The 115,343-nt window shown below is 63.2% G+C and carries 101 protein-coding genes, 1 tRNA gene, 1 pseudogene and 1 riboswitch (1 of these 104 running past the window's edge); of the genes and pseudogenes, 47 read left to right on the top strand and 56 right to left on the bottom strand.

The features are described 5' to 3' along the window. Positions 1-185: 185 nt before the first annotated feature. Positions 186-785, bottom strand: coding sequence for an SOS response-associated peptidase (locus tag NKI06_RS08260; RefSeq protein ID WP_352914332.1), 600 nt, complete (start codon positions 783-785; stop codon positions 186-188). Positions 786-845: 60 nt separating this feature from the next. Continuing rightward, positions 846-1,109, bottom strand: a complete 264-nt coding sequence (locus NKI06_RS08265; protein ID WP_352914334.1) for a DUF982 domain-containing protein — start codon at positions 1,107-1,109, stop codon at positions 846-848. A 190-nt stretch (positions 1,110-1,299) separates the two neighbouring features. Here NKI06_RS08265 and NKI06_RS08270 point away from each other — a divergent pair, with 190 nt between their 5' ends. After that, positions 1,300-1,758, top strand: a complete 459-nt coding sequence (locus NKI06_RS08270) for a hypothetical protein (protein WP_023669674.1) — start codon at positions 1,300-1,302, stop codon at positions 1,756-1,758. Positions 1,759-1,862: 104 nt separating this feature from the next. Here the strand turns inward: NKI06_RS08270 and NKI06_RS08275 are convergent, their stop codons facing one another. Next, positions 1,863-2,072, bottom strand: a complete 210-nt coding sequence (locus NKI06_RS08275; protein WP_023669673.1) for a DUF768 domain-containing protein — start codon at positions 2,070-2,072, stop codon at positions 1,863-1,865. Between the two features lie 337 nt (positions 2,073-2,409). Here NKI06_RS08275 and NKI06_RS08280 point away from each other — a divergent pair, with 337 nt between their 5' ends. Continuing rightward, on the top strand, positions 2,410-3,162 hold the full coding sequence (locus NKI06_RS08280) for a pseudouridine synthase (protein WP_352984928.1): 753 nt from the start codon (positions 2,410-2,412) through the stop codon (positions 3,160-3,162). Between the two features lie 22 nt (positions 3,163-3,184). Here the strand turns inward: NKI06_RS08280 and NKI06_RS08285 are convergent, their stop codons facing one another. Both NKI06_RS08285 and NKI06_RS08290 read right to left on the bottom strand, forming a co-directional pair. Next, positions 3,185-3,766 (bottom strand): histidine phosphatase family protein, encoded by a 582-nt coding sequence (locus NKI06_RS08285; RefSeq protein WP_023711385.1) that lies wholly within the window; start codon positions 3,764-3,766, stop codon positions 3,185-3,187. A 135-nt stretch (positions 3,767-3,901) separates the two neighbouring features. Continuing rightward, on the bottom strand, positions 3,902-5,236 hold the full coding sequence (locus NKI06_RS08290) for a dicarboxylate/amino acid:cation symporter (protein WP_023818762.1): 1,335 nt from the start codon (positions 5,234-5,236) through the stop codon (positions 3,902-3,904). 229 nt (positions 5,237-5,465) lie between these two features. On the opposite strand from NKI06_RS08290, the gene NKI06_RS08295 reads away from it, so the two are divergent. The 3 genes from NKI06_RS08295 (at position 5,466) to NKI06_RS08305 (ending at position 9,204) form a co-directional block, all read left to right on the top strand. After that, positions 5,466-7,325, top strand: a complete 1,860-nt coding sequence (locus NKI06_RS08295; protein WP_352984820.1) for a sensor histidine kinase — start codon at positions 5,466-5,468, stop codon at positions 7,323-7,325. After that, on the top strand, positions 7,322-8,671 hold the full coding sequence (locus NKI06_RS08300) for a sigma-54-dependent transcriptional regulator (RefSeq protein WP_023829794.1): 1,350 nt from the start codon (positions 7,322-7,324) through the stop codon (positions 8,669-8,671). The genes NKI06_RS08295 and NKI06_RS08300 overlap by 4 nt, the downstream gene beginning before the upstream one ends. A 185-nt stretch (positions 8,672-8,856) precedes the next feature. Further along, the gene (locus NKI06_RS08305; protein ID WP_032885862.1) at positions 8,857-9,204 is read left to right on the top strand and encodes a hypothetical protein; all 348 of its coding nucleotides are present in this window, start codon (positions 8,857-8,859) and stop codon (positions 9,202-9,204) included. A gap of 17 nt (positions 9,205-9,221) precedes the next feature. Here NKI06_RS08305 and ggt read toward each other — a convergent pair whose 3' ends face one another. From ggt to NKI06_RS08320, 3 genes are all read right to left on the bottom strand, one after another. Beyond that, positions 9,222-10,961: a gamma-glutamyltransferase gene (ggt, locus tag NKI06_RS08310; protein WP_352984823.1), complete on the bottom strand. Its 1,740-nt coding sequence runs from the start codon at positions 10,959-10,961 to the stop codon at positions 9,222-9,224. Between the two features lie 140 nt (positions 10,962-11,101). Further along, on the bottom strand, positions 11,102-12,394 hold the full coding sequence (rhaI, locus tag NKI06_RS08315) for an L-rhamnose catabolism isomerase (RefSeq protein WP_352984825.1): 1,293 nt from the start codon (positions 12,392-12,394) through the stop codon (positions 11,102-11,104). 107 nt (positions 12,395-12,501) lie between these two features. Beyond that, positions 12,502-14,604, bottom strand: coding sequence for a bifunctional rhamnulose-1-phosphate aldolase/short-chain dehydrogenase (locus NKI06_RS08320; protein WP_352984827.1), 2,103 nt, complete (start codon positions 14,602-14,604; stop codon positions 12,502-12,504). A 183-nt stretch (positions 14,605-14,787) separates the two neighbouring features. Here NKI06_RS08320 and NKI06_RS08325 point away from each other — a divergent pair, with 183 nt between their 5' ends. The 7 genes from NKI06_RS08325 to NKI06_RS08355 all read left to right on the top strand — a co-directional run bounded on the left by NKI06_RS08325 (position 14,788) and on the right by NKI06_RS08355 (position 21,917). Beyond that, complete coding sequence (locus tag NKI06_RS08325) at positions 14,788-15,591, top strand: DeoR/GlpR family DNA-binding transcription regulator (RefSeq protein ID WP_023669662.1); 804 nt, start codon at positions 14,788-14,790, stop codon at positions 15,589-15,591. Between the two features lie 48 nt (positions 15,592-15,639). Continuing rightward, positions 15,640-16,635, top strand: coding sequence for a rhamnose ABC transporter substrate-binding protein (gene rhaS / locus NKI06_RS08330; RefSeq protein WP_023669661.1), 996 nt, complete (start codon positions 15,640-15,642; stop codon positions 16,633-16,635). Between the two features lie 84 nt (positions 16,636-16,719). Next, entirely contained in the window at positions 16,720-18,261 is a 1,542-nt protein-coding gene (locus tag NKI06_RS08335) for a sugar ABC transporter ATP-binding protein (protein WP_352984829.1), read from the top strand. Further along, positions 18,258-19,235 carry an ABC transporter permease gene (locus NKI06_RS08340; RefSeq protein ID WP_352984832.1) on the top strand — a complete coding sequence of 326 codons (978 nt, stop codon included), beginning with the start codon at positions 18,258-18,260 and terminating at the stop codon, positions 19,233-19,235. The genes NKI06_RS08335 and NKI06_RS08340 overlap by 4 nt, the downstream gene beginning before the upstream one ends. Further along, a complete protein-coding gene (locus NKI06_RS08345) occupies positions 19,232-20,227 on the top strand; it encodes an ABC transporter permease (protein WP_352984834.1) in 996 nt (331 codons plus the stop codon). Before NKI06_RS08340 ends, NKI06_RS08345 begins: the two co-directional genes overlap by 4 nt. Next, positions 20,227-20,544, top strand: coding sequence for an L-rhamnose mutarotase (gene rhaM, locus NKI06_RS08350; protein WP_352858793.1), 318 nt, complete (start codon positions 20,227-20,229; stop codon positions 20,542-20,544). The genes NKI06_RS08345 and rhaM overlap by 1 nt, the downstream gene beginning before the upstream one ends. After that, positions 20,541-21,917: an FGGY-family carbohydrate kinase gene (locus NKI06_RS08355; protein WP_352984837.1), complete on the top strand. Its 1,377-nt coding sequence runs from the start codon at positions 20,541-20,543 to the stop codon at positions 21,915-21,917. Before rhaM ends, NKI06_RS08355 begins: the two co-directional genes overlap by 4 nt. Here the strand turns inward: NKI06_RS08355 and NKI06_RS08360 are convergent, their stop codons facing one another. The 3 genes from NKI06_RS08360 to galE form a co-directional block, all read right to left on the bottom strand. Next, the gene (locus tag NKI06_RS08360; RefSeq protein WP_352966537.1) at positions 21,918-23,744 is read right to left on the bottom strand and encodes an alanine racemase; all 1,827 of its coding nucleotides are present in this window, start codon (positions 23,742-23,744) and stop codon (positions 21,918-21,920) included. It lies immediately after the preceding gene. A 3-nt stretch (positions 23,745-23,747) separates the two neighbouring features. After that, entirely contained in the window at positions 23,748-24,998 is a 1,251-nt protein-coding gene (locus NKI06_RS08365; protein WP_023715345.1) for a D-amino acid dehydrogenase, read from the bottom strand. A gap of 98 nt (positions 24,999-25,096) precedes the next feature. Next, complete coding sequence (gene galE, locus NKI06_RS08370) at positions 25,097-26,092, bottom strand: UDP-glucose 4-epimerase GalE (protein ID WP_352858798.1); 996 nt, start codon at positions 26,090-26,092, stop codon at positions 25,097-25,099. A 279-nt stretch (positions 26,093-26,371) separates the two neighbouring features. Between galE and hemA the strand changes: the two genes are divergently transcribed. Beyond that, a complete protein-coding gene (hemA, locus tag NKI06_RS08375; RefSeq protein WP_352984839.1) occupies positions 26,372-27,649 on the top strand; it encodes a 5-aminolevulinate synthase in 1,278 nt (425 codons plus the stop codon). Positions 27,650-27,667: 18 nt separating this feature from the next. Here the strand turns inward: hemA and NKI06_RS08380 are convergent, their stop codons facing one another. Next, positions 27,668-28,834, bottom strand: a complete 1,167-nt coding sequence (locus NKI06_RS08380; RefSeq protein ID WP_023736123.1) for a pyridoxal phosphate-dependent aminotransferase — start codon at positions 28,832-28,834, stop codon at positions 27,668-27,670. 158 nt (positions 28,835-28,992) lie between these two features. Beyond that, entirely contained in the window at positions 28,993-29,412 is a 420-nt protein-coding gene (gene mscL / locus NKI06_RS08385; RefSeq protein WP_023681933.1) for a large conductance mechanosensitive channel protein MscL, read from the bottom strand. A 250-nt stretch (positions 29,413-29,662) separates the two neighbouring features. Here mscL and NKI06_RS08390 point away from each other — a divergent pair, with 250 nt between their 5' ends. Next, on the top strand, positions 29,663-33,166 hold the full coding sequence (locus tag NKI06_RS08390) for a PAS domain-containing hybrid sensor histidine kinase/response regulator (protein ID WP_352984842.1): 3,504 nt from the start codon (positions 29,663-29,665) through the stop codon (positions 33,164-33,166). 65 nt (positions 33,167-33,231) lie between these two features. Here the strand turns inward: NKI06_RS08390 and NKI06_RS08395 are convergent, their stop codons facing one another. Next, the gene (locus NKI06_RS08395; protein WP_023740729.1) at positions 33,232-33,891 is read right to left on the bottom strand and encodes a response regulator transcription factor; all 660 of its coding nucleotides are present in this window, start codon (positions 33,889-33,891) and stop codon (positions 33,232-33,234) included. Between the two features lie 133 nt (positions 33,892-34,024). Further along, complete coding sequence (locus tag NKI06_RS08400) at positions 34,025-34,459, bottom strand: hypothetical protein (RefSeq protein ID WP_352984844.1); 435 nt, start codon at positions 34,457-34,459, stop codon at positions 34,025-34,027. 201 nt (positions 34,460-34,660) lie between these two features. On the opposite strand from NKI06_RS08400, the gene NKI06_RS08405 reads away from it, so the two are divergent. The 3 genes from NKI06_RS08405 to NKI06_RS08415 all read left to right on the top strand — a co-directional run bounded on the left by NKI06_RS08405 (position 34,661) and on the right by NKI06_RS08415 (position 36,522). Beyond that, positions 34,661-35,011 (top strand): DUF952 domain-containing protein, encoded by a 351-nt coding sequence (locus NKI06_RS08405; RefSeq protein ID WP_023692523.1) that lies wholly within the window; start codon positions 34,661-34,663, stop codon positions 35,009-35,011. After that, positions 35,008-36,084 (top strand): quinone-dependent dihydroorotate dehydrogenase, encoded by a 1,077-nt coding sequence (locus NKI06_RS08410; protein WP_023807730.1) that lies wholly within the window; start codon positions 35,008-35,010, stop codon positions 36,082-36,084. The genes NKI06_RS08405 and NKI06_RS08410 overlap by 4 nt, the downstream gene beginning before the upstream one ends. Before the next feature lie 114 nt (positions 36,085-36,198). After that, positions 36,199-36,522 (top strand): hypothetical protein, encoded by a 324-nt coding sequence (locus NKI06_RS08415; protein ID WP_352984847.1) that lies wholly within the window; start codon positions 36,199-36,201, stop codon positions 36,520-36,522. Here the strand turns inward: NKI06_RS08415 and NKI06_RS08420 are convergent. Beyond that, positions 36,519-37,856, bottom strand: coding sequence for an MATE family efflux transporter (locus NKI06_RS08420; protein ID WP_023692526.1), 1,338 nt, complete (start codon positions 37,854-37,856; stop codon positions 36,519-36,521). The genes NKI06_RS08415 and NKI06_RS08420 overlap by 4 nt on opposite strands. Positions 37,857-38,073: 217 nt before the next feature. Here NKI06_RS08420 and NKI06_RS08425 point away from each other — a divergent pair, with 217 nt between their 5' ends. Further along, complete coding sequence (locus tag NKI06_RS08425) at positions 38,074-38,976, top strand: histone deacetylase family protein (RefSeq protein ID WP_023681940.1); 903 nt, start codon at positions 38,074-38,076, stop codon at positions 38,974-38,976. 67 nt (positions 38,977-39,043) lie between these two features. Here the strand turns inward: NKI06_RS08425 and NKI06_RS08430 are convergent, their stop codons facing one another. Then, positions 39,044-39,307: a DUF6460 domain-containing protein gene (locus NKI06_RS08430; protein ID WP_023681941.1), complete on the bottom strand. Its 264-nt coding sequence runs from the start codon at positions 39,305-39,307 to the stop codon at positions 39,044-39,046. A gap of 180 nt (positions 39,308-39,487) precedes the next feature. Between NKI06_RS08430 and NKI06_RS08435 the strand changes: the two genes are divergently transcribed. After that, positions 39,488-39,561 (top strand) — tRNA-Gly (locus tag NKI06_RS08435). A 4-nt stretch (positions 39,562-39,565) separates the two neighbouring features. On the opposite strand, the gene NKI06_RS08440 is transcribed toward NKI06_RS08435, so the two are convergent. Beyond that, the gene (locus NKI06_RS08440) at positions 39,566-40,573 is read right to left on the bottom strand and encodes a LysR family transcriptional regulator (protein WP_023681942.1); all 1,008 of its coding nucleotides are present in this window, start codon (positions 40,571-40,573) and stop codon (positions 39,566-39,568) included. A gap of 294 nt (positions 40,574-40,867) precedes the next feature. On the opposite strand from NKI06_RS08440, the gene chvE reads away from it, so the two are divergent. The 4 genes from chvE (at position 40,868) to araD1 (ending at position 46,103) form a co-directional block, all read left to right on the top strand. Further along, on the top strand, positions 40,868-41,938 hold the full coding sequence (chvE, locus tag NKI06_RS08445; protein WP_023681943.1) for a multiple monosaccharide ABC transporter substrate-binding protein: 1,071 nt from the start codon (positions 40,868-40,870) through the stop codon (positions 41,936-41,938). Positions 41,939-42,090: 152 nt separating this feature from the next. Then, entirely contained in the window at positions 42,091-43,623 is a 1,533-nt protein-coding gene (mmsA, locus tag NKI06_RS08450; protein ID WP_031203726.1) for a multiple monosaccharide ABC transporter ATP-binding protein, read from the top strand. Next, entirely contained in the window at positions 43,620-44,906 is a 1,287-nt protein-coding gene (mmsB, locus tag NKI06_RS08455) for a multiple monosaccharide ABC transporter permease (RefSeq protein WP_023669637.1), read from the top strand. The genes mmsA and mmsB overlap by 4 nt, the downstream gene beginning before the upstream one ends. Positions 44,907-45,107: 201 nt before the next feature. After that, on the top strand, positions 45,108-46,103 hold the full coding sequence (araD1, locus tag NKI06_RS08460) for an AraD1 family protein (RefSeq protein WP_023692527.1): 996 nt from the start codon (positions 45,108-45,110) through the stop codon (positions 46,101-46,103). Between the two features lie 175 nt (positions 46,104-46,278). Here the strand turns inward: araD1 and NKI06_RS08465 are convergent, their stop codons facing one another. Together NKI06_RS08465 and NKI06_RS08470 are read right to left on the bottom strand one after the other, a co-directional pair. Continuing rightward, positions 46,279-47,049: an ABC transporter substrate-binding protein gene (locus NKI06_RS08465; protein ID WP_023699518.1), complete on the bottom strand. Its 771-nt coding sequence runs from the start codon at positions 47,047-47,049 to the stop codon at positions 46,279-46,281. 101 nt (positions 47,050-47,150) lie between these two features. Further along, a complete protein-coding gene (locus NKI06_RS08470; RefSeq protein WP_023699517.1) occupies positions 47,151-48,245 on the bottom strand; it encodes a 2'-deoxycytidine 5'-triphosphate deaminase in 1,095 nt (364 codons plus the stop codon). A gap of 140 nt (positions 48,246-48,385) precedes the next feature. Then, positions 48,386-48,463: riboswitch (SAM riboswitch) on the top strand. A 57-nt stretch (positions 48,464-48,520) separates the two neighbouring features. Here NKI06_RS08470 and NKI06_RS08475 point away from each other — a divergent pair. Next, on the top strand, positions 48,521-49,711 hold the full coding sequence (locus NKI06_RS08475) for an O-succinylhomoserine sulfhydrylase (protein ID WP_352739557.1): 1,191 nt from the start codon (positions 48,521-48,523) through the stop codon (positions 49,709-49,711). 11 nt (positions 49,712-49,722) lie between these two features. On the opposite strand, the gene NKI06_RS08480 is transcribed toward NKI06_RS08475, so the two are convergent. After that, entirely contained in the window at positions 49,723-50,874 is a 1,152-nt protein-coding gene (locus tag NKI06_RS08480) for a ceramide glucosyltransferase (protein ID WP_023750002.1), read from the bottom strand. Positions 50,875-51,096: 222 nt separating this feature from the next. On the opposite strand from NKI06_RS08480, the gene apaG reads away from it, so the two are divergent. Continuing rightward, on the top strand, positions 51,097-51,489 hold the full coding sequence (apaG, locus tag NKI06_RS08485; protein ID WP_352984851.1) for a Co2+/Mg2+ efflux facilitator ApaG/CorD: 393 nt from the start codon (positions 51,097-51,099) through the stop codon (positions 51,487-51,489). 186 nt (positions 51,490-51,675) lie between these two features. Here apaG and NKI06_RS08490 read toward each other — a convergent pair whose 3' ends face one another. The 3 genes from NKI06_RS08490 to NKI06_RS08500 form a co-directional block, all read right to left on the bottom strand. Further along, complete coding sequence (locus NKI06_RS08490; protein ID WP_352984853.1) at positions 51,676-52,707, bottom strand: Hsp33 family molecular chaperone; 1,032 nt, start codon at positions 52,705-52,707, stop codon at positions 51,676-51,678. A gap of 108 nt (positions 52,708-52,815) precedes the next feature. Next, positions 52,816-53,727, bottom strand: a complete 912-nt coding sequence (gene argF / locus NKI06_RS08495) for an ornithine carbamoyltransferase (protein WP_023669629.1) — start codon at positions 53,725-53,727, stop codon at positions 52,816-52,818. 18 nt (positions 53,728-53,745) lie between these two features. Further along, positions 53,746-54,945, bottom strand: coding sequence for an aspartate aminotransferase family protein (locus NKI06_RS08500; protein WP_023823724.1), 1,200 nt, complete (start codon positions 54,943-54,945; stop codon positions 53,746-53,748). 358 nt (positions 54,946-55,303) lie between these two features. Between NKI06_RS08500 and NKI06_RS08505 the strand changes: the two genes are divergently transcribed. Next, positions 55,304-55,822 carry a GcrA family cell cycle regulator gene (locus NKI06_RS08505; RefSeq protein WP_023669627.1) on the top strand — a complete coding sequence of 173 codons (519 nt, stop codon included), beginning with the start codon at positions 55,304-55,306 and terminating at the stop codon, positions 55,820-55,822. Positions 55,823-55,919: 97 nt separating this feature from the next. Here NKI06_RS08505 and NKI06_RS08510 read toward each other — a convergent pair whose 3' ends face one another. From NKI06_RS08510 to NKI06_RS08520, 3 genes are all read right to left on the bottom strand, one after another. Beyond that, entirely contained in the window at positions 55,920-56,927 is a 1,008-nt protein-coding gene (locus tag NKI06_RS08510) for a magnesium and cobalt transport protein CorA (RefSeq protein WP_023692534.1), read from the bottom strand. A 93-nt stretch (positions 56,928-57,020) separates the two neighbouring features. After that, on the bottom strand, positions 57,021-57,743 hold the full coding sequence (phoU, locus tag NKI06_RS08515) for a phosphate signaling complex protein PhoU (RefSeq protein ID WP_023696693.1): 723 nt from the start codon (positions 57,741-57,743) through the stop codon (positions 57,021-57,023). Between the two features lie 115 nt (positions 57,744-57,858). Continuing rightward, a complete protein-coding gene (locus tag NKI06_RS08520; protein ID WP_023726832.1) occupies positions 57,859-59,124 on the bottom strand; it encodes an ATP-binding protein in 1,266 nt (421 codons plus the stop codon). Positions 59,125-59,226: 102 nt separating this feature from the next. Between NKI06_RS08520 and ppk2 the strand changes: the two genes are divergently transcribed. Beyond that, positions 59,227-60,132 (top strand): polyphosphate kinase 2, encoded by a 906-nt coding sequence (gene ppk2 / locus NKI06_RS08525; protein WP_023711408.1) that lies wholly within the window; start codon positions 59,227-59,229, stop codon positions 60,130-60,132. Positions 60,133-60,333: 201 nt separating this feature from the next. Here ppk2 and NKI06_RS08530 read toward each other — a convergent pair whose 3' ends face one another. Both NKI06_RS08530 and NKI06_RS08535 read right to left on the bottom strand, forming a co-directional pair. After that, complete coding sequence (locus tag NKI06_RS08530) at positions 60,334-60,972, bottom strand: acyl-homoserine-lactone synthase (protein WP_023681954.1); 639 nt, start codon at positions 60,970-60,972, stop codon at positions 60,334-60,336. Positions 60,973-61,247: 275 nt separating this feature from the next. Next, positions 61,248-61,979 (bottom strand): helix-turn-helix transcriptional regulator, encoded by a 732-nt coding sequence (locus NKI06_RS08535; protein ID WP_352984856.1) that lies wholly within the window; start codon positions 61,977-61,979, stop codon positions 61,248-61,250. Positions 61,980-62,275: 296 nt separating this feature from the next. Here NKI06_RS08535 and NKI06_RS08540 point away from each other — a divergent pair, with 296 nt between their 5' ends. After that, on the top strand, positions 62,276-63,091 hold the full coding sequence (locus tag NKI06_RS08540) for an ABC transporter substrate-binding protein (RefSeq protein WP_050586840.1): 816 nt from the start codon (positions 62,276-62,278) through the stop codon (positions 63,089-63,091). 85 nt (positions 63,092-63,176) lie between these two features. Here the strand turns inward: NKI06_RS08540 and NKI06_RS08545 are convergent, their stop codons facing one another. Next, complete coding sequence (locus NKI06_RS08545) at positions 63,177-63,590, bottom strand: tellurite resistance TerB family protein (protein ID WP_023688697.1); 414 nt, start codon at positions 63,588-63,590, stop codon at positions 63,177-63,179. A gap of 155 nt (positions 63,591-63,745) precedes the next feature. Between NKI06_RS08545 and NKI06_RS08550 the strand changes: the two genes are divergently transcribed. Further along, complete coding sequence (locus NKI06_RS08550; RefSeq protein WP_352984858.1) at positions 63,746-65,395, top strand: lysine--tRNA ligase; 1,650 nt, start codon at positions 63,746-63,748, stop codon at positions 65,393-65,395. On the opposite strand, the gene NKI06_RS08555 is transcribed toward NKI06_RS08550, so the two are convergent. The 8 genes and pseudogenes from NKI06_RS08555 to NKI06_RS08590 form a co-directional block, all read right to left on the bottom strand. Continuing rightward, positions 65,358-66,230: a thermonuclease family protein gene (locus NKI06_RS08555; protein WP_352984930.1), complete on the bottom strand. Its 873-nt coding sequence runs from the start codon at positions 66,228-66,230 to the stop codon at positions 65,358-65,360. The two genes, NKI06_RS08550 and NKI06_RS08555, sit on opposite strands and share 38 nt — an antisense overlap. An 8-nt stretch (positions 66,231-66,238) precedes the next feature. Continuing rightward, positions 66,239-66,889: a S24 family peptidase gene (locus tag NKI06_RS08560; RefSeq protein ID WP_352746483.1), complete on the bottom strand. Its 651-nt coding sequence runs from the start codon at positions 66,887-66,889 to the stop codon at positions 66,239-66,241. Between the two features lie 306 nt (positions 66,890-67,195). After that, a pseudogene (locus NKI06_RS08565) lies at positions 67,196-67,325 on the bottom strand (thioesterase family protein); the annotation flags it as partial. Between the two features lie 41 nt (positions 67,326-67,366). Then, complete coding sequence (locus NKI06_RS08570) at positions 67,367-69,586, bottom strand: 3-hydroxyacyl-CoA dehydrogenase NAD-binding domain-containing protein (protein ID WP_352984860.1); 2,220 nt, start codon at positions 69,584-69,586, stop codon at positions 67,367-67,369. A gap of 22 nt (positions 69,587-69,608) precedes the next feature. Beyond that, the gene (locus tag NKI06_RS08575) at positions 69,609-70,817 is read right to left on the bottom strand and encodes an acetyl-CoA C-acetyltransferase (protein WP_352984862.1); all 1,209 of its coding nucleotides are present in this window, start codon (positions 70,815-70,817) and stop codon (positions 69,609-69,611) included. 31 nt (positions 70,818-70,848) lie between these two features. After that, a complete protein-coding gene (locus NKI06_RS08580; protein WP_023681961.1) occupies positions 70,849-72,018 on the bottom strand; it encodes an acyl-CoA dehydrogenase family protein in 1,170 nt (389 codons plus the stop codon). 232 nt (positions 72,019-72,250) lie between these two features. Beyond that, entirely contained in the window at positions 72,251-74,059 is a 1,809-nt protein-coding gene (locus NKI06_RS08585; RefSeq protein ID WP_352984863.1) for an acyl-CoA dehydrogenase, read from the bottom strand. Positions 74,060-74,333: 274 nt separating this feature from the next. Further along, entirely contained in the window at positions 74,334-74,792 is a 459-nt protein-coding gene (locus NKI06_RS08590; protein WP_023669610.1) for a MerR family transcriptional regulator, read from the bottom strand. A gap of 480 nt (positions 74,793-75,272) precedes the next feature. Between NKI06_RS08590 and NKI06_RS08595 the strand changes: the two genes are divergently transcribed. The 4 genes from NKI06_RS08595 (at position 75,273) to NKI06_RS08610 (ending at position 82,606) form a co-directional block, all read left to right on the top strand. Further along, positions 75,273-79,265: a peptidoglycan-binding protein gene (locus NKI06_RS08595; RefSeq protein ID WP_352984864.1), complete on the top strand. Its 3,993-nt coding sequence runs from the start codon at positions 75,273-75,275 to the stop codon at positions 79,263-79,265. 193 nt (positions 79,266-79,458) lie between these two features. Then, positions 79,459-80,382: a sulfite exporter TauE/SafE family protein gene (locus NKI06_RS08600; RefSeq protein ID WP_352984866.1), complete on the top strand. Its 924-nt coding sequence runs from the start codon at positions 79,459-79,461 to the stop codon at positions 80,380-80,382. Then, the gene (locus NKI06_RS08605; protein WP_352984868.1) at positions 80,382-81,173 is read left to right on the top strand and encodes a TIGR02186 family protein; all 792 of its coding nucleotides are present in this window, start codon (positions 80,382-80,384) and stop codon (positions 81,171-81,173) included. Before NKI06_RS08600 ends, NKI06_RS08605 begins: the two co-directional genes overlap by 1 nt. A 176-nt stretch (positions 81,174-81,349) precedes the next feature. Continuing rightward, entirely contained in the window at positions 81,350-82,606 is a 1,257-nt protein-coding gene (locus tag NKI06_RS08610; protein WP_352984870.1) for an Hsp70 family protein, read from the top strand. A gap of 4 nt (positions 82,607-82,610) precedes the next feature. On the opposite strand, the gene NKI06_RS08615 is transcribed toward NKI06_RS08610, so the two are convergent. Further along, positions 82,611-83,510, bottom strand: a complete 900-nt coding sequence (locus tag NKI06_RS08615) for a LysR substrate-binding domain-containing protein (RefSeq protein WP_023699495.1) — start codon at positions 83,508-83,510, stop codon at positions 82,611-82,613. A gap of 278 nt (positions 83,511-83,788) precedes the next feature. Between NKI06_RS08615 and NKI06_RS08620 the strand changes: the two genes are divergently transcribed. Genes NKI06_RS08620 through NKI06_RS08630 form a run of 3 tightly spaced genes read left to right on the top strand, consistent with a single transcriptional unit; the run spans position 83,789 to position 88,383 of the window. After that, the gene (locus NKI06_RS08620; protein ID WP_352984872.1) at positions 83,789-86,719 is read left to right on the top strand and encodes a molybdopterin oxidoreductase family protein; all 2,931 of its coding nucleotides are present in this window, start codon (positions 83,789-83,791) and stop codon (positions 86,717-86,719) included. After that, on the top strand, positions 86,716-87,444 hold the full coding sequence (locus NKI06_RS08625) for a 4Fe-4S dicluster domain-containing protein (protein ID WP_352510951.1): 729 nt from the start codon (positions 86,716-86,718) through the stop codon (positions 87,442-87,444). The genes NKI06_RS08620 and NKI06_RS08625 overlap by 4 nt, the downstream gene beginning before the upstream one ends. A gap of 3 nt (positions 87,445-87,447) precedes the next feature. Next, entirely contained in the window at positions 87,448-88,383 is a 936-nt protein-coding gene (locus tag NKI06_RS08630) for a dimethyl sulfoxide reductase anchor subunit family protein (protein WP_352984874.1), read from the top strand. Between the two features lie 4 nt (positions 88,384-88,387). Here NKI06_RS08630 and NKI06_RS08635 read toward each other — a convergent pair whose 3' ends face one another. After that, positions 88,388-89,266, bottom strand: a complete 879-nt coding sequence (locus NKI06_RS08635) for a LysR substrate-binding domain-containing protein (protein ID WP_352984876.1) — start codon at positions 89,264-89,266, stop codon at positions 88,388-88,390. A gap of 94 nt (positions 89,267-89,360) precedes the next feature. On the opposite strand from NKI06_RS08635, the gene NKI06_RS08640 reads away from it, so the two are divergent. Further along, positions 89,361-90,332 carry a quinone oxidoreductase family protein gene (locus tag NKI06_RS08640; RefSeq protein WP_352984878.1) on the top strand — a complete coding sequence of 324 codons (972 nt, stop codon included), beginning with the start codon at positions 89,361-89,363 and terminating at the stop codon, positions 90,330-90,332. Between the two features lie 4 nt (positions 90,333-90,336). Here NKI06_RS08640 and pdeM read toward each other — a convergent pair whose 3' ends face one another. Continuing rightward, complete coding sequence (pdeM, locus tag NKI06_RS08645) at positions 90,337-91,053, bottom strand: ligase-associated DNA damage response endonuclease PdeM (RefSeq protein WP_352984880.1); 717 nt, start codon at positions 91,051-91,053, stop codon at positions 90,337-90,339. Beyond that, positions 91,050-93,539: a ligase-associated DNA damage response DEXH box helicase gene (locus NKI06_RS08650; RefSeq protein WP_352984932.1), complete on the bottom strand. Its 2,490-nt coding sequence runs from the start codon at positions 93,537-93,539 to the stop codon at positions 91,050-91,052. The genes pdeM and NKI06_RS08650 overlap by 4 nt, the downstream gene beginning before the upstream one ends. Between NKI06_RS08650 and NKI06_RS08655 the strand changes: the two genes are divergently transcribed. Beyond that, complete coding sequence (locus NKI06_RS08655) at positions 93,447-93,641, top strand: hypothetical protein (protein ID WP_245260071.1); 195 nt, start codon at positions 93,447-93,449, stop codon at positions 93,639-93,641. The two genes, NKI06_RS08650 and NKI06_RS08655, sit on opposite strands and share 93 nt — an antisense overlap. Before the next feature lie 143 nt (positions 93,642-93,784). Here the strand turns inward: NKI06_RS08655 and NKI06_RS08660 are convergent, their stop codons facing one another. The 3 genes from NKI06_RS08660 to NKI06_RS08670 form a co-directional block, all read right to left on the bottom strand. Then, positions 93,785-94,645 carry a C40 family peptidase gene (locus NKI06_RS08660; RefSeq protein ID WP_352739585.1) on the bottom strand — a complete coding sequence of 287 codons (861 nt, stop codon included), beginning with the start codon at positions 94,643-94,645 and terminating at the stop codon, positions 93,785-93,787. A 28-nt stretch (positions 94,646-94,673) separates the two neighbouring features. Next, on the bottom strand, positions 94,674-95,024 hold the full coding sequence (locus NKI06_RS08665) for a MarR family winged helix-turn-helix transcriptional regulator (RefSeq protein WP_023699486.1): 351 nt from the start codon (positions 95,022-95,024) through the stop codon (positions 94,674-94,676). Positions 95,025-95,086: 62 nt separating this feature from the next. Continuing rightward, a complete protein-coding gene (locus NKI06_RS08670; RefSeq protein ID WP_352984882.1) occupies positions 95,087-96,448 on the bottom strand; it encodes a leucyl aminopeptidase family protein in 1,362 nt (453 codons plus the stop codon). Between the two features lie 224 nt (positions 96,449-96,672). Between NKI06_RS08670 and NKI06_RS08675 the strand changes: the two genes are divergently transcribed. Beyond that, on the top strand, positions 96,673-97,494 hold the full coding sequence (locus NKI06_RS08675) for a tetratricopeptide repeat protein (protein ID WP_352984884.1): 822 nt from the start codon (positions 96,673-96,675) through the stop codon (positions 97,492-97,494). 113 nt (positions 97,495-97,607) lie between these two features. Here the strand turns inward: NKI06_RS08675 and NKI06_RS08680 are convergent, their stop codons facing one another. The 9 genes from NKI06_RS08680 to NKI06_RS08720 all read right to left on the bottom strand — a co-directional run bounded on the left by NKI06_RS08680 (position 97,608) and on the right by NKI06_RS08720 (position 106,717). Next, entirely contained in the window at positions 97,608-98,624 is a 1,017-nt protein-coding gene (locus NKI06_RS08680) for a type II secretion system F family protein (RefSeq protein WP_352984886.1), read from the bottom strand. A gap of 39 nt (positions 98,625-98,663) precedes the next feature. Continuing rightward, positions 98,664-99,677, bottom strand: coding sequence for a type II secretion system F family protein (locus NKI06_RS08685; RefSeq protein ID WP_023703461.1), 1,014 nt, complete (start codon positions 99,675-99,677; stop codon positions 98,664-98,666). A gap of 29 nt (positions 99,678-99,706) precedes the next feature. Further along, the gene (locus NKI06_RS08690) at positions 99,707-101,212 is read right to left on the bottom strand and encodes a TadA family conjugal transfer-associated ATPase (RefSeq protein ID WP_023738191.1); all 1,506 of its coding nucleotides are present in this window, start codon (positions 101,210-101,212) and stop codon (positions 99,707-99,709) included. A 29-nt stretch (positions 101,213-101,241) separates the two neighbouring features. Then, complete coding sequence (locus NKI06_RS08695) at positions 101,242-102,525, bottom strand: CpaE/TadZ family protein (RefSeq protein WP_023681982.1); 1,284 nt, start codon at positions 102,523-102,525, stop codon at positions 101,242-101,244. A gap of 54 nt (positions 102,526-102,579) precedes the next feature. Beyond that, entirely contained in the window at positions 102,580-103,317 is a 738-nt protein-coding gene (locus tag NKI06_RS08700; RefSeq protein WP_023681983.1) for a CpaD family pilus assembly protein, read from the bottom strand. Positions 103,318-103,331: 14 nt separating this feature from the next. Beyond that, positions 103,332-104,864, bottom strand: coding sequence for a type II and III secretion system protein family protein (locus tag NKI06_RS08705; RefSeq protein WP_023681984.1), 1,533 nt, complete (start codon positions 104,862-104,864; stop codon positions 103,332-103,334). Then, positions 104,861-105,673 (bottom strand): Flp pilus assembly protein CpaB, encoded by an 813-nt coding sequence (gene cpaB, locus NKI06_RS08710; RefSeq protein ID WP_023681985.1) that lies wholly within the window; start codon positions 105,671-105,673, stop codon positions 104,861-104,863. Before cpaB ends, NKI06_RS08705 begins: the two co-directional genes overlap by 4 nt. A gap of 205 nt (positions 105,674-105,878) precedes the next feature. Further along, positions 105,879-106,397 carry an A24 family peptidase gene (locus tag NKI06_RS08715; protein ID WP_023740760.1) on the bottom strand — a complete coding sequence of 173 codons (519 nt, stop codon included), beginning with the start codon at positions 106,395-106,397 and terminating at the stop codon, positions 105,879-105,881. Between the two features lie 149 nt (positions 106,398-106,546). After that, positions 106,547-106,717, bottom strand: coding sequence for a Flp family type IVb pilin (locus tag NKI06_RS08720; protein WP_023681987.1), 171 nt, complete (start codon positions 106,715-106,717; stop codon positions 106,547-106,549). Between the two features lie 345 nt (positions 106,718-107,062). Here NKI06_RS08720 and NKI06_RS08725 point away from each other — a divergent pair, with 345 nt between their 5' ends. The 3 genes from NKI06_RS08725 to NKI06_RS08735 all read left to right on the top strand — a co-directional run bounded on the left by NKI06_RS08725 (position 107,063) and on the right by NKI06_RS08735 (position 108,919). Then, a complete protein-coding gene (locus tag NKI06_RS08725) occupies positions 107,063-107,485 on the top strand; it encodes a pilus assembly protein N-terminal domain-containing protein (RefSeq protein ID WP_023681988.1) in 423 nt (140 codons plus the stop codon). Positions 107,486-107,640: 155 nt separating this feature from the next. After that, on the top strand, positions 107,641-108,258 hold the full coding sequence (locus tag NKI06_RS08730; RefSeq protein ID WP_031196259.1) for a TadE/TadG family type IV pilus assembly protein: 618 nt from the start codon (positions 107,641-107,643) through the stop codon (positions 108,256-108,258). A gap of 25 nt (positions 108,259-108,283) precedes the next feature. Then, the gene (locus NKI06_RS08735) at positions 108,284-108,919 is read left to right on the top strand and encodes a TadE/TadG family type IV pilus assembly protein (RefSeq protein WP_352984889.1); all 636 of its coding nucleotides are present in this window, start codon (positions 108,284-108,286) and stop codon (positions 108,917-108,919) included. Between the two features lie 25 nt (positions 108,920-108,944). Here NKI06_RS08735 and NKI06_RS08740 read toward each other — a convergent pair whose 3' ends face one another. After that, positions 108,945-109,898, bottom strand: coding sequence for a PhnD/SsuA/transferrin family substrate-binding protein (locus NKI06_RS08740; RefSeq protein ID WP_352984891.1), 954 nt, complete (start codon positions 109,896-109,898; stop codon positions 108,945-108,947). 166 nt (positions 109,899-110,064) lie between these two features. On the opposite strand from NKI06_RS08740, the gene NKI06_RS08745 reads away from it, so the two are divergent. From NKI06_RS08745 to rpsT, 4 genes are all read left to right on the top strand, one after another. Continuing rightward, positions 110,065-111,303: a phosphopentomutase gene (locus NKI06_RS08745; RefSeq protein ID WP_352984893.1), complete on the top strand. Its 1,239-nt coding sequence runs from the start codon at positions 110,065-110,067 to the stop codon at positions 111,301-111,303. Next, positions 111,296-112,186, top strand: a complete 891-nt coding sequence (mutM, locus tag NKI06_RS08750; RefSeq protein WP_352459188.1) for a bifunctional DNA-formamidopyrimidine glycosylase/DNA-(apurinic or apyrimidinic site) lyase — start codon at positions 111,296-111,298, stop codon at positions 112,184-112,186. Before NKI06_RS08745 ends, mutM begins: the two co-directional genes overlap by 8 nt. Before the next feature lie 41 nt (positions 112,187-112,227). Next, positions 112,228-113,001: an enoyl-CoA hydratase gene (locus NKI06_RS08755; protein WP_023745278.1), complete on the top strand. Its 774-nt coding sequence runs from the start codon at positions 112,228-112,230 to the stop codon at positions 112,999-113,001. 159 nt (positions 113,002-113,160) lie between these two features. Continuing rightward, positions 113,161-113,427, top strand: coding sequence for a 30S ribosomal protein S20 (rpsT, locus tag NKI06_RS08760; protein WP_023681995.1), 267 nt, complete (start codon positions 113,161-113,163; stop codon positions 113,425-113,427). A gap of 26 nt (positions 113,428-113,453) precedes the next feature. Here the strand turns inward: rpsT and NKI06_RS08765 are convergent, their stop codons facing one another. Next, a complete protein-coding gene (locus NKI06_RS08765; protein WP_155924205.1) occupies positions 113,454-113,705 on the bottom strand; it encodes a hypothetical protein in 252 nt (83 codons plus the stop codon). Positions 113,706-114,274: 569 nt separating this feature from the next. Between NKI06_RS08765 and dnaA the strand changes: the two genes are divergently transcribed. Beyond that, positions 114,275-115,343 carry the 5' portion of a chromosomal replication initiator protein DnaA gene (gene dnaA / locus NKI06_RS08770; protein WP_031193297.1) on the top strand. It continues 476 nt past the right edge of the window, so only the first 1,069 of its 1,545 coding nucleotides appear in the window; its start codon is at positions 114,275-114,277; the stop codon falls past the right edge of the window.

The raw sequence follows: 115,343 nt of genomic DNA on the forward strand, positions 1-115,343 counted from the left end.
CACTCCTTCCAAGGCACCTTGCTCTCCTTGCAAAGGGCCGAAAGTGTAACCCATGTCTCCGGAATGAACTGTCACCCATCTCTCGGGAAGGGCACTGAACATCAAGGGCTTTGACTTCCTGGCGCCGCACCGACGGCTTCCTGATTTCGGCCTGCCGGCTGTGCCGGCAAGCCTGCGCAACCGAGTTATGAACTTTCGGGGCGCACGGTCTCCACGCGCAGCGAGCCGGCTGGAAGCGGCTGCAGCAGTTCGGCTTCCGGCTTCGTCAGACTGAGCCAAGCCGCCCAATCGCCGGGCCGAAGCACCACGACCTGCCGACTGTGATAGGGCGCAATATCCGGTCCAGGCTCGGTTGTCAGCATGGTGAAGGTTGGCGGCTTGTTGCCGGCAGCTTCACGCCAAAGCCCTGCGATGGCCATGAACGGCGAGCTGTTGAGCGTGAAGCGATGCTTTGCCTTCGGATACTTCGTGCCCGTGAACTCGAAGAAGGCGGATGCCGGCACGAGGCAGCGTTTGCTGCCGGCGAATTGCCGGCCTTCGGAGCGGAAGTTGAACACTGGTCCGCCTTTCGGGCCGGCCGGCGGAAATCCAAACGTCATCGACGTCAGTTCAACAACGCCAGTGTCGCCGGCCGCGCGCATGATCGGGGCTGGATCGTTGATATGGATGTCATCAACCCGCGGCAGGTCAAGTTCGGTCTGATGGGTCGGGATCTCGAGTGCCAGCGACTCCAGCATCCGGCAATATTCAGCCCAGAGAATATGCTGCTCATAGTCGTTGCACATGGAAGGCTCCCGACCGGTCTGCCAGTTTACCCCACGCCAAACAAAGAGGCGATGGACCGCTCAACCCTCGCGGTCGCGCTCGACCAGTATATCGGCCTCGATCGCCGCGTTGACGAAGGCGGCGCGGGCATAGCGCGCCTCTTGAAGGCCTTCCAGAACGCCAAGGCAGGCTTTGCGGGCGGCGACGTGATAGCCGCCTGTCTTCACGGGCCATCGATCCATGAGGATGTCAGCGGCCTGCGCGACACGCTCCACCTTGTAGATCGTGTTTCTGGACCTGCCGAGCGCCACGCGAACCGGCTCATCGAAATGCTGATCTTGCATGCTTCCCCTCCCGAACGCGATCGCGAGTCAATTCGGGGGAGGCAAGTTCGGTTCCACAGGAGCGATTTGCCAACGCAATAAACCCGCCTTCTGAAATCACTTTGCGCGCATCGGCCAAATGGCGGATTTGATTTGCTTGGTGATCCCCTCTCCCTGGGGCAAACTGCCTGCCGGGGCTGCAGGAGGAGAAATGCGAGCACGCGCAGCTACGATCGGCGATCTCGAAAGTGTCTTCCGTGATCTGTCCACGCGGATGTCGGACGAGTATGTGGCCGCCGGCAAGGACAGCAAGGTCGCCTACGACAATCTGATGATGAATTTGAAGGAAGGCCGAGCGCACGCGCTGGTCGAGGGCGACAAGACGGTGGCGATCGTCGCCTGGCACGAGAACAGCGACGCCGCCGACACGCTGTTTGCCGCGCAGGAGGGTTTCTTCAGCGCCGCGACGGTCCGCTTCTGCAGGCGCCACATCCGCCACATTCAGGCGCTGGCCGGCAACCTTCCCATCCACTCGCGCAGCTGGCTGCAGCGGGCCGACGTCGGCAAATGGTTCCGTGTCATCGGTTATGTCGAACGCGGCCGAGAGAACGGCGCCACTGTGTTCGAATTGCCGCCGGCACGGGGAGCGTCAGCTGCGCGGGCTGCCTAGGGCTGCGCACCCACGGATGCCATCACGGAAAAGCCCCCCGCCAAGATGGCGATGGGCCAATATCGCCTGCAATGGCCTCATATCGGGGGCTCAGATGTCGGGGCTCAGATATCGGGCTGATCCAGCGCCTCGAAAATCACCCGTTCCAGCGGACCGAGATCCTCTTCGATCTCGCTGACCTCAAGGCCTAAATGCCGAGCATCCAGGGCAGCTCGCGTGGTTAGGGTTCGAGCCGTTGCCTTGTCGGCAGGCAGTTCGCCCGGCAGGTGCTCGTGGATCCAGCCCTGCAGGAAATCAACGCCGCGCTCGCTCATCGATTTATCCCTTCCGTTATCTGGGGATTATTCACCCAGAATGACCCCAGAAGCGACGATCTGAGCCGTCAGGCTGGTGAGCCTGCCTCGCTTCACGAGCGTCGGTTTTTGGTAGATTTTCTTCATGGCGGTGCCTTTCGCGACAAATCGCTCGTCGGCAACAACGTCCGTCGCGGGGCAGCGTTCCCTGGCCGGCTGTTGAGCCCGACCCCCTGACACATCGTATTTGAGAACAGCCCCGCTCCCGCGACCCGTGATGTTGGTGCCGCGGCAGGTTGCGAAGCCAATGCGGGGCGTGGCATTTGTCGATGCCGATCATTGGGATGGCAAGCAGGACATGGCACGGCCACCAGACATCGCCCAACACCAGGCCCCGAGCGCAGGCGTCAGCCTGAACCGGGCGCTTTCCAAACTCGGCCTGTATTCGCGCAAGCAGGCCGAGCTGCTGATCGCCGAAGGGCGCGTGCAGGTTGGCGGCAAGGTGGTGCGCGATCCGTCGCTGCGTGTCGATCTCGGCCGCGACCGCATCGCTGTCGACGGCGAGCAGATCGTCGGCAAGGCAAAAGTCTACCTGATGATCAATAAGCCGCGCGGACAGGTCACCACGCGCGATGACCCGCAGGATCGTGGCACCGTCTATGACTGCCTGGTGGAACTGGAGTTGCCTTTCGTGTCGCCGGTCGGCCGCCTCGACAAGGCCACCGAAGGCCTGTTGCTGATGACCAACGACACGCGCTGGGCCAACCGCCTGCTCGATCCGGCCTCGCATGTCGCCAAGACCTATCATGTCCAGATCGGCACCGCGCCCGACGAAGCGATGCTGGCGCGCTTTCGCGACGGAGCGATCGTCGACGGCGAACTGCTGACCGCAAGTTCGATCGAACTGCTGCGCAGCGGCGGCCGCACTGCCTGGCTGGAAATCGTGCTCGACGAGGGCCGCAATCGCCAGATCCGCCGCCTGCTCGGGGCATTCGACATCGAGGTGCTGAGGCTGGTTCGGGTGGCGATCGGCGGTTTGCAGCTCGGCGAGCTCGCCAAGGGCAAGGCGCGGCATCTGACATCGGAGGAATTGGCGGTGCTCGCGCGTTAGGAGGCAGGCTTGCCCCGAAACCCTACTTCTGGTTCCACCTGCGTATCACCGGCTCGCTCAGATCGTGCTCATAGCCGAGGATGCTGAGGCTCGCGGTATCAAGCACGAAGTGCGCACCGCCTTCGGGTGGCAGACCGAGCCAGCGCGCGGCCAGCACGCGCAGGAAATGCGAGCTTGAAAACACCAGCACATTGCCCTCGATTGCCCGCAGCCCGGCGATGATCCTGTCGGCCCTGGCACCAACATCCGCTACCGACTCGCCGTCGGGACAGCCGTCACGGAACAATTGCCAGCCGGGGCGCTGCACAAGAATCTCCTTGGTCTTAACGCCCTCATAGGCGCCATAGTCCCATTCCTGCAGGTCGTCCTTCTTGACGGCAGCAGCGCCGAAGCCGGCAAGCGTGCAGGTGCTGAAGGCTCGCTGCGACGGGCTCGACCACACCGCCTGGAAGGACAGATCCTTGAGCCGGTCCGCCACGCCGCGAGCTGCCGCCTCGCCCTTTGCCGTCAACGGTATGTCGGTGCGGCCGGTGTGTTTTCCCGAAGCGCTCCACTCCGTCTCGCCGTGACGGACGAGGTAGATTTCGGGGTACGGATTGCTCATGCGCCGGCCTTTCGGTTTTACGTCCGCACCCTACCCGGGAGGGCCCGGCCAGCGCCAGCCACGTGCAGGCGGAAAAGGAAAGGCCGCAACCGAATCGGCTGCGGCCTTGTGCTCAAACGTCAGTGCCCGGAGCGGTCAGGCGGGCTGCAGATCGCCCGACAGCGCCAGGTCGGCTTCCTCGGACAATGTGCCGGCCATGGCGGCGGCGAACTTGGTCTGGTCGAGTTCGCCTTCCCAGCGCGCCACAACAATCGTCGCCACTGCATTGCCGACGAAGTTGGTCAGCGCCCGGCATTCCGACATGAAGCGGTCGACCCCTAGGATCAGCGCCATGCCGGCAACGGGTACCGTAGGCACGACAGAGAGCGTGGCGGCCAGCGTGATAAAGCCGGCGCCGGTGATGCCGGCGGCACCCTTGGAGCTCAGCATGGCAACCAGCAGCAGCAGAATCTGGTCGCCATAGGTGAGCGGCGTGTCGGTCGCCTGGGCGATGAACAGCGCCGCCAGCGTCATGTAGATGTTGGTGCCGTCGAGGTTGAAGGAGTAGCCGGTCGGGATGACCAGGCCGACCACCGAGCGGTTGCAGCCGGCGCGCTCCATCTTGGCCATCAGGCCGGGAAGAGCGGCTTCCGAGGACGAGGTGCCGAGCACCAGCAGCAGCTCTTCCTTGATGTAGCGGATCAAGGCGAGGATCGAGAAGCCGTTGTACCAAGCGACAGCGCCGAGCACGACCAGCACGAAGAGCAGCGACGTCAGGTAGAAGGTGCCGATCAGAAAGGCGAGGTTGGCAATCGCACCGATGCCGTATTTACCGACGGTGAAGGCCATGGCGCCGAAGGCGCCGATGGGGGCGGCCTTCATCAGGATGGCGACCAGGCGGAAGATAGGCGAGGTCAGCGCCTGCAGGAAATCGACGACCGGGCGGCCGCGCTCGCCGACCAGAGCGAGGGAGATGCCGAACAGCACCGAGAAGAACAGCACCTGCAGGATGTCGCCTTGCGCGAAGGCGCCGGTGATGGTGTCGGGGATGATGTTGAGCAGGAAGCCGACGATGGTCGTGTCATGCGCCTTCTCGGTGAAGGTGGCGACCTTCGAGGGATCGAGCGTCGCCGCATTGATGTGCATGCCGGCGCCCGGTTGGACGACGTTGGAGACGACCAGACCGACGACGAGCGCCAGCGTCGAAAAGACCAGGAAGTAGATCATCGCCTTGCCGGCGACGCGGCCAACCTTTTTCAGGTCGGAGACGCCGGCAATGCCGGTGGTCACCGTCAGGAAGATGACCGGCGCGATCACCATCTTGACCAGCTTGATGAAGGCATCGCCGAGCGGCTTCAGCGAAGCACCGAGTTCGGGATAGAAATGACCGAGCAGCACGCCGGCGGCGATCGCCGTCAGGACCTGCACGTAGAGATGACGGTAAAAGGGTAGCTTGCCGCGCGGTTCGGCGGCAGCGAATGCTGGCTGCATGACGTCCTCCATGGCGCCCCGATCGAAAGCTCGACCTCCCGGGGCAGTTGTTTCCGCAGCCTTGCGACTGCTGTGTTGGTCACTGCAACTGCCGTGCCAGACTGTGCGGCATACCGCGGCCATTGATTTTGTTGAGTATTCGTCCGATCGAGGCTGCTGCCGCTCAACGCAAGTGCGGACATCCGCATGATTGAATTGTGCTTTGTGCGAAATCATGCACAAATAGGGAATGCTGCAACGCCCTGCCGCGGTCCTGTCGCCGACGCCCGAGCAACTCGGCAAACGCGCGCGTCGCGCCTGGCTGCTGTTTGCGGCGATCGCGCTGGTGATCGTTGCCACGGCGCTCACCGGCGCCGGCCTCTACGCGCGCCGCGCCGAGGTCGCGGCACTGGCGGCGCAAGGCCGCACCGATGCCAATCTGAAGGTAGCGTTGCTGCGCGCCGTGCTGGAAAGCCCGCGGGCGCTGCCGCTGCTCTTGTCCGAGGACCAGCAGGTGCATGACGCCCTGCAGAACAAGGGCGCTGTCACGATCGACGTGCTCAACCGCAAGCTCGAAGGGCTGGTCTCCGGCACCAAGGCTTCGGTGCTTTACGTCACCGGCGTCGACGGGTTTGCGATCGCCTCCAGCAACTGGCGCGAAACAACCAGCTTCGTCGGCAACGACTATGGTTTCCGCGCCTATTTCTCCGGCGCCATGCAATCCGGAACGGCCGAATATTTTGCGCTGGGCAACATCAGCAAGCGCCCGGGCCTCTATATTTCGCGTCGCGTCGGCAATGCGGCGGCGCCGCTCGGCGTCGTCGTCGTCAAGATGGAATTCGACCAGCTTGAAGCCGACTGGCATGAGGCCAACCGGCCGGCCTATGTCAGCGACGACCACGGCGTCGTGCTGATCACCAGCGTGCCGTCCTGGCGCTTCATGACCACCGCGCCGCTGGCCGGCCCGGTGGCTGCCGCCATCCGGAGCAGCCAGCAATTCGGCAACGCGCCGCTGATCCCCTTGCCGATCACACGCCCCGAGGCATTGAGCCCTGACGTGTCGATGGTGCATGCGATAACACCGGGCGGCAGCGATGCCGAATATCTCAGGCTTTCGACACTGGTCCAATCGACGCCATGGCGGCTCGATTATCTCGTGCCGGTCGAAGGGCCGATCGCGGCTGCGGTGCGTGAGATGCGGCTGCTGGCGCTGGGCGTCGTGGTGCCGTTGCTGGCGCTGGCCGGCTATCTCCTGTGGCGCCGTCAGTCGGCGCAGATGCGCATCGCAGCCGAACAGGCAGCGCGCATCGAGCTCGAGCGCCGCGTCGTCGAGCGTACGCATGACCTCAGCCTGGCTCGCGACCGGCTGCAGGCCGAGATCACCGATCACCGCAGCACCGAAGCCAAGCTTCAGGTCATGCAGCAGGAACTGGTGCAGGCCAACCGTCTTGCTACCCTCGGCCAGGTTGCCGCCGGCGTCGCGCATGAGATCAACCAGCCGGTGGCAACGATCCGCGCCTATGCCGACAATGCGCGTGTGTTCCTGGAGCGCAAGCAGACCGCCTCGGCCGAGGAGAACCTTGGCGCGATTGCCGCGCTGACCGAGCGCATCGGCGGCATCACCGAAGAGTTGAAGGTCTTTGCCCGCAAGGGGCGCACGGCAGCCGAACCGGTCGAACTGCGCGGCGTCATCGAGGGCGCCGTGGTGCTGCTCAGAAGCCGCTTTGCCGGTCGGCTGGACGCACTCGATATCACGCTGCCGCCGGTAACGCTCAAGGTGATGGGCAACCGGCTGCGGCTCGAACAGGTGCTGATCAACCTGTTCCAGAATGCGCTGGAAGCGCTGGACGGCCGCGACGGCGCCAGGGTGGAGGTTTCGGCCCAGGAGACGGCCGAAGGCGTGGCGCTTGCCGTCGCCGACAATGGGCCGGGCATTTCGCCTGCCATCCTCAAGTCATTGTTCACGCCGTTCAACACCTCGAAGGAAAAAGGCCTCGGGCTCGGCCTCGTCATCTCGCAAGACATCGTCGCCGACTATGGCGGACGCATCGAGGTGGCGAGCGACCAGGCCGGCACGCGCTTTACCATTCACCTCGCCAGGGCAGCATGATGGACACCGCACCGGTCGTATTGATCGACGACGACAGCGAATTGCTGAGGGCCACGCGGCAGACGCTGGAACTCGCTGGTTTTTCCGTCTCGGCCTTTGCGGTGGCGAACGAGGCGCTGGCCGGGCTCGACGCCAATTTTCCCGGCGTGGTGGTGTCCGACATCCGCATGCCCGGCATTGACGGCCTGCAGCTCTTCGACCGCGTCTTCCAGCTTGATGCCGACATTCCGGTAATCCTGGTCACCGGGCATGGCGACATCGCGGTTGCGGTCAAGGCGATCAAGGATGGCGCCTACGACTTCATCACCAAGCCTTTCGCCGCCGACCGGCTGGCGCAAAGTGTGGCACGGGCGGCGGAAAAGCGCCGGCTGGTGATGGAGAACCGCGCCTTGCGCGAAAGCGCCGAACAGGCGCAGGACGGCCTGCCGCTGATCGGGCAGACGCCGGCGATGGAGCGGCTGCGCCGCACGCTGCGGCAAATCGCAGACACCGATGTCGACGTGCTGGTGACTGGCGAGACCGGCTCCGGCAAGGAGGTGGTGGCGGGCCTGCTGCATCGCTGGAGCCGCCGCGCCAAGGGCAATTTCGTGGCGCTGAATTGCGGCACGCTGCCGGATACGGTGATCGAAAGCGAACTGTTCGGCCATGAGGCCGGCGCCTTCACCGGCGCACAGAAGAAGCGCATCGGCCGCATCGAGCATTCGAGCGGCGGCACGCTGTTTCTCGACGAGATCGAAAGCATGCCGGCCTCGACCCAGGTGCAGATGCTGCGGGTGCTGGAAATGCGCGAGGTGACGCCGCTCGGTACCAATGAAATCCGGCCGGTCGACCTGCGCGTCGTCGCCGCCGCCAAGGTCGATCTCGGCGATGCCAGCCGGCGCGGCGCCTTCCGCGAGGATCTCTACTACCGGCTCAATGTGGTGACGATCTCGATCCCGCCGCTGCGCGAACGCCGCGACGACGTCGCCCTGCTGTTCTTCTACTTCGCCGAGCGTGCAGCCGCCCGCTTCCGCCGGCAAATGCCAGCCGTGCCTGCCTCAGTGCACCGCCATCTGAGCCAGCACGACTGGCCGGGCAATGTGCGTGAACTCGCGCATTTCGCCGAGCGTTTCGTGCTTGGACTGGAGGAAGCGGCGCAAGCGCCACCTTCCGCCCCGGCGGAGCCGGATGACGCCAGCTCACTGCCGGAACGGCTGGAACGCTATGAAGCCAATGTCATCCGCGAGGCGCTTGGCCGCAATGACGGCGATGTCCGGCGCACGATTGAAGCGCTCGGCATTCCGCGCAAGACCTTCTACGACAAGCTGCAGCGGCACGGCATCGTGCGCAGCGATTTTTCCAGGTAATTCATTTTCCAGGTAATTCAGGCGTGTGGACCCGAAAGCAGGGTAGATTTTGTGAACCGGCGCAAAAAAACCGTGGCAAGTCGGCATCAGAAAGTGTTGAAGACCGCATCGGCGGCCTTCGGCACGGCGCGATCCGGTTGCGCTCGGCAGATGTTGATGATTTGTTGCCGGTCAGCGGAGAATGAATGATGCGAGAACCTGTCGGTCAAGATGAATATGGATCGACCAATCCGTTCGATCCGGACGATCTGACGAATTTGAACGCGATCGGCCCGGCCATGGGCGGCGGCAATGACTTCGAGAAATACGCCGTTGCCGTGATCATCGTCTTCGGCGCGCTGATCATTGGCGGGCTGATGGCCGCTTCCATGACCTTTGGTCACCGGAACGGCTTCCTGTTTGCGCTTGGCGGCGCAACCGCGGCCTGGATATCGGGCAATGCGCTGCTCCTCGACCGTCCCCGCATCTACGCGGCGTTCGTCGTGATCGCGGCGCTGATGCTCGTCGGGTCGACGCTTACGCTCGTCCTCTGATCAATCTCTTGTTTTGATCAGTAGCCAATCGCCTCGCCGGATGCGGCGCGGCTGTCGATGGCGCCGTTGTAGCGGGCGCCGCCGCCCTTCTCGATTTCCGCCAGGCTCTTGCCGCCGACAAGAATGCCGGCCGCCTGACCCCAGGTAGAATCCGCGAGATCGAGGTGGTAGCCCATGCCGGCCAGCAGTTTTTCAGTGTCGGGCGACAGGCCGAACGGTTCGACATAGATCGTGTCGGGCAGCCATTGATGGTGGATGCGCGATGCGTCGATCGCCTCCTGGATGTTCATGCCGTGGTCGATGACGTTGACGATGGCTTCCAGCGTGATGGTGATGATGCGCGAGCCGCCGGGGCTGCCGATAACCATGAACGGCTTGCCGTCCTTGGCGACGATGGTCGGGCTCATCGATGACAGCGGCGTCTTCTTCGGCTGGATAGCATTGGCCTCTCCCTGCACGAGACCGTAGAGGTTGGGCACGCCAGGCTTCTGGGTGAAATCATCCATCTCGTTGTTGAGCAGGATGCCGGTGCCGTCCGCGACCACGCCGGCGCCGAACGAGCCGTTCAGCGTATAGGTGATCGCGACCGCATTGCCGTCATCGTCGATGATCGAATAGTGCGTCGTTTCCTTCGACTCGCCGAAGCCCTTCGGCATCAAATCCTGCGAGACGCCGGCGCGGAACGGGTCGATCTTGTCGCGGATCTCCTTGGCGTAACCCTTGTCGAGCAGTTTCGAGACCGGATTGTCGACGAAATCGGGATCGCCGAGCGCCGAGTTGCGGTCCACATAGGCGTAGCGCATCGCCTCGACCATGACGTGCACCGTCTCGGCCGAGCCGGCGCCAAGATAGGACAGCGGGTAGCCCTCCAGCACGTTGAGGATTTCGCAGATGATGACGCCGCCCGAGCTTGGCGGGGGCGAAGAGACGATCTCGTAACCGCGATAGGTGCAGCTCACCGGTTGCAGCTCGCGTACCTTATATTGCTCGAAGTCTGCCTTGGCCAGAATGCCGCCCCTGGCGCCGCTCGCCTTGACGATGGCGCCGGCGATGGCGCCTTTGTAGAAGGCGTCGGCGCCTTTTTCGGAGATGGCGGCGAGCGAGGCTGCAAGATCGCGCTGGAGGAGACGCTCGCCGGCGCCATAGGGTTTGCCGTCCGGCTTCAGGAAGATGGCGGCGGCGGCAGGGTCCTTCGCCAGCCGTGCGGCATTGCTTGCGAATGAAGCAGCGTCGCCCTGGTCGAGGATGAAGCCATCCTTGGCATAGGCAATTGCCGGCGCCATCAAATCCTGGCGTGGCAGCGTGCCATATTTTTCACGAGCCATCTCGAACCCTGCCACGGAACCCGGTACGCCGACCGCAAGGTAGCCATCAAGGCTGGCGCCCTTCACCGGATTGCCGTCCTTGTCGAGATACATGGTCTTGGTTGCCGCCAGCGGCGCGCGCTCGCGGAAATCGAGGAAGGTCGATTTGCCGTCCTTGAAGCGGATGGTCATGAACCCGCCACCGCCGATATTGCCGGCATTGGGGTAGACGACGGCGAGCGCATAACCGACCGCGACCGCCGCATCGACAGCGTTGCCGCCCTTCTTCAGCACCTCGACGCCGACTTCCGACGCCAGATGCTGGGCGGTGACGACCATGCCGTGCTCGCCCTTCGCCGGTTGAGGCGAGGCGGCATGGAGCGCGCCGGATGGCGCGAGCGCAATTGCGAGCGAAAGGGTGACGCCAATCAGCGTCCGGCGGGTCAAGGGCATGGCGGTGCTCCAAGTGCAGTGTGCCTAGAAGACCTACATGGAGCGGCCGAGTCCATCATCAATATGAGCGAACATATATTGGTGTTCGCCTGCCGGCGGAGGCAAGCTGATCTCCCCCCTGTGGTGGAGATTAGCCAATCTCAAACAATCCCGCCTGAACCGCTCACAACCGCCGGCCGTTCCGCCGCGACCTTCGCCCGGTAGCCCGCCGCGCGATATGCGGCGACTGGATCGATGGCGCCGCCTGTGTTCAGCCGCGCCATGGCAAGGATCGGCTCGACATCGGTGCGGTAGGCAGCTTTCAGCGTCTGCGTCGCCATCAGCGCATCATTGCCGTCTTGGAAACCCTCGAGCGCCTTGCGGTCGACCAGCAGCGCCTGCGCATAGGCGCGCTGCACCTCGACCGCCGACAGCATCAGGCTTTCGATCGGATCGGTGACGTTGTGGCTCTGGTCGAGCATGTGGGCGGGATCGAAACCCTCGGCGCCGGACAGCTCGGCATGGACCAATTCGTTGAAGACCAGGAACAGCCGATAGGGATCGATCGAGCCGGCATCGAGATCGTCGTCGCCATATTTGGAATCGTTGAAGTGGAAGCCGCCGAGTTTCTTGAACTGGATCAGCCGCGACACGATCATCTCGATGTTGACGTTGGGCGCATGGTGGCCGAGGTCGACCAGGCAGTACGCCTTGTCGCCCAGCTCCTTGGATATGAGGTAGTTGGTGCCCCAGTCCTGCACGACCGTGGAGTAGAAAGCCGGCTCGTACATTTTGTGTTCGGTGAACAGTTTCCAGTCGGCGGGCAGTCCGGCATAGATCTCCTTCATCGCGTCGAGATAGCGCTCGAAGGCTTTGGCGAAATTGACCTGGCCGGGGAAATTCGAGCCGTCGCCGATCCACACTGTTAGCGCCCTGGACCCCAGCGTCTTGCCGATCTCGATGCATTCCAGATTGTGCTCGACCGCCTGGCGGCGCGTGCCGGCATCGGCATGCGACAGCGAGCCGAATTTGTAGGAGAGCTTCTGGTCCCTGGCGTCCGAGAAGGTGTTGGAATTCATGGCGTCGAAGCCGAGGCCGAAGCGCGAGGCCGCCTGCTTCAGCCGGTTCGGATCGGCCTTGTCCCACGGGATGTGCAGCGAAACGGTCGGTGTAGCCTGTGTCAGCTGGCTGATGACGGCGCAATCCTCGATCTTGTCGAAGATATCGCGGGGCTCGCCGGCGCCGGGAAAGCGGGCAAAGCGTGTGCCGCCGGTGCCGACGCCCCAGGACGGAATGGCGACGGCGAATTTCTCGACCTTGTCGCGGATGGCGTCGATGGCGATGCCGCGGCGGTCGAGGCGTTCGCCGAGCGAAGCGTAGTCGCGTTCGAGGTCGGCTTTGCGGGCGGCGTTGTGGCTGGAGACGAGATCGGCGGCGATGATGGTTTCGGACAAGTGCTATTCCTCCCAATGCGTTCAGTCAGCGCTGCCCCTCATCCGGCCCTTCGGGCCACCTTCTCCCCGTATAGTGACGGGGAGAAGAGAAGCGCTCCGCCCTTAACTCAGCGCGCAAAGCTCTGCGCGTTGCCGGCGTCGACGTTGATGATGTTGCCGGTGGATTTGGCCGACATGTCGGACGCCAGGAAATAAATCGCTTCGGCAATGTCTTCCGGAAACACCGAGCGCTTCAGCATCGAGCGCGAGCGGTAGTGTTCTTCCAGATCGTCGGTCGACATCTTGTAGGCGGCGGCGCGCTGTTCCTTCCACTCGCCGGTCCAGATCTTCGAACCGCGCAGCACGGCGTCCGGATTGACGACGTTGACCCGGATCTGGGCTTCCGCGCCTTCCAGCGCGAGGCAGCGGGCGAGATGGATTTCGGCGGCCTTGGCGGTGCAATAGGCGGCGGCGTTGGGTGACGCGGCAAGGCCGTTCTTGGAGGCGACGAAGACGACATTGCCGCCGATCTTCTGGGCGCGAAACAGCCGGAAGGCTTCGCGCGAGACCAGGAAATAGCCGGTCGACAATATGTCCATGTTCTTGTTCCACAGCGCCAGCGTCGTCTCCTCGATCGGCGCCGAGGAGGCGAGGCCTGCGTTGGAGACGAGAATATCAATGCCGCCGAACTCGACGGCTGTCTGGGCGAAGCCGGAAATCACCTGCTCCTCCGCGGTGACGTTGATCAGCACCGGCCGGACGAAGTCCTTGCCATAGGCTTTCGCCAGTTCGTCATTGGCGCTGGCAAGTGCGGCCTCGTCGATATCGGCCAGCACCACGCAGGCGCCTTCGCGCAGCAGCCGGCTGGCGGTGGCGCGGCCGATGCCGCCGGCGCCGCCGGTGACCAGCGCGATCTGGCCCGCGAGCGACTTCGGCTTCGGCATGCGCTGCAGCTTCAAATCCTCGAGCAGCCAGTATTCGATGTCGAAGGCCTCCTGCGCCGGCAGGCCGACATAGGACGAAACGGTCGAGGCGCCGCGCATGACGTTGATGGCGTTGACGTAGAATTCGCCAGAGATGCGGGCGGTGGCCTTGTCGCCGGCGAAGGTGAACATGCCGACGCCGGGCATCAGGTAGACCACGGCGTTGGGGTCACGGATCGGGGGCGAGTCCGGATGCTTGCAGCTGTCGTAATAGGCCTGGTAGCCGACACGGTACTCAGCAATATCGTCGGCGAGTCGGGCGATAACGGCTTCGACGTCGGGCTTCGCTGGGTCGAACTCGATAACCAGCGGGCGAATTTTTGTGCGCAGGAAATGATCCGGGCATGAAGTGCCGAGCGCCGCCAGCGGGCGCAAATCCCTGGAGTTGACGAATTCGAGCACGGCGGCGGAATCGTCGAAATGGCCGAGCTTGTGGCTCTTCTCCGAAATCAGGCCGCGAATCCTCGGCATCAGTCTCGCCGCGATGGCGCGGCGCTCAGCGGCGTCGAGCGATTTGACGACTTCGCCGCCGAAGATGGCGAGACCCTCGGAGCGGCGCTCGAACCACTCGATCGCCTGGTTGATGACCGAGATCGTCGTCTCATAGCACTCCTTGGGTGTGTCGCCCCAGGTGAACAAGCCGTGGCTTTCGAGGATGACGCCCTTGGCCTCGGGGTGTTCGACGCAGAATTTCTCCAGCCAGAGGCCAAGTTCGAAGCCCGGCCGCTTCCACGGCAGCCAGCCGATGGCGTCACCGAAGATCTCCTTGGTCAACGCCTTGGAACCCTTGGCCGCGGCAATCGCGATAATGGCATCGGGATGCATGTGATCGACGAACGGCTTCGGCACATAGGCGTGCAGCGGCGTGTCGATCGAGGCCGCGCGCGGGTTGAGATTGAAGGTGCAGTGGGGAAGATAGCCCACCATCTCGTCCTCATGCGCGACGCCGCGATAAAGGCCTTTCAGCGCCTGCAGTTTGTCCATGTAGAGCGTGGCGAAACCGTCCAGCTTGATCGAGGCGCTGTCGCCGCCCGAGCCCTTGACCCATAGCACTTCGACTTCGGCGCCGGAGAGCGGGTCCTTCTGCCGGATCTTGGACGAGGTGTTGCCGCCGCCATAATTGGTGACACGCTTGTCGGAGCCGAGCGTGTTGGAGCGATAGACCAGAAGCTCAGGCTCGCCCAGCCCCTTGGCTTTCGCATCGTCCCAAAGGTTGGCAAGGCGCGAGCCGGAGCGCTTGTCGAGCATGATTATCCTCCCTGGGACGCAAAAGGCGCGGTCCATTTTGCCGGAAATGTCTACGCAAGCATCTCGGTTGTCAATCATAAACGATCAAGATCGATCATATTGCACTGCACAATGAAATTATATGAGCGGAAATGATTGACACTGGTGGTTTTCTAGTGCCTCATGACCATGCAGGGAGGAACCATGCACGAAAAAGAGCGCCACAGGATCATTCTGTCCGCCGTCCAGGAAAAGCCTGTGGTGACGGTGCAGGAGATGGTCGACCTGACGGACTCCTCCGAGGCGACGATCCGGCGCGATATCGCGGCTCTTCATGTGCAAAAGCGCCTGCGTCGCGTGCGTGGCGGCGCCGAGGCGATCTCGCCACCGCAGTTCATCGGCCTCGCCGGCCGGCCCTTTTCCGTCAACGAAACGCTTAACGCTTCGCAGAAGCGCGCGATTGCGCGCGAAGCGGTGGAGCTGTGCAAGGACGGCGAACCGATCATCATCAATGGCGGCACCACCACCTTCCAGATGGTGCATTTCCTGACCGGACGCCGCATGCCGATCTTCACCAATTCGTTCCCCATCGCCGAGCACCTGCTCAAGCATTCGAAGAACACCGTCATGCTGTCGGGCGGCACCATCTACCGCGAGCAGAACATCATCCTCTCGCCCTTCGACAATGACGTGACGCGTAATTTCTACGCGCGCCGCATGTTCATGGGCGCTCAAGGGCTCGGGCCGCTTGGCCTGATGGAAGGCGACCCGCTGCTGATCCAGGCGGAGCAGAAACTGATCGACCAGGCCGACGAACTGGTGGTGCTGGTCGACTCATCGAAATTCCGCCAGCGCTCGAGCCTGATCCTGTGCGGGCTCAAGCGCATCGCCACCGTCATCACCGATGACGGCATCGAGGATCGCGAAGCCAACATGCTGGAGGCCGCGGGTGTGACGCTGATCGTCGCCCGCAAGTCGGCAAAGGAAGAATCCTCGCTGCAGGCCTGAGACCAGCCGCAGCGACGATGGAATGCAACGCTCAAGGGAGGAAATACGATGAGCTTTCTGAAGAAATTGATGGTGACGGCCGCGTTCTCGGCCGCCATGTTCGTGAATGCCGCCTATGCCGAGAACGTCAAGATCGCGCTGGTGGTGAAGTCGCTCGGCAACGGCTTCTTCGACGCCGCCAACAAGGGTGCCGAAGAGGCGGCCAAGGAACTCGGCGATGTCGACATCATCTACACCGGCCCGACCAAGGCGACCGCCGAAGCGCAGATCGAAGTGGTCAATTCGCTGATCGCGCAGAAGGTCAACGCCATTGCGATTTCGGCCAATGACGCCGACGCGCTGGTGCCGGTGCTGAAGAAGGCGATGGAGCGCGGCATCACCGTCATCTCGTGGGATTCGGGCGTCGCCAAGGAAGGCCGCCAGCTGCACCTCAACCCGTCCGACACCGGCCTGATCGGCGAGACCATCATCAAGCTTGCCGCCGACTATCTGCCGGAAGGCGGCGAAGTCGCCATTCTGTCGGCTTCGTCGACCGCGACCAACCAGAACGCCTGGATCGACGCGGCCAAGAAAATCCTGCCGGAAAAATTCCCCAAGATCAAACTCGTCGCCACCGTCTACGGCGATGACGATTCGGCCAAGAGCACCGACGAAGCCAAGGGCCTGCTGAAATCCTATCCGAACCTCAAGGCGATCATCGCGCCGACCACCGTCGGCGTTGTTGCCGCTGCCCAGGTCGTCACCGACGCGAACCTGATCGGCAAGGTCAATGTCACCGGTCTCGCGCTGCCGTCGGAGTTCAAGAAGTTCATCGACAACGGTTCCAGCCAGGCGGTTGCCCTCTGGAATCCGATCGACCTCGGCTACTCCGCCGTCTACCTCGCTCATGATCTGGCGGTGAAGAAGGAAGAGGCAAAGCCGGGCGCAACGCTGTCGATCGGCCGCGTCGGCAAGGTCACGCTCGATGACAGCAACTCGGCTGCGATGGCTCCGCCCTTCCAGTTCGACAAGTCCAACATCGAAAAGTTCTCCAAGATCTATTGATCTCGGACGTCTCGGACCAAGCGCGGCGGGACCAAAATCCCGCCGCGACTTTAAACGGACCTTGTTTCAGGGCTTGATACGGATATGGACACGACAGCCCAGCACGGCATTGCGAAGGAGGAGCCCACGGGTCCTGCCCCGCGCCTGACGCTGTCCGGCGTCTCCAAAAGCTTTCCCGGCGTGCGCGCGCTGCACAATGTCAGCCTGTCGCTTTACCCCGGCCAGGTTACGGCGCTGATCGGTGAAAACGGCGCCGGCAAGTCGACGCTGGTCAAGATCATGACCGGCATCTACCAGCCGGACGCGGGCACGATCAGCATTGACGGCCAGGCCGTCACCCTGCCCAGCGCGCATGCCGCCTTCGGCCACGGCGTCACCGCCATTCATCAGGAAACCGTGCTGTTCGACGATCTGAGCGTCGCCGAAAACATTTTTCTCGGCCATGCGCCGCGCACGCGGCTAGGCACCATCGACTGGCGCACCATGCGAAAACACGCGCGCGAAGTGCTCGACACCATGCATGCCGGCCATATCGACGCCGATGCGCGGCTGAAAGACCTCGGCATCGCCAACAAGCATCTGGTAGCGGTTGCTCGCGCGATGTCGATCGATGCGCAGATCGTCATCATGGATGAGCCGACCGCAGCCCTTTCGATGAAGGAGATCGAGGAGCTTTTCCTGCTGATCGAATTCCTCAAGGAGGAAGGCAAGGCGATCCTGTTCATCAGCCACAAGTTCGACGAGATCTATCGGATCGCCGATCGCTACACCGTGTTCCGCGACGGCGAGATGGTTGGCGAGGGCCTTATCAAGGATACCGGCCAGAGCCAGATCGTGCGCATGATGGTCGGCCGCTCGGTCGATCACATCTTTCCGCAACGCAAGGCCGAGATCGGCGCGCCGGTGCTGTCGGTCGCTGGCCTTTCGCACCCGACCGAATTCAACGACATCGGCTTCGAACTGCACAAGGGCGAGATCCTCGGTTTCTATGGCCTGGTCGGCGCCGGGCGGTCAGAGGTGATGCAGGCGATTTCAGGCATCACCGGCATATCGGGCGGCACGATAACGCTGGAAGGTAAGGTGATCACGCCGAAATCGGCGGCGGATTCCATCGAAGCCGGCATCGTCTACGTGCCGGAGGAACGCGGCAAGCAGGGCGTGGTGATCGGCCTGCCGATCTTCCAGAATGTCTCGCTGCCTTCGCTCAAGCGCACCTCCAAATCCGGCCTGCTGCGATTGTCGGAAGAATTCGCGCTCGCCCGCTCCTACACCGAGCGGCTAGACCTGCGCGCCTCGTCGCTGAGCCAGGATGTCGGCACGCTGTCGGGCGGCAACCAGCAGAAGATCGTCATCGCCAAATGGCTGGCGACAGCGCCCAAGGTGATCATCCTGGACGAGCCGACCAAGGGCATCGACATCGGCTCCAAGGCCGCCGTGCACGGCTTCATGGCGGAGCTCGTCGCGCAGGGCCTGTCGGTGATCATGGTGTCGTCGGAACTGCCGGAGATTCTGGGCATGTCCGACCGCGTCGTCGTCATGCGCGAAGGGCTGGTTGCGGCGGTCTACGATAATAAGGGGCTGGACGCCGAAACGCTGGTCCGGACGGCAGCGGGGATCGTGGCATGAAGGCTCTCCTGAAATTCCGCGAGATCTGGCTGGCAGCGGCGATCGTCGTTTTGATTGCTCTGATCTCGACGCGCTTCCCGGCCTTTGCCGACCCCGGCAATCTCGCCCAGGTGTTCAACGACACCTCGATCCTGATGATCCTGGCGCTGGGACAGATGGTCGTCATCCTGACCCGCTCGATCGACCTGTCGATGGCCTCCAACCTGTGCTTCACCGGCATGGTGGTGGCGATGCTGAACGCCGCGCATCCGGCGATCCAGATCCCGCTGCTGATCGTCATTGCGCTGGCCGTCGGACTGGTGCTCGGCGCCATCAACGGCCTGCTGGTGTGGCGGCTGAACATCCCTTCGATCGTGGTGACATTGGGCACGCTCACCATCTATCGCGGCGCCACCTTCGTCCTCTCCGGCGGCGCCTGGGTCAATGCCGACAAGATGAGCCCGGACTTCATCGGCTTCCAGCGCGCAGCTTTCCTGGGCATTCCGGTTCTGTCCTGGATCGCCATACTGGTCATCGCGCTGTTCTTCGTGGTGATGACGCGAACCGCGCTTGGCCGTTCGATCTATGCCATCGGCGTCAACCCGACGGCGTCGGTCTATGCCGGCATCGATGTCGGCCGAACCAAATTCATCGTCTTCTGCATTTCCGGCATGATCGGCGGGCTCGCCGGTTATCTCTGGATTTCTCGTTATGTCATCGCCTCGGTCGAGGTCGCCAATGGCTATGAACTCAATATCATCGCCGCCTGCGTCATCGGCGGCATTTCGATTGCCGGCGGCATCGGCTCGGTCGGGGGCGCGGTGTTAGGGGCGCTGTTCCTCGGCATCATCTCCAACGCACTGCCGGTGATCAACATCTCGCCCTTCTGGCAGATGGCGATTTCAGGCAGCGCCATCATCCTGGCCGTCGTGCTCAACGCGCGCGGCGAACGCCAGCAGGGGCGGATCATTCTGAGGAAGGCGGAGGCGGCATGACCGACACCCCCGCCCCGCGCCACATTCCCGACCGGCTCGACAAGCCGCTCTCTTCAGCGATCTTTTCCTGGGAAGCGCTGCTGGTCGTCGTGGCGGTCGCCATCTTCGCCATCAACAGCTTCGCATCGCCCTATTTCCTCGATGCCTATTCGCTGTCGGACCTGACCTTCAATTTCACCGAGAAAGGCCTGATCGCCTTCGCCATGGCGCTGCTGATCATTTCGGGCGAGATCGACCTGTCGGTCGCCGCCATCATCGCGCTCGCCTCGACCATGATGGGCATGGCGGTACAGGCCGGCGCCGACACGCCGGTGCTGGTGGCTATCGGCATCGTCGTCGGGCTCGGTTGCGGCGCCTTCAACGGGCTCCTGGTGACAAGGCTCGGCCTGCCCTCCATCGTCGTCACCATCGGCACGATGAGCCTGTTTCGCGGCATTGCCTTCATCATCCTGGGCGATCAGGCCTACAAAGGCTATCCCGAGAGTTTTGCTTTCTTCGGCCAGGGTTATGTCTGGTGGGTGGTGTCGTTCGAACTGGTGCTCTTCCTCATCGCGGCCGTCGCCTACTGGTTCCTGCTGCATCGCACCAGCTTCGGCCGCCGTGTCTTTGCCATCGGCAACAATCCGGTCGCGGCACAGTTTTCCGGCGTTCGCGTCGGCCGCATCAAATTCATCCTGTTTTGCCTGACCGGGCTGATGGCCGGCATCGCCTCGGTGCTGATCACCTCGCGGCTCGGCTCGACGCGGCCGTCGATCGCGCAGGGCTATGAGCTTGAGGTCATCACCATGGTGGTGCTGGGCGGCGTCAGCATTCTGGGCGGCTCCGGCAGCATTGTTGGCGTCGTGCTCGCCGCCTTCATCATGGGGCTGGTGACCTTCGGGCTCGGCCTGCTCAACGTGCCCGGCATCGTCATGTCGATCTTCATCGGCCTGCTCTTGATCTTCGTCATCGCGCTGCCGATCGTCTGGCGACGGCTGCGCGGTAACAGCTGATGCCCGAGAAATACGCCTTCAAGATGCAGCTCAAACCCGGCATGAAAGCCGAGTACAAAAAGCGCCACGATGAGATCTGGCCGTCGCTGGTGGCGCTGCTGAGAGAGGCCGGCGTTTCCGATTATTCGATCCATCTCGATGAAGACACCAACATCCTGTTCGGCGTGCTGTGGCGGCGGGACGACCATGGCATGGCCGACCTGCCGAAGCACCCGGTGATGCAGCGCTGGTGGGCGCACATGGCCGACATCATGGAGACCAGGCCGGACAACCAACCGGTGGCCATCCCCCTGGAAACAATGTTCCATTTGGCATGAGTGGGCTGCGCCATATCGCCGTCATCGACATCGGCAAGACCAACGCCAAGGTCGCGCTGGTCGATCTCGTCACGCTGAGCGAAGTGGGGTTGCGCCGCATGGCGAACGCGCCGCTGCGGCAAGCGCCCTACCCGCATCACGATGTCGAGTCGCTGTGGAGGTTCATCCTCAACAGCCTTGCCAGCCTCAACCGCGAACAGCGTATCGACGCGATTTCGATCACCACGCATGGTGCGACCGGCGTGCTGGTCGACGCAGCGGGCGAACTGGTGCTGCCTGTCCTCGACTATGAGTTCGACGGCCCCGACAGGCTGGCTACAGAGTATAGTGCGATCCGTCCGCCCTTCATTGAGACTGGGACGCCGCGCCTGCCGCTCGGCCTCAATCTCGGTGCGCAATTCTTCTGGCTTGAGAAGCGTTTTCCCACCGAATTCGCCAGGGCCGCCGCGATGCTGATGTATCCGCAATACTGGGCGCTGCGCCTGACCGGCGTTGCCGCCAACGAGGTGACCTCGCTCGGCTGCCACACCGATCTGTGGAGCCCTTGGGAGGCGGACTTTTCCTCGATGGTCGACAGGCTGGATTGGCGCAGGCTGATGGCGCCGGTGCGGCCGGCCAGGGGCCAGCTCGGCCCGATCCTGCCGGTGCTTGCCGCGCGCACCGGGCTCGATCCGCAGACCCCGGTTTTCTGCGGACTGCACGATTCCAACGCCTCGCTGCTGCCGCATCTCCTGTCCGACGCGCCGCCCTTCTCGGTCGTCTCGACCGGCACCTGGGTGGTGTCAATGGCGGTCGGCCGGAGAGAGATTGCGCTCGATGCTGCGCGCGACACGCTGGTCAATGTCAGCGCGCTTGGCGCTCCCGTCCCCTCGGCGCGGTTCATGGGTGGCCGCGAGTTTTCCCAGCTGACCAAGGACAAGCCGCAGGACTGCAGCGGCAGCGAGGTGCTGGCCGTTCTGACAAAAAAGATGCTGCTTTTGCCTTCTACCCAGCAGGGATCAGGACCGTTCCCGCACCATGCCGCGGCATGGCTTGGTGCCGAGGGCATCAGCAAAGGCGAGCGGTTCGCCGCCATCTCCTTCTATCTGGCGCTGATGACGGCGACCTGCCTTGAGCTGATCGGCGCCGACGGCCCGACCACCGTGGAAGGACCGTTTGCCCGCAACCGCCTCTTTGTCGGCATGCTGGCGGCAGCGACCGCGCGAATCGTCATCGCCTCCGAGGCCGCCACCGGCACCAGCATCGGCGCGGCGCTGCTGGCAACGGATCAGTCCGTGCCACACGGCAAGGGCGAGAGAACTGAACCGCAGACCGACCCGGTCTGGGCGGCCTATGTCACCGCGTGGCGCGCGGCAGTCGACGCGCAAGGCTGATCACAAAATCCGCTTGCCAAAGGCCGACATGACGAAGTTGACGGCGTCGGCGCCAATCCGCGGCTCCAGACCGGCGGTCAGTCCGGAAACATCCATCGACAGCAGGCCGCCGGAGAGCGCGATCGCCTCCATCGCCTGATGTGTCTCGCGCACCGTCAGCCCGCCCGAGCCCGCAGCCCAACCAGCAAATTCGGTCGCCGTCGGCGAATAGCTGACGTGAAAGCCCTGCGTGCCCGACGTCGCGATGCGGATCGCGTCATGCATGAGGTCGCGCATGCCCATGGCGTCGATATCGGTCATGGTGAAGGCCGAGACGCGCGAATCCTTGAGCACCCTCGCCTCGGCAGGATCGGCGTGACGCAGGCCGACGATGACGACATTTTCCGGCGACAGCTGCGGCTGCAGCGCGCCGGGCTTGTGATCGAGACCGAGCGCGCGGGCCAGCACCGAGACTTCAGGCATGTCTTCGGCCTCCTCGTCCTCGGGCATCAGGGCGGCGATGGAATCGATCCAGATCAAGCCGAAGGAATGCGTGGCGCGCGCCGTTGCGGTCAGCGCCTTGTGGGCGATACGGCGATCGGCGCCGGCAGCGAGCCGGATCAAGCCCGAGGGCGGCCGCTCGACGTCGGCGAGTTCGACCACGTCGAAATTCATTGCCTCCAGCCGCGCGCCGGTTCCCTCGCGGGCGATAATCCCGCCGGCTTCCGGTTCGGCCGAGATCGACACCATCTTGCGGCCGGAGAAATCCGCGACGTCGTGCATCGGCGCCTTCTCGACATATTCCGAGGTCATCGCCAGAAGCATGGCGCCATAATTCATGCGGAAGGCGACGCGGTCGCCGACGGTGGGTCGCGGATCGGCATCCTGCACATCGAGCAGCAGATGGTCGCTGGAAGCGCCGAGCACCCTCACCCCTTTGGCGATCGGCGTCAGCCCTTCCACCAGCACGTCCTCGCGGCCTATATTGGCGATGGCGCGCAGCCGGTCGCCCTCGTCGGCGAAGACCGGCTGGTTGCCGAAGGCGTCGTAGCCGGACGTGCCGATCGGCCGCGACGGCTTGAGCTTGACCTCGATGACGTCGCTGGTCAGCCGGCAGGCATCGGGTTCGAGTTCCGGCCATGGCACGTCTCGGAAAGTTTCGACGCCACCTTGCAGGATCGCCTCGCCCACGCGCAGATTGTTGATACCGACCGGCAGCTTGCCTTCGAGCAGCAGCGTCAGCGACGACGAGGCGCCGCCGGAAATGAAGTCGAGGCTTTTGCCGGACAGGCGCTCGGTCTTGTAGGCATGGGCGACGAGCTGGCCAAGGTTCTCCGGCGTCGGCATTATGGCGCCGAAGCAGCCGAGATTGGTGCCGATGCCGGCGATGCGCACGCCCTTGAATTCCAGGATCTGTTCGACGGTGGGGATCAGGTCGCTTGGCCAGATGCCTTCGCGGAGATCGCCGAGATCGATCATCAGCATGATGTCGTGGACGCGGCCCATGCGCTCGGCAATGCGCGATATCTCGCGGATGGTGGTCAGTTCCGACTGCAGGCTGATGTCGACGGTGCGCACGACCTCCTCGACGCGCGCCATGGGCGGGCTGCGCAGCAGCATGACCGGCGCATTGATGCCGCTGTCGCGCAGCCGCCGAATGTTCTCAAAACGCGATTCCGCGATGCCGGCAACACCGCCGCGCAGCATGGCCCGCGCCACCTGCGGCATGCCGCATGTGCCCTTGGTGACACCGAATACCTTGATATCAGACAATGCGCAGCGTTCGACGATGGTGCGGGCGTTGCGCTCGATGCGGCCAAGGTCGATAGCGACTTGCGGTCCCGACATCGCTCAGCTCCCGTAGACCAGCCCTTGGGGGTCGATCTCCGGCTTGCGGCCGGCGACGAGGTCGGCCAGGAACTTGCCCGAGCCGCAGGCCATCGTCCAGCCGACATGGCCATGCCCAGTGTCGAGATAGAGGTTGCGATATTTGGCCTGACCGATGACCGGCACCGAGTTCGGCATCATTGGTCGCAGGCCCGCCCAAAGCAGCGCCTTCTTCTCGTCGAAAGCGCCAGGGAAAAGGTCTTTGCCGGTGCTCAGCATAGACTTGAAGTCGCTGGGCTTGAAGCTGCGGTCGAAGCCGGTGAACTCGGCTGTCGAGGACATGCGCAGGCGGTTTCCGAGCCTGGAGTAACCAACCAGCCGGTCCTCGTCGGCGCCGCCCATGGTCGGTCCCTTGCTCTCGTCCTCCAGCGGGATGGTCGCGCTATAGCCTTTAACCGGATAGACGGGCAGGTCGATACCGTAGCGGCGGCCGATCAGGCCGCTCTCGGGGCCCATGGCGATGACGACGGCGTCGCCCGTCACCGGGCCGGCCGACGTCATGACCGCACGCACCCAGTCGCCCTCTATGTCGAGCCCCTCGACCGTGGTGTCGAACAGGAATCTGACGCCGAGCTTTTCGGCGGCATAGGCGGCCAGCCCATCGACGAATATCCTGGAATCGCCGGTCTGGTCGATTGGCGAATAAACGCCGCCGGCGATCTTTTCCTTCACTCCGGCGAGCCCGGGCTCAAGTTCGACCAGCCGGTCGCGGCCGACGATCTCGATCGGCAGGCCATGCTTCGCCAGAAACTGGTAGTTGTCGGTGCCGGTGTCGAGACTGTGCTGTGAGCGGAAGAAATAAAGAATGCCCTTCTTGCGCTCGTCATAGTGGATGCCGGTGGCGTCGGAGAGCGCGTTGATGCAGTCGCGCGAATAGAGCGCCAGGCGCAGTTTGACCTGGCTGTTGGCGCGCAGCCGGGCCACGGTGCACTGGCGCAGGAAACGCAGGCTCCAGGCGAGGAAATAAGGATCGAAGCGCAGCCTGACCTTGATGCCGAGATCATGGTTCCAGAGCGCGCGCAGGAAGGTCTTCAGCGCCGCTGGCGAGGCCCAGGCGGTGGCGTCGCCCGGCGACACCAGACCGGCATTGGACTGGCTGGTGCCGCGCGCCGGCGCCGGATGGCGCTCGATAACGGTGACCTCATGGCCGTCGGCGGCCAGATAATACGCGGCCGCGGTGCCGACAACACCGGCTCCAAGCACCGTTATCTTCATGCCACCCCCTCTTCGCGGCGCAGCGCCTCCACGCCGCATCGCCAATGCCTTCAATAGCGCTTCGCCGCGCGCCTTGCGAGCCCTCGGAAGTGCCCGGCTCAGCCTCGCGCGGAGTTCTTGCCGGTGAGGATACGCTCCCAGGCGAGCGCATCGGCGACGATCTGGTCGAGGTCGTCGCGTTGCGGGGTCCAGCCGAGTTCGGCGCGTGCAAGGTCCGAATTGGCAACCACGGCGGCGGCGTCGCCGGGGCGCCGGTCGCCCATCTTGACCTCGAAATCCCGGCCGAAGGCGCGCCGCACGCTGTCGATGACCTCGAGCACCGAATAGCCGTGGCTGTAGCCGCAATTGGCGACGAGGCTGCCGCCGCCGGCGCGCAGGCGCTGCAGCGCCAGCCGGTGGGCCGCGGCCAGGTCGCTGACATGGATATAATCGCGCATGCAGGTGCCGTCCGGCGTCGGATAATCGGTGCCGAACACCTGCATGAAGGGGCGTTTGCCGAGCGCGGTCTCGCAGGCGACCTTGATCAGATGCGTGGCGCCAGGCGTCGACTGCCCCGTCCGACCCCTGGGATCGGCGCCGGCGACGTTGAAGTAGCGAAGCGCCGTGTAGCGCAAGGGATGCGCAAGCGCTGCATCGCGCAGCATCCATTCGCTCATCAGCTTGGACAGGCCGTAGGGCGATTCCGGCGCCAGGCGGGCATCCTCGCGCACCGGCTCCAGGCCGGCGCCGCCATAGACGGCGGCGGTCGAGGAGAAGATGAAATGCGGCACGCCCTCGCGCACCGCGGTTTCGATCAGCGTGCGGGTCTTGGAGGTGTTATTCTCGTAATAGGCGAGCGGGTCGGCAACCGATTCCGGCACCACGATGGAACCGGCGAAGTGGATGATCGCGTCGACCTCGTTATCCCGGATGATCTGGCCGACCAATTCCCTATCGGCGACATCGCCGACGACAAGCTTGGCTTCCGGCGCTACCGCCCATTCGAAGCCGGTGGAAAGGCGGTCGAGAACGACGACGCTCTCGCCGGCATCCAGCAGTTCCCAGACCATGTGGCTGCCGATATAACCGGCGCCGCCCGTTACCAAAACCGTCATCCGTGTCCTCTTTTACTCATGATTTATCGGAAACTGTCTCAATCACCGCCTTACTGGAAAGCGTGCGGCAAGGCCATTAGAAACGCCTGAATGTTAAATCCGTAACAGTCTCACCGGCCTGTGGCATCGTACGGACACAAAATTGATCCACATCAAGGGAATAGGCCACGATCCGGGGTCGTTAGGAACAGGCTTGGGGCGTGGCATTTTGACCAAAACGGCCCGGTGGACGACGAATGGGCCAACGATTATGATCCCGCGCAAAACTGGGAAGGCGACATGAACTATCAGCGGTTCTTCGAGGAAGCGATCGACCAGCTCCACGCCGAGCGGCGCTACCGGGTTTTCGCCGATCTCGAGCGCATTGTCGGCAAGTTTCCGCGCGCTATCTGGCGTTCCAACGGCCGCGCCGAGGAAATCACCGTCTGGTGCTCCAACGACTATCTCGGCATGGGCCAGAACCCCGATGTCATCGCCGCTTTCCAGAACGCGGCCGGCAAGATGGGTTCGGGCGCCGGCGGCACCCGCAACATTTCCGGCACCTCGAACCCGTTGGTCGAGCTCGAGCTGGAACTGGCCGACCTGCACGACAAGGAAGCGGCGCTGGTCTTCACCTCCGGCTTCGTCTCCAACGAAGCGTCGATCTCGACCATTGCGCGGCTTTTGCCCAACTGCCTGATCATTTCGGACGAGCTCAACCATGCCTCGATGATCGAAGGCGTGCGGCGCTCGGGCGCCGAAAAGAAGATCTTCCGTCACAACGACGTCGCGCATCTCGAAAGCCTGCTACAGGCGGCGGGCCGCGAACGCGCCAAGCTGATCGTGTTCGAGAGCGTCTATTCGATGGACGGCGACATTGCGCCAATCAAGCAGATCGTCGAACTGGCCGAACGCTACAACGCCATGACCTATATTGACGAGGTCCATGCCGTCGGCATGTACGGACCGCGCGGCGGCGGCATCACGGAGCGCGAGGGGCTTGCCGACCGCATCGATATCATCGAAGGCACGTTGGCCAAGGCGTTCGGCACGCTGGGCGGCTATATCGCCGGCAACAGCGCCGTCATCGACGCGGTGCGCTCCTATGCGCCGGGCTTCATCTTCACCACGGCGCTGCCGCCGGCCGTCGCCGCCGCCGCCACCACGTCCATCCGCCACCTCAAGCGGTCGCAAGCCGAGCGCGATGCGCAACAGCGCCAGGCGTCGCGGACCAAGGAGGTTCTGTCTGCAGCCGGCCTGCCGGTGATGGAATCGCCGACACACATCGTGCCGGTGCTGGTCGGTGACCCCGAACTCTGCAAGATGGCCAGCGACCGTCTGCTCGGCGTGCACGGCATCTACATCCAGCCGATCAACTATCCGACCGTGCCGCGCGGCACCGAGCGGCTGCGCATCACCCCGACGCCGTTCCATACCGATGCGCTGATTGCGGGACTTCAGGACGCGCTGGTCGAGACATGGGATGCGCTGGGCATTCCCTACGGCTCCGCCGGACGGCCCACTGTCGCCAAGAGCGACCGGATTGTGCCGCTGCTGGTGCCGAAGTCGGGCGGCTGAAGCCGCCGCCCATTTATCTCAAACCGTCCTCATCCATCCCGCCAAGCGATGTGCCGCTTCCTCGAGCTGGTCGAGGCGGCGGTGGAAGCACAGGCGCAAAAACGCCTCTCCGCCAGGGCCGAAGGCGGTGCCCGGCGCCAGGCCGACATTGGCCTTGTCGACGATGTCGAAAGCAGCCCGGCGCGGATCGGTGATGCCGTCGACCGTGAAAAACAAATAGAACGCGCCTTGCGGCACGGTGAAGCGCGCTTTGCCGGTTGCGCCGAGAATATCGCAGACCAGGTCGCGCGCTTTCCTGGCGCGCTCCACCTGCTCGACGATGAAGGCATCACCGTGGTCCAGCGCCGCGACGGCGCCGCGCTGCATGAACTGGGCGACGCCTGAGGTCGAATACTGGATCAGGTTCTCGAACACCTGCTGCAGCTCGGGATGGGTCTTGATCCAGCCGACGCGCCAGCCGGTCATCGCCCAGTTCTTGGAAAAGGAGTTGACGAACAGGATGCGGTCTTCCGCGGTCGAAATGTCGAGGAAGGACGGCGCACGGCCGTGGCCGTAGTGGAACAGCGAATAGATCTCGTCGGCGATGATCCACAGGCCCTTTTGGCGGGCGAGATTCAGGATCGCCTGCAGCGTTTCCTTATCGGCCGTCCAGCCGGTGGGGTTCGATGGCGTGTTGACGAACAGCGCCTTGGTGCGCGGCGTCACCGCAGCCGCAATCTTGTCGACATCGCAGGACCAGCCATTGCCCGACTGGTCGAGCGTGACCGCAACCGGGGTAGCGCCGGAAATACCGGCGGCGGCGGCGAAATTCGGCCAGGCCGGGGAGAGATAGACCACCTCGTCGCCGCTGCCGGCGACCGCGGCTAATGCCAACTGAATGGCATGCATGCCGGAACCGGTGGCGATGAATTCCTCTTCGGCGAAGCTCTTGCCGAAATGCCTGGCATAGTAGCGAGAAAGCGCTTGCCTCAACTCCGGAATGCCTTTCTGCCAGGTATAGAATGTCTCGCCATTGGCGAGCCCCTTGGCGGCGGCTTCCGAAATGAAGGCAGGCGTCGGCAAATCGCCTTCACCGGCCCAGAGCGGGATCATGCCCTCGCGCGAACGGCCGTAATTGACGACGGCGACAATGCCGCTTTCGGGGGCGGCCACCGCTTCGGCGCGCAAGCTATCGATCAGGGTCATGAACAGGTCCGTTTTGATGTCTGCTTTGATGCATGTCATTATCCAGAACCGCTGCGCACTTGTGGGCGACATGCATTGGCGGATGCTCTTAGCAGATGCGGCAACAGAAAACCCCGGCCGCGAACGACCGGGGTTTTGGTCCAGAAATCTGGCCTTATCTATTTCCTGGCGAGGAGATCGCGAATTTCGGTGAGCAAAGCGACGTCGGCCGGTGGCGGAGCCGCAGGTGCGGCCGGCTTCTCCCGCTCGAGCCGCTTGCGCATGTTGTTCACGGCCTTGACCATCAGGAAGATGATGAAAGCCAGGATGACGAAATTCAGCGCCACGGTGATAAAATTGCCGTAGGCGAACACCGCGCCTTCCTTACGCGCGTCGGCAAGATTGGTCGAATGCACTGTTGATGAGAGGCCTATGAAGTAGTTGGAAAAGTCGACGCCACCAAGTGCGCCGATGAAAGGCATGATGATGTCGTTGACAAGAGAATCGACGATCTTGCTGAAGGCCGCGCCGATGATGACGCCGACCGCAAGGTCCATCACATTTCCTTTGGAAATGAATTCCTGGAATTCTTTCAGCATTCGACCCTCCTTGTCATGACGGACCGCGCTGCCGCCGTCCCTCCGGCGTCGGCCCGTGCGCACCATAACAAAAACCTGCGGTTGCAACAGAAGCAAAAGCTGGAAAACACCGCTTTCTCCTTACCTTGGTTCACGGTTCGACAGGGCAGCGTCGCGACCATGCGCCGAAAGCCGCGATGGACTTGACCTTAGAGCTGTGATTGCCTCTGGGCAGGCCGGGGTGAAAGCTGGCTAGGAGGATTTTCGGGCCGTGCAGGGCTGGTTCATCGTCATCATTGCGGTCGCCTATGTAACGCTGCTGTTCGTCATCGCCAGCCTCGGCGACCGGCGTTCAACGGCGTTGGGACCCGGCCGCGCCCGGCCCTTCATCTATGCGCTCAGCCTCGCCATCTACTGCACCTCCTGGACCTTCTTCGGCTCGGTCGGCCTGTCGTCCGAACGCGGCCTCGAATTTTTGGGCATCTACACCGGGCCGGTGCTGGTGTTCGTGTTCGGCTTTCCGCTGCTCAATCGCATCGTGCGGCTGGCCAAGAGCGAGAAGATCACCTCGATCGCCGACTTCCTCGGCGCGCGCTACGGCAAGAGCTTTGCCGTCTCGGCGATCGCCACGCTGATCGCCACCATCGGCGCGGTGCCCTATATCGCACTGCAACTGAAGGCGATCTCCGGTTCGGTCGGCCTGATGGTCGAGCATTATACGGGATCGCCGCCCTCCTTCGATCCCTTCGTCAGCGACATCTCGCTGGTGGTGGCCATGCTCTTGGCGCTGTTTGCGGTGCTGTTCGGCACCCGCCATGCCGACGCCACCGAGCACCAGGACGGGCTGGTGCTGGCGGTGGCGGTCGAAACCGTGGTCAAGCTCGCCGCCTTCCTGGCGATCGGCCTGATGGTCACCTTCCTGATCTTCGGTGGCCCGGGCGACATGATCGACAAGCTGGCCGAAAACAGCCAGGTGCGGCAAGCTATGGGCTACAACACCTCGCTCGCCACCTGGCTGGTGCTGACTTGCCTGAGCGGCTTTGCCATCATCATGCTGCCGCGCCAGTTCTACGTCACCATCGTCGAGAACCGCGGCGAGGCCGAACTGCGCACCGCGACCTGGGTGTTTCCGCTCTATCTCGTGGCGATAAACCTGTTCGTGCTGCCGATCGCCTTCGCCGGCCTGGCGCTGGTCGGCGCCAAAACCACCAGTGACCTCTATGTGCTGGCGCTGCCCTTGTTCGGCGGCCATGACTTCCTCGCCATGGCCGCCTTCATCGGTGGGCTGTCGGCGGCGACCGCCATGGTGATCGTCGAAAGCGTGGCGCTGTCGATCATGATCTCCAACGACCTCGTCATCCCGCTGTTCGTGCGCCGCCTGCTCAAGACCACGACCTCTGAGAATGAGGATTGGTCGACGCTGATCCTCAACGTGCGGCGCGGCGCCATCTTCATCCTGTTGTTCATCGCCTTCCTCTACTACCGCGAAAGCACCAACTCGGCGCGGCTGTCGTCGATCGGCCTGATGTCGTTCGCGGCAATCGCCCAATTCGCGCCGGCGCTGATCGGCGGGCTGATCTGGCGCGGCGCCAATGGCCGCGGCGCGGCCCTTGGCATGGTCGCCGGCATCCTCGTCTGGGGCTATACGCTGCTTTTGCCGTCGCTCTCGGCAGCCGACGCGGACATCGTCGTGCAGGGGTTGTTCGGTTTCGAGGCGCTGCGGCCGCAGGCTCTGTTCGGCACCGTCGCCGAACCGTTGAACCACGGCGTGCTCTGGAGCCTGTCGGTCAACACGCTGTTCTTCGTGCTCGGCTCGCTGTCGCGCGCGTCAGTGCCGCTGGAGCGGATCCAGGCGTCGATCTTCGTGCCGCGCGAATCCGGCCCGATGCCCAGCCTGCGCCGCTTCCGCACCGCCATCACCGTCAATGTGCTGAAAGACACCATCTCGCGCTATCTCGGCGTCGAGCGCACCGAGCGCTCCTTCCAGTCCTTCGAAAAGAGCACTGGCGTCTCGTTGCACGGCAATGAGCAGGCTAGCATGGACGTCATCCGTTTCTCCGAGCAGCTGCTGGCGAGCGCGGTCGGCTCGTCGTCGGCGCGGCTGATCCTGTCGCTGCTGTTTCGCCGCAACGACCGCGACTCAAAAGATGCCTTCCGCCTGCTCGATGACGCCACCGAAGCGCTGCAGCACAATCGCGACCTGTTGCAGATCGCGCTGGACCAGATGGAACAGGGCATTACCGTCTTCGACCGCGATTTCCGCCTGATCTGCTGGAACAGACAATATCGCGCGCTGTTCGACCTGCCCGACGAGATGGGCCAGGTCGGCGTCTCGCTCGACCGCATCCTGCGCCACCTCGCCGAGCGCGGCGATATCCCGGCCGACCAGCGCGTGGCGATGCTCAACCGGCTGACCAGCTTCGTCAGCCCATGGCAGATGGAGTTGACGACCAGTGGCCGAATCCTCGAACTGCGTTCCAACCCGATGCCGGACGGTGGCATCGTTGCCACCTATGCCGACATATCAGGACGCGTCGAACAGGATTTGGCGCTGAAGCGGGCCAATGAATCGCTGGAGCAGCGGGTCAAGACGCGTACCATCGAACTGACTAGGGTCAACGAGGAGTTGACCCGGGTCAATGAGGAGCTGGCGCAGGCGCAGATGCTGGCCGAGGAGGCCAATCTGGGCAAGACGCGCTTCCTCGCCGCCGCCGGCCACGACATCCTGCAGCCGCTGAACGCCGCCCGGCTCTACTGCTCGTCGCTGATCGAAAAGGCCGGCAAGGGCCCGGCCGGCAAGGCCGCTATCAACATCGAATCCTCGCTGGAATCCGTCGAGACGATCCTGGGCGCCGTGCTCGACATTTCCCGCCTCGACGCCGGCGCGATGAAACCGGACGACAGCGCCTTCCGCCTGGACGGGCTGCTGCGCCAGATCGGCAATGATTTTCAGCCGCTCGCCGCCGAAAAGAAACTCGATCTGACGATCATAGCCTCGTCGCTCAGCGTGATGACGGACCGCAACCTACTGCGCCGGCTGATCCAGAATCTGGTCTCCAACGCCATCAAATACACCCCCCATGGCCGCATCCTGGTCGGCGTGCGACGGCGCGGCGAACTCGCCGAAATCCAGGTGATCGACACTGGCATCGGCATTGCCGGCGACAAGCTGAACACGGTCTTCAACGAGTTCACCCGGCTGGACGAAGGCGTGCGCGAAGCCGAAGGTCTCGGCCTTGGCCTGTCCATCGTCGACCGCATCGCGCGGGTACTGCGGCTCGAGATCCAGATCTTTTCCAACCCGGGCAAGGGTACGCGCTTTTCCGTTATCCTGCCGGTTGCGGCGGTTGAGGCGCCGCGGCGCGAGGTCGAGCCGAAGGCGCCTGCCCGCACCGCGAATTCGCTGGCCGGCCTGCGCGTCATGTGCATCGACAACGACCCTCGCATTCTCGATGGCATGCGGCTTTTGCTCGAAGGCTGGGGCTGCAGCGTCGGCACGTTTTCGGGTTCGGAGGATTTTGGCAGGGCCGATCGTCCCGACATCGTGCTTGCCGACTATCATCTCGATGGCAGAAGCGGCCTCGACATCATCGCGCGCCTGCGTGACATCCATGGTTCGGACCTGCCGGCCGTGCTGGTCACCGCCGACCGCTCCACCGAGGTCCGTGCCGCTGCCGCCGCCATTGACATGCCGGTGATCAACAAGCCGCTGAAGCCGGCCGTGCTACGCTCGATGATGGCCAGGGTCAGGCCGCTGGCGTCGGCGGCCGAGTAGAGTCCTATCTCTTTGTTTTTGCGCAATTCCCAAGGGAAAGCGCTACGCACTTTCCTGGAATAGCTTTAGCCTGCTGGCTGCAACGGATCGCTGCCGATCTTGGACAGCTGGATCACCGCCTGGGTGCGGCTGTCGACGCCGAGCTTCTGCAGGATGGCCGAGACATGCGCCTTTACAGTCGCTTCGGAGACGCTGAGCTCGTAGGCGATCTGCTTGTTGAGCAGGCCTTCGGCAAGCATGCCGAGGACACGCGTCTGCTGCGGTGTCAGCGCCTGCAGCCGCTTGATCAGGTCCGATATTTCCGGGTCGCGCTCGACGCCGAGGTCGATGCCGACGGGGGCTGCGATATCGCCTGCCAGCACCGTCTGCACGGCGCTGCGGATTTCCTCCATGCTGGCCGATTTGGAGATGAAACCGGATGCGCCGAGATCGAGCGCGCGCCGGATGGTCACCGGGTCGTCGTGGGCCGACACCACCACCAGCGGCACCGCCGGGTGGATGCCGCGCAGCGCGATCAGACCGGACAGGCCGCTGGCGCCCGGCATCGACAGATCGAGCAGCACGAGGTCGACATCCTCATGGGCCACGACCAGCGCCTTGGCGCTTTCGAAATCGCCGGCCTCGTGAATGGCGGCGACATCGCCGACGCCGGCAAGCGCCTCTTTCAAGGCGCCGCGGAACAGCGGATGGTCGTCGGCAATGACGAAGGTGTAGCCCGACGGCAAATGTTCCTCCCCAAATCCCGTTGTTGCCCAAACTTCGTTATCGATTGACGGCTTTTACGGGATCGGACGATTATGCGGCGAAGCGCTTTGTTTTCAAGCGGCAATGGCCGGACGGCGCTTTGCGCCGGGCAGCTCAGGTCTTTTGCGAGTTGAGCTTGGCGCCGTCGCCATTGTCCTTGTCCATCTCCTTGACGATGCCCATGAAGCCACGCAGCATGCGCTCCATATAGCTCATCGTCTTGTCGAAATCCTCTTCGCTCGGCAATTTCGAATCGAGACGGGCCGACAGCGAATTCTCCAACCTGGCGACGCGTTCGTCCATGGCCTTCATCGAGGCCTGCAAACGCTGGACCTCCTCCTGGAAGGCGGCGCGTTCGTCGGCGGCCATCTTGCAGATGAGCTGGCCGGAGCGCTCCTCGCAGATCGACATGGCGCCGGTCCGGGTGTCCATACGGACATAACCGTTGGCGGATTTTTCCAGCCGGTAGCGGTCGGTCTCTTCGGACCAGGCCGATGCCGCAACCAGCGAGACCAGTGCGGCGGGGATCAGTATGTGCTGCAGACGCATGTTCCATCCTCCACGAGCCAGTATGCGCAACCTATCACAGCTTTGCGCCGTAAATGCGGACGAGTTGCCCTTCCCCGCATGAGCCATCCGGACCAGAGCGGGTCGCCGTTCCACGGCGCTCCGCTCTATCTCCTTGTTTTAACGCAATTCCGGGCGGAAAACCGCTTCACACTTTTCCTGGAATTGCTTTATAGCGCAACAATGTCTCAGATCATCTACAAGATCGCGCCCGAAGCCCTTTGGCGCGAGGCCGAGAAAAACGGCCGCTTCACCGGCGCTCCGATCGACGTCGCCGACGGCTTCATCCATTTCTCCACTGCTGATCAGGCCAGGGAGACGGCGGCGAAGCATTTCGCCGGCCAGACGGATTTGCTGCTGATCGCCATCGACGGGGCGCTGCTCGGTGACCCGCTGAAATACGAGGTCTCGCGCGGCGGCGCGCTGTTTCCGCATCTCTATGGCGTGCTCGACATGAACGCCGTGCTGTGGGTGAAACCATTGCCGCTCGGCGCTGATGGCGCACACCAGTTTCCGGCGCTGGAGGCCGAATGAGCGTGTTCGATCGCATCGGCCAGAAACTGCTGTTCACCTTCGATCCGGAAACGGCGCATGGCATGTCGATCGCGGCGCTGCGATGCGGTCTGCCGGTCGGCGCGCGGACGGTGCGCGACGACAGGTTGAAGCTCAGCCTCTGTGGCATCGCCTTCCCCAATCCGCTCGGCATGGCCGCAGGCTATGACAAGAATGCCGAGGTGCCTGACGCGCTGCTTGGCCTCGGCTTCGGCTTTGCCGAAGTCGGCACCGTGACGCCGCTGCCGCAGGCCGGCAATCCGAAGCCGCGCATTTTCCGGCTGGCTGAGGATGATGCGGTGATCAACCGGCTGGGTTTTAACAATGAGGGCCACGAAGCGGCCGAGATGCGCCTTGCCGCGCGCAAGGGACGCGTCGGCATCGTCGGCGTCAACATCGGCGCCAACAAGGACAGCGCCGATCGTGTCCATGACTATGAGCTCGGCGTCTCCCGCTTTGCGAAATACGCCAGTTATCTCACCGTCAACATCTCGTCGCCCAACACGCCCGGCCTGCGCAACATGCAGGCGCGCGAACAGCTCGGCGAACTTCTGGCTCGCGTCATATCGGCCCGTGGCTCGGCATCGGCCCAGCCACCAATCTTTCTCAAGGTCGCACCCGATCTGGTCGAGGCCGAGCTTGAAGACATCGCCGCCGAAGTGACCGAAAAGCAGATCGACGGCGTCATCGTCTCCAACACGACGCTCTCGCGATCCGGATTGCGTAGCCCAAGCGGCGCCGGCGAGACCGGCGGTCTCTCGGGAAAACCGCTGTTCGAGCGTTCGACCATCGTGCTGGCCAAGATGCGTCGGCTGCTCGGGCCGGAGCGCGCCGTCATCGGCGTCGGCGGCGTCGATTCCGCCGAGACCGCGCTGGAGAAAATCCGCGCCGGCGCCGACCTCGTGCAGCTCTATACCGGCATGGTCTATGCCGGACCGGCGCTGCCCGGCCGCATCCTTGCCGGCATGGCGAAGTTCGCCGACAGGGAACAGCTGACGTCCTTGCGCGGCCTGCGCGACAGCCGGCTCAGCGAATGGGCGGCAAAGCCGCTTTGATTTGACGGCCAAGCTACGCCGTTGATGCGCAGCGAAAGTGGCCGCTGTCCGTCTCACGCCATATTTAGAGCACACAGGACCTGTCAGCTTGTTCGATTGAAAAGCGAGGCTGCAATGCCATCGGCTGCGGTTTTCATTCTTGCGTCCATGGCTGCTCCCTTTGGCGATGGTCAACTGGAGCCCTATGTGCGGCAACTTTGCCAGGCCGCTGCTGTGAATGCCTTGCCCGCGAACGTCTCGTCGACCACCGCATTGCAGTCAGCCGCCGTTTGCTTCTTTGTCTATTCCGATATGCCTTCTGCTGGGCAGCCCGCCAAAAACTGCCATGCAGTCGTCGCGGCGCTTGCGCCTTCCGACATCGGGACGGCCATGGACGTTTGCGAGGCAGCAGGCGAGCTGACGCGAAATTGGGCTAAAATGGCCGTTTCTGAGGGCTAAAACGCCTCCCGCACCCTCACCCGCAAAGTCGCCAGCAGGCTGAAGCCGCGCACCAGCAGGAAAACGTGCAGCGCCGCCCACAGGCCGTGATTGCCGAGAGACGGCGCCAAGCTGAACAATGCGGCGCTGAAGGCCAGGAACGAGACCAGCATCATGTTGCGCATGTCGCGCGACCACGTGGCGCCGATGAAGACGCCGTCCATCTGGAAGGCCAGCACGCCGCTCAGCGGTGTCAGTGCCGCCCACGGCAGATAGATGTCGGCAACAGCACGAACGTCCGGCGACGTGGTGATCAACGAAATCAGGCCGGCGCCGCCGAGCCAGAAGATCAGCGTGGCGGTTCCGGCGAGGCCGAACCCCCAGAATAAGGTCAGACGTACCGCCCGGCGGAACGCCGTCTCGGCACGTGCGCCGATCGCGCGTCCCGCCAACTGTTCGGCCGCGGTGGCGAAACCGTCGAGAAAATAGCCGGCGACGAGGAAGAAGTTCATCAGCACGGCATTGGCGGCCAGCGTCAGCGTGCCGAACTGCGCGCCCTGGCGGGTGAACAGCGCGAAAGCGGCGAGCAGCGAGAACGAGCGGATCATGATATCGCGGTTGAGCGACAGCATGCGCAGGAAAGCGGGCATGTCGAGCAGGCGATGCCGCGGCAGGCGGGGTGCGGCCCGGAAGCGCCAGACAACGATGGCGAGACCCAGCAGCATGGCCAGACATTCGCCGGTGACGGTCGCCCAGGCCACGCCGGCGACGCCCCAGCCAAGCTTCAGGCCGAGCAGGATGCAAAGCACGATGTTGATGCCGTTGAGCACCGCCTGCAGCATCAGCCCAAGCCCGCCCTCGCCGCGTCCAAGGACATAGCCGAGGATGGCGTAGTTGATCAGCGTGAAGGGGGCGGCGAGCATTCTGATGTGGATATAGACGCCCATCGCCTCGCCGACGCGCGCTTCGCCGCCGATGAATTTCTGGCCGGCGATGGCGATCAGCGGCGCAAGGACGACAAGCACGATGCCGGCGGCGACCGCGATCAGCACGGCGCGCCAGAACACCGCCTGCTCCTCGGTTTCGTCGCCGCGCCCAAACGCCTGGGCGACGAGGCCGGTGGTGCCGGAGCGCAGGAAATTGAAGGTGCTGAAGACGACGTCGAAGACCAGGGCCCCGGCCGCCAGGCCGCCGAGCAGGGCGGCATCGCCGAACTGCCCGACCACCGCCGTGTCGACGATGCCGAGCAGCGGCGTCGTCAGATAGGCGAGCGTCATCGGCACGGCGATGGCGAGCACCGAACGGTTGGTGACGGCGAAGGGTCTCGCGTCGGCTGGGGTTGCACCCGTGTCCAGGGGATTGCTGCCTTGCTGGTTGCGGCTTGATCGAACAGCCGATGTGCCCCATTTTCCCGCCACCGCGCAATCACTCTTGCCGTGACGGCCAACCGAAATGTTCTTCTGGCGCGAGCCCGCCGGATCCCAGTACTGGTTTTAAGCAATTCCCAAAGGGAGGCGCTACGCGCTTCTCCCGGGAAAACCGCTGCACACTTTTCCTGGAATTGCTTTAGCCATGCCCCTGCAGATCGTCCATCATCCCGACTACGATGCCGGCTTCGCCGTCAATCATCGCTTTCCGATGAGCAAATATCCGCTGCTGATGCAGGCCTTGCATATCAGGGGTCTGATCCATGCCGGGGCGCTGTCGATGCCCGAGCCGGCGCCGGCCTCCTGGCTGAAGCTCGCCCATGCGGCTGATTATGTCGACCAGGTCATCACGTGTTCAGTGCCTGAAAAGATCGAGCGCGAGATCGGCTTTCCCGTGGGACCGCGCGTTTCGCTCAGGGCGCAACTCGCCGCCGGCGGCACGGTGCTGGCGGCGCGACTGGCGCTTATCAATGGCATTGCCTGCAACAGCGCCGGCGGCAGCCACCATGCGCGGCGCGCGCAAGGCGCGGGCTTCTGCACCTTCAACGATGTTGCCGTCGCTTCGCTGGTGCTGCTAGCCGAAGACGCGGTGAAAAACATCCTGATCGTCGATCTCGATGTGCATCAGGGCGACGGCACCGCGGACATCCTGAAAGGAGAGCCACGCGCGTTCACCTTTTCCATGCATGGCGAGCGCAATTATCCGGTGCGCAAGATTGCCTCCGATCTCGACGTTGCCCTGCCGGACGGCACCGGCGATGGCGCCTATCTCGAACGGCTGGGTGTCCTCCTGCCGGAGCTCTCGGCCAAGGCGCACTGGGACATCGTCTTCTACAATGCCGGTGTCGACGTGCATGCCGAGGACCGGCTCGGCCGGCTGTCGCTCAGCGATGACGGCGTACGTGCCCGCGACGCCATGGTGATCGGTCATTTCCGCGCGCTGGGCATCCCGGTCTGCGGTGTCATCGGCGGCGGCTATTCGACCGATGTCGCAGCGCTCGCCGCGCGCCACGCCATCCTGTTCGAGGTGGCGTCGGACTTTGCCTAAGTGGCCTTTGGTTTGAGCATGATCTTTTCCGAAAACCGGTTGCCACTTTTCGGGATCATGCTCCGCTTCACTTGCGGTAGTTCGCGACCCTGAGCAGGATGAACACCGGCACGACGATCGCGGCGCCGAGCAGGATATAGCCCAAGAAGCGATAGACCGCGTTGAAGCCGAGGTTCCAAAGATCGATGAAGAAACCCTGGATGCGGTAGAAGACGTCCATCGGCGTCCAGCCGAACGCATTCATGACCAGGCCGACCAGGAACGAAACGACCAGCAGCTTGACGATCACCCTGACGGGCGAGTCACCGAGAAAGCGCGTCACTGTGGACAAGGGGCCTGCCTCCAGATTGGTGTGCCCGGATTCGGGGTACAAACCCACGAATACGCACTTGCTGCGCCCGCATCAAGGCGGGCGGACGGCGCAATCGGTCGGGTTTCCAACAGCCGTTTCCGAACAGCTGTCCAAGGGCGATTGCCCGAAGCACGCCCATCATGATATCGAGAGGCCGACGCGGGTATGATGTAATGGTAGCTTGTCAGCTTCCCAAGCTGAACGCGAGGGTTCGATTCCCTCTACCCGCTCCAGTTCCTATCCCACTTCCCGCAAGATAAAATCGTGCAGCATCTTGGCTGCCGGCGACAGCACGCGGTTCTTCACCGTGATCAGGCTGTAGGGGCGGACCTCGATGTCGAACTCGGTCTGGACGACATCGATGGCGCCGGCGAGACCGTCGGGGTTCTGGATGAATTTTGCCACCTGGATCGACACCGGGGCGATGGCGTCGGACTGCGCCACCATGACCAGTGTGAGCAGCAGCGACGAGGTGTTGAGGATGCGGTCCGGCAGGGCGATGTTGCGGTTCAGGAAATTGCTCTCCATCGCCTGGCGCAGCGGCGACCCGCCCGACTGGAACACCCAGTCAAAGGCGGCGGTGTCCTCCAGCCTCACCGCCTTCCCATTGTTTAGAGGATGGCCGTTGCTCAGCGGGTGGCCTCGGCGCACGATCAGGCAGGCCTTCTCGACGCCGATGACGCGCGATTCGAACAGGCGCGGATTGAGGTCTTCGGGGACACGGGCGATGATGAAATCATGGCGCGTGGCGATCAGTTCGCGCGCCAGCACATTCGACGTCTCGACCTGCATGGTAATCTCGATGCGCGGATAAAGGCGGCGTATCTCGCGGATCGCCGGGACCGCCAGTTCGATCGCCGGCGCCGTCACCGCGCCAAGGAACACCGAGCCGCCCTTGCCGGCCTTGAGCTCCGATATTTCGCGGTCGGCCTCGCGCATTTCGAGCAGGATCGAGCGCGCGCGCCGCGCCAGCGCCTTGCCGTAAGGGGTGAGCGTGATGCCGCGCGGCAGCCTTTCGCACAGCTTGACCTCAAGCACCGCTTCCATCTCGGAAATCATGCGCGAGGCCGCCGGCTGCGAGATGTTCATCACCTGGGCGGCCGCGCTCACCCGACCGTGATCGTCCAGCGCTGCGATCATGCGCATGTGACGTAGGCTCAAGCCACTGCGCAGAAGTGTCTCGCCATCGCCCGGCAATTCATCGTAACCGCTTGAAATTCCCTGAGGACCTCGTAAAGCCGCCATGCCTTTTCCCGCTTCCGCCACTGTTCCAGCCCGGTCTAGTCATATACCGGTTTTGGTATAGCAACCACCGAAGATCGCATTTGACAGTTATGGCAAAGGGTCACACTTTCGCGCGTCCTCAAGACTTGACGGTCGATGACGAGCAAAATCGTATCGATTTAAATCAAGACTGAGGGCCGATTGGGAGGATACCGGAGATCGATTATGACGGCGGCGGCGCTTTGGCGCATCCGCCCGACTGCGCGGCCCGCGAAGCCCCGAGGTGTCGCGTCCATCAACCAGGGAGAGTTTTACGTGAAAATCATCAAGACACTGGCCGCCGTCGCGGCCCTTGGCATCGCTGCCATGACCTACTCGGCGCACGCAGCCGACAAGGGTCTTGTCGGCGTGCTGATGCCGACCAAGACCTCGCAGCGCTGGATCAATGACGGCGATGCCGTCAAGTCCCAGCTCGAAGCTCTCGGCTACACGGTCGACCTGCAGTACGCGCAGGACGACATCCCCAACCAGCTCAGCCAGCTGGAAAACGAAATCACCAAAGGCCCGAAGGCGCTGATCATCGCTTCGATCGACGGCACCACCCTTTCGGACGCGCTGCAGAAGGCCGCCGACGCCGGCGTCGTCGTCGTCGCCTATGACCGCCTGATCAAGAAGACCGCCAATGTCGATTACTACACCACCTTCGACAATTTCGGCGTCGGCGTGATCCAGGCGAACTCGCTGGTCAAGGGTCTCAAGGAGCGCTTCCCGAACACCAAGCCGTGGAACGTCGAACTGTTCGGCGGCTCGCCGGACGACAACAACGCATTCTTCTTCTACAACGGCGCAATCTCGGTGCTGCAGCCGCTGATCGATGACGGCTCGATCAAGATCAAGTCCGGTCAGACCGGCATGGACAAGGTCGGCACGCTGCGCTGGCTCGCCGCGACCGCCCAGGCGCGCATGGACAACCTGCTGTCGGCCAACTACTCGGACGGCAGCCGCGTCGATGGCGTTCTTTCGCCCTATGACGGCCTGTCGCGCGGCATCACCGCTTCGCTGCGCGCCGTCGGTTACGGTACCGACGCCCAGCCGTGGCCGATCGTGACCGGCCAGGACGCCGAGACCGCTTCGGTCAAGCTGATCATCACGGGCGAGCAATACTCGACCGTGTTCAAGGACACCCGCGAACTGGCCAAGGCCACCGTCGAACTCGTCGACAAGGTGCTCTCGGGCGGCAAGCCGGACGGCCTCGATGAAAAGACCTACAACAACGACGTCAAGGTCGTCCCCTCGATCCTTTTGACGCCGCATGAGGTCGACAAGTCGAACTACCAGGCACTGGTCGTCGACTCCGGCTACATCAAGGCCGACGAACTGAAGTAATCCGTTTATAAAGACAGGGGTCCTGCGCGACGCAGGACCCCTTTCCGTTCACAAGCGACCCCGGTATTGTTTCTACCGGACTTTGTTTCCGTGCATGTCGTTGTCTCAAACCGCAAGCACTTTTGAGCGACATGCAACAGGAGGAGCTTGCCCTGATGACGACGATTTTGGAGATGCGCGACATCACCAAGACGTTCCCCGGCGTGAAGGCGCTGTCGAACGTCAACCTCAGCGTCGAGGAAGGCGAGATCCACGCCGTGGTTGGCGAGAACGGCGCCGGCAAGTCGACGCTGATGAAGGTTCTGTCGGGCGTCTATCCCGCCGGCACATATGACGGCCAGATCATTTTTCAGGGTCAGGAATGCCAGTTCAAAGGTATCCATGACAGCGAACACAAGGGCATCGTCATCATCCACCAGGAGCTAGCGCTGGTGCCGATGCTGTCGATCACCGAGAATATCTTCCTCGGCAACGAAAACGCCCGATATGGCGTCATCGACTGGGATGCCAACGAGGCGCGCACCGCTGCCTTGTTGAAGAAGGTGGGCCTCAAGGAGGACCCCAAGACACTGATCACCAATATCGGCGTCGGCAAGCAGCAGTTGGTCGAGATCGCCAAGGCGCTGAGCAAGGACGTCAAGCTTTTGATCCTCGATGAGCCGACCGCGTCGCTCAGCGAGAAAGACAGCCAGGCGCTGCTCGATCTTCTGCTCGAATTCAAGCGACAAGGCATGACCTCGATCCTGATCTCGCACAAGCTCAACGAGATCAACCGGGTCGCCGACAAGGTAACCGTCATCCGTGACGGGCGCACCATCGAGACGCTGGCCAAGAAGGATATCTCCGAAGACCGCATCATCACCTCGATGGTCGGCCGTTCGCTCGACGACCGCTATCCGCCGCGCGAGCCCAAGATCGGCGAAGTCGTGTTCGAGGTGAAAAACTGGTCGGTCTATCACCCGCTCCATGCCGAGCGGCAGGTGATCAAGGGCATCGACCTCAATGTGCGCAAGGGCGAGGTGGTCGGCATCGCCGGGCTGATGGGCGCCGGCCGCACCGAATTCGCCATGAGCCTGTTCGGCCGCTCCTATGGCCGCCGCATCACCGGCGAAGTGCTGCTCAAGGGCAAGCCGGTCGATGTCTCCTCGGTAAGCAAGGCGGTCCAACACGGCATCGCCTATGTCACCGAGGACCGCAAGACCTACGGCCTCAACCTCATCGACCATATCAAGCATAACATTACGCTGGCCAATCTCGACGGCGTGTCGCGCCACAGCGTGATCGACGACATGCGCGAACTTGCGGTCGCCAACGACTATCGCAAGAAGACCAATATCCGTGCGTCAAGCGTCTATCAGATGACCGGCAATCTTTCCGGCGGCAACCAGCAGAAGGTGGTGCTGTCGAAATGGCTGTTTGCCGATCCTGACGTGCTGATCCTCGACGAGCCGACACGCGGCATCGATGTCGGCGCCAAGTATGAAATCTACACGATCATCGCGCGCCTTGCCTCGGAGGGTAAGGCGATCGTGGTCATCTCGTCGGAAATGCCGGAATTGCTGGGGATTACCGACCGCATCTACGTCATGAACGAAGGGCGCATGGTGGGCGAAATGCCGGCGGCGGAAGCAAGCCAGGAAAAGATAATGCGCGCCATCGTCCGGGGAGAAGGAAAAGCAGCATGAGCACCGAAAGCGCCCCCGCCCCGCAGGGCAACGTCGCCGACGAACAGCGCCCGCGCATCGCCGTCTCGGCGCTGGCGACGAATTTACGCGAATACGGACTGATCATAGCCCTGATCGTCATCATGCTGTTCTTCCAGTTCACCACGTCGGGGACGTTGTTCAAGCCGGTCAACCTCAGCAATCTGGTGCAGCAGAACTCCTTCATCATCGTGATGGCGCTGGGCATGCTGCTGGTGATCGTATCGGGCTATATCGACCTCAGCGTCGGATCGGTCGCCGGTTTCATTGGCGCGCTGGCGGCAAACATGATGGTCATCTGGCAACTCGGACCGCTGAGCAATCCCCTGGTGGTTTCGATCGTCTGCCTGGTCGCGGGTGGCCTGATCGGCGCCGCGCAAGGGTATTGGATCGCCTATCACCGGATACCGAGCTTCATTGTCACGCTGGCCGGAATGCTGATCTTCCGCGGCATTTGCCAGGCGTTGCTTGGCGGCGGCTCGTCGGTGGGTCCGCTTCCCGACGACTTCAAGATGCTCAGTTCCGGCTTCATCCCGGATGTGATCGGCCCACTGACGCTCGTCCCGCCGGTCGTGAACGCAGCCGGCAAGACCATCATGGGCAGCGGCGTGACCCTGCACATGACGACGGTCGTGCTGGGGCTGATCGCCGTGCTCGCCTATGCCTATTTCGGGGTCCGCACCCGGCGCAAACGAGAACGCCATGGTTATGAGGCCGAGCCCTTCACCCTGTTCGTCGTCAAGACGCTGGTCGCCAGCGCGCTGGCGCTGTTCCTGGTCTATGAGTTTGCCAGCTACCGCGGCCTGCCCGTGGTGCTGCTGGTCATGGGCGTGCTGATCACGCTGTTCGTCTTCGTCACCAAGCGCATGACCATCGGGAGGCGCATCTACGCCATGGGCGGCAATCCCAAGGCGGCGCAGCTGTCGGGCATCAACACCGAGCGGCTGACGCTGATGGTGTTCATCAATATGGGCGTGCTGTCGGCGCTTGGCGGCCTGATCATCGCGGCTCGTCTCGGCCAGGCGGTGCCGGCGGCGGGTCTCGGCTCGGAGCTCGATGTCATCGCCGCAGTGTTCATCGGCGGCGCCTCGGCGATGGGCGGCGTCGGCCAGGTTATCGGGGCGGTCGTCGGCGGCTTCATCATGGGCGTGATGAACAACGGCATGTCGATCATGGGCGTCAATGTCGACTGGCAGCAGGTGGTCAAAGGCCTGGTGCTGCTCGGCGCCGTGATCTTCGACGTCTACAACAAGAACAAGGCCTGACAAGCTTCAGCGAGGCAAGCAGGAGGCATACGGTCGCGGCGCAGCCGGCAAGTTGTCGGCATAAGAAGTCCCCCGAGGGATGGAGCTCGCGAGCGCAATCCGGACGAAGAGTTCAACCCGTGGCGCGGCGAGGTCCGAGCCGCGCAGGTCAAGGTTTGCCAAGGGGCAACCCGGCCAAGGCACATGAGAGAGGATTTCATCATGCTAATCTCCCAGATCCTCGACGACGCCGAGACCATCCGCGTCGTCGCCCGCAATGGCGGCGGCAAGACCAGGATCATCAACGGCGCCCGCAGCGTCTATTCGCTGGCCATGGAAGCCGCGCGCACCGGAACGGGCCTCGCCGCGCTGATCGAGCGCAAGGGGTTCGGTGAAGCGATAGACCTCGACGCCGTCTACAAGAAGGGCCGGCTGGTGTCGCCGATCAACCATCCCGATCCTGCGCATCTGCATCTGACCGGCACCGGCCTGACCCATCTCGGCTCGGCGGCGACGCGCGATTCCATGCACAAGAAGCTCAGCGATGGCGGCGAGGAGCAGCTTACCGATTCCATGAAGATGTTCCGCATGGGGCTCGAAGGCGGCAAGCCGGCCAAGGGCCAGACCGGCGTGCAGCCGGAATGGTTCTACAAGGGCAACGGCACCATGGCGGTGGCGCCGGGCGCCGCACTGATGTCGCCGGCCTTTGCGCAGGACGCCGGCGAGGAGCCGGAAATCGCCGGCATCTATGTCATCGGCGACGACGGCGCGCCGTTCCGCGTCGGCTTCACGCTGTCGAACGAGTTTTCCGATCATGTTACCGAGCGGGTGAACTATCTGTTCCTGGCACATTCCAAACTGCGCAACGCCTCGTTCGGGCCGGAAATCCTGATCGGCGACCTGCCGGCCGACGTCAGGGGCTCATCGCGAATCTATCGCGACAGCAATTTGCTGTGGGAAAAGCCGTTCCTGTCGGGCGAAGCGAACATGTCGCACACAATCGCCAATCTCGAACATCATCACTTCAAATATTCGGCCTTCCGCCAGCCGGGCGACGTGCATGTGCACATGTTCGGCACGGCGACGCTGTCCTTTGCCGACGGCATCAAGACTCAGGCCGGCGACGTTTTCGAGATCGAGGCCGCGGATTTCGGCCTGCCGCTGCGCAACCCGCTGGAGATTGAGCAGCCGGTGAAGGTGGCGGTGAAGGCGCTTTGAGAGCGTAATCTCCCTCCTTGAGGGGGAGATGTCGCCGAAGGCGACAGAGGGGGTCGTTGCGCGTGGAGCGCTAAAGTCTTCCGCGGCTGAGAGGCGCTGGCATTCTACGCGCAGCGACCCCCTCTGGCCTGCCGGCCATCTCCCCCTCAAGGGGGGAGATTTGGCAGTTCCAACCTCAATAAATATCGAAATCGAAATACTTGGCCTGGATCTTCTTGTAAGTGCCGTCGGCGACGATGGCGTCTATCGCCGCGTTGAGCTTGTCGCGAAGTGCCGTGTCCTCCAGGCGGACAGCGATGCCGGCTTGCGTCTCGGTGCCCTTGACGTCACCGACAAGCTTGCAGCAGCCGTCGCTCGCCTTCTTCAGCCAGTCCATCAGCACGAATTTGTCGGAGATGACGGCGTCGAGACGGCCGTTCTGCAAGTCGGTGATCGCCTCTTCCTGGGTGGGGTAGAGTTTCGCCTCGGCGCCGGCCTTGCCATAGGCGTCCTGCGCATAGTCGGCCTGGGTGGTCGAGGCCTGCGCGCCCACCGTCTTGCCGGCAAGGGCTGCCGGTTCGGTGGAAGTGAGGTCGCTGTCCTTGGGCGCCACCAGCGCCAGCGGCGTCGTGTAGTATTTGTTGGTGAAGGCGACCTGTTTCTTGCGCTCCTCGGTGATGCTCATCGAGGCGATGATGGCGTCGAACTTTTTCGCCTGCAGCGCCGGGATGATGCCGTCCCAGTCCTGGGTGACGATCTCGCACTCGACCTTCATCTGCGCACATAGCGCATTGGCAATGTCGATGTCGAAGCCCTCGATCTTGCCGTCCGCGGTGATGGTGTTGAAGGGCGGATAAGCGCCCTCGGTGCCGATCTTCAATTTCTCCTGCGCCTCAGCCAGCGAGCCGGCCGATATCACCAGCATGGCAGCGCTCGCTGCCGATATGATCCATCTTGAAATCTGCATTTTGGTTCCCCTTGCGCGCCGTTCTCTTGCCGGCCACCGAAAGGCAGCCAAGCATGGTGAGGCAGCGCAGGCAAGTATTTTGCCTGACGGTGATCGAAGGTTCAGCCGGCGGGGCGGAAATGCTTGGAGAGCTTGAGGCCTTGCGCCTGGTAATTCGAGCCGAGATCGGTGCCGTAAAGCGCCTGCGGCCGCTTCAGCATGTGTTCGTAGACCAGCCGGCCGACGATCTGGCCGTGGTCGAGGATGAACGGCACTTCGTGGCTGCGCACTTCGAGCACCGCCCGGCTGCCGGTGCCGCCTGAGGCCGAATGGCCGAAGCCCGGATCGAAGAAGCCGGCATAGTGAACACGGAATTCGCCAACCAGCGGATCGAAGGGCGTCATCTCGGCGGCGTAGAGCGGCGGCACGTGCACGGCTTCGCGGCTGACCAGGATGTAGAACTCGTCCGGGTCGAGCACCAGTTCGCCGGCGCCGCTCTTGTAGAGCGGCTCCCAGAAATCGACGGCATCCTGGGCGGCGCGCTTGTCGACATCGACCAAGCCGGTGTGATGCTTGCCGCGATAGCCGACCAGGCCGTTCTGGTCGCCGTCAAGATCGATCGACAGCGCAATGCCGCCGCCGGAAATGTTGGGCGGCTCGGTCGCCACCAGCATCTCGGCGCGGTGCAATTCGTTCAGTTCTGCCTCCGACAACAGCGCGTTGCCAGTGCGAAAGCGGATCTGCGACAGCCTCGATCCGGCGCGTACGACGATCGGGAAGGTGCGTGGACTGACTTCGAGATAAAGCGGCCCGTGATAGCCGGGGGCGATCTTGTCGAACTCATGGCCGCGATCGGTCATCACCCGGGTGAAGATGTCGAGCCGGCCGGTCGAGCTTTTCGGGTTGGCCGAGGCCGACACGTTTGCGGGCAGCGCCAGGCTTTCGAGCAGCGGCACGATGTAGACGCAGCCGGTTTCCAGCACCGCGCCCTCGGCGAGACTGAATTCGTGCAATTTCAGCCGGTGAAGCTTGTCGGCCACCAGATGATCGGGACCCGGCAGGAAGGAGGCGCGCACGCGAAAAGCCTTGTCGCCGAGCCTGAGATCGAGGCTCGCCGGCTGCACCTGGTCGACATCGAGCGCGCGCGGCGACTTCAGCGCGCCGGACTGAAACAGCGCGGAAATGTCCTGATCGGGAAGAATGCCTGTCTGCCGCAAAAGGCTGGCTCCGCTCCAAGGTCGGTCTCTTTGTGGCAGGTTCTTGCCGCAAAACCGCTGGATATTATTGCGGAACCTGCCTGGTACAAACCTCTTAATGAAGCCGGCAATTGACGCAAGCGCAGGTGAGGTCTAAAGGGTCGTTATCCCGTGGTGATTTGGCCGGTCGGCTTGCAGCCACGTTAAACAAGTCGCTAAAGGACCGTCGGGCCGCAAGGCCATATGGACCGGTTGCGACTTTCGCGGCCGGTTTTTTTGTGTCTGGAACAAAAGCGATGAGCACCAAGAAGCGTAACTGGAAACCTCAGACCGCACTCGTGCACGGGGGAACGCTGCGTTCCCAGTTCGGCGAGACGTCGGAAGCGATGTACCTCACCCAAGGCTATGTCTACGAGACGGCGCAGGCTGCCGAGGCCCGTTTCAAGGGCGAGGAGCCGGGCTTCATCTATTCGCGCTATGCCAACCCTACTGTCGACATGTTCGAAAAGCGCATGTGCGCGCTGGAGGGTGCCGAAGATGCGCGCGCCACGGCGTCCGGCATGGCGGCGGTGTCGGCAGCGCTCCTGTGCAGCGCCAAAGCCGGCGACCATATCGTTGCGGCGCGCGCGCTGTTCGGCTCCTGCCGCTGGGTGGTGGAGACGCTGGCGCCGAAATACGGCATCGAGGCAACGCTGGTCGACGGCACCGACATCGCCAACTGGGAAAAGGCGGTGCGGCCGAACACGAAACTGTTCTTCCTGGAAAGCCCGACCAATCCGACGCTGGAAGTGGTCGACATCGCAGCGGTGGCGGCGCTCGCCACCTCGATCGGCGCCAGGCTGATCGTCGACAATGTCTTTGCCACGCCCTTGCAGCAGAAGCCCTTGCAGCTCGGCGCCCATATCGTCGTCTACTCCGCGACCAAGCACATTGACGGCCAGGGACGCTGTCTCGGCGGCATCATCCTGTCCGACAAGAAATGGATCGACGAGAATTTGCACGACTATTTCCGCCACACCGGCCCGAGCCTGTCGCCGTTCAACGCCTGGACGCTGCTCAAGGGCCTGGAGACGCTGCCGGTTCGGGTGCGCCAGCAGACGGAAAGCGCGGCCAAGATCGCGGATTTCCTGGCAGGACGGCCGGAAATCGCCCGCGTCATCTATCCCGGCCGCGCCGACCACCCGCAGGCCGACATCGTCAAGAAGCAGATGACGGGCGGATCGACGCTGATCTGCCTCGACGTGAAGGGCGGCAAGCAGGCGGCCTTCGCCTTGCAGAACGCGCTCGACATCGTGCTGATCTCCAACAATCTCGGCGACGCCAAGAGCCTGATCACCCATCCGGCGACCACCACGCACAAGAACCTCAGCGACGAAGCTCGCGCCGAGCTTGGCATCGGGCCGGGAACGCTCAGGCTGTCGGTCGGTCTTGAGGATACGGACGATCTGCTGGAGGACGTTGCGCAGGCGCTGAAGGCAGCCGGGTAGGCCGCGAGGCGTCACGCTCCCGACGAAGCCTCTTCCAGCTCGGCTGCCTTGGTGCCGATGATCATGGTGTTGCCGCGCCAATCGACGGCGCCGCTCAGCCAGCCGCGCGCCCATATGGCGGGAAGCATCATGTCGCGGACCATCATCGCCGGGACCATGCGCAGCGACAGATGCCAGCCCTTGGCCGCGGCCAGCGCGCATTCGGGAATGTAGGCCGCCGTCAGCACGGCCAACACCGTGGCCGGCAGGCTGATGCCGGCACTTGCTGCCGCCACCAGCGCCAACGCCAACGGCACGGCGACGCCGGTCAGGATCTCGGGTGCGAAAAACAGCGGGAAAGTGACGCGGCGCAACCGCGCCCAGCGCGCCTGACGCGACCAGATGTCGGCAAGTCGGCGCTGCCCCAGTGGTTGCTCGAAAGGCGAGGCAACGAGATTGACGCGCAGGCCCAGTCCGTTGACCAGCTTGGTTGCAGCAGCATCCTCGGCGATCTCGGCGGCCAGCGCGCGGATACCGCCATTGGTATCGAGCATCGGCTTGTTCCACAGCATGCTCTTGCCCTGGGCAAAGCCGAGGCCAAGCGCCTCGCCGGCATATTGCCAGCGCGCCTGCAGCGTGTTGAGGAACGCGCATTCGACCTCGGCCCAGAAGCCTTCCGGCCGCGAGCCGATCGGCGTCGAGCAGATAAGCCCGGTATTGGTCCGCCAGGCCGCCATCAGGTGCTGGACGTAATCCCTAGGCATCAGCACGTTGGAATCCGCCAGAATAACCCAATGATTGCGCGCCGCTTCCCAGCCCTTGACGCAGTTGTTGAGCTTCGGGTTGCTGCTGACGCGGTCGTCGCCGATCAGCAGCCGGGCCGGCACGTTGGGAAACAGGACGATCGCCCTGTTTATCAGTTTGACGACGGGATCGTCGGCGTGAGCGACGCAGAAGATCAGTTCGTAGCGCGGCCAGTCGAGCGAGAAGGCTCGCTGCAGCGTCTCTTGTGTGAACGGCTCCACGCCGCGCGACGGCACGACGATCGAGACCGGTGGCTGCTCGTCGGACGGCGGAGGGATAAGGCGACGCGCTTGCAGTTTCGACGAAGCAAGCAGGATGCTGGCGAGATTGGAAAGAAGCAAAGCGGAGGAAGCGAAGGCGGCTGTGAGAGCTGGTTCCATCGAGATCTGGTCACTCCGGAAAGGCCGCTCGCGGCTGCTTTGTCAGTCGACAGATGGGCCTTGAGTCGCCGGCAAGGTTTGCGCACACCAACACTGTCATGTGTCACTTAAATGACATTGTTTGTCGGCACCTCCGCTTTGAGGCTGGCAGGACATGCCGTTGTGCGCGTATCAAACCGCATAGCGCGACAAATGTTCCTTGCCGCGCAACCGGAGCAGCCCATGTATCGCGCCGTCACGCGCAACATCGAAGTGCAGGTCAGACCGTTCTACCTGGAGGACCGCTCGGACCCGGCGGAGAACCGTTATGTCTGGGGCTACCAGGTGACGATCGACAACCAGTCCGACGATTTCGTGCAGCTTATGTCGCGTTACTGGCACATCACCGACGGCAGCGGCCGGATCGAGGAAGTGCGCGGCGCCGGCGTGGTCGGCGACCAGCCTGAGCTCAATCCCGGCGACAGCTATCAATACACGTCAGGCTGCCCGCTCTCGACGCCCTCCGGCTTCATGGTCGGCCACTACACCATGCGCAACAAAAAGGGCGAGACGTTCGACGTCGATATTCCCGCGTTTTCGCTGGATCTGCCGGGGACGCGGCGGACGGTGAATTAAGGGTTTTCTCCCCATCTCTATACGGGGAGAAATGCCCGGCAGTGCAATGAGGGGCGCCGCCGGACTCATGAGGTTATCTTCCACGCACATGACGTAGGCTATGCGCGGCCATTCACCAAAGTTCGCGCTGCCCCTCATCCGCCCTTCGGGCACCTTCTCCCCGTGAACGGGGAGAAGGAAGAGATGCTACTGAGCTGCAAACTCCGCCGGGTCGAAGTCGTACTGCTTCGAGCAGAACTCGCAGGCGACGTGGATGCCGCCATCTTCGGTGCTGTCCTTGATCTCCTGCGCGGAAAACCCCTTGAGGATGCCGCGTATCTTGTCCCTTGAGCAGGAACATTGGTCGGCGACCGGCACGCCGCCGAAGACGCGCACGCCATGTTCGTGGAACAGCCTGTAGAGCAGCCGCTCGGCGCCGATGGTCGGGTCGATCAGCTCGGTCGGCTCGATGGTGCCGAGCAGCGCCACCAGCTCGCGCCACGAATTGTCGGCCGGCTCCTGCGTCACGTCACGCGGATCGCCGTCGCCGCCCGAAATGTCGGGCACGCGCATGCGCTCGGGTGACTGCGGCAGGAACTGCGCCAGGATACCGCCGGCGCGCCACTGCTCGCGCGCACCGCCGGGGCCGGGCGTCAGCAGCTTGGCCACCGACAGCCGGAGGTCGGTCGGGATCTGCTCCGACTGGCGGAAATAGGTGCGCGCGGCGTCTTCCAGCGTCTCGCCGTCGAGCTGGACGATGCCCTGATAGCGCTGCGTGTGCGCGCCTTGGTCGATGGTCAGCGCCAAAACGCCGCTGCCCAGCAGCGTCTGCTGCGAGGTCTGGCCTGCGGCCACCAGGGCCTCCAGCCGGTCGGCATCGAAGCGCGCATAGGCGCGCAATGCCGAGGGCGTGGAGAAATCCGCGACCAGCATGTCGACAGGCCCGTCGGTGCGGGTCTGCAGGATGAACTTGCCTTCGAATTTGAGCGAGGTGCCGAGCAGCACCGTCAGCACACAGGCTTCCGCGAGCAGGCGGGCGACCGGCTCGGGATAGTCGTGACGGTTGAGGATGGCGTCGAGCATCGGCCCGAGTTGCACGGTGCGGCCGCGCACGTCGAGCGGGCCGACCTCGAAGGGTACGACATGATCGTCGCCGGCATAGCCGAACTCGCCGAGTTTGGGGTGATGTTCAGTCACTTGATGCGTTTCCAACATGACAAAGCTCCAGGGCGCGGCCATGCGGCCCGGAGGGGTGCATGCGTCCAAACGCGCTTGATTTGCGTGATGCGGCGCAAATAGGCATCACGCCGCCCCGGATCAAGCGCTTGGAGATCAAGCGCCTGGAGATCAAGCGCCCAGACACCAGGCCAAAACCGCCTTCTGGGCGTGAAGCCGGTTCTCGGCTTCGTCGAAGACCACCGAATGCGGACCGTCGATGACCTCGTCGGTCACTTCCTCGCCGCGGTGCGCCGGCAGGCAGTGCATGAACAGGGCGTCGGGCTTGGCCCTGGCCATCAGCGCCGCATTGACCTGATAGGGTGAGAAGACATTATGGCCGCGGGCGCGGTGTTCCTGGCCCATAGACACCCAGCAGTCGGTGACGATGCAGTCGGCTTGGTCGACGGCCTCTTCGGGCGAGCGGGTGAAGTGCAGCTTGCCGCCATTGGACTTCGACCAGTCGATGTGCTTCTGCGCCGGCTCGCTGCCTTCCGGCACTGCGACGTTCAGGTTGAAGCGGAACCGCGCCGAGGCTTCGAGCAGCGAATGCAGCACGTTGTTGCCGTCGCCGGTCCAGGCGATGGTCTTGCCGGCAACCGGACCGCGATGCTCCTCGAAGGTCATGATGTCGGCCATCAGCTGACAGGGATGGGTGTCGTCGGTCAGCCCGTTGATGACCGGAATCGTGGCATTCTCGGTCAGCTCGAGCAGCCGCTCATGCGACGTGGTGCGGATCATGATGGCGTCGACATAGCGCGACAGCACCTTGGCGGTGTCGGCAATGGTCTCGGAGCGGCCGAGCTGCATTTCGGTGCCGGTCAGCATGATGGTCTCGCCGCCGAGCTGTCGCATGCCGACGTCGAAGGACACGCGCGTGCGCGTCGACGGCTTGTCGAAGATCATGGCCAGCACCTTGCCTTCGAGCGGTTTGGTCCGTTCGCCGGCCTTGAGGCGCGCCTTGCGCACCACCGCATCGTCCAGCATCAGGCGCAGATCGCCTTCGGAAACGGCGGAAAGATCGGTGAAATGGCGAAGGCTCATCGGGAATGGTTCTCGGGATTACTTCGCGGCGGCCGCGGCGATGGCGTCGGTCAGGCCCTTGGCGGCGGCGCGGATGCGATCGAGCGCTTCGCCGATCTCGGCGTCGGTGACGGTCAGCGGCGGCAGCAGACGAATGACGTTGTCGCCGGCCGGCACCGCCAGCAGATGCTGGTCGCGCAGCGCCATGTTGACCTTGGTGTTTGGCATGGCGCATTTCAGGCCAAGCATCAGGCCGCTGCCCCTGATGCCTTCGATGACATCAGGAAATTCGTCGGCGACCGCCGCCAGGCCCTGCTTCATCAGCAATGCCTTGCGCTGGACGTCTTCGAGGAAGCCGTCTTCCAGCACGACGTCGAGCACAGCGTTGCCGACCGCCATGGCCAGCGGATTGCCGCCGAAAGTGGTGCCATGCACGCCTGCCGTCATGCCGACGACAGCGTCGTCGGTGGCGAGGCACGCGCCCATCGGGAAGCCGCCGCCAATGCCCTTGGCAATCGCCATGATGTCGGGCGTCACGCCGGTCCATTCATGCGCGAACAGCTTTCCGGTGCGACCGATACCGCACTGGACCTCATCGAAGATCAGCAGCAGGCCATGCTGGTCGCAGAGCTGCCGCAGCCGCTTCAAGGATTGCGTCGGCACCGGGCGGATGCCGCCCTCGCCCTGTACCGGTTCGATCAGGATCGCGGCGGTCTCTGGTGTGATCGCCTTCTCGGCGGCGTCGATGTCGTCGAAGCCGACCTGGTCGAAGCCTTCGACCTTGGGGCCGAAGCCTTCGAGATATTTGTACTGGCCGCCGGCGGCGATGGTCGCCAGCGTGCGGCCGTGGAAGGCGCCTTCGAAGGTAATGACCCGGAAGCGCTCGGGATGGCCCTTGACGAACTGGTAGCGCCGCGCCGTCTTGATCGCGCATTCGAGCGCCTCGGCGCCGGAATTGGTGAAGAACACCTTGTCGGCGAAGGTGGCGTCAGCCAGCCGCTCGCCGAGCCGGGCCTGCCCCGGGATCTCGTAGAGATTGGAGACGTGCCAGAGCTTGGCCGCCTGTTCGGTCAGCGCCGAGACCAGATGCGGATGGCTGTGGCCCAACGAATTGACCGCGATGCCGCCAGCGAAATCGAGATATCGCTCGCCCTTGTCGGTAACCAGCCAGGTGCCTTCGCCATGATCGAAGGCCAAAGGGGCGCGGGCAAAGGTCTCGTAAAGCGCCGAACCGCTCATTATATGCGTCTCCGGTACCGGAAAAATCAAAAAAGCCGCCAAAGCGGCGGCCTTTGCGGCTTATCGTGTTTTTCGGCCATGAAGTCAACGAAAACGTCGTGCAGAGGCGCGTGGCCAGCTCCCGACGAGACGCCGGCTCATAAGCGACCGGGCAAGTTGGGGAAAACCTAAAAAACCGATTCGTGTTGCACCTGGGACTCTTGTCACCGAGTCAACACATGAGGTAATTGTAGTCGGGAAATAACTAGATTTCGTGCGGCGGACCTAATCACCTAATATATGTGGTGTCTGCCCCGGCAAAGATTGCCGGGTCGGGAACGGATTCCGGCTGCCGCACACATAGCAGGAGCGCGGTCTCATGAACTGGACTGACGAGCGGGTCGAACTTCTCAGGAAACTGTGGTCGGAGGGCTTGAGCGCAAGCCAGATCGCCGCACAACTCGGCGGGGTCAGCCGCAACGCGGTCATCGGCAAGGTGCACCGGCTGAAGCTGTCGGGCCGCGGACGCTCGACCGCGACGCCGGCGCGTCAGAAGAAGACAACGCAGGGATCTTCGATCCAGAAATCGGTGCCTCGCGCCGCAACCACGCAGCGCCATGTCACGACTTCGATCGGGGCGAACGCACTGCAGGCGCAGTTCGACGCCGAGCCGGTGGCGCGCCACTACATCCGCCCGGTCGAAAACGTCGTCGTGCCGATCTCGCGGCATCTGCAGCTCACCGATCTCACCGAGCGCACCTGCAAATGGCCGAATGGCGATCCGCTATCGGAAGACTTCAACTTCTGCGGCAACGAGGCGGCTGAAACCGGACCTTACTGCAAGTACCACGCAAGGGTGGCGTTCCAGCCGGCTTCAGAGCGGCGCAGGAGCCGGTAGTTAGGAATAGGGATTGGGGACTGGGCAGTAGGGAATGGGGTAGCGCTCGTGAGGCGCTACCTTATTCTGCCTACTGCCTACTGCCTACTGCCTACCATCACAGCCACCCACTCTTCCGAAATCGCCAATACAAAAACGAGCAGATCAGCGCGATCGAGACCAATACGACGGGATAGCCGTATTGCATCTTCAGTTCCGGCATGTCGTCGAAATTCATGCCGTAAATGCCGGCGAGCGCCGTCGGCACCGCCAGGATCGCCGCCCATGAGGCCAGCTTCTTGGTGTTCGCGGTTTCCTGGCTCTGGCCGACCAGCAGGCTGGCTTCGAAAGCGAACGCCAGAACCTCGCGCAGGCTGTCGATCTTTTCCTGCACGGTCCGGATATGGTCGGTGACATCGCGAAACAGCGGATGCATTGCGGTATGGATCTGCGGCAGTTCGGCGCTGGTCAGCCGGCGGCAGACCTCGACCAGCGGCAGCGCCGCATTGCGCAGGCGCAACAGATCGCGGCGCAGCATATAGAGCCGCTCGATGTCGGGACCGGTCATCGGCTTCAGCAGCACCCTGTCCTCGATCGCCTCGACCTCGTCCTCGATCTGCTCTAGCACCGGCATGTAGTTGTCGACGATGAAGTCGAGGATGGCGTAGAGGACGAAATCCTCGCCCTTGGCCAGTGAGTGCGGACAGCTTTCCCAGTGCTGGCGCACGGCGGCGTATGAGGTCGAGGGACCATGCCTGACGCTGACGATATAGCCTGAGCCGACGAACAGATGCGTCTCGCCGAAGGTGACGCGTCCGTCGATCAGCTGTGCAGTGCGGGCAACGATGAACAGTGCATCGCCATATTGCTCGATCTTCGGCCGCTGGTGCGGATGTTCGGCGTCTTCGATCGCCAGTTCGTGCAGATGAAATTGCGCCTTGACGCGCAGCAGAAGCTCGCGGTCGGGTTCGAGCAGCCCGATCCAGACGACATGGCCCGACTTCTTGGCCCATTCGCCGGCTTCCTCGATCGGTATGTCGGCGATGCGCTTGCCGGCGGTGTAGACGCTCGACGCGATGATGCCGGACGATGCCGGCGCCGGCTTGAACTCTCGGACATATTCCATCGCAGCCTCCTGAGCGCCTGGCCTTGGCCAGGAACCGAGACGCTAACATCCGGGCAGTTTAGCGCAATATGATTAAGCGTTCGAGGGGCGCGATCACTTCACCGGCAGCACCGGCAGGGCAACCTTGTCGGTCTTGTCGCCCTTGGGACGCTCGGCCGGCAACTGCTCGCCGGTGACGATGTAGTAGATCGTCTCGGCAATGTTGGTGGCGTGGTCGCCGATGCGCTCGATGTTCTTGGCGCAAAACAGCAGATGCGTGCACGGCGTGATGTTGCGCGGATCTTCCATCATGTAGGTCAAAAGCTCGCGAAACAGCGAGGTGTACATGGCGTCGATCTGGTCGTCGCGGTCGCGAACGAAGCCTATTTTCTCGACCGAGCGCGAGGCATAGACGTCGAGCACTTCCTTGAGCTGGGTCAAAGCGAGTTCGGCAAGCGCCTCGAGGCCGCGAAACAGGCTGGTCGGCTGGCGGCCGTCAATGACGCTGACCACACGCTTGGCGACGTTCTTGGCGAGGTCACCGACCCGTTCGAGGTCGGCCGAAATGCGGATGGCGCCGACGATCTCGCGCAGATCCGTCGCCATGGGCTGGCGCTTGGCGATGATGACGATGGCTTTGTCGTCGATTTCGCGCTGGCCATCGTCAAGCACGATGTCGTCACGAATGACCTTCTGGGCGAGGCCGGGATCGGCATTGACCAGCGCCTGGATCGCCTGCTCGACCATGCGCTCGGCATGGCCGCCCATCGCAGCGATGCGCTTCGCCAGGTATTTCAGCTCTTCGTCATAGGCGCTGACAATGTGTACGGACTGCATGGGCGAAATGCCTTCCTTAAATCTTTGGCCTTTTGAGTCGTTTCCTCGACCCCTGTGCTGATACGCTAGCCGGATGACAGAAAGAAGAAACAGGCAGTTAGCAGATAGTACCGCCTCAGCCTGCCGGCAAATGGACCGTGAACGCCGCGCCCTTGCCAACCTCCGACTTGATCGAAAGCCGGGCGTTGTGGCGCGTCAGAATATGCTTGACGATGGACAGGCCAAGACCGGTGCCTTTCTGCGTGCGGCTGCTCTCCACGTCGACGCGATAGAAGCGCTCGGTAATGCGCGGTATGTGCTCTTCCGGGATGCCCGGGCCGTAGTCCCTGATGGTTACATCGATGCCCGGTTCCGGGCCGGCCTCGCCCCGCGCGATCGACACCGTGACGCGTCCGCCAGGCTGGCCGTATTTGCAGGCGTTTTCCAAGAGATTCTCGAACACCTGGAACAGCTCGTCGCGGTCTCCGGGCACGTCGAGCGGCCCCTCGGCGTAGTCGCGTTCGATGACGACGCCGTTCTCGCTGGCGAGCGGGCCTAGTGAATCGATGACGCTGTCGATGGTCTGGCGCAGATCGACCTCGGTTCCCGGCCTCAGGTAAGGCTTCATTTCAAGCCTCGACAGCGACAGGAGATCGTCGATGAGGCGCGCCATGCGGCCGGTCTGGTTCTGCATGATCTGCAGGAACTGCTCGCGCGCCGCCGGATCGTTGCGGGCCGGGCCGCGCAACGTCTCGATGAAGCCCGAGATTGAAGCAAGCGGGGTGCGCAACTCGTGGCTGGCATTGGCTATGAAGTCAGCGCGCATGCGGTCGATGCGGCGCGTCTCACTCTGGTCCTTGAATACCAGCACATAGAGATCGGTGGCGTGGCCGACCGAGGACGCGCTGACCCGGTAGGCCCGTTCAACCGGCAGCTTCTCGGTGTAGTCGACGGCATCGGAGGCGACGGTTCCCGACAGCACGCCGTCGAGCAAGGCCTGCATTTCCGGCGCGCGGAATTTTAGCGACAGCGACAGGCCGGGCGCGATACCGACAAAGGCGGCAAAGGCGGCGGCATTGGCGTGGACGATGGTGGCGGTGCGGTCGAAGATGATCAGCGGATCGGCAACGGCAGCCGCAAGATATTCGCCGGAAAGCCGCTGCAGCCCGCTCGCCTCGATCGTGGCAATGGTCTCAGCAGACCGGCTGGCGCCTCCGGTTGGCAGAAGCGCGGCGGCCAGCAGCACCGTCAACGCAGCCAGGACGACATAGGCGGAGATACCGGCAAAACCATAAACGGCCATGATGGCGATCGCACCGGCGGCAAGCAGCCATCGGCTGTTCCACAGCCGGCCGGCGACGGCCTGCCCCGTGGTTGTCCGCTCTGCGCCGGTGTCAGCCATTCGTGCTTTCCGTGCTTCTGCGCCGGTCCCGCCGAAACTTCCGCTGGACCGGGTTTGAGGCCCCCCATAGCATGAGTCCGCAAGCTGGAAAGGTTCGTCTCGATGAAAAAAGCCAAGGAAAGTCCCGCCGCAGAGCCGGCAGAGGGGCCGCTGAAGATCAAGGTGGACGGCAAGGAGCGGGAGTTCGACATCGAAAACCCCGAGCTTCCCAGCTGGATCGAGGACCACAAACTGACCGCAGGCGACTACCCCTACGACAAGAAAATGAAGACCGAGGAGTATGACGAGACGCTGGAGCGGCTGCAGATCGAACTGGTCAAGGCGCAGGCCTGGCTGCAGGCGACCGGCAGCAGACTGATGTCGCTGTTCGAGGGGCGCGATGCCGCCGGCAAGGGCGGCACCATCTCGGTGCTGCGCCAGTATCTCAATCCTCGAACCGCGCGCAATGTGGCGCTGACCAAGCCGACCCCAACCGAAGTCGGGCAATGGTACTACCAGCGCTACGTCGCCCATTTCCCGACATCGGGCGAATTCGTCACCTTCGACCGGTCCTGGTACAACCGCGGCGGCGTCGAGCCGGTGATGGGCTTCTGCACACCGGAACAGCATGCAAAATTCCTCGACGAGACGCCGCATTTCGAGCGGATGATCTCCAACGACGGCATCTATTTCTTCAAATTCTGGCTCAACATCGGCCGCGAAACCCAGCTCGAACGGTTTCACGACCGCCGCTGGTCTCCGCTGAAGAACTGGAAGTTCTCGCCGATCGATATTGCCGGCATCACCAAATGGGACGACTACACCAAGGCGCGCGACCAGATGGTCGAGCGCACGCACAAGCAGTTCGCGCCCTGGATCATCGTGCGGGCCAATGACAAGCGACGCTCGCGGCTGGCCGTCATGCGGCGCATCCTGTTGTCACTGCCCTATGATGGGCGCGATCTCGACGCCATCGGCAAGGAAGACAAAAAGATCGTCGGCGAAGGGCCGTCGTTTCTCGAGAAGTAGAGACTGGCCTCGATAGGCAGAGGCTGAAATTACAGAGCCCACCCCCACACGGAGGTGGGCTCTGTGGCCATTGTCTAAAGCGCATCGCATTTGAACGGATTCACGCGACGCGCTTTAGGTCTTTGTTTCATGCATGTCGTTCTCTCAAAACCGGGGCCACTTTGAGCGACATGCATTAAAGCGCGTCGGGTGAAGACAGTCTCACGACGCCTGCCGCATGCCGAGCATGTGGGGGGTGCCCCTGGCCAACACCGGGGCGTGATGGTTGCGGCGCGAACGCACGACATCCAGCGTATGCTCGTTGAAGGTCAGCAGTGTGGCGACGACCTGCTGGTTGCCATAGGTGCGCTGGTACCCGAGCGGCGTCGCCAGGAAGTGCAACTGCAGCGTCCGCAGCACCCACACCGGCTCGACCTCGATAATGACCTGATCGACATTGCGAGCAAGGCCCCATTCGACGAAGCCGGCGATCAGTTCGGTGCCGACCGTAGACACGCCGCGCTTGCCATCGCGAAAGCCTGGCGCCACCGCGTAACGGGTTAGCTCCCAGACATTCGGTCCCGAAGGGCGCTTTCCCTCGCAGAGTTCCGGCATCACATCGCTAAGGAGATGCGGCCGTGTGGTCGGCAGCATCCGATGATAGCCTGCAAGCTCGCCATTGCGTATGACAAGGTGGTGTTCGGCCTCATCATGGTCGAATTGATCGATTTCGAGGCCGTCCGGGCGATCGAGATCGGTCCACCGCATCTCATCGACGAAGACCTTGTAACGCAGGCGATGGACGGCCTCCCATAGGTCGGGACGTTCCATCAGTTGTTGAGTGGTAAGGGAAAATAGCATTAGCCGTCTCCTGGGCTTAAGAGGAAGATACGGCCGGGCTTTCCCGAAAAAATTGCGCGAAGGTGTTGGCAAGGATTTCCAGGCTGCCACAGCCGACATGGCTAATATAGCTGCGCCTAAACGCCTCCGCGATGGCGTGCACCCTGTTGGCGACGCCGAGTCTGCTTTTGGCGTTAAGAAAGCATTAGCCGTCTCAAGAGGACGACAGGGGCCGGTCTTTTCTGAAGATATGACGCCGACAATGCGGCCATAAATTTCGGGCCGCCAGAACCGGCCTAGCTGATATAGCCGTGCCTGACTGCTTCGGCGACTGCCTGCACACGGTTGGCGGCGCCTAGTTTGCTCTTGGCGTTGAGAAGGTGTTTCTCAGAGGTATGCTCCGAGATGCCGAGGATCTGCGAAATCTCCCACTCGGATTTTCCGACCGCCGCCCATTGCAGGCATTCGCGCTCGCGCGGCGTCAATTCAATGTGATCGATAGATTTGCCGGCCGTCGTTTGAAGCTGCATGGCGCGGCCGATGGCATAGGTGGAGGCCAGCGAGACCATTGCGAATTCGGCTTCGGACAGTTCGACCGCCTCACCGCCCAGCGAGACCAGCGCGATCTGGCCTTCGAGCGTGATCAGCGGGAAGGCGAGGCCGTCACGCAGCTTGAACTGGCGGGCGTCGCGCATTACCTCGGCGCTGCTCTTGTCGGCGGGCATGCTTTGAACGGCATCGCGCCATTGGAATGGCGCCCGAAACTGCTTCAAATGGCTGACGACCGGATCCTGGTCGACGTAGTTGCGCGATAAGTAACGCTCCAGCCATTCGCTAGGCCAATCGCAGAGCAGCACATGGTCCTTCGTCTGGCTGCTTGGTGTACCGGGCTGCGGCACCGTTGCGGCTATCAGGGCCGTCAATCCGAAATTCGAGGTGACACTAAGTAGCTGCTCGCACACCGCAGCCGACGTGTCGGCACGCTGCACCCGGTCAATATATTCAAGTGTTCGGTCAAAATAACCCATCGCAACATCTACCCCATGTTGCCTACCGCTCTTGAGACCGATGCTACGTGCCTGCCCCGCACTTAGCCATCAACCCCGGATTGCAAAGCCACATCCTTAGCTTTTCTAACGCCAGCGACCGCCAACCCCGGGCCGACTCTGTGCGGCTATTTGCAACCTCGCCAAAGCATAACCCGAAATTTGCCCTTTGAAATCAAAAACAATTGTGCCTGCGCCGTTTTCGTATCACAAGCCAACGGCCAAGACGGGCGGAGTTTTTTGTGACATCACGCTGGATAACCATCGCCTTGCTGTCGATGCTGATCGGAGTGCAGCCGTTTGCCGGCGCTGTGCGGGCAGCGGAACCGCAGGTGCCGGTGCTTTGGGATGCCAAGGAGCGGCTGCCGAAGCCGGACCTTGCGGCGCTGCCGAGGCTCAGGTTCCTCACCACAACCGATTTCCCGCCCTTCAATTTTCTCGACGGCACGGGCCGACTGTCCGGCTTCCACATCGACCTGGCGCGGGCGATTTGCGCCGAACTCGACATCGCCGACAAATGCCAGATCCAGGCGCTGCCCTGGGCCGAACTCGACGACGCGTTGCAGAAGGGCGAAGGCGAGGCGATCATCGCCGGCATCGCCGCAACGCCGGAGACGCGGGCGAAGTACAGCTTTTCGCGCTCCTATCTACAGTTTCCGGCGCGCTTCATCATGCCGAAGACCAAGGCCTTCGCCGAGCCGATCCTCGACAAATTGCGCTCGAAGCGGGTCGGCGTGCTGGCCGGCTCGGCGCATGAAAAGATGCTGCGCGATTATTTCGGCACCGTGCAGATCATCCGCTTTCAACGGCCGGAAGACCTCTACAGCGACTTGAAGAGCGCCAAGATCGATGCCGCCTTCGGCGACGGCATGCGCTTTTCCTTCTGGCTGGGCGGCACGGACGCCGCCGGTTGCTGCCGCTTCGCCGGTGGACCCTACCTGGCGCCGGAATATCTGGGGTCCGGCATGACCATTGCCACCCGGGCCAGCGACCCAGCGCTGGCCGCAGCCATGGACTACGCGCTGCAGGAGATATCGGTGAAAGGCACCTTCGCCGAATTCTACCTGCGCTATTTCCCGGTCAGTTTCTTCTGATCCGGTTCCCGGTCAGTTTCTTCTGATCCGGTTCCCGGTCAGCTTTTTCTGATCCGGTCCCGGTCAGCTTCCTCTAGGGGCTGGATCAGGTCAGCGTGCGCAGGCGGGCCTTCGCCCCGCGCGCGATGGCTGCGGCGGTCAGCGTGTCGAGATCGAGCTCACGCCGGATCAACTGCAGCACCCGCAATTCCTCCATGCGCATTTCTAGATCGACGGCGGCAACCTCGAAGGCCGCGGCATAGGCGGTGTCGTGCAGCCGTTCGGGCAAAGTCTCGGCGACACGCTCGAGCACGCCTTCCAACCCATCCTTTTCATGCAGCATCTTCTGGCAGTCCTGCGCAATGGCGATCAGCCTGTCCTGCTTGAAATCCTCGAACACCGGCCAGCTGCGGACGACGTCGCCGATGCGCGCCAGTTCGATATCGGTCATGTCGCGATCGGAAGCCGAGGTGATGACCATCAGGTAGATCAGGGCTTCATGGGTGGACGGCAACGGCATTCAAAACTCCTTGATAGTGAGGGTCGAAGGTAGGAACGCCACGGCGCCGTCGCAACGAAAACGCCTGATATCGTTGACGCTCCGCCCTGTCGCGCCTAGAGACCCGGTTGAAAATCTTACCAGCCGCGAAAGCCGGCCATGACTGGAACTTTGACATGACGGGATCAAACATCGCCGATCTCAACCCCGAAATGCTTGCGGCAGCCGCCGAAAGCAAGGCCTGGCCGTTCGAGGAAGCCAAAAAGATCATCGAGCGCTACAAGGGCGGCGACTTCCCGGAGATCGTCCTGTTCGAGACCGGCTACGGCCCGTCGGGCCTGCCGCACATCGGCACGTTCGGCGAGGTCGCGCGCACCTCGATGGTGCGCCATGCCTTTCACGTGCTGACCGGGAACAAGGTCAAGACCAAGCTGCTCTGCTTCTCCGACGATATGGACGGCATGCGCAAAATCCCCGACAATGTGCCGGATCGCGCAGCCCTCGAGCCCTATCTGCATATGCCGCTGTCGGCGGTGCCCAATCCGTTCGGCGGCGACTATCCGAGCTTTGGCGACCACAACAACGCGATGTTGTGCCGCTTCCTCGACACGTTCGGCTTCGACTACGAATTCGCCAGCGCGACGCAGTACTACAAGGCCGGCCGCTTCGATGCGATGCTTGTGCGCGCAGCCGAGCGCTACGACCAGATCATGGCGGTGATGCTGCCGACACTGGGACCCGAGCGCCAGGCGACCTACAGCCCGTTCCTGCCTATCTCGCCGAAGAGCGGGCGCGTGCTCTACGTGCCGATGAAGCATGTCGACGCCAAGGCCGGCACCATCACCTTCGACGATGAAGGCACCGAGACCACGCTTTCGGTGACCGGCGGCAAGGTCAAGCTGCAGTGGAAGCCGGATTTCGGCATGCGCTGGGCAGCGCTCGGCGTCGATTTCGAAATGTTCGGCAAGGACCACCAGACCAATGCGGTGATCTACGACCGCATCTGCAACATTCTCGGCGGACGCGCGCCGGAGCATTTCGTCTACGAATTGTTCCTCGACGAGAACGGCCAGAAGATCTCGAAGTCGAAGGGCAACGGGCTGACCATCGACGAATGGCTGCGCTACGCGCCGACCGAAAGCCTCGGCCTCTATATGTACCAGCGGCCAAGGCAGGCGAAAAAGCTCTATTTCGACGTCATCCCACGCGCCGTCGACGAGTACTACACCTTCCTCAACGCCTATCCGCGCCAGGACTGGAAGGAGCGGCTGGGCAATCCGGTCTGGCACATGCATGACGGCAAGCCGCCTTCCATCGACATGCCGGTGCCGTTCTCGCTGCTGCTCAACCTGGTCAGCGCCTCCAACGCGCAAAACAAGGATGTGCTGTGGGGCTTCATCTCGCGCCATGCATCTGGCGTGACGCCGGCGACGCATCCCGAACTCGACCAGCTGGTCGGTTTCGCCATCCGCTACTTCGACGATTTCGTGAAGCCGACGAAGACCTTCCGGCCGGCCGACGATGTCGAACGCGTGGCGCTGGAAGCGCTTGGCAACGCGCTTGCTGGCCTGCCGGCCGGCGCCGACGGCGAAGCGATCCAGAACGCTTCGCTCAACGTGGCGCGCAAGATCGAACGCTATCAGGACCATTCGAAGAAGAGCCCGGACGGCGGCCCTGGTGTCTCGGGCGCTTTCTTCCAGATGATCTACCAGGTGCTGATCGGCCAGGAACGCGGACCGCGCTTCGGTTCGTTCGCAGCCCTCTACGGCATCGCCGAAACCCGCGCGCTCATTGAGCGGGCGCTGGCTGGTCAGCTGGCGGCGTAATTTCCGTCCCGGCCGGCGGCGTGTCCATCGCCGGGGCATCGAGGATCGGTTGCGACGCCGTCGGTGCCGCAACCGGCGTTGGCGCCGGTGGCAGGCCGCCAAGATCGGGCGCGGCACCGAAGACGCCCTTCTTGGCGGCGCGCGCCTTGTCGCCCGCTTCGACATAGGGGCCGCCTGCCGTGGCGCGCGCCCAGCCGTTTTCGACCAGCCACTGGCCGACATCCAGCTTGCCGATGCGGCATTCGGCGGCGATCAGCGCACGGTCGGCCTCCGGCGGCACCTTGCAGGCAACGGCCCGGCCGCGCAGGAAAGACCGGAACGCGGTGCGCGCCCTGATACCGCAAGCCCAGGACTTGCCGCCCTCGGTGCAGGTCTCGTCTTGCCTGACGATGTCGATGCCGGAGACCGTCACGGAATAACCATTGGCTTCGATCAGGCCGGCGGCGGCCGCGACCGGCTGGAACAGTTTTGTTCCTCCCCAGTCGTCGACCGCTCTGCGCCCACGCGGCTTGGGCGGTCCGGCCAGCGCCAGGTCGCTCAGCGGCTCGCGTGGCTCAACCCGTTCAAGTTCTTCTACCGGCAGCGGCGGCGGTGCGATGGCCTCGGGATCGATCGCCCTCGAATGCACCTGAGGCGAGTGCATCGGAGGCCTGACGGGCTGGACCTCGGGGATCGCCGACGTCGCCGGCTCCTCGGGCACGGCCTCGGTTTCCGGGTCGATCTGGTCGACAGTAATGGCGGGGCCGTCGCGATGCAGCGCGCGACCGCCGGCGACGACAATGGCGACCATCACCGGGATCGCCAGGAGGGCTATGAGGATTTGAAGCAGACGCACCGCGAGACCTACTGGCTTGCCCAGACGATCCGCGCCACCCATTCGACATCGCGCATCGCGATGTCGCGGTCCGGATGGTCGGGGTTGAGCGAAATCAGCACGATCGATTTCGTCGTCTGGCGGTCGAGCACCTTGGCCATGACTTCGCCGGCATTGGTCTTGACGACGACGCGGTCGCCCTTTCGGGTAGCGGCCCCGGGCTCGACGATCAGCACATCGCCATTGCGGTACAGCGGCAGCATGGAATCACCCTGCACCTTCAACGCATAGGAGGTTTCGGTCGCCCGTGCCGGAAGCTCGACAAGGTCCCAGCCCTGGCCTGAGGGATAGCCGGCATCATCGAAGAAGCCGCCGGCGCCGGCCTGGGCGAAGCCGAGCAGCGGCACCGCCGAACGCTGCGAGGCTAACGGGCCCGAAGCTGTCTTGGCGCGGCCTTCGACCAGCCCGGTGAATTCGTCGAGCGAAGCGCCTGTCGCCTCGATGATCTTGGCCAGCGATTCGGTCGAGGGCCAGCGCGGCCGCCCATCCGAGGACAGCCGCTTCGACTTGTTGAAAGCGGTGGAGTCCAGACCAGCTCGCCGGGCCAGGCCGGAGGCCGATAACGAATAGCGCTCGGCGAGAGCGTCGATGGCGGCCCAAACTCGGTCATGCGAGAGCAATTCGCTCTCCTCAAAACAGGAAAAAATACCTTTTCCTTCTAACGCGCGGTCATCCGATTGTCCACCGGCGCGCGGCCCGATCTCTCAAAAAGCTGCGTGCGGCGAAGTCGTCATGGATGCCTCAAACTGCCTTGGGCAGGCTGCGCAATCCTTGGTGGAGGTCATGCAAACCCGCTCGGCCTCGGTCGGCGGCCGCGGTTGAACGGAGCGGGCAAGCGTCCTATCGGACGCGCCAAGGACGCAGTAGCATTTGATTTGGCGCATGATCCTTTCCGAAAATCGATTCCGATTTTCGGGGTCATGCGCGAGGTCGGCGAGCATCATGTAGCGGGCGTTGTTGAGATGGAGGTTGAAGTCGATGTCGGCAGGCAGCGAAAAGCCAGCCGACTTTCGCTGCCGACCGCGTAAGGGTCACGGCGCGCCTTGCCGTGGCCATCATGCGCGCAAGGCGCCCTCAGACGTACATGGGGCGCTAGCTCAAGCGGCCTTCTGCACTTCGCCTTTCGCATAGGGATCGAAGCGCTGGTAGAAGCTCTCGCCCTTCTCCGCCAGGTCGAGCAGCAGCTTGGGCGCCTTGAACTCGGCGCCGTATTTCTTCTGCAGGCCCTTGGCTATTCTGACGAACTCCCCGGCGCCGATGCCGTCGATATAGGACAGCGCGCCGCCGGTGAATGGCGCGAAACCGAAGGCGAGGATCGAGCCGACATCGGCCTCGCGCGGATCGGTGACGATGCCCTCTTCCATCACCCGGGCCGCTTCCAGCGCAATGGTTACCAGCAGGCGCTGCTGCAGTTCCTCATAGTCGACCTTCTCGGCCTCCAGCTGCGGATAGAGATCCTTCAGGCCCGGCCACAGCTTCTTCCTGGCGGGCTTGGCGGGATAGTCGTAAAAACCCTTGCCGTTCTTGCGGCCGAAGCGGCGATGGGTGTCGACCAGCGTGTTGATCAACGCCATCTGCCTGGGGTCGACAGACTTGTCTCCGAGGTCCCTGATGGTCTGCTTCATGATCTTCTGGGCAAGGTCGATCGCCGTCTCGTCGGTCAGCGCCAGCGGGCCGACCGGCATGCCGGCGGCCTTGGCGGCGTTCTCGATCATCGGCGCCGGAACGCCTTCGATCAGCATCTTGTAGGCTTCCGACATGTAGCGCAGCACGCAGCGGTTGACGTAGAAGCCGCGCGTGTCGTTGACGACGATCGGCGTCTTCTTGATGGCGCGCACGAAATCGATCGCGGTGGCCAGCGCCTTGTCGCCGGTCTTCTTGCCCAGGATGATCTCGACCAGCATCATCTTGTCGACCGGCGAGAAGAAGTGGATGCCGACGAAATTCTTCGGCCGCGCCGAATTCTTGGACAGCGCGGTGATCGGGATGGTCGAGGTGTTTGAGGCGAAGACCGCTGACGATTTCAACACGGCTTCGGCCTGTTCGGTGGCAGCCTTCTTGACGGCCGAATCCTCGAACACCGCCTCGACCACCAGATCGCAGCCGGCGAGATCGGCATAGTCGGCCGTCGGCGTGATCAGCGACAGAAGTCTGTCCTTCTCCTCGGGCTTGGCGCGGCCCTTCTTGACCTGATCGGAGATCAGGCTGTCGGAATGCGCCTTGCCCTTTTCGGCCGACGCCATGTCGCGGTCGAGCAGGACGACCGGGATGCCGGCCTTGGCGGTGACAAAGGCGATGCCGGCACCCATGAAGCCGGCGCCGAGAATACCGATCTTCTTGAACTTGGTCTCCGGCACGCCGGCCGGGCGGCGGGCGCCCTTGTTGAGCTCCTGCAGCGACACGAACAGCGAGCGGATCATCGCTGCTGCTTCCTTCGACTGCATGATTTCGGTGAAATAGCGCTGTTCGATCCGCAGACCGGTGTCGAACGGCACCAGCAGGCCCTCATAGACGCATTTCAGGATGGCCGCGGCGGCCGGATAATTGCCGTAGGTCTCGCGGCGCAGGATGGCGATGGCCGGCGGCCACAGATTGAAGCCGGCCGGCGTATAGATTTGGCCGCCAGGCAGCTTGAAGCCCTTCTCGTCCCAGGGCTGGACGGCTTTCAGGCCGTTCCTGATCATCGCCTTGGCGGTCTCGATCAGCTTGCCGGGTTCGGCGATCTCGTGGATCAGCCCCATCGCCTTGGCTTTCTGCGGCGACAGCGTCTGGCCGGTGGTCAGCATCTGCAACGCCTGCTGCTGGTCGGTCAGGCGCGGCACGCGTTGGGTGCCACCGGCGCCGGGGAAGATGCCGACCTTGACTTCCGGCAAGGCCATCTTGACCTTTTCGGAGTCAGCGGCAACGCGGCCATGACAGGCCAGCGACAGCTCGAACGCGCCGCCCATGCAGGTACCGTTGATCGCCGAGACCCAAGGTTTGCCCGACGTTTCGAGCTTGCGCCACAAGCCACCCATGCGGCCGGCATTGTCGAACAAAAGCTGTGCCGCCTTCTCCGGGTCCTTGGTCTTCTCCTTGGCAAATACGGCCAGCATCTTCTGCAGCATGGTCAGGTCGGCGCCGCCGGAGAAGCTGTCCTTTCCCGAGGTGATCACCGCGCCCTTGATGGCGGCGTCGGCCACCACCTGGTCGATGATCTTGTCGAGCTCGTTCATCACCTCTTCGGTGAAGACGTTCATCGAGCGGTCCGGCATGTTCCAGGTGACCAGCGCGATGCCGTCTGCGTCGGTGTCGACCGTGAAGTTTGTGTAAGTCATGTCTCTCTCCTTCCGGCCGAAATCAGACGCGTTCGATGATCGTTGCGGTGCCCATGCCGGCGCCGATGCAGAGCGTCACCAAAGCGGTGTTCAAATCGCGGCGCTCGAGCTCGTCCAGCACCGTGCCCAGGATCATCGCGCCGGTGGCACCGAGCGGATGGCCCATGGCGATGGCGCCGCCATTAACGTTGATCTTGTCGTGCGGGATGTCGAAGGCCTGCATGTAGCGCAGCACCACCGAGGCGAAGGCCTCGTTAAGCTCGAACAGGTCGATATCCGACAGCTTCATCTTGGCGCGCTTCAACAGCTTTTCGGTGACATCGACCGGGCCGGTCAGCATCAGCACCGGCTCGGAACCGATATTCGCGAAGGCGCGGATACGCGCGCGTGGCTTCAAGCCCATCGTTTTGCCGGCCTTCTTGGAGCCGAGCAGCACTGCGGCGGCACCGTCGACGATGCCCGACGAATTGCCGGCATGGTGGACGTGATTGACCTCTTCGACTTCCGGATGCTTCTGCACGGCGACCGCGTCGAAGCCGCCCATTTCGCCAGGCATGACGAAGGACGGGTTGAGCGAGGCCAGCGACTGCATGTCGGTCGACGGCCGCATATGCTCGTCATGATCGAGGATGGTGAGGCCGTTCTGGTCCTTGATCGGTATGACGGAGTTCTTGAAACGGCCATCGGCCCAGGCCTTGCCCGCACGCTTCTGGCTCTCGACCGCATAGGCATCGACGTCGTCGCGCGAAAAACCGTATTTGGTGGCGATCAGGTCGGCCGAAATGCCTTGCGGCACGAACCAGCCGGGCAGGCCGACGGACGGGTCCATGAACCACGCGCCGCCCGAGGCGCCCATGCCGACGCGCGACATCGATTCCACGCCGCCTGCAATGACGATCTCGTCGGCGCCTTGAGCGATCTTGGCGGCGCCGAAATTGATGGCGTCGAGGCCTGAGGCGCAGAAGCGCGAGATCTGCATGCCCGGCGCCTTGTTATCGTAGCCGGCCTCGAAGGCGGCGGCACGCGGAATGACGGAGCCGGCTTCGCCGACCGGATCGACGCAGCCGAAGATGATGTCGTCGACGTTTGCAGTGTCGAGGCCGTTGCGGTCGCGCAACGCTTCAAGCGTCCTGGCCGCAAGCCGCACCGCCGGCACCTCGTGCAGCGAGCCATCCTTCTTGCCCTTGCCGCGCGGTGTGCGCACGGCGTCATAGACATAAGCTTCAGCCATTTGCTTGCTCCTTGCTTTGCCGACGTCGCTCTCAGAGAGAGCGGCCGATCAGCAATTTCATGATCTCGTTGGTGCCGCCGTAGATGCGCTGGACGCGGGCGTCGCGGAACATGCGGGCGATCGGATATTCATTCATGTAGCCATAGCCGCCATGCAATTGAAGGCATTCGTCGACGACTTTTCCCTGCAGGTCCGAGAGCCAGTATTTCGCCATCGACGCCGTCACCGGATCCAGCCCGCCATTGATGTGGCGGGTGACGCAATCATTGTAGAAGACGCGGCCGATGGTGGCCTCGGTCTTCAGTTCGGCGAGCTTGAACTGGGTGTTCTGGAACTCGATGATCGCTTTGCCGAAGGCCTTGCGGTCCTTGACGTAGTCGATGGTCAGAGCAAGCGCGCGCTCGATCATGGCGATCGCGCCGGTGCCGATCTGCAGGCGCTCCTGCGGCAATTGCTGCATCAGCTGGATGAAGCCCTGTCCCTCTTCGTGGCCAAGCAGGTTCGAGGTCGGCACGCGCAGATCATTGAAGAACAGCTCCGACGTGTCGTTGGCCTTCAGGCCGATCTTGTCGAGGTTGCGGCCGCGTTCGAAGCCTTCGGCCTCGTCGGCCTCGACGACGATCAGCGAGGTGCCCTTGGCGCCTTTGGCCGGATCGGTCTTGGTGACGACGATGATGAAATTGGCCAGTTGGCCATTGGTGATGAAGGTTTTCGAGCCGTTGATCTTGTACTGGTTGCCGTCCTTCTCGGCGCGCGTCTTGACGCCTTGCAGGTCGGAGCCGGCGCCCGGCTCGGTCATGGCGATGGCGCCGATCAGTTCGCCGGTTGCCAGCTTCGGCAGCCATTTCTTCTTCTGCTCCTCGGAGCCGTAATGAAGGATGTAAGGGGCAACGATCGCATTGTGCAGGCCGATGCCGAAACCGTCGACGCCGACATGGCCGATCGCCTCGATGATGGCGCTCTCATGCGCGAAGGTGCCGCCGGAGCCGCCATATTCCTCCGGCATCGAGGCGCAGAGCAGGCCGGCGGAACCTGCCTTGCGCCAGCTCTCGCGGTCGACCATCTCGTTCTTCTCGAACTCGTCGTAGCGCGGCGCGATCTCTTCCGACATGAAGCGATGCGCCATGTCGTAGAGCATGCCGACTTCGTCCGCCGCCCAGGCGGGCTTCGGCAAGGAGAGCACTTCGGCTGGATTTGTCATGCCGTTTCTCCCGCGCCAACGTCCCCCTCCCCCTCGAGGGGAGGGTGGCCGCGAAGCGGTCGGGTGGGGTCGCCGATGACGTGCTCGACCTTATCTTCGGAATTGACGCGGGTTTGGGGCATTGCGATCATCTCCTACCAAAGCGCCAACCAGCCGGCGCACTGCACGCAAGGACCCCTCCCGGCCCTTCGGGCCACCCTCCCCTCAAGGGGGAGGGGGACGCCAGCCATTTCTAGAACGCTTCCGCAGGCAGCGCCATTAGCGTGTCCGCACCACTGGAAATGCGGGCGAGATGTGCCGATGTCTCGGGCATGATCCGCTCCATGAAGAAGCGCGCCGTCACCACCTTGTTGTCGTAGAAAGCCCCATTTTCGTGGACAGATTGGGAGCCATTGGCGCCGGTCTTGCCGAGCGCGGCCTTGGCCATCTGCGCCCACATGTAGCCGAGCGCCACAAGGCCAAAGAGATGCATGTAGTCGGTGGATGCGGCGCCGGCATTGTCGGGCTTGGCCATGCCGTTCTGCACCAGCCACATCGTCGCCGCCTGCAGATCGTTGAGGCCCTTCTTCAACGCCTTGGTGAACGGCGCCAGCTTCTCGTCGGCACGGTTCTCCTCGCAGAACTCGCCGACGTCCTTGAAGAAAGCCTGCACTGCGCGGCCGCCATTCAGGCCAAGCTTGCGGCCGACAAGGTCGAGCGCCTGGATGCCGTTGGCGCCTTCATAGATCATGGCGATGCGGGCATCGCGCACGAATTGGCTCATGCCGTGTTCTTCGATATAGCCGTGGCCGCCGAACACCTGCTGCGCCATGACGGCATGGTCGAAGCCCTTGTCGGTGAGCACGCCCTTGATCACCGGCGTCAGCAGGCCTGTATAGTCGTCGGCCGCCTGGCGATCCTTGTCGTCGGCGGAGCGGTGGGCGATGTCGGACTTGATCGCCGTCCACAGCGCCAGCGCGCGGCCGGCCTCGTTGAAGGCCTTCATGGTCATCAGCGAGCGGCGGATGTCGGGATGGACGATGATCGGATCGGCTTGTCTGTCCGGCACCTTGGCGCCCGACAGCGAGCGGCCCTGCAGCCGGTCCTTGGCGTAGGAGACCGCGTTCTGGTAGGCGATCTCGGACAGCGACAGGCCCTGCAGGCCGACGCCGAGGCGGGCTTCGTTCATCATCGTGAACATCGCCTTCAGGCCGCCATTGGCCTCACCGAGCAGCGTGCCTTCGGCCTCGTCATAATTCATGACGCAAGTCGAATTGCCGTGTATGCCCATCTTCTCCTCGATCGACCCGCAGGAGAGCGTGTTCTTCTCGCCCGGATTGCCCGAGGCATCGAGCTTCAGCTTTGGCACGATGAACAGCGAGATCCCCTTCACGCCTGCCGGCGCACCTTCGATGCGGGCCAACACGAGATGGACGATGTTTTCCGACATGTCGTGCTCGCCGGCCGAGATGAAGATCTTCTGGCCTGAGATCTTGTAGGTGCCGTTGCCGTTCGGCACCGCCTTGGTGCGCAGCAGGCCGAGATCGGTGCCGCAATGCGGCTCGGTCAGGTTCATGGTACCGGTCCAGGACCCCTCGACCAGCTTCGGCAGCCATGTCGCCTTCTGCTCGTCGGTACCGTGTGTGATGATCGCAGCGATAGCGCCTTGAGTCAGGCCGGGATACATCATCAGCGCCATGTTGGCCGAAACCATGTATTCGGCAACCGCGGTGTGCACGGCATAGGGCAGCCCCTGGCCGCCGAACTCGACGGGCGCCGCCAGTCCCATCCAGCCGCCTTCGCGATACTGGTCGTAGGCTTCCTTGAAGCCCTTCGGCGTAATCACCGAGCCGTCCTCATGGCGCACGCAGCCTTCGATGTCACCGACGCGGTTCAGAGGATGCATAACGTTTTCGGCAAGCTTGGCGCCTTCGGCGAGGATCGCCTCGACAACGTCGGGCGTCGCGTCGGCAAATCCGGGAAGGTTAGAGTAGCGCTGATAACCCAGCACCTCGTTGAGCACGAACAGCGTGTCCTGGACCGGCGCCCTGTAGATCGGCATGTGTTTCCTCCACCATGCGGGTCTTGGCCGCGAGATCGGGCCCCGAAACATGAGGTTGGGGCGGCATGCGGGCCAATGTTGAAAGCGGGATAGCAAAAATTGACGTTTGCGTAAACGTCAATTTTGTCGCCGGGACAAAATTTACCTATGCCAGCCTATCGGCACGAGCGGTGCATGGCTTTGTGCAAAGCGAGGGGGGTCAAACAAAAAGAGCCGCGCGGGCGGGCGCGCGGCTCTTAAGTTCAAAGCTTTCGCCGGGAGCTGCGGAGCAAAATCAGCTGGCGGCGCTGGCCGGGGCCGAACGCTCGGACAGCATCTGGCGCACGGCCGACATCGAGCCGCTCAACTCGTTGATGGCGTCGTCGATCAGCGCGCGCTGCTTCTGCAGGCGGGCAAGCTGCTTCTCCGACTTGTCGAGAGCCAGCCGCAGCTGCTTGGTGTTGGATCCCGTCGGATCGTAGAGATCCATCATCTGCTTGACGTCGCGTAGCGAGAACCCGACCTTGCGGCCGAGCAGGATCAGCTTCAGCCGCGCCTTGTCGCGACGCGTGTATAGCCGCGTCGCCCCATCCCGCTTTGGATTGAGCAGGCCCTTGTCTTCATAGAAACGCAGCGTGCGCAGCGTCACGCCGTATTTCTTGGCCATCTCGCCGATGCGCACGAGCTCCTCACTGGCTTCGGCAGACATATTGTTGGTGTTGGCCGCGGCTTCGCCGGGCGAAACAAGTTTCATAGTCACTGGCTTTCCCCTGTCGTGGCATCGCGGTCTCGGACCTTGCAACGCCTGAGTGGAAGCGGGGGCATGCTTCCAGTCGTGGTTTCAACTAATTCATCGCAAAAGGCACGAACGGCGCCCCTCTTACGTTTACGTCAATTCTATATCGATAGCCGCCGCATGACGCAAGGGCGTTCTGGGATTGCGAAACCTTATGCCGCACCCCCCGGCGCCGGGTCCGAACGGGCACCGCCTGTATTTCAGCAATGCCGTAACTTCTTAAGCTTGGTTAACACCTTGTTTACCACGATGGGTGAAATGTGCGGATGTCGGTCACCCGTGTTTATCCTGTAGCGAATTTTTCACGGTTTTTCGGAGAGCGGGCCTGGCCCGGGAAGCTCGTCTTCCGCCGCAGCAGTGCCGCGCGGCCGCCTTCGTTCCCGACAAGGACTTGGGAAACTGGCAGCAAGCCGGCCATTCTGAAAAACGGACGCATCGATGAACAGCAAGCGGTCCTATCTCGATACACTCAACGCCGGCAGGCCGCGCAGGCCGAACACCACACTTGATGAATTGAACCGCTCGCTGGAAACGCTGGAGCAGCGGCTGGAGCGCAAGCGCGAGGACGCCGCCGAGCGCTTCGATCCGCGCCGGCCCGCTCCGGAGCCGCGCTACGCAAGTGCCCAGCCCTACGCCCCGCCGCCGCGCTGGTACGAGGACCCGCAGCCCGCGCCGCGGCCGAAAAGCCCTGTGACGGCCGGCTTCGACCAGAACTATCAGGCGATCGCGCGCGACATCGACCGCGTGCGCGGCCAGGAAGACAGCGTCGCCGTGGTCGGCAAGATCGCCGGCGAATTGCGTGGCCTGCGCGAGGAACTGCGCCATCAGATGACGGCCGGCCTGCAGCGCGAATTCGCCGCGTTGCGCAAGGACATCGAACGGGCCTTCCAGGCGAGCAACCAATCGGGTGGTCAGGCAGGCGGCTTGCCCGGCAAGGGCAGCGCCGAACTCGGCGTCGAATTCGAGCGGCTGTCCGGCGCCATCCAGACGCTGGCCGAGAAGAGCGACGACCGAAGCGTCAACATGCTGCGGCTCGAGCTCGAGCAGGTAAAGACGGCGCTCGACACATTGGCGCGCGAGGAAAGCGTGCTGAAGGTCGACCGCCGCTGGGACGATTTCGACCGCCGCTGGAGCGCGTTCGAGGACCGTGTCGACGCCGACCAGCGCAACCGCGCCGACGGCCCCGGATTTTCGGCCCTGACCGACCGGCTCGAACAGATCAGCAATGCGGTCCACAATCTGCCGGAATCGCTGTCGCTGCGCTCGATGGAAGAAAAGGTCCGCACCCTTGCCGGCGCCGTCGATCATTTCGTCAGCCAGCAGAGCAACCGCGGCGGCGACACGCTTGGCCTGATCGACGAACGGCTTGATGAGATTTCGCGCGCCATCGTCGCCTCGACCGTCGCCGCACAGGCCAATTCCTTCGACCCCGAACCCTTTGAACGCATCGAGAAGCGGATCGCCTCGCTGGCGCAGCAGATCGAGGAAGTCGTGCAGGTTCGTCCGAGCGGCGAGGTTCTCGACCGTCTCAGCACGCTGTCGAACAGGGTCGACGAGCTTGCCGGCCGCGCCAATCTGCCGGAACAGGCGATGGAGCGCCTCGGCAAGCAGATCGCGATGATCGCCGACAAGATCGACCGCGCCCCGGCCATGCCCGACGCCGACTATATCTTCCAAGGTCTGGAACAGCGCTTCGACGTGCTGTCGGGCATGATGGAACGCCGGCAGGGCGACGCCATCGAACAGGGCAACATGCTGTTTCGCGATCTCGAGCGGCGGCTGGACGAGGTTGCCGACCGGCTGGACCAGCGCCAGCCGCAGGCTGACAGCGCCGGCATCATGGACGCCATCGACGCACGCTTCACCGCGCTCGCCCAACGCATGGAGACGCGCATTCCCGATCCTGCCAACGAGGCGGCGATCCGCGGCCTGGAAAGCCGGCTCGAAGACATTTCAAGCCGGCTGGAATCGTCGGCCGCGCAGGTCGCCGGCATCGATCCGGCACTGATCCGCAGCCTCGAGGCGCAGGTCTCCAGCCTATCGGCGCATCTGTCGAAGCCCGGCACGCCGCTGCCGGAATTCGAGGACATCAGCCCGCGCCTCAACGAAATCGAGAAGTCGCTGGCCGGAACCCGCGAATCCATCATGGGCGCGGCACGCGAAGCAGCCGAGAGCGCCGTGCGCTCGCTGGCAAATTCCAACGCCAACACCGCGGCCGTTACCGGCCTTGCTCAGGATCTGAAGACGCTGGAAGCGCTGACGCGCCGTTCGGACGAGCGCAATTCACGGACATTCGAGGCTATCCACGACACGTTGCTCAAGATCGTCGATCGTCTGGGCTCGCTGGAGACCAGCGAACCGGCCGAGGCGGTGAGCGAGCTTCTGGATGCCCAGGCCGAGCCGGCGCGGCGGGCCCGCGCTGCACGCGCCTCCAAGATTTCGGTGCAGGACGCGCCGTCGATGGATATCGACCAGCCGCTGCCGCTGACCGGAGACATGGCCGATCTCGACGGCCGCGCCGCCGCCATCATGCGCAGCGAGCCGGATATGCGCGCCGACCCGGGTACGCGTAGCGACCCGGTCATGGGCAGCGAACCCGTGCGGCGCTCGCCAGCCGCGGCTGCCGCGGCCGCTGCCCAGGCAGCGCTCGTTTCCGACAGGATTGCCGAGAAAGGCGAAGCCACGGCCAAGAAGTCGCTGTTCGGTGGATTTGCGCGCGCCTTCAGGGGCAAGAAGCCGGCTGACATGCCGCCGCTTGCCGGCTCGGGGCCCAATGTCGACATGCCGAGCGTCGATCTCGACGAGCCGCTCGATCCGAAGCTCGCCAACCGACCGTTGGAGCCGGGCTCCGGCGCGCCCGACCTCAACGCCATCATGAAGCGCGTGCGCGACGAGCGCGGCCCGCCGGTGCGCCAAAACTCCGGCGATGCGTCGAAATCCGACTTCATTGCCGCGGCCAGGCGCGCGGCGCAGGCCGCGGCCGCCGAGGCCGACGCGCTGAAACGCCAGTCCACCATGAAGGGCCCGGTCAAGGCGCTTCGTATCGGCGACCTGCTCAAGGCGCGGCGCAAGCCGATCCTGATGGGAGCGGTCGCGATCATGCTGGCGCTTGCCGGCCTCCAGTTGGGCAAGGCCTTCTTCGCCGACCCGGTCGAGGTCGCAAGCAACGATACAGCGCCGATCGTCGCCTCGCAGCCGGTCGAGACTGCCTCGGTCAACGCTGCCAGCCAACCCAAGGCAGAACAGCAGGTGGCCGTTCAGGACGTGCCGGCCCGGATCGTCAGGCAGGCGGAGCCCACGGAACCGGCAGCTGGCAATGATGCGCCAATGAATGCGGCCTCGGTCGCTGGGCCCGAAGTGCCGGCGGTGGAGCCCGCGCCAGCGCCGATGGCTTTGGCCGATCCGGCCCCCACGCCAAATGCAATGCTGCCGACCACCGCCACTGCGGAACCGGCGGCTGCCGACGCGCAGCCTGCGGCCGCCGTCATGGCGCCCTCGGCCTCGGATACGACGGCCTCGGATACTACCGGCGCCGTTCCGCCGGCTGATGCCGCGGTAGCACCTGTCGTGGCCAAGATAGACGTTCCGGCCGATGCAGGCCCGCAAGCCTTGCGCGACGCGGCTGCCGGCGGTGACGCCAAGGCGCTGTTCGAGCTCGGTTCGCGCTATGCTGAATCGCGCGGCGTCAAGGAAGACATGGCGGCAGCGGCCAAATGGTACGAAAAGTCGGCCGAGCTCGGCTTCGCGCCGGCGGAATACCGCATCGGCAATTTCTACGAGAAGGGCATCGGCGTCACGCGCGACGTCAAGAAGGCAAAGACCTTCTACCAGCTCGCCGCCGCGCAGGGTAATGCCAGCGCCATGCACAACCTGGCCGTTCTGTTTGCCATGGCTGCCGACGGCGTGACCGACAATGAATCGGCCGCGCACTGGTTTCAGGCGGCGGCCGATGTCGGCGTCAAGGACAGCCAGTTCAATCTCGGCATCCTGGCGGCAAAGGGCGTCGGCATGAAGCAGAGCCTGGAGGAATCCTACAAATGGTTCGCGCTCGTCGCCAAGACCGGCGACAAGGATGCGGCTGCAAAGCGCGACGAGGTCGCCACTGCGCTGCGCCCCGAACAGCTGGAGCGGGCGCGCGCCGCCGCGGAACTGTGGAAGCCGAAGCCGCTCGACCCGGCGTCCAACTCGGCCGACATTCCTGAATCCTGGCAGGAAGGCACGCCGCAGACCACCGCCAGCGTTGACATGAAGAAGGCGGTCAAGAACATCCAGCTCATCCTCAACAAGAACGGCTACGATGCCGGCGGCGCCGATGGCGTGATGGGCGGCAAGACCAAGACCGCAATCATGGCTTTCCAGACCGACAACAAGATGCAGGCGACCGGCGAAATCGACGAAAAGCTGGTGAAGGCGCTGCTGGCGCACAAATAACGGCAGATGCGTCGCTAACGCGACGCCCTTGCCATACATTTGCCTGTTAACTGCTTGAGATGTTTTTTGTTTCGGTAGGGCGGCGGGGTTTGATCCCACTGCCCCGGCGGTGCAAGAAAGAATTGGCTTTTCGGTGCGACAATGCCCTGGAATGGCTGCAATCGCCGACAGGCAAACTGATCGAGACTGACGGGTGGGCATCTATCTCCCGATCGCGGAAATTTCCGTCAACGTCTTCGTGCTGCTGGCAATGGGCGCGGCGGTGGGTTTCCTGTCGGGCATGTTCGGGGTCGGTGGCGGCTTTCTGATCACGCCGCTCTTGATCTTCTACAACATCCCGCCGGCAATCGCCGTTGCTACCGGCGCCAACCAGGTTATCGCCTCCTCCTTCTCCGGCGCGCTGTCGCACATGAAGCGCGGCACGCTCGACTTCAAGCTCGGCGGGGTGCTGCTGGCCGGCGGCATCGTCGGCTCGACCGGTGGTATCTTTGTCTTTGCCTTCCTGCGCCGGCTCGGCCAACTCGATTTGTTCATTTCGCTGCTCTACGTCGTGCTGCTCGGCACCGTCGGCGGGCTGATGCTGGTCGAGAGCGTCAATGCGCTGCGCGCCACGCGCAGCGGTGCGGCGCCGGTCTTGAAGAAATCCGGCCAGCACAACTGGATCCACCGGCTGCCGCTGAAGATGCGCTTCAGGGCCTCGAAGCTGTTCGTCAGCGTCATTCCGGTGCTGGGGCTCGGCGCCGGCATCGGCTTCCTGTCGTCGATCATGGGTGTCGGCGGCGGCTTCATCATGGTGCCGGCGCTGATCTATCTCTTGAAAGTGCCGACCAACGTCGTCATCGGCACCTCGCTGTTCCAGATCATTTTCACCTCGGCCTACACCACGCTTGTCCACGCCACCACCAACCAGACGGTCGACGTCATGCTTGCCTTCCTGCTGATGGCGGGCGGCGTTGCCGGCGCGCAATATGGCGCCAAGGCAGGACAGAAGCTGCGCGGCGAACAGCTCAGGGCACTGCTGGCGCTGCTGGTGCTGGCGGTCGCGATCCGGCTTGCCATCGATCTCTTCGTCACGCCGCCAAACCTCTATTCGCTGACCGCCGTGGGCCTGAACTGATGCTGCGGTGGGGGATTTTTTCGGCCGCCGTTTTGCTTTTCGCCCTCGCTCTGCCGGCGGCAGCGCAATCGCCGAACCCCTTGCCGGAAGGCATCCAGATCGGTCTCTCCACCGACGCGGTGTCGATCACCGCCGGCTTTTCCGGCGCCGACCTGACCATTTTCGGTTCGCTGGAAAACCCCGACCCGCTGGTCGCGCGGCAGGGGCGCTATGACGTCATCGTCGTGCTCGAAGGGCCGCCGCGGCCGGTTGTGGTGCGCCGCAAGGACCGGGTGCTCGGCGTCTGGGTCAACCTGGAATCGGAGACCTTCGAGAACGTGCCGGTCTCCTACTCCGTCGCCACGACACGGCCGCTGCAGGACATCACTGAACCCAACAGCTACAAGCAGCTGTCGCTCGGCGCCTCCAACCTTTACATGCAACCGGCCGACGTAACCGACAGTCCGGCGACGATCGAGGAATTCACCGTGGCGCTGCGCGATCGCAAGGCGGCGACCGGCCTCTACAGCGAGAATGTCGGCGGCGTGCAGTTCCTGTCGCAGAACCTGTTTCGCGCCACGGTGCGGCTGGCGCCCAACGTCCCGGTTGGAACGCATAAAGCCCGCGCGTTCCTGTTCAAGAGCGGCCTGTTCCTCAAGGAAAGCTCGGCCCAGCTCGAAATCCGCAAATCGGGTTTCGAACAGTCGATCTTCCGCGTCGCGCATGATTACTCCTTTCTCTACGGCGTCTTCTCCGTGTCGCTGGCCATGATCACGGGATGGCTCGGCAGGCTGATTTTCCGCAGGGATTGACGCGCAGGACCCATTTCCGGGGAAAAGGGGTTCCCCTTTTCTCAGTCTTGCGATAGACCGCCGCCTCCCAACCCTCGGGTAACACGCACAATCATTCGGCAGAGCGGTCAGGCCTCTGGACGGCGCGCGCCTTGCGGACGCCTGCCACAGCGACGACCCAATGACAGGAGGCTGCAATGCACCAGGCATTTGGCGGCATCGATTTCGGCACGTCCAATTCTACGGTGGGCGTGATCCGCAACGGCCAGGCACGGCTGGTGGCGCTGGAAGGTGAACAGCCGACATTGCCAAGCGCGGTTTTCTTCAACTTCGAGGACGGTCACACCTATTTCGGCCGCCGCGCCATTGCCGACTACACCGATGCCATCGAAGGCCGGCTGATGCGGTCGCTGAAGAGCGTGCTCGGCAGTTCGCTGGCGCATAAGAAGACGCGGATCAAGGCCCGGCAGATCGGTTTCATCGACATTGTCGGCATGTTCGTCGGCCATTTGAAGAAGCGGCTTGAGGAAGATGCCGGCGCTCCGGTGGAGAACGTTGTGCTCGGCCGGCCGGTGCAATTTGTCGACGACGATGTGGAAGCCGATGCCAAGGCGCAAAGCGAGCTTGAAAAGGCGGCGCGCGCGCAAGGCTTCAAGCACATCGCCTTCCAGTTCGAACCGATCGCGGCAGCGCTCGACTATGAGCAGGACGTGAAGCGCGAGGAACTGGCGTTGATCGTCGACATGGGCGGCGGCACGTCCGACTTCTCGATCGTGCGCGTTTCGCCGCAACGCGCCCGCTCACGCGACCGCAAGGACGATATCCTGGCCAACCGCGGCATCCATATCGGCGGCACCGATTTCGACCGGCTGCTCAGCATTGCCCATGTCATGCCCAAGCTCGGCTACCTGACGCCCACAAAAGACGGCAAGCGCAACCTGCCGGCGAGCTATTTCATTGATCTCGCGACGTGGCAGCGCATCAACCTCGTCTATACTGCCAAGGCGATGACGCATCTGAGGCAAACCCGCTTCGAGGCCGTCCGCGCCGACCTTGTCGACCGCTTCATCCATATTGTCGAGCACCGTTACGGCCATGCGCTGGCCGGCCTCGTCGAACGAGCCAAGATCGCGCTGGCGGATCAGGCTTCGGCCGATGTAACGGTGGCGCTGCCCGGCGCGCATTTCGCCGCCGAGATCTCGCGGACCGGCCTGGAAGAGACCATCGCCGCCGACATCGAGCGGGTATCCGCTACGGTGCGGCAGACGATTGCCGATGCCGGCATAACGGCGTCTGCGATCACCGCCGTATTCCTCACCGGCGGTTCGACCGCGATCCCGCTGGCACGGCGTGAAATCCTGTCGCTGGTGCCGCAAGCGGCTGTTGTCGAGGGCGACATGTTCGGTTCGGTCGGCCTTGGCCTGGCGCTGGATGCGCAGCGGAAGTTCGCCTGATCGCTTACGCCGGATTGCTGACGGCCTCAGCGCCTAGATGCGCCTTGAGCGCCATCTGGGCGAGGCTTGCCTGGCGGTCGCGATGGGTGATCATGGCGAAGTCGCGCTTCGGCAGTTCGAGCGGCACCGACCGGAGACTGCCCTCGGCGACGGCGCGTCCGACGACGAGGTCCGAGATGATGGTGGCGCCGGCGCCGGCCTCGACCGCCTGGCGAACCGCCTCGTTGCTCGGCAGCACCAGAAATATCTGCAGGTCGCCAAGCGATATCCCCTCGCGGCGGGCCAGGTCCTCCAGCACCTCGCGCGTGCCCGAACCACCCTCACGGATGATCCAGCGCAGCCCTCTGATATCCGGGCGGCCCGGCGCGATCTCGGCGATTTCGGGATGCGAGGCGGCGACGACCAGCATCAACCTGTCGACGTCGACCTTGGTGCGGCGGAGGATGTCTGATTCGGTGCGCCCCTCGACCAGACCGAGATCGGCGGTGCCGTCGAGCACATTGGCCTCGACCTGCCTGGTGTTGCCGATGCTGACGCTTAAGCGCACCGCCGGGTAGGCTTCATGGAAAGAGGCCAGCCTGCGCGGCAGCCAGTAGCTGGCGATGGTCAGGCTGGCGGCGATCGACAGGCTGCCGGCGACCGTCTGCGAGACATGCTCCAGCACATTTCGGGCGGCGGCGGCGCGTTCCAGCACCGCCTTGGCCTCGGGCAGGAAACGGTGGCCGGTCTGAGCCAGCTCGATGTTGCGGCCGACACGGTTGAACAGATGAACGCCATGCTGCTCTTCCAAAGCGCGGATGGCCGCCGACGCCGCCGACTGGGAGATGCCCAAAAGCTCCGCCGCCTTGGTCATATGGCCGCGTTCGGCAACGGCAACGAAAATGCGCAACTGGTCCAGCGTCATGTGTGCATTAAGAACCAATTCCGATCGAATTTACAAGAACAACTGATTAGACGGATCGATAGCTTTATTCTACTTTTTCAGTCGAAGTTAGAAAAAATTCGCCAACAAATCGCGGCCAACAAAATGATCGGGCGGTTCAGATCCCTTTTTGCGCATTGGACCCGTGGCCTCAGGCGGCGGCTGGCCGGCGATCGATATCATCCTGAAGAACACTATATGCGTGGCCCCGGACCGAAGACGCGGGCCAAATTCGCAGGTAGCAAAAGCACGCCGGCATCATGAACCCAGCTGCGCCGCGCGGAGCCAATTCCGCACCGTCGCAACGGCCGCTTGGCGATACACGCGCGCCTGATGAAGGCGACGGCGTCGACACCTCGCCCGCTATCTCCGACAGCATCGCCAAGACCACCTGTTATATGTGCGCCTGCCGGTGCGGCATCGACGTCCACATCAAGGACGGCAAGGTGCGCTACATCAACGGCAACAAGGACCATCCGGTTAACCGCGGCGTGATCTGCGGCAAGGGCAGCTCCGGCATCATGCAGCACTACAGCCCGGCGCGGCTGAAGAAGCCGCTGTTGCGCAGCGGCCTGCGCGGCTCGGGCGAATTCCGCGAGATCGAGTGGGAGGAAGCGTTTTCGATTGCGACCGGGCGGCTATCGAATATCCGCCGGGCCGATCCGAAAAAGCTCGCCTTCTTCACCGGGCGCGACCAGTCGCAGTCGCTGACCGGCTGGTGGGCGAGCCAGTTCGGCACGCCGAACTTCGCCGCCCATGGCGGCTTCTGCTCGGTCAACATGGCGGCCGGCGGGCTCTACACGATCGGCGGCTCGTTCTGGGAGTTCGGCGAGCCGGACTGGGACAATACGAAATACTTCATGCTGTTCGGCGTCGCCGAGGACCATGATTCCAACCCGATCAAGATCGGCTTGGGTAAACTCAAGGCGCGCGGCGCCAAGGTGGTGTCGATCAACCCCTGCCGCACCGGCTACAACGCCATTGCCGACGACTGGATCGGGATCCGGCCCGGCACCGACGGCCTCTTCGTCTTCGCCCTAATCCATGAACTGCTGAAGGCAGGCCGCATCGATCTCGATTATCTGCTCCGCTACACCAACGCCCATGTGCTGGTCATCCAGGAGCCGGGCACGGTCGATGACGGGCTATTCCTGCGCGACAGCGACAACAATCTTCTCGCGTGGGACAGAGTGGCGAAGACAACCGTCAACGCAGCCGATGCCGATGCGAAGCCGGCGCTGACCGGCAGCTTCACGTTCGCCGGTCGCCGCTGCGTGCCGGTGTTCCAGCTTATCGCCGACCGTTACATGGACTACAGCTACGCACCCGATGTGGTCGCGGCACGATGCGGCATTCCGGCCGACACCATCCGGCGGATCGCTGCCGAACTCGCCCACGTCGCCTTCGAACAGACGATCGAACTGCCGGTTGCGTGGACCGACTGGGCCGGACGGCGGCACGAGACGATCAAGGGACGGCCGGTGTCGATGCATGCCATGCGCGGCATCTCGGCCCACTCCAACGGCTTTCACTCCTGCCGTGCCATCCACCTGCTGCAGGTGCTGCTCGGCACGGTGGACGTGCCCGGCGGCTTCCGTTTCAAGCCGCCCTACCCGCGCTCGGCGCCGCCGGGACCGAAGCCGGCCGGCAAGGTGGTCAAGCCGATGACGCCGCTGGACGGTATGCCGCTCGGCTTCGTCTGCGGGCCGGACGATCTCCTGGTCGACGAGGCCGGCACGCCTTTGCGCATCGACAAGGCTTATTCCTGGGATGCGCCGCTCGCCGCGCATGGGCTGATGCATACGGTCATCCGAAATGCGTGGGCCGGTGACCCGTACCCGATCGACACGCTGATGATGTACATGTCGAACATGGCGTGGAATTCCTCGATGAACACCGTCGAGACCATTGCCATGCTCACCGACCATGACGAAGCGGGTAACTACAAGATCCCCTTCATCATCTATTCCGACGCCTATTATTCCGAGACGGTGCCGTTCGCCGACCTGGTGCTGCCCGACACCACCTATCTCGAACGTCACGACTGCATCAGCCTGCTCGACCGGCCGATCAGCCATGCCGACGGGCCGGGCGACGCGATCCGCCATCCGGTGGTCGAACCGGACCGAGATGTCAGGCCGTTCCAATCGGTGCTGATCGAACTTGGCGCTCGGCTTGGCCTGCCCGGCTTCGTCGAGGACGATGGCTCGGCCAGATATGCCGACTATGCCGACTACATCGTCAATCACGAACGCACGCCGGGCATCGGCCCGCTGGCCGGCTGGCGCGGCAAGGACGGCACTTCCGTCGGCAAGGGCGAAGTCAATCCCGACCAGTTGCAGCGCTACATCGGCAATGGCGGCTTCTGGCACCAGGATTTTGCTGAGGACCAGCGCTATTACAAGATGGCCAACCGCTCCTATCTCGACTTCGCAGAGCAGATGGGGTTCATCCCCAAGGCCGAGCCGATCGTGTTCCAGCTCTATTGCGAACCGATGCAGCGCTTTCGCCTCGCCGCGCGCGGTCATGGTCGCGTCCAGCCGCCCGAGAGCGAACGCCGGCGCATCGAGACCTATATGGATCCGCTGCCGTTCTGGTTTACGCCGTTCGAAGAGGCCGCGGTCGATCCGCAGAAATACCCGCTGCATGCGCTGACGCAGCGGCCTATGCACATGTATCATTCCTGGGGCTCGCAGAATGCGTGGCTGCGGCAAATCACCAGCCAGAACCGCCTGTTCGTGCACCACAAGACCGCGGCAGTTCTCGACCTGGCCGACGACGACTGGGTGTGGATCGAAAGCATCAACGGCCGGGTGAAGGGGCAGATCAAGCTGGTCGACGGCGTCAATGCGGATACGGTCTGGACATGGAACGCCATCGGCAAAAGGCGCGGCGCCTGGGGGCTGAAGGACAACGCCGCCGAGAGCAATCGCGGCTTCCTGCTCAACCACATCATCGGCGACCAGACCTCGGCCGATGCGAACGGTAAACGCTATTCGAATTCCGATCCGGTCACCGGCCAGGCGGCGTGGTTCGATCTCAGGGTTCGCATCGTCAAATGCGCCTCCGAAGAAGCCGGCTTCACCGAGCCGCAATTCGAGCGCTTCAGCCAGCCGCCAAATGTCGAGCCATCGCCCGACATCCTTCGCTTCGGCGCCGAGTTCCGCGTCCATAGGGAAGCTGTGGAATGACCTGCCTTCCCGCCCATACAGACAAGAAGCTTGGCCTGGTCATCGACCTCGACACCTGCGTCGGCTGCCAGGCCTGCGTCACCGCCTGCAAGGAGTGGAACACCGGCGGCCACATGGCGCCGCTGACCGACATCGACCCCTATGGCGGCCATGTCGACGGCGTCTGGTTCAACCGCGTGCACAGCTACGAGCACACGACCGAGGCGGGCGGGCGCACGGTCAACTTTCCGCGCTCCTGCCTGCATTGCGAGACGCCTGCCTGCGTCACTGTCTGCCCGACCGGCGCGTCCTACAAGCGGGCGTCGGACGGCATCGTGCTGATCGACGAAAGCAAATGCATCGGCTGCAAACTGTGCAGCTGGGCCTGCCCCTATGGCGCGCGCGAATTCGATACCGACGTCGGCGTGATGAAGAAATGCACGCTGTGCGTCGACCGCATCTACAACGACAATCTGGCCGAGGAAGACCGCGTGCCGGCCTGCGTTGCCGCCTGCCCGACCAGCGCCCGGCATTTCGGCGACCTCGGCGATCCCACCTCGGCGGTATCGCAACTGGTGGCGGAGCGTGGCGGCGTCGACCTGATGCCGGAGATGGGTTACAAGCCGACCAACAAATATCTGCCGCCGCGCGCCCAGCGCGCCGCATCGGTGCCGGCGCCAAGGCTTGAGCCAGTCACGGTCGAAGGCGGTTTTCTTGGCTGGATCGACCGCATGCTTTCGAGCTGACCAATGCATCCAGCCTTTTCCGTCGTTTTCTTCACCACTGCCACAGGAGCGGGCTATGGACTGCTGGCGCTGCTCGGCGTGCTTGGCGGACTGGGTTTTATCCCGGCCCATTTCTGGCTCGGCCTTATCGGCATGGGGCTGGCGCTTGGCCTGATTGCCGCCGGCCTTTTGTCGTCGACCGGCCATCTCGGCCGGCCCGAACGCGCCTGGCGCGCCTTTTCGCAATGGCGTAGCTCCTGGCTGTCACGCGAGGGTGTATCGTCGGTCGCAACCTTCATTCCCGCCGGGCTGTTCGGCATCGGCTGGGTGTTTTTTGGCCGCACCGGAGGCTGGATGGCCATCGCCGGGCTTCTCGCAACTATCGGCGCAATCGTCACCGTCTGCACCACCGGCATGATCTATGCCTCGCTGAAGCCGATCGCGCAGTGGCATAGCCCGTATACGCTGCCGGGCTATCTCATCTTTTCGGCGATGACCGGCAGCGTGCTGTTGAACGCGCTGCTGCAGGCTTTCGCCATCGGCTCGACCGCCGTTGCGGTAGCCGCTCTGCTGCTGACCTTGCTCGGCTGGGGCTGGAAGCTGGCGACGTGGCGATACAATGACGCGCTGGAGATTGCGAGCACCGCCAACACGGCAACGGGGCTCGCCGGGGGTACAGTGCGCTCACTGGAATGGCCGCACACCGAAGAGAACTACCTGCTCAAGGAAATGGGCTTTCGCATCGCGCGCAAGCACGGCGCCAGGCTGCGTCGTATCACGCAGGTGCTGGCTTTCGCCTTGCCTGCCCTGCTGCTTGCTGTTCTGTTCGCTTTGCCCTGGCCGTTCGCAGCGGTGCTGTCGGTGCTTGCGGCAATCGTCCAGTTTGCCGGCATGCTGGTCGAGCGCTGGCTGTTCTTCGCCGAGGCGAAGCACACCGTCACTCTCTATTACGGCCGGTGAGCCGTCAGGCGGCTCGCGCTTCTGGCGCGACGGGCAAATCCTTAAGGAGGATTTCGATCGCGGCATCGACAACAGCTGTCCTGCGGTCGTGCGCGTAAAGGCCGTATTGGACCGTGAGCGGCTCGGGCAGACCGGCTGACGTCTTCAGCACCCGCATCGAAGCGGTGCGCACCGATTCGGGCGGAAGCAGTCCAACGCCCAATCCGTTCTCGATCGCCGCCTGAAGGCCGGTGACGCTCTGGCAGGACAAGGCGATCCTGTGCTGCCGGCCGGCGGCAACCAGCGCCTCTATCATACGCCTGCGCCAAGGGCAGGTTGCGCCAAAGGCGACGAGATCGAGCGGCCGGTCATGATCCAGCACATAGTCCTGGGCACAGACCCACTGCAGTTCGACATTCCATGTCCTCAGGGCATCGGCTGTTACGACGGATGTCGGGGCAATCATGACATCCAGCGCGTCCTCGCTCCATAGCCGTCCGAGCGAGACGCTGTGCTCGACCATCGCGCCAAGGCTGATGTCGGGATAGGTGCGATGCAGCCGCCCGAGCGCGGCCGAAAGCGCTGCCGTCGTGACGTCCTCGGCGAGACCGATTCGCACGCCGCCGCCTATGCCGGTCTGTTGCAGACGCGCCACCGCTTCATCGCCGAGAGCCAGGATGCGGGTGGCGTATCCCAGAAAGAGCTCTCCCGCCGCAGTCGGTACGACACCGCGGCCGGTGCGCTGGAACAAGTGCCGTTGGAGCAGGCCCTCCAGCCGGCGCATCTGCATGCTCAGCGCCGATTGGGTCTTACCGGTCTGCGCGGCGACCCTGCTCAGGCTACCCTGCCGGCAGACCGCGACATAGGTGCGGAGAAGGTCGAGGCCGATCTGTTCAGATATCATTTTGTTTGAACTCTGATGTCACCGGTATCAGTCTACAATGATATCCCGCCACGCGCTATCTCACACTCAAGGGAACAGCGCAGGGAAGAAAACCATGAAAGCGATCCGTGTTCACCGCCATGGCGGGCCAGATGTGCTCGCCTACGAAGATGTCGACATCGGCCAGCCCGGACCGGGCGAGGTGCGCGTGCGCAACCGGGCGGTCGGTCTCAATTTCGTCGACATCTATTTTCGCACCGGCGAATACGCGCCGCCCGCTCTGCCATTCATTCTCGGCAATGAAGGCGCCGGCGAAATCGTCGCCGTCGGTGAAGGCGTCAGCGGCTTCGCGCTTGGCGACCGAGTCGCCTATGTCGAGACCCTCGGCGCCTATGCCGAAGAACGCATCGTGCCGGCGCATTTCGTCGTGCATCTGCCCGACTCCATCGATTTCGAGACGGGCGCGGCCATGATGCTGAAGGGGCTGACGGCGCAATATCTGCTGCGTCGCACGTTTCGCGTCGAGGCGGGCCATACCATCCTGGTGCATGCCGCGGCGGGCGGCGTCGGCCTCATCCTGACGCAATGGGCCAAACATCTCGGCGCGACCGTCATCGGCACGGTCGGTTCACCCGAAAAGTCCGAAGTTGCGCGCGCCAATGGCTGCGACCATGTCATTGAATACAGCAAAGAGAATTTCGCCGCACGGGTGAAAGAGGTCACCAACGGCGAAGGCTGCCACGTCGTCTATGACGGCGTCGGCAACGCGACCTTCCCCGCCTCGCTCGACTGCCTGCGGCCGTTCGGCACCTTCGTCAGCTACGGCACAGCGTCGGGGTCGATCCGGCCATTCGACATCATGCTTTTGATGCAAAAGGGTTCGCTGTTCGCCACCTGGCAGTTGCTGTTCCATCATCTCGCCAGGCGTGAGGACGTTGTCGCCATGAGCGAGGATCTGTTCAGCGTCGTCCTCAGCGGCGCAGTGAAAATCCCGGTGCACACAAGCATGCCGCTTGCCGAAGTGGCGGAGGCGCATCGCCGGCTCGAAGCACGGCAGACGACAGGCGCAACCGTGCTTATACCGTAGAAACTTAGCCCGGCCGCAGCATCGAACCGGAAATGGCGAAGATGCGCGCGGCGCCCATCATATAGGCTATCAACGCCTCGCGGCGGAACAGCCCGGCATAGGCGCGGTCGAGCACGTTGAGCGAACCGGTATAGGCGCCGAAGGCCGGCATGATCATGCGGCCGCCATCGCCGGCAAAGCAGCGCCGCCGAACCGAGCGGCCCTGCTGGACGATGCGGGCGCAAGGGTGAAGATGGCCGGCAACTTCGCCCTCGGTTCTTACCTTCGACGGCTCGTGGCGGAACAGCAGCGAGCCGATGGCGAGTTCGCGCACCGTCTCGCCGGGCAAATCCGCCGGCGCTTCCGGGTCATGGTTGCCGGCGACCCAGAACCAGTCGCGGCCGGCCATCAGCGCTTCCAGCCGCTCGCGAAAACTCGCATGCATGCGCTCGGCACCGCCGCCGTCGTGGAAGGAGTCGCCCAGGCTAATGACCATCGCCGGCTGGTAGTCGGCGATCACCGCTTGCAGCCGCAGCAGAGTGGCGCCGGTGTCATAGGGCGGGATCAGCGCGCCGCGCCTGGCGAAGGACGAGCCTTTTTCCAGATGCAGGTCAGAGACCGCAAGCAGCCGCAGATCAGGGAAATAGAGCACGCCGCGCGAATCACAGACCGCGCGCTCGCCGGCGATGCCGACAAAGTCGGCCTCGGCGATCAGCGATGCCCGCGCCAGCGAAAAATTCATTCCTCAACCATCCCAGGGCCCATGGCTTCCTCGACCAAAGTCGCGGCATCCATCAGCAGCGTTTCGTCGGCCTCGCCGTTCACCGGCATCTTGCCGATTTCGAGCATGATCGGCACGGCCAGCGGCGATATCTGTTCGAGTGCCTTATGCACGATTCGACCCCGGATACGCGAGAGCATGTCGGCAAGTCTGCTGACATCGAGCAGACCGGTCGCCGCGTCGGCGCGCGTCGCCTGCAGCAGGATGTGGTCGGGCTCATGGCTGCGCAGCACGTCATAGATCAGATCGGTCGAGACGGTGACCTGACGGCCGCTTTTCTCCTGTCCCGGGTGGCGCTTCTCGATCAGGCCTGAAATCAGCGCGCAGTTGCGGAAGGTGCGCTTGAGCAGCCAGCTGTCGGCCAGCCAAGCCTCGAGGTCGTCGCCCAGCATGTCCTGGTCGAACAGAGCGCCAAGCGAAGGTTTCCGCGATTTGAACATCGCGCCCATATCGCCCAGCGACCAGATGGCCAATGCGTAGTCGGTGGCGACGAAGCCAAGCGGCCTGGCGCCGGCCCTGTCCAGCCGGCGGGTGAGCAGCATGCCGAGCGTCTGGTGCGCCAGCCTGCCCTCGAAAGGATAAGCGACGAGATAGTGACGGTTGCCGCGCGGAAAGGTTTCGATCAGCAGGTCGTCGCGTTTGGGCAATACCGATTTGTCGGCTTGGTAACGCAGCCAATCCGACACCTGCTCGGGCAGCTTCTTCCAGCGCTGTGGGTCGTCCAGCATGGCGCGCACCTGCTCGGCGAGGTAAGTCGAAAGCGGAAATTTGCCGCCGCCATAGTAAGGCACCTTGGCGTCGCTTCCCGGCGCATTCGAGACGAAGCATTCGTTCTCGCGGATGCCTTCGAAGCGCAGGACTTTGCCGGCAAACATGAAGGTGTCGCCATGCGTCAGCGTTTCGAGGAAGGCCTCCTCGATCTTGCCCAGAACCCGGCCGCCGTGCGAAGCCGAGCCTTTGCTGCCGGCCTTGACGTATCGCACATTGAGCGCCGGCACCTCGATGATCGTGCCGACATTCAGCCGGTATTGCTGGGCAACGCGCGGATTGGAGACCCGCCACATGCCGTCCTTGTTGAGGCGGATGCGGGCGTAGCGCTCGTAGTTCTTCAGTGCGTAGCCGCCGGTGGCGACGAAATCGATGACGCGGTCGAATGTCGGCCGGTCGAGGCTGGCATAGGGCGCTGCTGTCAGCACTTCCTCGTAGAGATCGTCGGCGCGAAACGGCGCTCCGCAGGCGCAGCCCAGCACATGCTGGGCCAGCACATCGAGCCCGCCATTGACCAGCGGCGGCGTATCCTGGGCGCCCAGATAGTTGGCGTCCAGCGCTGCCCGGCACTCCAGCACTTCGAAACGATTGGCCGGGATCAGGATCGCCTTCGACGGCTCGTCCATGCGGTGATTGGCGCGGCCGATGCGCTGCGCCAGCCGGCGGGCGCCCTTGGGCGCGCCGACATGGACGACGAGATCGACATCGCCCCAATCGATGCCAAGGTCGAGCGTCGAGGTGGCGACGATGGCACGGAGCGCGTTTTCCCCCATCGCCTTCTCGACGCGTCGGCGCTGGGCGACATCGAGCGAGCCGTGATGCAGCGCGATCGGCAAGGTATCCTCGTTGACCCGCCACAATTCCTGAAACAGCAGCTCGGCCTGGCTGCGGGTGTTGACGAACAGCAGGGTGGTCTTGTGGCGCTTGATCTCGCGATAGATTTCCGGCGTCGCATAGCGCGCCGAATGGCCGGCCCATGGCACGCGCTCTTCCGAATCGAGGATCGAGATTTCGGGCTTCGCGCCGCCGGTGACGACGATGAGTTCAGCCATGTCTCCCGGTGGATTCTGGCTGACCAGCCAGCGCCGCAATTCGTCGGGCTCGGCCACCGTTGCCGACAGACCGATCGTCTGCAGGCCGGGCACGATGCTGCGCAGCCGCGCCAGCCCGAGCGCCAGCAGATGGCCGCGTTTCGATGTCACCAGCGAATGCAGCTCGTCGAGCACGACAAAGCGCAGATCCTCGAAGAAGCGCCCGGCATCGCCCGCCGCAATCAGCAGCGCCAATTGCTCGGGCGTGGTGAGCAGGATATCGGGCGGCGCCAGCTTCTGGCGCTGTCGCTTGTGGGAAGGCGTGTCGCCGGTGCGCGTCTCGATCGTGACGGGCAGGCCGATCTCCTCCACCGGCTTGCCGAGGTTGCGCTCGATGTCGACGGCCAGCGCCTTCAGCGGCGAGATGTAGAGCGTATGGATGCCGCGCCGTGCCATACCGGCTTTGCGTCTGGGGCGGTTGGCCAGTTCGGTCAACGATGGCAAGAAGCCGGCCAGCGTCTTGCCGGCGCCGGTCGGTGCGATCAAGAGCACCGATTGCCCGGCTTGAGCCTTCGCCAGCAGCTCGATCTGGTGAGCGCGCGGCGACCAGCCTTTTTCGCCAAACCATCTGATGAATGGCTCGGGCAGAAGGACGGCGGCATTCTGTTTGGCAAGGCGCGGCTGCTCGGTCACGCGAAAGAGGTAGCGCGACGGCGCGCGATCGCCAAGGAAAATCGGAACAAAAGGTGATCGGCCGAGCTATCCCTCGCCGCGTTTACGGGGAGAGGGATGCCGGCCGGCAAGTGAGGCGCAGCGCGACCTTTCAGTCGCTGGCGTCGCCCCTCATCCGCCCCTTCGGGCACCTTTCCCCGTGAACGGGCGAGGAAGATGCGCTAGGGCCGCCGAAACCCAGTCGGCCCGCCATACAGATACCCAATCCGATCAACCGCATCCTTCAGCCCTTCGCGCGAGACCAGCATGGTGTGGCCGTTGGCGTGGATCATTGTCTCGGCGTCGGTCATGATCGCGACATGGCCCTTCCAGAACACCAGGTCGCCGCGTTTCAGTCCGGCATAATCGAATCCCGGATCGAGCGGCTCGCCGAGGCCTGCCGCTTGCATGTCGGAATCACGCAGCACATTGCGGCCGGCCATGCGCATGGCCAGTTGCACAAGGCCCGAACAGTCGATGCCGAAGCCGGAGGTGCCGCCCCAGAGATAGGGCGTGCCGATAAACATCTCGGCGACCGAGACATAGTCGGCGGCGATGTCACTGACCGGGCAAATATGGCCGGCGATCAGCGCCTCGCCGGAGGGCAACAGCGCATAGTGCGTGCCGCGCGTTTCGGCGGCACCGGTTACAGTCACCGTCGAGCCCATCGACAATTGGCCGCTGATCGGGAAGCGCAGATCCGGGCCAGGATAGAGGAAGGTGCGCGGCGCCGTGACGATGTGGGTTGGCGCATGCTCGGGTGCGCCCAGCATGGTGGCGCCGACGTAGCCGACATAGCCGTCACGTTCGGCCTGGACCCAGGCCCATCCCTCGGCTTCCTCGAAGACAAGCACATCGTCGCCGAACAGAATTTGCGTGTTGACGCCGGCATCCGGGCGCGGTGCCTTGCGCACGTCAGCCACGGAGGCTGTGATCCGGGCCGGACGGCCGGTGACGAAGCGATCGGCCGACACCTCCCCTTTCAGCCTGGCATCGGCGAGGTCGGAACGGAAGGCGTGGAGGCGGGCGTCCCTGGCAGTCAAATCGGTACTCGTCTAGTTCATGGATTGATCAGATGGGCAGTTCATGAGCCTTGGCAACGATACCATCCCCGAAGCGCTCGACAAAGAGCGCGCCTTCGACCGTGCGCCGGATCAGCACATTGCGCTTGTCGAGCTCGTCGCGATGGCGCGACACCAGTTTCAGCGCACCCATAGTGTCGAGCGCGCGGGTGATAACCGGCTTGGTGACATTGAGGCGGGCGGCTAGACCGCGCACCGTGTGCGGCGGCGGGTCGAGATAGATGGTGAACAGGATCGCCGTCTGGCGCATGGTGAGATCTGGCGCGCCGGCGCGCACCTGCGACAGCATCACCTGCTGCCACAGCCGCATCGCCTGGCTCGGACGCATCGAAATCGACATCGCCCGAGCATGACGGCAAATTGTTTCGGTTCCGTTTCAGTTTTGGTGGCCGTCTCAGGGCGTCAGGCATAGCGCCTCGAAATGACCCGCTCCAGTGCACGGATGCCTTGCGCCTCTCCGCCGGCGGGTCCGTAGGGGCGATCGGACGGGTTCCAGGCGAAGATGTCGAAGTGCGCCCAGCCCGTTGTCCGTTCGACAAAGCGCTTGAGGAAAAGCGCCGCGGTGACCGAACCGGCGAAGCCGTCGGTGGTGACGTTGTTGATGTCGGCGATCTTCGACGCCAGCCTGGCGTCATAGGGCCGCCACAACGGCATGCGCCACAACGGATCCTCGACGGCCATGGAGGCCGCAGCCAGTTCGGACGCCAGCACTTCGTCGCCAGTGTAGAAAGGCGGCAGATCGGGCCCGAGCGCGACACGCGCTGCCCCGGTCAGCGTCGCCATGTCGATCAGCAGTTCCGGCTCCTCGTCATCGGCCAGCGCCAGCGCATCGGCCAGCACCAACCGCCCTTCGGCGTCGGTGTTGCCGATCTCGACGGTAATGCCCTTGCGGCTGGTCAGTACATCTCCAGGCCGGAAGGCGTTGCCGGCAATCGAATTCTCGACCGCCGGGATCAGGACGCGCAGCCGCACCTTCAGCCCGGCAGCCATGATCATCGAGGCCAGGCCCAGCACATTGGCGGCGCCGCCCATATCCTTCTTCATCAAGAGCATGCCCGAGGACGGCTTGATGTCGAGGCCGCCAGTGTCGAAGCAGACACCCTTGCCGACCAGCGTCACCTTCGGCGCGCCTTCGGGTCCCCAGACCATGTCGATCAGGCGCGGCGCGCCGACCGAGGCGCGGCCGACCGCATGGATCATAGGGAAATTCTGCTTCAGGAGATCATCGCCCTTGATCACCGACACCTCGGCCTTGTGAGTGGCCGCCAGGGTCCGAACCGCCTTCTCCAACTCGTCCGGTCCCATGTCGCTGGTCGGCGTGTTGACCAGGTCGCGCGCCAGGAAGACGCCGTCGGCGATGCCCCGGACACGTCCTGGATCTACGCCGAGCGGCAGCGCGAAACGCAGCGCCTTGCCTGATTTCTTGCCGTAGCGAGTGAAGACGTAACCACCGAGCACCAAGGCTATGACCGCGAGTTCCGGCTCGGCTGGAGCGGCGGCAAAATGCCAGTCGCCTTCCGGCAAGGCTCTCGCCAGCATGCCGACGGCCAGCGCGCCCTCGCCGTCACCGACGCCGAACAAGGCGCCAGCAAGGGAACCGTTGTAGCCGGGGACGGCGAGCGTCCTGCCGGCTTCGCCGGAAAAGCCGTTGGCGGCCGCCCATGCGATCGTGGAAGGCGAAAGCCCCAAGGCCTCCAGTCCATCCCTCGCGACCAGATGGACCGGCAAGGCAGTGTTTAGTGTCTCGACGAGTTCGACGGGCATTCGATGGTCTCCGGGAGGCTTGCAGATCGTCCTCAGTCAAGTGACAGGGACGTCGAATGATTTCAACATCTATGCACAGAGCCGAGCATGGGACGTGCCAGGTCAGTGGCTTCCGGCGGCCGTTCACCGATCCGACGGCTCGCTCTTTAACTGTCCGTTAGGGTTAACAGAATATTTCTGCAGGGATGAAGATGGCCACGCGCAGAATGGAGAGCCCCGTGCCGATGCCCACCAGCCGAAGGATGAACGTCACGGGCAAACGGTTGGTCACCACGGCGCTGCTGATGGCGCTGGCGGCCAGTGCTGCGGGGTGCGGAACCAGCAAGCTCACGACCGGCTCGATCGGGCGCACCAGCGGCAAACCGCTTGAAACCATGTCGGCCAGCGAGTTGCACGGGGCGACCGGGCGGCTCGGCGAATCCTACGCAAAGAACCCCAACGACAAGCGGCTGGCGACAAATTTTGCGGCGGCGCTCCAGATGGACGGCGATGCCAACCAGTCGCTTGCCGTGATGCGCAAGCTGGCGATCGCCTACCCCAAGGATCGCGACGTGCTTGCCGCCTACGGCAAGGCGCTGGCCGCCAACGGCCAGTTCGAGCCGGCGCTCGACGCCGTGCGCCGGGCGCAGACGCCGGAATATCCGGACTGGCGGCTGATGTCGGCCGAGGCCGCCATTCTCGACCAGCTTGGCCAGAAGGATGAAGCGCGCCAGAACTACCGCAAGGCGCTGGACCTCAAGCCGAACGAACCCTCGATCCTTTCCAATCTCGGCATGTCCTATGTGCTGGAAGGCGATCTGCGCACCGCCGAGACCTATATGCGCTCGGCAGCCCAGCAACCGAATGCCGACAGCCGGGTGCGCCAGAACCTGGCGCTGGTCGTGGGACTGCAGGGCCGCTTCGACGAGGCCGAGAAGATCGCCTCGCAGGAGCTTTCGCCCGAACAGGCGCAAGCCAATGTAGCCTATCTTCGCCAGATGCTTGCCCAGCAGAACGCCTGGAGCCAGCTCAAGGATCAGGACAAGGCAAAGGCGGCGACCAACTGAGCGCCGCATGGGCGCCGGCTCCGCACAGCGCAAAATCCGTCCACGCATCAACGCTGAAAACCAAGAGCCGCACTGCATTGGCAGTGCGGCTCTTTGTATGGCTGCAACGAGGCCTACTGGCTTGAGGAATTGTGCTGGTCGCCGAAGATGCCGCGCTGGCTGACCTGAATGCCGGCTGGGCCCAGAATGATGGCGAACAAAACCGGCAGGAAGAACAGGATCATCGGCACGGTAAGCTTCGGCGGCAGGGCGGCGGCCTTCTTCTCGGCTGCATTCATGCGCATGTCGCGGCTTTCCGCGGCCAGCACGCGCAATGCGTGCGCCACGGGTGTGCCGTAGCGTTCCGCCTGGACCAGTGCCTGGGACACTGACTTCACCGATTCCAGGCCGGTACGAGCCGACAGGTTTTCATAAGCCTGCTTGCGTTCCTGCAGATAAGAGAGTTCGGCATTGGTCAGCACGAATTCCTCCGCCAGCGCCACCGATTGCGAACCGATCTCCTCGGAGACCTTGCGCAAGGCAGCCTCGACCGACATGCCCGACTCGACGCAGATCAGCATCAGGTCGAGCGCATCCGGCCACGCCGCCTGGATCGACTGCTTGCGCTTGGCGGCACGATTGTTGACGTAAAGGATCGGCGCGTAGAAGCCGGCGTAGGCGACGAGAATGCAGACGAACAGTTTCGCGAAGGCCGGCCGGTCAGGCAGTCCGCCGAGCACGAACAGATAGATCGCTGCCAGCGCGAAACCCACAAACGGCAGGATCAGGCGGAAAAACAGGAAGCGCGTCAGCGGGTTTTGGCCACGAAAGCCCGCCACCTTGAGCTTCTGCAACGTGCCTTCATCGGCCAACGCACGCCGCAGGTCGAGCCTGTCGACGATGTTGCGCATGCCGATCGACTGCTCTTCGCGCAGCCCCTTGCGGCGGCGATCGGCTTCGTTGGCAAGCCGCGAGCGCTGCTTGGCGCGCAATTCGTCACGCTCCAGCGCCACCGATTTCATGCGCGTCTTGAGCTGATTGCCGCCAAGCGCCGGCAGCAACGTGAAGACGGTCGCGAACACCGCAACGCCGACCAGCAATGCGATCAGGAAGGCAGGATCGGTCAGCGATTTTACGACTTGGTCGGTCATCCGTTTTCAGTCTTTTCGTTCGAGCTTTCCAAGGTGGGCCTAAACTTCAAAGTTCATCATCTTGCGCATCACCAGAATGCCGATCGACATCCACACGCCGGAACAGCCAAGGATCAGATTGCCGGTGCTGGTGGTGAACAGCGGCATGATGTAGTTCGGGCTCGACAGATAGACGAGAAGGGCGACGACAATAGGCAGCGCGCCGATGATGACGGCCGACGCCTTCGCTTCCATGGACAGCGCCTGGACCTTGGCCTTCATTTTCTTGCGATCGCGAAGCACGCGCGAAAGGTTGCCTAGCGCCTCGGAGAGATTACCGCCGGCCTGTGACTGGATCTGGATAACGATTCCGAAGAAACTTGCCTCGCTGCACGGCATGGTCTCAGCCATGCGCAAGGTGGCGTCGGGGATGGACATGCCAACCTGCTGCGAATCGACGATCCGGCGGAACTCGGTCTTGACCGGCTCCGGCGATTCATTGGCGATCAGGCGAATGGCGTCGTTGAGCGGCAGGCCGGATTTGACGGCGCGCACGATGATGTCGAGGGAGTTGGGAAATTCGTTGAGGAACGCCTTGACCCGGCGCGCGCGGCGAAACGAGACGAACCAGCGCGGCAGGCCGAGCGCGCCGGCCAGAAGCGTACCCGGCAGGACAAGTAGCGGCGCGCCGGCGAGATAGGCGAGCACCGTCAGCGCGATGCCGCAAATGACGGAGTAGATATAGAAACGCTCGATCGAGACCTGCATGCCGGCCTGACGAATCTGGGCCTTCAACGGCGGCTTCTTGACGGCGAGTTCGTTGGTTTTCTGCTTTTCGTCGAGCTGTTTCAGCGTGTCCTGGACAGATTTACGCCGCTTGACCGCCTCCGCGACACGGTCGCGCGAAGCCTTGACGACCGAACGATCGGTCTCGGCGGCCTTGATCGTCTCGAGCCGCTTGCCGGCCTGCTTCTCGTTGCTCATCTTGGTGAACAGGAAGGCATAGGCGACCGCACCGGCGCTGAAGCCGGCGAGCACGATGAACGCCAGTACGGTGGTATCAATTCCGAACATCGACCTCAGTCCCCACGCCTGGATATGCGTTAGTCAGCGCGTTTCTCCATCGATTCCAGAGCATTGGCGAGGCGCTGTTCCTCGCCATAGTAGCGGGCGCGATCCCAGAAATGCGGACGGCCGATGCCGGTCGACACATGCTCGCCAAGCAGCCTTCCGTTCGAGTCCTCGCCCTTGATGTTGTAGAGCACGATGTCCTGCGTGATGATGACGTCACCTTCCATGCCGATCACCTCGGTGATGTGGGTGATGCGGCGCGAGCCGTCGCGAAGGCGTGCTGCCTGGATGATGACATCGACGGAGCCGACGACGATTTCACGCACGGTCTTCTGCGGCAGCGAATAGCCGCCCATGGCGATCATCGATTCGATACGGTTCAGGCATTCGCGCGGGCTGTTGGAGTGGATCGTTCCCATCGACCCGTCATGGCCGGTGTTCATCGCCTGCAGCAGGTCGAAAACCTCCGGTCCGCGCACTTCGCCGACGATGATGCGTTCGGGCCGCATGCGCAAGCAGTTCTTGACCAGGTCGCGCATGGTCACCTCGCCTTCGCCCTCGAGATTGGGCGGGCGGGTTTCGAGACGTACCACGTGCGGCTGCTGCAGTTGCAGTTCGGCCGAGTCCTCGCAGGTGATGACGCGTTCCTCGCGGTCGATATAGTTGGTCAAGCAGTTGAGCAGCGTCGTCTTGCCGGAGCCGGTACCGCCGGAGATGACGATGTTGCAGCGGACGCGGCCGATAATCTTGAGTATCTCGGCGCCCTGCGGCGAGATGGCGCCGAACTTGACCAGCTGATCGAGCGTCAGCTTGTCCTTCTTGAACTTGCGGATGGTGAGCGCGGTGCCGTCGATGGAGAGCGGCGGCGCGATCACGTTGACGCGAGACCCGTCAGGAAGACGGGCGTCACAGATCGGGCTCGATTCGTCGACGCGGCGGCCAACCTGGCTGACGATGCGCTGGCAGATGTTGAGCAGCTGCTGATTGTCGCGGAAGCGGATGCCGGTCTGTTCGACCTTGCCGTTGACTTCGATGTAGACGTTCTTGGAGCCGTTGACCATGATGTCGGCGATATCGTCGCGGGCGAGCAGCGGCTCCAGCGGCCCGTAGCCTAGCACATCGTTGCAGATGTCGTCGAGCAACTCTTCCTGCTCGGCGATCGACATTGCGAAATTTTTGATGGCGATGATGTCGTTGACGATATCGCGGATTTCCTCGCGCGCGCTCTCGGGATCGAGTTTCGCAAGTTGCGACAGGTCAATGGTGTCGATGAGCGCGGAGAAGACCTGGCTCTTGGTGTCGTAGTAGGTTTCGCTTTTTTCGCGCTGGATCTTTTTTGGCGGCTCCGGCGCCATCGACGGCGCCTCAACGGCACGGCGAGTTGGCGGCGTTGCCAGCGCTCCCGGCGGCGGCGCTGCCGGGGGTCGGGCAAGTACCGCCATGTCCGCAGGCGTTGCAGCAGCCGGCGCCGCTGACGCTGGCTGACGGAACTCCGGGGTGAACCGGCCGCCGTCGTCGGAGCCTCTTTTTCCAAACATGATCGACTACCAATTTCGCTTGAGAAGCGTCATTTCTTGTTACGCGAGAGCTTGCCGAGGAGGCCGCCAAGGCCTGCCTTCTTCCTGGCCTTGATTTCGCTGCGACCGGTCAGCACGTGCGCGATTTCGTTGATCATGCCGACGACCGGGCTCTTGGGATCCATCTCGCCCAGCATGCGGCCGTTGTTCGCGGCATTTCCAAACAACAACGGGTCGAAGGCGATGACCGACATCGGCGTGAGGCTGAGCGGCTCGGCGAAGTCGGAAGCGGAAATCTCGGGCCGTTTCGGCACGCCGGCCTGATTGATGATCAGTTTCGGCGGCGGATCGTTCGGGCGAAGCCGCGTCAGCATATCGACCAGATTCTTGGTGTTGCGCAGATTGGCCAATTCCGGCGTCGCAGTGATGACGATCTCGTCGGCCTTGATCAGTGTGTTCTTGGTCCAGCCCGTCCAGATATGGGGGACGTCGAGCACCAGCAGCGGCACGCTGCGCTGGGCGGTATCGATGAGTTGCGTGAAGGCATCGGGATCGAAATCATAGACACGTTCGAGGGTGGAGGGCGCGGCGAGCAGCGACAGGTGTTCGGCGCACTGGGCAAGCAGACGGTCGAGATAAACCTCGTCGACGCGTTCGGGCGAAAACACGGCCTCGGCGATGCCTTGCGCAGGGTCCTGGTCGAAGTTTATGTTGGCCGTCCCGAAAGCCAGGTCGAGATCGGCGACGACCACTTCCGACTTGAACAGCGATGACATCGCCCACGCCACATTGTGGGCGATGGTCGAGGAGCCGACGCCACCCTTGGCGCCGACGAAGGCGATCGAGCGGCCGATCGGCTCGGCTTCCGGATCGACGAAGATCGACGAAACCACCGAGACAATATCGGCCATCGACACGGGCGCGATGACGTATTCGGAAATACCGAAGCGGATGAGTTCGCGGTAAAGACCGACATCGTTGTAGTGGCCGATCACCACGACTTTAGAGGAGGGATCGCAATATTCTGAAAGCTGGGCAAGCTGCTCCAGCAACTGCTTCGGTTCGCTGCGCGACTCCAGAAGGATGAGGTTCGGCGTAGGCGCGGATTGGTAGAATTCGATCGCCGTGGCGATGCCGCCCATATGCACTTTCAGATGCGCCTTGGCCATGCGGCGATCCTCGCCGGCCCGCTCCACCGGATGCGCGACACCTTCCGTCTCGCAAAATGCCTGGATGGAAATACGCGGAACCGGCCGCAGCGCCTGCATCGCGGCAATATCCAATTGCGAGCTGTCGCCGCCGTCTACGGGCGTATCGTAGGCAAGATTGCTCATTGTCATGCTCTTTTCCGTGACTTCTCTTTCGGTCTCTACGCGGGACCGGCGCTCCTAGTACGTCACTTCCGAATTGCCGAGGAACTCGTCCGAAATACCTCTGCCGCGGTAGACGTCGATCACCGCGCCGCGGTTCTCGGCGTCGATGTCGGACGACTTTCTTGGCCCGAGCAGATCGGTCGGATTGGCGAGTTGCGCGGCGAGGTTGTTTTGAGACGAGCAGCCGTAATCGGCGTAGTGCTTGTTTTCGGAGGTTTCGAGGATGTCTTCGGGCCAGCGCCCGCATTTGTCGGTCTGGGCTCTCACCGAAATATAGGAAACGCGGATAGGCGCCGACGCTTCCGGGGAAACCGACTGGTAGGAGGTCACCACGATCCGGTTTAGCTTGATGCCGCTGGCAACCGCCAGCCTTGCGAAATCGCGCGCCGCGGCAGTCGCCGCGACCTCATTAGCCGAGCCGATCGGGGTTGCGATCGTCAGCGCCGGGGCAGCGCTCTTGTCGTAACCGTCGAGGAAGCCCAGAAGCGTGTCGCGCTGCGAGCCGGTCATGCCGCGATCGCCGGCGCCGACCGGGAGGTCGAGCTTCTGGTTCTTCTCAGCAATTACAATCGGATGCGTGGTGCGATAATCATCGGGAATCGCCCCAACCGTGATGCTGTCGCGCTTAGCGCAACCGGCAAGCGAGGCGGCGATCGCGACCGCCAGGATCGGCATTGCCGATCGGCGGATCCGGCCACGGCCAGACCATGCCGTTGCGGCAATCGCCAGTACCTTTGATGCTGACTGAGACATGTCCGCTTCCCCGCTTACTTGTAGATGAAGCCGACAACGCCGTGGTAGCGGCCGTTGGGCTTGTCGGTCTGCATGGTGCCGTAGACGCGGTTGACGCGGCCAAGGAACATGGCCGGACCATCGCCGGCGGCATTGAAATTGTCGTCCGGCTTAGCCAGGTCGTTGCGCGCCACCGGCCGAGCCAGATAAGGCGTGATGATGATGACCAGTTCAGTTTCATTGCGGACGAAATCGCGGCTGCGGAATAGCGTGCCGAGCACCGGGATCTTGGTCAGGCCGGGCAAGCCCGATACAGCCTGGCGGACGTCGTCGCGAACGAGGCCGGCAATCATCATCGAACCGCCCGACGGCAATTCGACGGTGGTGTCGGCAAGTCTCTTGCGGATCGACAGAAGCGTCAGGCCGGGCAAGCTGCCGCCGCCTTCCAGGGTGGTAGCACCTTCCGAGGTCGGCTCCGAAACCGATGTTCTGACCTTGAGGCTGATCCGACCCGCCGACAGCACAACGGGCTGGAACTCGAGGCCTATGCCGTATTCCAGCTTTTCGTTGGTGTAGGTGACCTGGCCGGTCTGGTTGTCGGTCGAAACGTTGTTCGTACGTGCGGTGATGAGATTGAATTCGCCGCCGACCCTGAACGTTGCCTTCTCGCCCGAAACCGCGGTGAGGGTCGGTTCTGCAAGCGTCTTCATGACGCCGCTTTGCTCCATGGCATTGATGTAGGCTTTGAGGCCACTGCCGCCCAAGTTAAAGCCTGAATTCTGCGAAAGCGGCTTTCCCAAACCGTAGTTGGGCGAACTCAGCGCACCGTAAGCGATGCCGTCCATGCTGCCGCTGCCAACCATGTTGACGCCGAGCTGCTTCATCACCGAGCGGCTGACTTCGGCCACGGTCACCTTCAGCGTCACCTGGTCGTCGCCGATGATCTGTAGCAGGTTGACGATCTTCGAGACCCGACGTTCGGCATCCGGGTTGTTGATGTCGACGCCGCCATTGGCATTGCCGCCGGCCGCGGTCTGCGAATACTGGCCCGTCGTCGCTTCACCTCCGGACACGAAGATGGTTGCCAGATCGACGGCGCGCTTGGCATCGAGCGGCGTATCCACCGTCCCGGTCAGGACGACGTTGTCGTTCAGCAATTCGACCTTGATCTCGGCATTCGGAAGGAAGCGCTTGAGGTAGTCTTCCAATCCGGCGACGTCGCGTTCGACGGCCAGATCCAGGCTGGCAATCTGCTCGCCATTGGGACCGAAGACGAAGATGTTGGTTTCGCCCACCGACTTGCCGAACAGATAGATGCGCCTTGCGGTGCGGGTCACCGCATCGGCGACCGCGGGATTGGCGACAAGGATGTCGTAGGCGTCGCTCGGCAGATCGATGACGACCGATTTGTTGAGGCCGAGCTTGACACGTTGCGTGGCGGTCGAGGCCGTGACCCCGACGCTCTTTCCGGCGGCCTTGGCGTCGCCGAGGCCACTTGCATGGGCTCCGAGGAAAAGCAGGCCGACGGCTGCAGCCATGGTGACCGGCAGTTTAGCGACTAACCTCATTTCCTTGCCCCTACTTCGGAAACTTCGCCCGATTTGATCAACCGCACCGTTCCGCGCCGCCCACTGCCGGAAACGAGGTAGTCGGCTTCATCGGTACCCTTTTCCTTGTTGTCGGTGATCGAGCGCAGCGCCAGCGTCAGGCGATCGGCCATCTGCTGGGCGACGGTTATGATCTCGGCCTGCTGCGGCGTCAGCTCCAGCGTCGCCGTCTGTCCGACCCTGGTCTTCTTGCCTTCCTCGTCCTCCTGGATGGTCTGATCGATCGCCAGGACGCGGATGTTCTTGAGGATGGTCTCGGTGGTGAATCCGCTGCCGCCGTTGCCGGTGTCGGATCTGCGGGTCATGATGACGTCGACAAAATCGTTGGGCAGGATGAACCCGCCTGCCGACGTGTCAGCCGAGATCGCGGTGGCGACGGCACGCATGCCGGTGGGCAGGATCGAAGACATGAAGCTTTGCCCCTCGCCGATCAGCTTGGAGCGCCGCAGCGGCTCACCGGTGTACATCGCCATGCGGGCGACGGAGCCCTTCAGTTTCTCCCGCGCTTCGGGTTCGGCGGCACGGGTGATGAAATTCGCATTGATGCCATCGGACGGCCAGGACTCCCAGCTGAGATTGTTCTCAAGTGGGCTGCCCATCGGCACGTCGCCGGAAAGCACGAGCACATCCTGCAACGCAATGGCCGGCGCCTGCGGGGCATCGGCGACGACCTGCTGGGGCGGGACCGCCACCATATTCTTGGCAACATAACCTGCACCACCCGCCGCAGCCACCGCCACGCCCAGAATAATCAGTCGGGATGCTGGCATCTGTCCGAACCCTCGCCTTTAGGCAACCACCTAGCCAGGCCGGACTTTGCAGCGGCAATCGTCAAAACAAGGTTAATGCAATGCTTACGATCGTGATTAATTTAAGGTTTACATAAATTGGACGGACCCTTGCTCCGACGACAGAAAGGGCGACCAGCCGCCTCTTTTCAGACCGATGTCGGAGCGGCAAAGGTTGCTTGCTGCTTCAGTTCGCCAGCTTTGCCAGTGCCCAAACCATCAGGGGTGAATCCGGATAGGTCAGCAGCCCGCCAATGCCGAGTGCAATGCCGTAGGGAACGCCAGTCGTGTCGTCGGCGAAATGGCGCAGGAATACATTGTGGCTGGTGTAAATCGCCAGCGGCGATTTCCGGTAGAGAAGGATGGCGAGCGTCAGCAGTCCGCCGATGAACGTCGATATCACGAGATACTCGACAAGGTGAATGTTGAACCCCATCCAGACGGCGGTGCCGGCGAGCAGCTTGGCGTCGCCGCCACCCATGCCGCCGAGTGCAAACAGACCGAACGTCACGGCCAGCACTAGGGCGCCGGCGGCGAAATGCCAGCCATAGGTTGCCCAGTCCATGGCCGTCAGCGGCGCAACCAGTGCAAACACCGCCAGCAGCAGCACCGGTACGCGGTTGGCGATCGTCATCGACAGCATGTCGGAGATCGCGGCGAAGAGCATGCAAAAAGGAAAGATGACGAAGATCAACGCTTCGAGCATGGGCGCGACACCCTGTTGCCAACTGTGTCCAGCCTCAGCCTAGACATATATGATTAACGATCGATGAGACTGGGTTACTCAAAACCGCCCGACGCGATGAAATAAGGGCCGCCAGTCAGGCGGCCCCTATCTCTAAGGCAACCAGGGTATTACGAACCACTCACCTTACCGGCGATGGCGATGAACTTGTTGTTCAGGGCGTTGCCGAGCTGACCAGCGCCAAAAATGATGGCAAGCGCGATGAGAGCGGCGATCAGACCGTATTCGATAGCGGTCGCGCCGGATTCGTCCTTCGCGAAACGTGCGATGAGATTAGACATTCGAGAGCTCCTACTCCACGTGTTACAGCACTTCCGTCAACTTCTGTGGTGGTTGATCGGATGCTGCCAATCTACGGAGAAGCTCTTTCAATCGGCTTAATAAACAGCCTTACCGATTCCTTTCCCGCTTCGAACAGCTTGCGTGGTTAACCGTAAACTAAACGCTGGACAGTGGCTCGCCTGCCCGTGAAAAGCTGTAATTTCACGGCTATCGGCAGGACGCATTGTTATATCAGCTGGCAGCAAGATTGGAGCGAATACCCGGCGCCGGTCAAGGGTTTAACCGTTGGTTCACCAATCTCCTTCATGTTCCGTGAACAAGTTTTGCCGCTGTGGAGCGCCTTGATGACCGCCATGAAATCGTCATTCCTGCTTGTCGCGCTTCTCGCCGTCCCGGCTTTCGTGCTGCCGGCCAAGGCCGGAGCCGGCATCGAAGTGACGATGAACCAGGCCAAGATCGTCAAACTGACACGCCCCGCCGACACCATCGTCGTCGGCAATCCGGCGATCGCCGACGCCTCCGTCCAGGATGCATCGACGATCGTGCTGACGGGCAAGGGGTTCGGCGTGACCAATCTGGTTGTCCTCGACCACGATGGCAGCCCGATCGTCGACGAGCAGGTGACCGTAGTGCGCCAGGACGCGTCGTCGGTGCGTATCTACAGGCGCGCCTCGGTCCAGACCATGTCCTGCACGCCCTATTGCGAAAGCTCGTACAAGAGCGACTCGGAAAAGTCGTCCGAGGCCGAGATGAGCGCTGGGCAGTAAGCGCCTCAGGTGACTTGATTGTCTGGGGGAGAGCCGCGTCGGTTAGCGGCCGGTTAACGTCGCCTGGTCGAATTTAACGGTCATTCAAACCGGAGCTAAATGGGTTCTTGATAGTGGTGCTGACGGTACCGCATCAGGATCGGCAGGAACGGGTTATGGGCGACGTTTTGGACGAGGATTCAAGACGCAAGATCTGCAAGGCCAAGGCAGGGCGCGTGACGTTTGCCCGTCGTTTCCTTGGTGATCGGCGCGGCGGCACGGCGATAGAATTCGCCATGCTTGCGTTACCGTTTGCGGCTCTCGTCTTCGCCATCCTCGAGAGCTGCATTTCATTTGCCGGACAGGAGGTGATGGCCAACATCACCGATGATATCGCCCGTCAATTGCGTACTGGCCAGTTGAGGCAAGCCGATGTGACGGAAGAGAAGCTAAAGGGGAGGGTCTGCGCCAGACTCGAGATCATTGTCGCCAAGGGTTGCCCCGGTTTGCTGGTTGATCTGCGCCCGTTCAAGACCTTTGCCGGGGCAGCCAGTGCGGGTTTCAAGATTTCCGGCTCGACCATCACGCTGACGGGCAAGGATCCGGATACAGGCAAGGACCCGGCTTTCGGGACCCCCACAATAGGTCCGGCAGAATCAAAGAACATGCTGCGGGTTTTCTACCCTTGGCCGGTCATGACCGATTTCATGGCTCAATACATGTCGAATATGGATGGCGGCAAGACGCTGCATTACGCAACGGCAACGTGGCAAAACGAGCCATTCGACAACTGAGGCACGTGTAGCAAAGGAAAAGGGCATGTCTCGTGCGGGGGCACATCCGGGGATATCGGTTATCTGGAAGAGAGCGGCGCGGTTTTGTGCCGATCGTCGGGGCATAGCGGCGGTCGAGTTTGCCCTCATCGTGCCCGTCTTGCTGATCATGTATTTCGTTACCATGGAGGCCTCGCAAGCCATCGAGGCCAGCAAGAAGGTCAGCCGCATCAGCTCCATGGTTGCCGACCTCGTCACGCAGCAAACGTCGGTGGTCAATGCAGATCTCACCGACATTATGAAGATCGGAAACTCCAGCCTTCAGCCTTATAACCGCTCAGTCGCCGATATCTTCATCACAGCAATCGACATCGAAGCCGATCCGGGCAACCCGACACCGAAGGCGAAGGTGGCGTGGTCCTGGCGCGTGCTGAATGGGGTCACGAGCCGCGACTCCAACCCGACAAGCTCCACAACTGTTCCGGCGACGCTCAACGTTGCGGGGACTTTCCTTATTCGTGTCAAAACCACTCTCAAATATGAACCGATCATCTCCTGGTCGGAAAGCGCCGAAAAGCCGCTCGGATTTATCTCGGTCTTCAACGAAGGCAAAATAACGATGAGCGAAACCTACTATCTCAGGCCGCGCCGGGCCACCTCGATCCCCTGCAGCAATTGCTGAAGCAGTTCTACCCATTCAACCCGGGTCATTGCGCGCTGCTGTCCGTGCTGCCCGACACCAGGCGCACGATGGAAGCGGCCATCGCATAGTCACTCGCAGCGGCGAGCGTGAACCCTCCCGAATGTTTCGATTCCACGAAATCGTAGATTTCCGGCGACTGCGATCTGAGATTGGTGAGGAAGACCGTCAGTCGGCGTTTGGCTTCGGGGTCAAGATCGCTGCGGACGGCGTGAGGGCCGTATCTGAGCACGCCGGAGGTCCAGATGATCTGGAGCGCGGCTTCTGGAATGCCCGCCGCCTCCAGTCGCGCCGCCGTGCCGTCCGGATCAGCCGGCTGATCGCCAGCAATCGCCGTCCGGTTTTCCGCCGTGGCCCGCTCCCAGCCGAACACGGCATCGGCCTGGCCATCGACCAGCATCGTTTCTGCGGCGGCAGCCGAGCCGGCATGAGCGAGGAATGGCGCATCCTGGCTGATCTTGATGCCGTCGGCCGCCAGCCCGGCGAGCGGTAGAAGCGAACCGCCGACATTGTCGGAAGGCGCCATGGCGATGCGGTGCGTTTCCAGGGCCGCGAGACCGGAAAGCCTGCCGTCGCGCGTCAAAAGCACGGAGCGGATCCCCGTGGCACCGTCGGCATCGACCGGCGCCACAAGAGGTTCGACGCAGCCGCAGCGCTCCGAGGCGGTGGCGTAGGCGGCCGCCGAATAGACCGCGTACTGAATCCGGCCATTGGCCTGTGCCTCGATCAGCGCCGCATAGTTATGCGCGACGACGAATTCCACCTTCATGCCGAGCGCCTTGCCGTAGGCGTCAGTCAGCAAGGCCAGACCCGGAACCGTGTTGCCGGCGCCCGGCTCGGCAACGATGCCGATCCGAAACGTGCCGATCTGGTCGCGCCAGTCGGCGTGCGCCGCGAGCTGCGAGGCCAGCAGCGCTACAGTGGTCGCCAGTGCACTCCAACCTAGGCCAGCCCGTCTCATCGATCCATGCCCCGCACGCCGTTCCTTGAAGCGCATCGCATGTCTCAAGGATGCGCCTGCCCGACTTCGCGACCATCGCGTCAGGCCGTTGCCGCCTGGTTTGCGATTTGCCAATGCCGCGACGGGACCTTATGTCTGGTCAACCAGACTGGCAATGACGGCACCGATGTCACGCGCTTTCCTCTTCGTTCTCGATTCTTTCGGCATTGGCGGCGCCGCCGATGCCGAACGCTATGGCGACGCCGGCTCGAACACATTCGGACATATCGCGCTGGCCTGCGCGGAAGCCCGCGCCGATCGCGAGGGCCTGCGCGAGGGACCGCTGAAGGTGCCCACCATGGTTTCGCTCGGTCTCGGCCGCGCAGCAGAAACCGCAACCGGCTTCCAATTCGACAGCAAAGCCGCCGTTTCAGCCTCCGCTTTCCACGGCGCCGCGCAGGAGATTTCGAGCGGCAAGGATACGCCGTCGGGTCACTGGGAAATCGCCGGGCTGCCCGTGCGGTTCGACTGGGGCCATTTCCCCGATAAGGTGCCCGCCTTCCCTGCCGAACTGACCGAAGCGATGATCCGCGAGGGCAAGGTGCCGGGCATTCTCGGCAACTGCCATGCGCCCGGCACGGAGATCATCGAGCGCTTCGGCGAGGAGCATATCCGCACCGGCCAGCCGATCTGCTACACCTCGGTCGATTCCGTCCTGCAGATAGCAGCGCACGAAGTTCATTTCGGCCTTGAGCGGCTCTACGAGTTCTGCAAGACGGTACGCCGGCTGGTCGATCCGCTGAAGATCGGACGGGTGATCGCACGGCCTTTCCTGGGCGAAACATCGGCCACCTTCGAGCGCACCTACAACCGCCATGACTACGCCGTGCCGCCGCCTGAGCCGACGCTGCTCGACCGCTTGACCGGGCGCGGCAGCCGGGTGATCGCGGTCGGCAAGATCGGCGACATCTTCGCCCACCGCGGTATCTCGGAAGTACGCAAGGCGCCCGGCAACATGGCAATGTTCGACAAGGCGCTGGGCGCGATGGACGATGCCGGCGACGGCGACCTGGTGTTCGCCAATTTCGTCGACTTCGACACCGAGTTCGGCCATCGCCGCGACGTCGCCGGCTATGCTGCGGCGCTCGAAGCCTTCGACCGCCGGCTGCCCGAGGCACTGGCAAAGCTGAAGCCGGGCGATCTGCTCATCCTCACCGCCGACCATGGCAACGATCCGACATGGCGTGGCACCGACCACACGCGCGAACGCGTCCCGGTCATCGGCACCGCACCGGGTCTCACGGGCGGCGACATCGGGCTCAGGGCCACCTTCGCCGATATCGGCGAGACGGTCGCCGAACACCTCAAGCTGGCGCGCGGCCGCCACGGCGCTTCCTTCCATGCGGCGATAGGCGGCCATGCCTGAACTGCCCGAGGTCGAAACCGTCCGGCGCGGCCTGCAGCCGGTTCTGGAAAGCGCGCGGATCGTGCGCGTCGAGGCGCGCCGGCCCGATCTCAGATTTCCGTTTCCGGCGAAATTTGCGCAGCGGCTGACCGGCAAGACCGTCACCGCGCTTGGCCGCCGCGCCAAATATCTCACCATACACCTGGACGGTGGCCCGGTGCTGATCTGCCATCTCGGCATGTCGGGCTCGTTCCGCATTGAGACCGCTGATGACAAAGAGACGCCCGGCACGTTCTATCAAGAGCGCTCGAAGGATGCCAAGCACGACCATGTGGTGTTCCATGTCGTGTCGCCTGTCGGCGTCCAGTCTCGCGTGGTCTTCAACGACCCGCGTCGCTTCGGCTTCATGCTGTTTGCGGAAGGCCTGGCTGACGCGCATCCGATGCTGGCGGGACTGGGCGTCGAGCCGACCGGCAATGCGCTGGAAGGCGCCCTGCTCGCCTCGCTGCTGAAGGGCCGCAGATCGCCGTTGAAGGCGGCGCTGCTCGACCAGAAGCTGATTGCCGGGCTCGGCAATATCTATGTATCGGAAGCGCTGTGGCGCGCCGGCCTTTCGCCATTGCGCGAGGCAGGCACCATCGCCGGGACCAGCAAGAAGGCCAAGGAACAGAGCGAACGACTGGCCGAGGCAATCCGTTCGGTGATCGCCGATGCGATCGCCGCCGGCGGGTCTTCGCTGCGCGATTATGTGCGCACAGACGGGTCGCTGGGCTATTTCCAGCATTCCTTCGCGGTCTACGATCGCGAAGGTGGGCCCTGTCCGACGCCCGGCTGTCGCGGCCACATCGAGCGCATCGTGCAAAGCGGCCGCTCGACCTTTTATTGCCGGACCTGTCAGCGGTAAGCTAGACAGGTCCTTCAGTGCCGCAATCAGGAGGCCAGCCCATGAGCTATGAAACCATCATCGTCGAGACGCGCGGCAAGGTCGGCCTGATCACGCTGAACCGGCCCAAGGCGCTCAACGCGCTGAACGCGCAGGTGCTGGCGGATTTGCTGACGGCGGCAAAGGGGTTCGACGCCGATCCCGGCATCGGCGCCATGGTCATCACCGGTTCCGAGAAGGCTTTTGCGGCGGGCGCCGACATCAAGGAAATGCAGGCCGTCACCTACGCCGAGGCCTATGTGCAGGATTTCTTCGTCGGCTGGGAAGAGTTTACCCGCACCCGCAAGCCGATGATCGCGGCGGTCGCCGGCTATGCACTGGGCGGCGGCTGCGAACTGGCGATGATGTGCGATTTCATCATTGCCGCCGACACGGCGAAATTCGGCCAGCCCGAAATCACGCTCGGCGTCATTCCCGGCATGGGTGGGTCGCAACGGCTGACCCGCTTTGTCGGCAAGTCGAAGGCCATGGACATGTGCCTGACCGGTCGGATGATGGATGCCGCCGAAGCTGAGCGCAGCGGCCTGGCCTCGCGCGTCGTGCCGGCCGGCGAGTTGATCGAGGAGGCGATGAAGGCCGCGGCCAGGATATCAGAGTTTTCACTGCCATCGGTGATGATGGCCAAGGAGGCAGTCAACCGCGCCTACGAGACGACGCTGGCGGAGGGACTGCGCTTCGAACGCCGGCTGTTCCACTCGCTGTTTGCGCTCGACGACCAGAAGGAAGGGATGGCCGCCTTTGCCGAGAAGCGGAAGCCGAATTTCACCAATCGCTAGAGTGGCGGCGGCGAGGACCAAAAAGAAGCCAAAGCGGCGTTGACGCGCCGGAAAAGCTGAACTATAAGCCGCTCCAACCGAGGCGGCCGTTGGCTGCCCGTTTGTTTTTTGCGCCCTGCGGCATCCCGCATGCGCCCACCAGATCAGAAGAGAGGCATCATGGCCAATACCTCCTCGGCCAAAAAGGCAACGCGCAAGATCGCCCGCCGCGCAGCGATCAACAAGAACCGCCGCTCGCGCGTGCGTACCTATGTCCGCCAGGTCGAAGAGGCACTGGCTGCGGGCGACAAGGCAGCCGCGCTGGAAGCCTTCAAGACCGCAGAGCCGGAATTGATGCGCGCCGCGACCAAGGGCGTGATCCATAAGAATACGGCATCGCGCAAGGTGTCGCGTCTGGCTCACCGCCTCAAGGTGCTGTCGGCCTGATCGACCGTTCCTGAACTGTCGTTCTTTCAAACCCGGCCAATCGCGCCGGGTTTTTTCGTTTGCCGGCAAGCACTTAAAAAGAACGGCCGCAAAGCACGCCCGAGCCGCATTCCAGAGTCTGGAATGCTTTGCCGGCACATACACTCCCACTGATATTCCAATCCGCCGAAACGGCCCACGCCAATAAATTTGGCTGTCACAAATTGCTGATATTTTTCAGTGGCTTGCTGGAAGTGATCCACAGCTTGTTCACATAGCCTGTGGGCGATAGGCAGCAAGTTGGTGTCAAGCGAATTATTTCAGAAAATTTCAAACCGCACAGCCATTTTCATATTCGCGGCAAAAGGGTTTGAATCCCAATGGCTTTGTCAAAATATGCGCTTCCAGCACGGAGCCCGAACCGTTGTTCACTAACCAGATTCCTTAAAAATCCGTTAGAGGTGGCCTTGCCCTATCCACAGCGATTTCGGTAATGTCGATCTATCGAAAGGGACGGGCCATTAGCCCTTAACCCAGCCTGAATCGGCCAGCTAACAGTGGCAGAATTCATGACGTGGATCAATTCCGCGAACGGGTATGGCTTGCCTTTTCGATACGATAGGGGACTGGCGTAATTGTACATGGCAGCTTGATGGCGCACCGGCGTTTTCGCCGGGTAGCACCGCTTTGCCCGAACATGTCAGACGGACTGGCCTTAAGCAGCCGGGACCGATCCCATTCTGACGAGGCAACGTCATCCGCCGGCGGCGGCGGTGGTGTTGTAGCGAAGATACGGTCGCCGGAAACATGGGTGCAGGAGGCGCACTCCCGGCGGAAAAAAGGTACAAAGGAAAAGGGACGCACAATCATGCAGAGCGGCATCGAGCGGGAGCTTACGGGCGACCTGCCATTTCCCGGAACATTGGTCGGAGCGCACGATATGGCGGCTTCCAGCGACGCGGAACAGAAGTTCGACCGGGTCAAGGCCCAGTTGAAGGCGCGCCTGGGAACCGAGGTCTATTCGAGTTGGTTCGGCCGTATGAAGGTGGCTGAGGCTTCCCGGGGCATTGTACGCATCTCGGTGCCCACGGCCTTCCTGCGCTCGTGGATCAATGGCCATTATCTCGATCTCATCGCCGATCTGTGGAAGCACGAGGATCCCGAAATCCTCAAGATCGAGATGGTCGTGCGCACCGCGACCCGTCCTGCCCGCAATGGCGTCGAACCCGAGGTCGTGCCGGCGCGCAAGATGACCAAGCATACGCAGACCGCATTGGCGGCCGGCACGGTCGGCCCCGGCAGGGTGGAGCGGGCGCCCGCCCCTCGTCCCGGCACGCCGATCGAGAGCGAATTCCGGCACAATGTGCTGGGGTCGCCGCTCGACCCGCGCTACACGTTCGGCTCCTTCATCGAAGGCCCGTCGAACCGGGTGGCTTTCGCCGCAGCCAAAGCCGTGGCGGAATCGCAGTCGAGCGCGGTGCGCTTCAACCCGCTGTTCCTTCATGCAACCGTCGGGCTCGGCAAGACGCACCTTTTGCAGGCGATTGCGGCCGAATCCCTGAAACAGAACCCGAAATCGCGCGTCGTCTATCTGACGGCCGAATATTTCATGTGGCGCTTCGCCACCGCGATCCGCGACAACAATGCGCTGACGCTGAAGGAACAGCTGCGCGACATCGACCTCTTGATCATCGACGACATGCAGTTCCTGCAGGGCAAGTCGATCCAGCACGAATTCTGCCATCTCATCAACATGCTGCTCGACAGCGCCAAGCAAGTGGTGGTTGCCGCCGACAGGCCGCCGTCGGAACTGGAATCGCTGGAACCGCGGGTGCGCTCGCGCCTCAATGGCGGTGTCGCGCTGGAAATGTCGGCGCCGGACTTCGCCATGCGCATCGGCATGCTCAAGCTGCGGCTTGCCACGGCCAAGGTCGACG

Origin of the sequence: Mesorhizobium sp. M0772 (assembly GCF_040320135.1) — a bacterium.
GTDB lineage: Bacteria > Pseudomonadota > Alphaproteobacteria > Rhizobiales > Rhizobiaceae > Mesorhizobium.

Coding starts and splice junctions, on each gene's coding strand:
- NKI06_RS08410 (WP_023807730.1), top strand. CDS start 35,008: ATGAGCGTGTTCGATCGCATCGGCCAGAAACTGCTGTTCACCTTCGAT.
- galE (WP_352858798.1), bottom strand. CDS start 26,092: ATGACGGTTTTGGTAACGGGCGGCGCCGGTTATATCGGCAGCCACATG.
- NKI06_RS08465 (WP_023699518.1), bottom strand. CDS start 47,049: ATGCAGATTTCAAGATGGATCATATCGGCAGCGAGCGCTGCCATGCTG.
- NKI06_RS08265 (WP_352914334.1), bottom strand. CDS start 1,109: ATGCAAGATCAGCATTTCGATGAGCCGGTTCGCGTGGCGCTCGGCAGG.
- NKI06_RS08415 (WP_352984847.1), top strand. CDS start 36,199: ATGCCATCGGCTGCGGTTTTCATTCTTGCGTCCATGGCTGCTCCCTTT.
- NKI06_RS08335 (WP_352984829.1), top strand. CDS start 16,720: ATGGACACGACAGCCCAGCACGGCATTGCGAAGGAGGAGCCCACGGGT.
- NKI06_RS08740 (WP_352984891.1), bottom strand. CDS start 109,898: ATGAGACGGGCTGGCCTAGGTTGGAGTGCACTGGCGACCACTGTAGCG.
- NKI06_RS08300 (WP_023829794.1), top strand. CDS start 7,322: ATGATGGACACCGCACCGGTCGTATTGATCGACGACGACAGCGAATTG.
- NKI06_RS08755 (WP_023745278.1), top strand. CDS start 112,228: ATGAGCTATGAAACCATCATCGTCGAGACGCGCGGCAAGGTCGGCCTG.
- NKI06_RS08475 (WP_352739557.1), top strand. CDS start 48,521: ATGAGCACCAAGAAGCGTAACTGGAAACCTCAGACCGCACTCGTGCAC.
- NKI06_RS08680 (WP_352984886.1), bottom strand. CDS start 98,624: ATGACCGACCAAGTCGTAAAATCGCTGACCGATCCTGCCTTCCTGATC.
- NKI06_RS08345 (WP_352984834.1), top strand. CDS start 19,232: ATGACCGACACCCCCGCCCCGCGCCACATTCCCGACCGGCTCGACAAG.
- NKI06_RS08615 (WP_023699495.1), bottom strand. CDS start 83,510: ATGACGCTGGACCAGTTGCGCATTTTCGTTGCCGTTGCCGAACGCGGC.
- ggt (WP_352984823.1), bottom strand. CDS start 10,961: ATGCCCTTGACCCGCCGGACGCTGATTGGCGTCACCCTTTCGCTCGCA.
- NKI06_RS08505 (WP_023669627.1), top strand. CDS start 55,304: ATGAACTGGACTGACGAGCGGGTCGAACTTCTCAGGAAACTGTGGTCG.
- NKI06_RS08490 (WP_352984853.1), bottom strand. CDS start 52,707: ATGGCCGCGCCCTGGAGCTTTGTCATGTTGGAAACGCATCAAGTGACT.
- NKI06_RS08340 (WP_352984832.1), top strand. CDS start 18,258: ATGAAGGCTCTCCTGAAATTCCGCGAGATCTGGCTGGCAGCGGCGATC.
- NKI06_RS08675 (WP_352984884.1), top strand. CDS start 96,673: ATGCCCACCAGCCGAAGGATGAACGTCACGGGCAAACGGTTGGTCACC.
- NKI06_RS08355 (WP_352984837.1), top strand. CDS start 20,541: ATGAGTGGGCTGCGCCATATCGCCGTCATCGACATCGGCAAGACCAAC.
- NKI06_RS08365 (WP_023715345.1), bottom strand. CDS start 24,998: ATGAAGATAACGGTGCTTGGAGCCGGTGTTGTCGGCACCGCGGCCGCG.
- NKI06_RS08520 (WP_023726832.1), bottom strand. CDS start 59,124: ATGGCTGACACCGGCGCAGAGCGGACAACCACGGGGCAGGCCGTCGCC.
- NKI06_RS08580 (WP_023681961.1), bottom strand. CDS start 72,018: ATGACAAATCCAGCCGAAGTGCTCTCCTTGCCGAAGCCCGCCTGGGCG.
- rpsT (WP_023681995.1), top strand. CDS start 113,161: ATGGCCAATACCTCCTCGGCCAAAAAGGCAACGCGCAAGATCGCCCGC.
- NKI06_RS08260 (WP_352914332.1), bottom strand. CDS start 785: ATGTGCAACGACTATGAGCAGCATATTCTCTGGGCTGAATATTGCCGG.
- NKI06_RS08275 (WP_023669673.1), bottom strand. CDS start 2,072: ATGAGCGAGCGCGGCGTTGATTTCCTGCAGGGCTGGATCCACGAGCAC.
- NKI06_RS08595 (WP_352984864.1), top strand. CDS start 75,273: ATGAACAGCAAGCGGTCCTATCTCGATACACTCAACGCCGGCAGGCCG.
- NKI06_RS08635 (WP_352984876.1), bottom strand. CDS start 89,266: ATGATATCTGAACAGATCGGCCTCGACCTTCTCCGCACCTATGTCGCG.
- NKI06_RS08665 (WP_023699486.1), bottom strand. CDS start 95,024: ATGTCGATTTCGATGCGTCCGAGCCAGGCGATGCGGCTGTGGCAGCAG.
- NKI06_RS08480 (WP_023750002.1), bottom strand. CDS start 50,874: ATGGAACCAGCTCTCACAGCCGCCTTCGCTTCCTCCGCTTTGCTTCTT.
- NKI06_RS08715 (WP_023740760.1), bottom strand. CDS start 106,397: ATGCTCGAAGCGTTGATCTTCGTCATCTTTCCTTTTTGCATGCTCTTC.
- NKI06_RS08745 (WP_352984893.1), top strand. CDS start 110,065: ATGTCACGCGCTTTCCTCTTCGTTCTCGATTCTTTCGGCATTGGCGGC.
- NKI06_RS08360 (WP_352966537.1), bottom strand. CDS start 23,744: ATGTCGGGACCGCAAGTCGCTATCGACCTTGGCCGCATCGAGCGCAAC.
- rhaM (WP_352858793.1), top strand. CDS start 20,227: ATGCCCGAGAAATACGCCTTCAAGATGCAGCTCAAACCCGGCATGAAA.
- NKI06_RS08500 (WP_023823724.1), bottom strand. CDS start 54,945: ATGAGCGGTTCGGCGCTTTACGAGACCTTTGCCCGCGCCCCTTTGGCC.
- NKI06_RS08735 (WP_352984889.1), top strand. CDS start 108,284: ATGTCTCGTGCGGGGGCACATCCGGGGATATCGGTTATCTGGAAGAGA.
- NKI06_RS08630 (WP_352984874.1), top strand. CDS start 87,448: ATGCATCCAGCCTTTTCCGTCGTTTTCTTCACCACTGCCACAGGAGCG.
- NKI06_RS08570 (WP_352984860.1), bottom strand. CDS start 69,586: ATGACTTACACAAACTTCACGGTCGACACCGACGCAGACGGCATCGCG.
- rhaS (WP_023669661.1), top strand. CDS start 15,640: ATGAGCTTTCTGAAGAAATTGATGGTGACGGCCGCGTTCTCGGCCGCC.
- NKI06_RS08510 (WP_023692534.1), bottom strand. CDS start 56,927: ATGGAATATGTCCGAGAGTTCAAGCCGGCGCCGGCATCGTCCGGCATC.
- NKI06_RS08535 (WP_352984856.1), bottom strand. CDS start 61,979: ATGGGTTATTTTGACCGAACACTTGAATATATTGACCGGGTGCAGCGT.
- NKI06_RS08290 (WP_023818762.1), bottom strand. CDS start 5,236: ATGCAGCCAGCATTCGCTGCCGCCGAACCGCGCGGCAAGCTACCCTTT.
- NKI06_RS08280 (WP_352984928.1), top strand. CDS start 2,410: ATGGCACGGCCACCAGACATCGCCCAACACCAGGCCCCGAGCGCAGGC.
- NKI06_RS08670 (WP_352984882.1), bottom strand. CDS start 96,448: ATGCCCGTCGAACTCGTCGAGACACTAAACACTGCCTTGCCGGTCCAT.
- phoU (WP_023696693.1), bottom strand. CDS start 57,743: ATGCAGTCCGTACACATTGTCAGCGCCTATGACGAAGAGCTGAAATAC.
- NKI06_RS08405 (WP_023692523.1), top strand. CDS start 34,661: ATGTCTCAGATCATCTACAAGATCGCGCCCGAAGCCCTTTGGCGCGAG.
- NKI06_RS08690 (WP_023738191.1), bottom strand. CDS start 101,212: ATGTTTGGAAAAAGAGGCTCCGACGACGGCGGCCGGTTCACCCCGGAG.
- pdeM (WP_352984880.1), bottom strand. CDS start 91,053: ATGAATTTTTCGCTGGCGCGGGCATCGCTGATCGCCGAGGCCGACTTT.
- NKI06_RS08620 (WP_352984872.1), top strand. CDS start 83,789: ATGAACCCAGCTGCGCCGCGCGGAGCCAATTCCGCACCGTCGCAACGG.
- NKI06_RS08605 (WP_352984868.1), top strand. CDS start 80,382: ATGCTGCGGTGGGGGATTTTTTCGGCCGCCGTTTTGCTTTTCGCCCTC.
- NKI06_RS08305 (WP_032885862.1), top strand. CDS start 8,857: ATGATGCGAGAACCTGTCGGTCAAGATGAATATGGATCGACCAATCCG.
- NKI06_RS08725 (WP_023681988.1), top strand. CDS start 107,063: ATGACCGCCATGAAATCGTCATTCCTGCTTGTCGCGCTTCTCGCCGTC.
- NKI06_RS08640 (WP_352984878.1), top strand. CDS start 89,361: ATGAAAGCGATCCGTGTTCACCGCCATGGCGGGCCAGATGTGCTCGCC.
- NKI06_RS08400 (WP_352984844.1), bottom strand. CDS start 34,459: ATGCGTCTGCAGCACATACTGATCCCCGCCGCACTGGTCTCGCTGGTT.
- NKI06_RS08550 (WP_352984858.1), top strand. CDS start 63,746: ATGACGGGATCAAACATCGCCGATCTCAACCCCGAAATGCTTGCGGCA.
- NKI06_RS08625 (WP_352510951.1), top strand. CDS start 86,716: ATGACCTGCCTTCCCGCCCATACAGACAAGAAGCTTGGCCTGGTCATC.
- NKI06_RS08270 (WP_023669674.1), top strand. CDS start 1,300: ATGCGAGCACGCGCAGCTACGATCGGCGATCTCGAAAGTGTCTTCCGT.
- NKI06_RS08540 (WP_050586840.1), top strand. CDS start 62,276: ATGCTGATCGGAGTGCAGCCGTTTGCCGGCGCTGTGCGGGCAGCGGAA.
- NKI06_RS08695 (WP_023681982.1), bottom strand. CDS start 102,525: ATGAGCAATCTTGCCTACGATACGCCCGTAGACGGCGGCGACAGCTCG.
- mmsB (WP_023669637.1), top strand. CDS start 43,620: ATGAGCACCGAAAGCGCCCCCGCCCCGCAGGGCAACGTCGCCGACGAA.
- NKI06_RS08440 (WP_023681942.1), bottom strand. CDS start 40,573: ATGGCGGCTTTACGAGGTCCTCAGGGAATTTCAAGCGGTTACGATGAA.
- hemA (WP_352984839.1), top strand. CDS start 26,372: ATGAACTATCAGCGGTTCTTCGAGGAAGCGATCGACCAGCTCCACGCC.
- NKI06_RS08610 (WP_352984870.1), top strand. CDS start 81,350: ATGCACCAGGCATTTGGCGGCATCGATTTCGGCACGTCCAATTCTACG.
- NKI06_RS08325 (WP_023669662.1), top strand. CDS start 14,788: ATGCACGAAAAAGAGCGCCACAGGATCATTCTGTCCGCCGTCCAGGAA.
- araD1 (WP_023692527.1), top strand. CDS start 45,108: ATGCTAATCTCCCAGATCCTCGACGACGCCGAGACCATCCGCGTCGTC.
- cpaB (WP_023681985.1), bottom strand. CDS start 105,673: ATGCCAGCATCCCGACTGATTATTCTGGGCGTGGCGGTGGCTGCGGCG.
- NKI06_RS08685 (WP_023703461.1), bottom strand. CDS start 99,677: ATGTTCGGAATTGATACCACCGTACTGGCGTTCATCGTGCTCGCCGGC.
- NKI06_RS08285 (WP_023711385.1), bottom strand. CDS start 3,766: ATGAGCAATCCGTACCCCGAAATCTACCTCGTCCGTCACGGCGAGACG.
- ppk2 (WP_023711408.1), top strand. CDS start 59,227: ATGAAAAAAGCCAAGGAAAGTCCCGCCGCAGAGCCGGCAGAGGGGCCG.
- apaG (WP_352984851.1), top strand. CDS start 51,097: ATGTATCGCGCCGTCACGCGCAACATCGAAGTGCAGGTCAGACCGTTC.
- NKI06_RS08320 (WP_352984827.1), bottom strand. CDS start 14,604: ATGCTCGACAAGCGCTCCGGCTCGCGCCTTGCCAACCTTTGGGACGAT.
- NKI06_RS08705 (WP_023681984.1), bottom strand. CDS start 104,864: ATGAGGTTAGTCGCTAAACTGCCGGTCACCATGGCTGCAGCCGTCGGC.
- argF (WP_023669629.1), bottom strand. CDS start 53,727: ATGAGCCTTCGCCATTTCACCGATCTTTCCGCCGTTTCCGAAGGCGAT.
- NKI06_RS08720 (WP_023681987.1), bottom strand. CDS start 106,717: ATGTCTAATCTCATCGCACGTTTCGCGAAGGACGAATCCGGCGCGACC.
- NKI06_RS08730 (WP_031196259.1), top strand. CDS start 107,641: ATGGGCGACGTTTTGGACGAGGATTCAAGACGCAAGATCTGCAAGGCC.
- NKI06_RS08295 (WP_352984820.1), top strand. CDS start 5,466: ATGCTGCAACGCCCTGCCGCGGTCCTGTCGCCGACGCCCGAGCAACTC.
- NKI06_RS08585 (WP_352984863.1), bottom strand. CDS start 74,059: ATGCCGATCTACAGGGCGCCGGTCCAGGACACGCTGTTCGTGCTCAAC.
- mutM (WP_352459188.1), top strand. CDS start 111,296: ATGCCTGAACTGCCCGAGGTCGAAACCGTCCGGCGCGGCCTGCAGCCG.
- NKI06_RS08545 (WP_023688697.1), bottom strand. CDS start 63,590: ATGCCGTTGCCGTCCACCCATGAAGCCCTGATCTACCTGATGGTCATC.
- NKI06_RS08575 (WP_352984862.1), bottom strand. CDS start 70,817: ATGGCTGAAGCTTATGTCTATGACGCCGTGCGCACACCGCGCGGCAAG.
- NKI06_RS08700 (WP_023681983.1), bottom strand. CDS start 103,317: ATGTCTCAGTCAGCATCAAAGGTACTGGCGATTGCCGCAACGGCATGG.
- NKI06_RS08425 (WP_023681940.1), top strand. CDS start 38,074: ATGCCCCTGCAGATCGTCCATCATCCCGACTACGATGCCGGCTTCGCC.
- mscL (WP_023681933.1), bottom strand. CDS start 29,412: ATGCTGAAAGAATTCCAGGAATTCATTTCCAAAGGAAATGTGATGGAC.
- NKI06_RS08530 (WP_023681954.1), bottom strand. CDS start 60,972: ATGCTATTTTCCCTTACCACTCAACAACTGATGGAACGTCCCGACCTA.
- NKI06_RS08590 (WP_023669610.1), bottom strand. CDS start 74,792: ATGAAACTTGTTTCGCCCGGCGAAGCCGCGGCCAACACCAACAATATG.
- NKI06_RS08380 (WP_023736123.1), bottom strand. CDS start 28,834: ATGACCCTGATCGATAGCTTGCGCGCCGAAGCGGTGGCCGCCCCCGAA.